The following is a 96,906-nucleotide window of genomic DNA, read 5'->3' on the forward strand; positions in this document are numbered from 1 at the left end:
CTGGTCGATCTGGAGATTGGCGTCCAGAGCAATATGGGGCCTGAAATCCGTTTGCAACGGCTGTTTGAGGATCGGTTTGTGGGCGTGGTGCGTAAAGGACACCCGCTGGCTGCCCTGGCAGACATACGCGTGGACGACTATGTCTCCTGGGGCCATGTGGTGGCGTCACCCGAGGGTGCATTGCACGGATCCGTGGACGATGCGCTGGCCGGGATAGGGATGAAGCGTAAAATCGCCAGCGTCGTACCGGGATTTCCGACGGCCCTGTCCGTGGCGCTGGAATCGGATCTTATTGCCATGATACCCGCGCTCTATTTACTTAATCAGCAGGTAACAGACCAGATACACGTTTTCGAACTGCCGTTCAAAAGCCGGCGTATAACGGTGTCGCAGATGTGGCACCCGCGAATGGAGCGCGACCCTGGCCATCGCTGGCTGAGAGAGACAATTCTGGGGATATGTGGTGAGGGCAGGTCTTAACGTTAACGGCTTCCGTGTGAATTTGTATAGAGATTGCTATACACAATGCCTGTGCTATGCTTGTAAAGCAAATGCTATACAAGAGGTGTTCCCATGAAATCAGATGTTCAGCTCAACCTTAGAGCCAAAGAATCTCAGCGGGCGCTTATCGATGCCGCCGCAGAGATCCTTCATAAATCACGTACGGACTTCATTCTGGAGATGGCCTGCCAGGCGGCCGAGAATGTGATCCTCGATCGACGGGTATTCAATTTTAACGATGAACAGTATGCCGAGTTCATTGATATGCTCGATGCCCCGGTGGCGGACGATCCTGCCTTAGAAAAACTGCTGGCAAGGAAACCCCAGTGGGACGTGTAACCGCACCAGAGCCTTTAACCAGCGTCCATCAACTGGCGGAGTTCTTCAGTGGGGAAGCCGTGCTTGATGAATGGCTAAAACAAAGAGGTCTGAAAAACCAGGCGCTCGGCGCAGCCCGAACGTTCGTTATTTGTAAAACGAGCACGAAGCAGGTAGCGGGTTTTTACTCACTGGCTACCGGCAGCGTTAACCATACGGAAGCGACCGGTAATCTACGGCGTAACATGCCGGATCCCATTCCCGTGATTGTACTTGCCCGTCTGGCAGTCGATGTCTCATTGCGTGGAAAGGGGTTGGGAGCCGATTTGCTCCATGATGCGGTTTTACGCTGTTATCGGGTGGCAGAAAACATCGGCGTGCGGGCGATCATGGTTCATGCACTGTCTGAGGAAGCCAAGGCTTTTTATATTCACCATGGTTTCAGGGTATCGCAGACTCAGGAACGGACACTGTTTCTCAGACTTCCTCAGTAGAGATAAAGGGGAAGGGGTGAATGTGAGGAGCTCATAGGATTGGGGATAAGCTTTAGAATATCGCATTTAACATAATATACATTATGCGCACTAAGATTAAAGAAGCTAAATTCTAGCGTCCGTCTCAGGCCAATCCCCAATCCGCGAAAGTTACACCATGGCGCAAAATCTGGTGCGGTTCCAGGCGTCTCTCATACTATTGACCTTCATCTTCCTTACCGTAGTAAAGTTTACCGAGTTTAATGAGCGGCCTGCCTTGTGATTTACGGTGCATGTTAGTATCACGCAGTGAATAAACGCAGCCACAGTACTCCTGCTGATAAAACTGTTCGCGCTTGCTGATCTCAATCATGCGCGACGATCCTCCCTGCTTACGCCAGTTGTAATCCCAGTACACCATTCCCGGATAATGCGCGGCGGCGCGCTGTCCGCAGTCGTTAATCTGCTGCATATTTTTCCAGCGGGAAATTCCGAGCGAGCTGCTGATCACGCTGAAGCCATTTTCAGCGGCATACAGCGCTGTGCGCTCAAAGCGCATATCAAAGCACATGGTGCACCGAACGCCGCGCTCAGACTCCCACTCCATACCTTTGGCGCGCTCAAACCAGTTATCGGTATCGTAATCTGCATCGACAAATGGCACGCCATGTTTCTCAGCGAAACGAATATTCTCCTCCTTGCGGATGAGATATTCTTTCTGCGGATGAATATTCGGATTGTAAAAGAAAATGGTGTAATCAATACCCGACGCCTGAATGGCCTCCATGACCTCACCGGAACAAGGGGCGCAACACGAGTGCAACAACAGTTTATCTGCGCCGTTTGGAAGCTGTAGTTTCGGACGTTCAAAATTAGTCATAGCCATCAGTTATTTGATTCAGGAAATTTATGGTGGCGGACAGTGTAGCATCGAAAAGATTGCTTTAAAAAATGCGATGAGTTTTGTGCTCTCAACGCTCATAAACATCATTGCTGTCCCGCGTGGCCTCCCTTGCCGTGACATGGACATCGTTAAAGTGCAGCCCGTCAACGCCCGAAATCTTACCGAACTCGGTGGCATCAATCGTAATACCTTCCAGCACGAGCCCGGATAACGGACGCTCCGGATACCCTTCGATGAAAAATGCGCGTGAAAAAATGGTATTGGCGGATCGCCGAGCCACGATATTTTTAAGCGTCAAGTGGCTGACCGCAGTAAGTCCGGCTTTTCCCTCGACGCCCTCAGCCAGCTTGCGCCAGTGTTCTGGTTTTTCAGATAGATTGTCCTGATCGCCATAGCTGTACTGCGGGAACCAGTTCAGCTGGATCAGAACGGGAAAGCGTACGTCCGTAAGTCGTAAATTCTGTACGGTAATATCCCGAATGAACCCGCCTCGGTTACGGGCAGACTTAATGCGAAATCCAACGCCCGTACCGTTAAACGCATTATTTTCGATCAGGACGCGTTCAATGCCGCCTGAGGTTTCGCTCCCAAGGGTGATCCCGGACCCCTTATTCAGCGTACAGCCGCGAATCACTATATCCCGCGCGGGACGTGCTTTTTGCGCCGCTTCGCGACCCCGTCCTGATTTGATGCAGATATTGTCGTCATTGCAGGAAACGATGCAGCCTTCAACCCGCACCTGTTCACAGGAGTCGATGTCAATTCCGTCGGTGCTCGGCCCCGCAGAATTGCTAATCTGCACGCCCTCAACCGCGATATGGTGCGAATAACAGAGGTGCATGTTCCAGAATCCTGACTCCCGACTGGTGAAGTCACGCAGCAAAATGGTCTGGCTTTCATAAACCAGAACATTGCGCGGGCGCTGACAGTCGTAATCAACCACCCAGCGCAACCCTCTGGCGCTGTAGTCACCAACCATTCCGCTGTGCTCGTCCTCGCCCCAGAAGCGTTGCCACCAGACTGCACCCTGCCCGTCTATCGTGCCCGTACCGGTAATGCTGACATTTTCACAGTTGATAATATTAATGATGCCTGCCGGCCAGCGCATTTCAATGCCGGCTACCCGGGTATCAATCAGCGGGTAATCTGCTAAATCCTGGCTTCCCATAAGCCGAGCGCCGGCGTCCAGACGAAGCGATACTCCACTTTTCAGGAACAGTGCTCCGGTCAGAAAATGGCCTTGCGGGATAACGATGACGTCGTTGCGTTGCGCGGTATTGATGGCTTGCTGAATGGCGGAAGTTGACAGGCGTTGCGCGGTTGGGTCCGCGCCGAAGGCCAGAATGGAGATCGCTTTCATAGGTTGTCCTTAAAAGAATGAAAGCGTTAGTCTAAGAATCAGCGTGACGCATAACCTTTGTCTGTTTGACAGCCCCGCAGTCAGGCTGGCAAAAAAACGGATATTTACTGGCTTGCGATCACCGCAATGCCCTTTTCTTTCATGGCGTTGACCCAGCGTTCATCCGTTGTGTCCTCAACGACCAGCGTATTGACCAGCGACAAATCGCCAATCACAAACGCCGAGGCCGTATTGATCTTTTCCGGCGAGGCCAGTACTACCGTTTCCGCCGCTCTGCCGGAAAATGCACGTTTGATGCATGCTTCCTCATAATCTCCTGTAGTCAGCCCGGCCTCGGGATGAACGCCGGTGACGCCCATGAAGAACAGATCTGCATGAATATTGTTGATGCCTTCAATAGCGGCCGCGCCGACCGTGACGATGGAATGTTTATACAATCGGCCGCCAATCAGAATCACTTCTATGCTCGGATGGTCGACCAGCCCCAATGCGATACCCGGGCTGTGCGTCACCACGGTAATCCGTAGATCTGGCGGTAAAAACGTGATCAGTTCTGAGGTGGTTGTCCCGCCATCGACAATCACCACCTGCCCCGGCGAAATGAGCTGCGCGCCCCGACGGGCCACGCGTTTCTTGGCATCCATTTTAACGGACTGGCGCTCGGCAAAAGGCGCAATCGCTGAAGATGCCGGAAGCGCGCCGCCGTGGACACGCTGCAAACGCCCTTCTGCCGCCAGTTCGCGTAAATCCCGGCGAATAGTGTCCTCTGATACCGAAAATAAGAGGCTAAGCGCAGTAGACTGAACCTGGCCTTCCGCCTCCAGCTTTTCAAGGATTAACTGTTTACGCTGACTGGTGAGCATTTTTTATTCCTGATATTGCACGATACAGCTTGTTTTTGCACGATAGTGCTGCTTATGATGTTTACTCTACGAGAGGAGAGCTAAACGTGCAATCAAAACGTGCAGATATACGCATTATCACTAGCGAAACGTTGTCCGATAACTGGTATAACCTGAAAAAATACACTTTTGACCTCCAGCGCAGCGATGGTGACTGGCAGCGGCAAGAGCGTGAAGTGTATGACCGCGGGAATGGCGCGACGATCCTGCTCTATAATCGCGACAGCAAAACCGTCATTCTGACGCGTCAGTTCCGTTTCCCGGTGTTTATCAATGGCCACGAAGAGGATCTCATTGAGGCAGCTGCGGGGTTGCTTGATAACCTGGATCCTGAAAGCCGGATTAAGGCCGAAGCGGAAGAAGAAACCGGGTTTAAGGTGACGCGCGTTGAGAAAGTTTTTGAGGCCTACATGAGCCCGGGCTCCGTTACCGAAAAGCTCTACTTCTATCTGGCGGAATATCATCCGCAGGATCGGGCCAGCGCGGGCGGCGGCGTTAAGGCCGAGGGGGAAGATATCGACGTGCTGGAAATGACGCTGGACGACGCGCTACGGGGCATTGAGAACGGCCAGATTGTCGACGGTAAAACCATCATGCTGCTTTATCACGTAGCCCTGAAAGGCATTTTATAATCTCACGGTTATCCAGATACCTGCCGCGGCGCAGGTTTCTGCCTGTGCTATTCTTGCTGAACACCTCAACATGGAGATGCGAAAATGGCCGACTGGGATCCCTGTCTTTATCTTCAGTACAGCGCAGAGCGCACGCGTCCCGCCGCTGAGTTACTCGCCCGGGTGCCGCTTGCTGACGTAACGACTGCCGTGGATTTGGGCTGCGGGCCGGGTAACAGCACGGCGCTGCTGAAACAGCGTTGGCCTACAGCGCAGATCGCCGGCGTGGATAACTCCCCGGCTATGCTGGATGAAGCCCGACAGGCTCTGCCAGACTGTCAGTTTGTTGAAGCGGATATTCGTCACTACAAACCTGAACAGCCTCTTAGCCTGATCTACGCCAACGCCTCCCTGCAATGGATCCCGGACCATTATCACCTTCTGCCACATCTGGTTTCACTGCTTCAGCTAAACGGCGTGCTGGCGGTGCAAATGCCCGACAACTGGCTTGAGCCGACGCACGCCCTGATGCGTGAAGTCGCCGGGGAACAGGGCTACCCCGATCGTGGCCGCGAGCCGTTGCCGGGCATCCATGCCTACTACGATATTTTGACGGAAGCGGGATGCGACGTGGATATCTGGCGCACCACCTACTTCCATCAGATGAGCTCTCATCAGGCGATCATTGACTGGGTCAGCGCAACGGGGTTAAGGCCGTGGTTGCAGGATCTCAACGAGAGCGAGCAGAAAAACTTTCTGAAACGCTATCATGAACGGCTGGTAGAGCAGTATCCGCTCCAGGAGAACGGGCAGATACTGCTGGCCTTTCCACGCCTGTTTATGGTTGCTCAGCGGGCACCCTGAGCCGAATCAGGAACGCGCCTCCTTGAGCAGCTGTTGTATAACGGCCTCCTGCTTGTCGTAGTGACCTTCGCCGAACGAGGTGTAACGCAGTTGCCCTTTCGCATCGAAAAAGTAATGCGCCGGCCAGTACTGGTTTCCGAACGCGCTCCAGATTTTATAGTTATTATCCGTCACGACGCGGTACGGCAGCTGCCATTTGTTGACCGCGTTTTTCACCGATGATAACGGCTTTTCCCATGGATATTCCGGGGTGTGAACGCCAATCACCACCAGGCCTTCAGACTGGTATTTCTTCGCCCAGTCACGTACGTGCGGGAGCGTGTGCTGGCAGTTAATGCAGTCCCACGTCCAGAAATCGATAAGCACCACTTTCCCCCGCAGGGATGCAGACGTGACAGGGTCACCGTTTATCCAGCCCGTGCCGCCGTCCAGCGACGGCAGCTGGCTGTTCGGCACCGCGTCAGCCACAGGTTGCAGTTTCACCTGCGTGGAGGCTGGTTGCGCAAGCCTTAACAGGGCGTTTTCCAGACGGTCGGCAATGCCGTTGGCTCCTTTCAGCGACGAACTCATTCCGGAGGCGTTAAAGGCCACGGCGGCTAACATCATTACCCCTGCGCCCTGACGCAGACGCGCCATCAACACGGATTTTGCCCTCAGAGGGGTGATCAGCTTACGCCCTCCGATGACAAGCAGCCCCAGCATCAGCGCGCATCCTCCGCCGTAAGCGGCTAACAGCGCGCCGGTTGCAATGGCCGAGTGACCCGCAATATTGATGCTGAAAATTGCCCCGAGAATCGGTCCGGCACAGGGAGACCACAGGAGTCCTACGGCCAGCCCTGCCAGAAATGCCGACAACATGCCGCGCGTCTGTGCGCTGCGGGTGTTCAGCACGTTCCCGACGCTGACCGCCGGGCTGGCAATCCGTTGTGCGAACTGGGGGAAAATGAGGGCCAGTGCGGCGATGCCCAGCACCAGAAGCGCAATCCAGCGGGCGATAACGGTAGCGTCGGCGATCCACTCGCTGGCAACCGTGACCACCATCGCCACCCACGTAAACATCACAATCATCCCCCCTAGTAGCGCCAGAATGTGTTTGCGCTGCCCCTGGAAACCGGCGAACAGCAGAGGAATGACGGGAAGCGTACACGGGCTGAGCAGACTAATCATGCCGCCCAAAAAAGCAATTATCAGAAACATAAGGACCTCACAATACCGTTACTGCGAAGGTGCAGTGAGGTCATTTCACCGTAAGAATGTGTTCAGGCTGTGTGCTAAAAGCTGCATTTCGTCTGCCCGTGTATCGGCGCGGCGTGCAGATACACAGGGGTACAATTAACCGCGCGGAAGGGTCACGCTGACGGCCAGCCCGCCCTCGTTACGGTTTGCAAGATGCAGTTTCCCGTCAAGCTGGGCGGTGAGCTGCGCGGCAATCGCGAGGCCTAATCCGGTGCCGCCCGTGTCTCGATTCCGCGACGTTTCAACCCGATAAAACGGTTGTAACACGGCCTCCAGTTCAGCCTCAGGAATACCAGGACCGTTATCCAGAATGCGGATTGCCACCTGATTTTCATCTGCATCAATGTCTATTACCGCGCTATCGCCAAACTTCAGCGCATTATCCAGCAGATTGGTCATCACCCGACGCAAGGCCTGCGGGCGGGTAACGATCGGCAGACGCGTAGCGGGTGCATGAAACTGCACGTTTTTACCGATGTCCTGATAATCACTGGCGATGCTGTTAATCCACGCATTCAGTTCCAGTTTCAGGGTGGGCTCTTCAAGGGATTCTGATGAACGGGCATAGGCAATACCCTCCCGCACCAGGCGCGACATATTATCGAGGTCACTCATCAACTTATCGCGCAGCTCGGGCCGATCCGCCATTTCGACCCGCAGCTTCATGCGCGTGATGGGCGTCTGGAGATCGTGAGAAATGGACGCCAGAATTTGCGCGCGTTCACGCAGATACGTCTGTATCCTCGACTGCATCGCATTAAAGGCATGCGCCGCCTGACGCACCTCAATCGGTCCTTTTTCTGTCATGGGTGAATGGGCCGCAGGATCGAGCGAATCAACCGCACGCGTGAATTGCAGGAACGGCCGGACAACCTGGCGCACGGCAATCCAGGAGCAAAGCGCGACAAGTAACAGCTGAAGAACCAGCACCACGGGTAACCAGCTGGCGACGGGCGGCATACGCGGGATCAGATCGATGGTGAGCGGTGCCCCGTCGCGGAGCGTCAGATGGGCCTGAATATGGGAAATCGGCCCCGGAACCGCCGTGAACTGGAGCGGATATTGGGCAGAAAGCGTCGCTTTCAGGGTACGAACCGCGTCCCGCGAGCGTTTATCCGCTGGCGCGGCGCCTGCTTCCCCGGGGCCAAGGATGTAACGATAATTCCCCCGGCTGAGCCGTTCCAGCCACTGCGGGCGCTCTTTCGCGGGAAGCCGGTCGAGAATGGCCACGCTGGTGGCAACGTCATTCTCAAGATTGCCCAGCATAACCGTGCGCGCGCTGTGCATACGCTCCACCATGACCAGCGTCAGGCTGAGTGCGTTAGCCAGCAATAGCCCAAGCAGCACAATGATCAGCAGCCGGGCCAGTAATGTTTTGGGCCACAGCGTCATTCATTGGCCTCAACGATGGTCACCGGCATGGTAAACACGTAGCCTTCACTGCGTACGGTTTTTATGTAGGCCGGCGTGCGGGCATCCTCATTCAGGCGCTGCCGCACGCGGCTCACCAGAAGGTCAATCGAACGCTCAAACAGTTCGGCATCGCGTCCCTGCGTCAGGTTCAGCAGTTGGTCACGGGTTAACACCCGCTGAGGATGATCGAGGAACACGCGCAGGAGCCGGTATTCTGCCCCGCTGAGCGCCACGATCATCCCTTCATTATCGATCAGATGACGCGCTACGGTATCCAGCTGCCATTCGCCGAACACCACCAGGCGCCCTGCCTCGGTCACCTGAAGATTAGGCGGCATGGTGCGAAACCGACGCAGGATGGCTTTGATGCGCGCCAACAGTTCGCGGGCCACAAACGGTTTTACCACGTAATCGTCTGCGCCCATCTCCAGCCCCAGGATCCGGTCCGTGTCCTCGTTGCGCGCGGTAAGCATCAGGATCGGCAGATCCTTATGCCTACTGCTGCGTAGCTGTCGACACAGCGTCAGACCGTCATCGCCGGGCATCATCACGTCCAGCACCACCAGGTCGATATGCTGTTTGTCGAGCATCACGCGCATCTCTTTCCCGTTCGCCGCGCCAGAGGCGTGATAACCGGATTTCACGAGGTAATCGACAATCAGTTCACGAATATCCCTGTCGTCATCGACGACAAGGATGCGATCAATATGCTCCACCGCAGGCTCCTGATTAAGAGGTAACGGATTGAAAATAGCACATGTCAGAGCTTATCCGCGTCGACAACCGCTTTAACAAAGTCCTGCGGATCTTCCTGCGGCGGGTTGTGGCCAACCTTAGCGCCAAAGGTGCGGTGCTCATATCTCCCGGTAAATTTTCCGGCATAGGCCGCTGGTGCCGGATGTGGAGCTCCGTTGTTACCGCCCTCGATGGTGATGGTCGGCACCGTAATATTCGGCAGCGCGGCGAGCTTTTGTTCATAGGCGTCATATTTCTGCTCACCCTTCTCCAGCCCCAGACGCCAGCGGTAATTACTGAGCGTGACGGCAACGTGGTCCGGATTATCGAGGGATTTGGCGCTGGTATTGAAGGTGGCATCGCTGAATGTCCAGTCAGGCGAAGCCTGGGACCAGATCAGGCGGGCAAAATCGTGCGTATTTTTAGCATAGCCTTCAGCACCGCGCGGCGTGGCGAAGTAGAACTGATACCACCACTGCACCTCCGCTTTCGGCGGTAAAGGTTGTTGACCAATTGCCTGACTGCTTATCAGGTAGCCGCTCACCGAGACCAGCGATTTCACGCGCTCCGGCCAAAGCGCCGCAACGATATCCGCCGTACGTGCACCCCAGTCATAACCGGCAAACACCGCCTGTTTGATATTCAGGGCGTCCATCAGGTTGACGATGTCTTTCGCCATTGCTGAAGGCTGGCCGTTACGCGGTGTTTTATCAGAAATAAATCGCGTGGTGCCGTAACCGCGCAGGGACGGTACGATGACACGATACCCCTTCGCGGCCAGCGCGGGGGCAACTTCCGCGTAGCTGTGAATATCGTACGGCCAGCCATGCAGCAGGATCACCGGTTGCCCGTCTTTCGGCCCGATATCGACATAACCGACGTTCAGATCGCCGGCGTTAATTTGTTTTACCTGGTTAAAAGCCGACGAGTAATTCTTACCCATCGCTTCTGCCTGACAGGACATTACGGTGCCAAGCGAAACGGTCAATGCGACTGCTGAATAGGCGAGTTTGTTAAGCATGATGTTATCTCCGGGTGAGTTCAGTTGACGGAGATATAACACCATGGGTTTGTATAGGGGATGTGTGCGGATGCGGTTTTATTGCATACCCGTGTATGTCTCTCAGGCGCAGATACAGTGTGATACAAATCGGGTTAAAGGGTGATTCGGTAACGGACGTAATCGTCGGCTTCACCATAGTGGTCATAGAGTTTACGCGCCGGATTGTTTGCTCGGGTGACCCAGTAAAGTTTTGACCACCCTTCCCGCTTGCCCTCATCGATCAGGGCATCGATGAGGGCTTTGCCTGCCCCTGCGCCACGTTCGGCAGCATTAACAAACAGATCTTCCAGATAGCAAACCGGCGCGGTTGACCAGGTTCCTTCATGCAGGACACACATGGCGAAGCCGATGACGTTGCCGTCTTTCTCCACGACCCGGCAAAACAGGGATGATGAGCCTGACAGCGCCCTTTCCCATGTCGCTGCGGTGACGGGCTCGTCAAGGTAGCAGTCATAAAAATGGGTATAGCCATCCCACAGCGGTCGCCACTGTGGGTAATCTTCTGCGCGTAACGGGCGTACGGTGAGCGTCATGTGTTCCTCACATTATCCTTACTGCTTTTTAAACGCATGATGCGAGCCAGCGTGGCAAGACGCTTCGACCGACAAAATAGCGTGAACAGCACAAAGCCTCGACTGTTTAACACCATGCGGCTGAATACCAGAGCGATCGTTGCAATAATCAGCTGCCAGCTACTGGCGTCAGAAACGGTCAGATAGTGAAGCCATTGCAGAACCGTTAATGTGAACAGGAGAATGAAAAGCGCTAAAAATCCTGTTAGTCCTGAAGTGTATCCGCGAGCGAGGCGTGTACTGGCGAGCATCAGGAAGATAAGTATGGTTAACGATGGGACAAAAAAACTGAGTGCATGTAGCGATGGCGAAATACTTGATACCAACCGGAGAAATGGCAGCAAGTTCAACGCAAAAATAATCAGAAAAAGTGGTAATAATATCGCTACTGGATAAGCATTTTGCCGTGGCAGCTCACTAAGCGGGCGTGAGAAATAGCGCTCCAGTTCAGGCGTAGAATGGTCTAATAACACATCGTCATGACGGGCGATAGCGTCCTCAATCCGTTTCCCGTGTTGCAGGAGTTCATAAGAAACGTGTCCGGTTAACAAAGGCAAAATTTTCATCAAAAAACCGCCAGTGACTGGATAGTATTTAAAGTACAGTAGAACGGAACTGAAAATACCAGAACCCAAACAAAAGCATAACGCTCAAACATGGAGAACACCGGATGACGATACCCACGCTGACGACAGCACGCCTATTGCTTAAACCCCTCGTTGCCGCCGATGCCGTTCAGATCCAGCAGCGTTATCCACGCTGGGAAATTGTTCGCTATATGGTGGCCTCCGTTCCCTGGCCCTATCCGGACGACGGGGCTGAAAGCTATGTCAACAACGTTGCGCTGCCCGATATGGCCAAAGGTAAAGCGTGGTTCTGGACGATTCGCCGTCGCGAAGCGCCTGATGAACTGATGGGATTAATTTGCCTGTACGACGTGGAAGACAACAACCGGGGCTTCTGGCTCTCGCCGGAATTTCAGGGTCAGGGATATATGCGGGAGGCGAGTATTGCGGCCACGGATTATTGGTTCAATACGCTTAACAAACCGGTGCTACGTGCGCCGAAAGCGGCTACCAATAGCCGCTCCCGACGTATTTCAGACAGCAGCGGCATGCGGCTCATCAGGACAGAGAAAAAAGCCTACGTCAGCGGCATGCTGGACTCGGAACTGTGGGAAATCACCCGCGACGAGTGGAATGCCCGTCAGGTCAGCTGATAATGCTTATCCGGCATTAGTCTTTCAGGGATGTTCTCTTCATCGTTCATCTGCAACAGATCGCGCTCCATCATGTTGCAGATGGCGTCCAGCGGCAGGTCGTTATCTTCAGTCCCAAACGGATCTTCCAGCTCTTCCGCCAGGGTATCCAGCGAGATAAAGGTGTACGAAATCAGCGCGGAGACGAACGGCGTCATGTAATGCAGATCAACAACCAGCGCAAACGGCAGCATGATGCAGAACAGATACACCGTCCGGTGCAGGATCAGCGTATAGGCAAACGGGACGGGCGTATTGGCGATGCGCTCGCAGCCGGCCAGCACGATGGACATATCGTTCAGGCGGTTGTTCAGGCTGTGAAACAGGATGTCTGAGAGATGCCCGCTACGCCGACGTACGGCCAGCCACTCCCCCATAATCAGCAGGATACGGTTCGCCGGGGAGTTGGCGTCCATCACCTTACGTAAATCGTCCGGAGACAGATAGCGAGAAAGCCGCTCGGCATTGATTTCTTTGCGCAGAGTCATGCGCAGACAGTTAGCAAAGGCGATTTGCAGGCGGACAAACTCTCCGAGATGTTTATCATCCGGTAAGGTGTTTTTTACCTCGCGAAACAGCGAGCGCGCCGCTATCATCAACTGCCCCCAAAGCAGACGAGCCTCAACGTAGCGCGAATAGCAGGCGTTGTTCCGAAAGCCAAGGAAGATAGCGATAGCCACGCCCAGAATGCTGAATGGCGCGACGGTAAACCGGATGCCCAGCGAGGTATACCACGGCAGCATGACAATCACGGCGATGGAAAGCAGGAAGTTAAGCAGCAGTCGGGTATAAATTTTGGGTAGTACCGAACCATGCCAGACAAAAATCAGTTGCAGCCAGTGCTGTTGAGGACGAACAATCATAATCAGCTTCTGAAAAGTAAAGAGCGCGGCTATTAAACGTGATCCCCGTCACGGTTGCAAGCATGTTAACAACTCATTGCATTTTCTCACTTGATTAGCCTAAACCGCACGGTGATGCATGTGATTTAAAAAAGAGAATCAATAGTATGTTGTAACTAAAAGGGTTGCTAAAAAAACCCGGCAAACGCCGGGCAGTCTGATTAGCAGAGCGGTTTCACCGCATCGCGCATCCCTTTGCTTAAAATCGCATCCAGATCCTGCGCAACCTGTTCTACCAGTCCATTCACCTGTGTCAGGTCCTGCTCCCAGTGCTCGCTCACGCTTAACACCGACGACACCAGATCGTGCGTAGTAATCTGCTTGTCGTGATGTTGCGTCCACAGCTGCTGATACCGCTCCAGCCAGTGCGCATCGTCCTGCACCGGATAACGCTCACCGTTGCGTTCGGCACGGTAGAAGGCAATCAGCGCCGCAAGGGCAAATGTGAGTCGTGCGGGCAGTTTGCCGGTCGTCTTCTGCCCTGCCAGCAGCTGCGGCAGAATGCGGGTGCGGTATTTCGTCATCCCGTTTAAGGCAATCGACAGCAGCTGGTGCTTAATGTACGGATTACGGAAGCGCCCCGTTACGGCACGGGCGAAGGATTGCAGCTCGTCGCGCGGCAGATCCAGTACCGGAATAATCTCTTCATAGATAGCCTTTTCAACGAACGCGCAAATCTCCGCGTCGTTCATGGCTTCCCCTACCGTATCCAGTCCGGCCTGATAAGCAACCGGCACCAGCGCCGTGTGCGCGCCGTTGAGGATCGCCACCTTACGCTCTTTATACGGTTTGATATCGTCAACAATCAGGACGTTGAGCGGGTATTTATCCAGGCGCAGTTCGGCTGCAAGCGATTTTGGCCCCTGAATAACAAACAGATAGAAATGTTCAGCGGTGTCCAGGAAACCGTCGTGATAGCCCAGCCCGGCTTCAAGCTCCGCCACCTCATCACGCGGGTAGCCGGTAACAATGCGGTCAACCAGCGTCGAGCAGAAGGTGTTCGCGTCGTTCAGCCAGGCAATGAACGCCGCCGGCAGCGCCCACTCCTGCGCATAACGCAGCACCAGTTCACGCAGGGCTTCGCCGTTGTAGTCAATGAGTTCGCAAGGAATGATGATCCAGCCTTTATCCCCAGCCCCGTTGAAGTGGGTAAAACGTTCGAACAGCAGACGCGTCAGCTTGGCCGGATAGCTGGCAGCAGGCGCATCGTCAAACTTATCGCCCGCGTGATAGCTGATGCCCGCTTCCGTGGTGTTGGAGAAGACAAACCGCATGTCCGGATTATGGGCGAGCGCCAGAAATTCATCGTACTGGCTGTAGACGCTGATTTCACGGTTCACAGAGCGAATAAGACGCGCATCGCTTACCGCTTCCCCCTGCTCGTTCAGACCCCGAATAATCGTGGTATACAGACCATCCTGAGTACTCAGCGACGGAGGAAAATCGCTCTGGATCGGCCGAACAATCACCACACCTGAGTTGAGATCGGTGTGCTCGTTCAAAAGGTCGATTTGCCAGTCAACGAACGCGCGCAGGAAGTTACCTTCGCCGAACTGAATGATACGTTCAGGGTAGCGCGCACCGGGGAAATCACGACGGTTGAGTGTGTTCACAATGGAGGTCCTTTATGATTAGTCATACAGCCTGATAAGATTGGTGTAATAACTTATCAAAACTTCACAACCAGAACCCCTGTCTGGATCAACTCATGACGCAATGGCGGGAAATAATCACAAAAATTTATAGAACACCGAGGTCGCCGCCATATCGCCGTTCGGCATCAACGCGTAGCGTGGGATCTCCCCCACCTTTTGCCACCCTGCACGCTGGTAAAACGTCTCCGCGCCGCTGCCGGTCGAGGTATCAAGCACCAGCACCGTCAGCACTTTTTCACGCGCAACCGCCTCCAGCGCTTCCATCAGCGCCATGGCTACCCCTTTACGACGCGCCTTCTCGTGAACCAGAAGTTTTGCGACGTCTGCGCGGTGCGGCTGGTTTTCAGGCTGATCGGTGATGAGCTGTACCGTTCCTATTATGCCTTGCTCTTCATCGAAACAGCCCAGGAGGGTTCGTTCGCCGCGCCCGGCGCTGTCCGCAACGCCGAGCCAGAACGTACGCGCCTTCTCAGCAGTAAAAGGCAGCATAAAACTGACGGAGGCACCGCCGTTAACGCAGTTGACAAGAATATCGATCAGGTCATCGAGGTGGGTAAGAATGTCCTGCCGGGAAAGAGGTTTAATCAGCATGGGAGAGTTCATAGCGCGTCCTTAGATTGAATCTCTCCACTTTGCTATTAACATTTTTGTAACGCAACAAGCGATGACATAGGATTTCGTTATGTCATTTTTCGCGGTGATGTTGCTGCTTCATGGCGTACATCTGCGTATCCGCCTGTTTTAACCACGCCTGCATATCGTTCCGGTGATGATCGAACTCGCTCAGCCCCCAGGAGAACTGTAACGACCAGGGATGCAGCTGGCGCGCGTTGTACTTTTCCGTTTGTTCGACGAGATACTGCATGGCGATCCAGGCGCCTGGCTCATCGGTGTCCGCAAACAGCACCGCGAACTCATCTCCGCCGAAACGTACCAGTAGATCGGCCTCGCGGAAGGAGGAACGCATCAGGTTAGCCATCGCTTTCAGGGCTTTGTCGCCCTCCTGATGGCCGAAGCGATCGTTAATGGTTTTGAAATGGTCAAGATCCAGCCAGCCAAGCGTTAACGGCTCTGCCCGACGCCGCGCAACCGACAGGGCAAAATGCGCAAACTGATTAAACCCGCGACGGTTGAACAACCCCGTAAGCTCATCGGTCGTGGCCGCGCTGACTGCGGCAAATTCATCTTCTGCCAGCGCGCTGAGATCGGCCAGCACGGCGGAATCCGCCGCCGTAAACTCGCGCGGTACGTAATCAATAATGCACAGCGATCCTACGCACGCCCCGTCGCGTAAACGCAGCGGAAAACCGGCATAAAAGCGTATGCCGCCCTCTACCACCACCTGCGGATTATCCGCAAAGCGTTCGTCCAGCAGCGTGTCACTCACCACCAGCGGGGCATCACCCAGAATCGTATGGCCACAGAACGAGAGATCGCGAGGCTGGCTGACGGGCACTTTGCCCTCGGCAGACTTCACGATGACGGCGTTGTCATCCACCAGCGTTATCATCGCCAGCGGCACCCTGAAAAAGCGTGATGCCAGCCGTGTCAGACGATCAAACGCGGGATTATTGTCGATCTCGAGCAGACCGGACTCGCGCAGAGCAATCAGGCGCTCCGCTTCATTAACGGGAACTAAAGGTGCTTTCATAACGTCTCCTGACGCTGAGCATTAGTAAAAGCGTAGCTTAAACAGAGACATTGTCAGTTCATGAGGCACGATTTACCTCAATGACCAGCCAATGATGGATCACGTTGACGATATACTGTTGTTGCTGCGCATTGAGCGGGACGCCCTGCGGGATAGCGTGCCACTTAGCCAGACAGCCCCGACAGCAGGTTGCCGTGGCATGCTGGGCGATAAAGACCGGATGGCCGCGCATCGGCGTCTGCTTACCGTCATTCACCGGGTGTGCAGGTGCCAGCCGCGCGGATACAAAATCGGCCGCATGCCGATCGATAGTCTCAACGCCCTTATCCCAGCAGTATTGCCGCTCTTTGGTACCTAAACGAAAACGCGAACGGAACGTAGAGCGAGCCAGGCGCGCAAATAAAGGATCGAGCGTAGACATCAGTAGACGGACCGTCCCAGACGTTTGGTCAGCTGTTCCAGCGCCGCCACGCCCGCCAGTGAATTGCCGGTCTCGTCCAGTTCCGGGCTCCAGACGGCAATCGCCATCTCGTGGGGGACAATTGCCACAACCCCACCGCCAACGCCAGATTTAGCCGGCAGCCCCACGCGCCAGGCAAACTCCCCGGCGTTCTGATACATGCCGCTGGTTGCCATCAAGGCGTTAATTTGCCGGGCCTGCATCGGAGAGACGACGTCCTCGGCCAAATGCGGGGCATGGCCCTGATGCGCCAGAAAAAGGAAAGTCTGCGCCAGCTCGACACAGTTCATCTTCAGCGCGCAGTAATGGAAATAGTTTTGCAGCACCGTAGCGACGTCATTATGAAAATTGCCGAAGGACTTCATCAGCCAGGCAATGGCGGCGTTACGGGCGGAGTGTTCAAACTCGGAGCGCGCCACCACCGGATCGTAGGCAATGTCCTGTACGCCGGAAAGCTGACGCACAATTTCCAGCATTCTTTGCCGCGGCGCGCTCAGCCGGCTTTGCAGCATATCGCACACCACCAGCGCTCCGGCATTAATAAACGGGTTACGCGGCTTACCCTGCTCTATTTCGAGCTGAAGAAGGGAGTTGAACGGCTGACCGGACGGATCTTTGCCCACCCGCTGCCAGATCTCCTGCTCGTCATACTGGCGCATGGCGGCAACCAGGCTAAGCACTTTTGAGATCGACTGAATGGAAAAGCGCTCCAGCGCGTCTCCCGCCTGAAAGCGCTGACCGTCGATAGTACAAATGGCGATGCCGAGCTTATTCCCGCTGACTGAAGCCAGCGCGGGAATGTAATCGGCAACGTTACCCTGCCCCAGTAACGGACGAACCTGCGCCAGAATCTCGTCCAGCATCTCATTATGGATGACCGCAGCCACACTTTGCTCCTTGCCCTCAGGCTAAAACGGGCTGCGAGTATAACAGAGGCTGATACGTCACGTCAGGCAGGGAGACGAAAACGCGAGACGGCCTGCATCAAAAGATCGGACGCCTGATGCAGGCGTTCAGAGGCCTTCGACGCTTCGCTGACCAGCACGTCCGTCTGACGCGATACCTGATTCAGCGCCTGAAGCTGACGGGTCATCTGATGGATACTTTCCCCCTGATTCAGGGTAGCCAGCGAAATATCGTTCAGCAGGCTGCTCAGATTCGCCACCAGCCCGGTGACCTGTTGCAGATTATCCTCCAGACGGTTGACCACCTGAGAACCTTCCTCAATGCCCTGAAGCGAGTGGTTGATCAGCGCCTGGATGGTTTGCGTGGAGTGACTGCTTTTTCGGGCCAGCAGCCCCACTTCCCGGGCGACCACCGCAAACCCGCGCCCCTGTTCCCCCGCATGAGCGGCTTCAATGGCGGCGTTAAGGGCCAGAATGTTGGTCTGAAACGCCACGCTGTCGATCATTGCGACGATCCCGCGCATTTCTGAGGATCGGTCAACGATCGTCTGCATTGAGCCATTCACCGCAGACATCATTTGCTCCCCGCCGGCGGCAGCCTGTCGGGCCTCATCGGCACGCGAGCGGGCGAGCTTTGCATAACCCGTATTGCCCTCAACGTGGGTTTCGAGGTCGGCAATATGCGCCGTTACCTCCTCCAGCTCTTTTGCCTGACGCGTAGACTGCTGATATAGCTTCTGATTTCCCTGCGCAAGTGACCCGATATTCTCAACCATGGAGGTGGTGGCCTCGCTGACCTGAGTCACCAGCTGCTGTAGCCCGCGCTGCATGGCGGTAATACTGTTGCTGAGCTGGCTGATTTCCCGGTTAAAGCGCATAACGTCAGGCGGCGTGCCCGACAGGTCCCCTGCCGCAAGCTGGTTGATATGGGCAATCAGACGGCGTAGCGGAGATATCACCCATTTCGCCATTCCGAACCAGACGGCAATGGCAATGGCGAGCAGCACCAGCGGCGCAAACAGGAACAGCCGTTGCAGGCCTGAGAGTTGTTCCATTAACGACTGACGCCCCTGTATCGCCTGCTTCTCGCTCCGTTGCTGATAGCGCGCAAAGTTGTCATTAAAATCGGTCTGAAACGCCTGGGCAGGTACGGCAAAAAAGAGATCGATACTGTTGGTTTTCACCAGCCCTTCCGCCTGCTCTTTGATGGCGCTGAAGAAAAGCTGATAGCTGTTAACCAGCCCATCATCTTTCGGCGGATTAAGCGCGAGCCAGGCTTGCCATGCCTGCTGAGACGCCGCCAGGGATTTTTGCGCTTCGTCCATCAGGCTATGCCAGCTGCCTTCAGAGCCGGTCTCTTTATCCTGCATAAAGTAAACGCCGGAGCGGTTGAGCAGATCGCTGGCGGCCAGCAGGGAAACGCGTGCCTGATCCAGCTTACTCTGCTGCTGCCAGGCCAGTTGATTGCGCTGTTCGTTACGCTGGGCTTCATTGAGGGAGGCGGTCAGCAGGAAGGAGGAAGAGAGTTGCAGAGCGGAGAAAAGGCCAATAATACAAAAGATGCCGGTCAGCAGGCCAAACTGACGGGGAATAATGCGCTGCGCAAGACGGCGAAAAATTTGCGTTAGGTTCATAATTTTCTTCTGTAACAATACGTTAGACGCGAGCGAGTCTACGAAACGAAAATGACAGAACCATTGCAGAATAATGACAGGAAACATGAACTGCCGGGTAGCGGCCTTGCCCTACCCGGCAACAACATTACACGCGATCCTTCCAGACCGTCTGAACGTTACAGAACTCGTGCAGACCGAAATGAGAAAGCTCTCGCCCGAAGCCACTCTTCTTCACGCCGCCAAAGGCGACGCGCGCATCGCTGGCGCTGTAGCCGTTGATAAACACGCCGCCGCACTCCAGTTCGCGAGAGAAGGTTTCAGCCTGCGCGTCGTTCGCGGCAAAGACCGTCGCAGATAAGCCAAAGTCGCTGTCGTTAGCCAGCTGCAAGGCATGCGCCGCATCGTTCGCAACGGTAATTGCCGCTACCGGGCCAAACAGCTCCTGACGGAAGGCCGTCATCTCCGGGGTGACGCCGCCGAGTACGGTTGGTGCGTAATAGTTACCGGTCCCGGACATCTTCTCTCCGCCCAGCAGCAGGGTCGCCCCTTCCGCCAGCGTAGCCTGCACCTGCTGATGCAGTTCATCGCGAAGGTCAAATCGCGCCATTGGGCCAATGTAGTGCTCTTCTTCATCCGGTGCGCCCATCTTCAGCGCCGCAACCGCGTCTACAAAGCGTTGGGTAAAGGCTTCTGCCACGCCCGCTTCCACGATAAAGCGTTTCGCCGCCGCACAAACCTGCCCGGTATTCTGATAACGCCCGGCCACGGCCGCGCTGACGGCCAGATCCAGATCGGCATCGTTCAGGACGATAAACGGATCGGAGCCACCCAGTTCCAGCACGCATTTCTTCAGCGCCGCACCTGCCTGCGCGCCAATCGCCGCGCCTGCCCGAACGCTGCCGGTCACCGTCACCGCCGCAATACGACGATCGTTAATCGCCTGGCTGACGCCGTCATTCGTCGCGTTTACCCAGCCAAAGATACCCTCCGGGAAGCCGGCATCCGCGAACACCTGCCCAATCAGGTCCGCCGAGCCGAGCACGTTTGGCGCATGTTTAAGCAGATAGCTGTTCCCCGCCAGCAGGATCGGCACCGCACCGCGCAGCACTTGCCAGAGCGGGAAGTTCCATGGCATCACCGCCAGGATCGGCCCCAGCGGACGATACTCAATTACCGCATTTTCGACCTGGGTGGATTCCGCGCGCAACATCGCCGGGCCGTGTTCGGCGTACCAGTCGCAAAGGCTGGCTGATTTCGCCACTTCCGCACGCGCCTGGACAATGGGCTTGCCCATCTCGCGGGAGATAGTCTGCGCCATCTCTTCCGCACGGCTGCGCAGCGCCGTACCCAGATCGCGAAGTTTTTGTGCCCGGTGCGCTATGCCTTCGCGTCGCCACTGGCGAAAACCGGCATCGGCCAGCGCAATGGCTCGCTCCACGTCCTGAGACGTTGCCCACGGCCAGGCGGACAGCGTTTCGCCGGTCGCCGGGTTGACAGAAAGAGCATGGGTTGCAGATGAATAGGTCATGATGTTCTCCACGTAATAACGGTTGATTCATTGTGGCCGACTCTGGTATTTCTTAAAAATGAATAATACTCACCACCTTATTCACGAATCGAGAATGGTATGGACTTAACACAGCTTGAGATGTTTAACGCCGTCGCGCTGACCGGCAGCATTACCCAGGCGGCGCAGAAGGTGCACCGGGTGCCTTCAAACCTCACCACCCGCATCCGTCAGCTTGAGGCAGATCTGGGGGTGGAGCTGTTTATTCGCGAGAATCAGCGCCTGCGGCTTTCCCCCGCCGGGCACAATTTTTTACGTTACAGCAAGCAGATCCTGGCGCTGGTCGACGAAGCCCGAATGGTGGTCGCCGGGGATGAACCGCAGGGATTATTCTCCCTCGGCGCGCTGGAAAGTACCGCCGCCGTGCGCATTCCGGAAAGCCTGGCGCTGTTTAACCAGCGCTTTCCGCGCATTCAGTTTGCGCTGTCTACCGGGCCTTCCGGCACGATGATTGACGGCGTGCTTGAGGGCACGCTCAGCGCGGCCTTTGTCGACGGGCCGCTCTCGCACCCGGAGCTGGAAGGCATGCCGGTTTACCGGGAAGAGATGATGCTGGTCACCCCTGCGGGACACGCGGAAGTATCAAAAGCCGCGCAGGTAAGCGGCAGCGACGTTTACGCCTTTCGCGCCAACTGCTCGTACCGGCGTCATCTGGAGAGCTGGTTTCATGCTGACCGCGTCACGCCGGGACGGATCCATGAAATGGAGTCCTATCACGGGATGCTCGCCTGCGTGATTGCGGGAGCAGGCATTGCGCTGATGCCCCGCTCCATGCTGGAGAGCATGCCGGGGCACCACCAGGTAGCGGCGTGGCCGCTGGCGGAGAACTGGCGCTGGCTCACCACCTGGCTGGTGTGGCGACGCGGGGCGATGACGCGCCAGCTCGAGGCATTTATCGCGTTGCTGAACGAACGTCAGCCATCGGCGACTTCTGCATAACAGCATCAGCGTACGGGCAATTAACGTTGTCCGTAATCCTGGAGGCGAAGGTAAACTTTTCCCTTCATATACAGCGTGGCCTGCCCGCCAATCAATACGCGGTCGCCCTCCAGCGCGCAGCGCAAATCGCCGCCGCGCCGGGACACCTGGCGGGCAACCATCTGCGTTTTACCGAGCTTTTCGCTCCAGTACGGGATCAGCATGCTGTGGGTTGAGCCCGTGACCGGCTCTTCCGGCACCCCTTCACCCGGACAGAAGAAGCGGCTGACGAAATCATACGCGTCCCCCGGCGCCGTGATGCAGACCATTTTCCCCAGCGGGATCATCGCCGCGATGTCCGGCGTCAGGGCCTCCACCTGCTGCTGGCTGTCGAGCACGACCATATAGTCACGACCGACGCGCACCTCTTTCGCCGCGCTAATACCCAGCGCGCTGAACAGCGCTGGCGGCGGGTTGTCGACGGCCTCGGTTGACCAGGCCGGGAAATTCAGCGTCAGCCAGTCGCCGCTGCGAGTTACCGTCAGATCCCCCACGAAGCGCGTGCTAAAGGTAATCTCCGTGTGCGGATAGTCCAGGTATTCAAAAATAACGTGCGCGGCGGCCAGGGTCGCGTGGCCGCACAGGTTAATTTCATCCTGCGTGGTAAACCAGCGCAGCTCAAAGCCTTCGTCCGTGCGCACGAAGAACGCCGTCTCCGACTGGTTATGCTGTTTCGCCATGTTGAGCAACGTCTCGTCCGCAAGCCAGGACTCCAGCGGACACACTGCCGCTGCGTTGCCGCCGAACGCCCTGTCGCTGAAGGCATCTACCAGATAAAAATCAATTTCCTGCATCGTTTATTCCTCTTATCCATTTAGTCAGCGCAGAAAAACTGTGCCCTTGAGATACAGTGACGCCTGCCCGCCCATCAGCACGCGGTCGCCCTTAAGTTCGCAGCGGACGTCCCCGCCGCGGGCAGAAACCTGACGCGCAAACATCTTTGTTTTACCGAGTTTCTCACTCCAGTATGGGATCAGCATGGTGTGTGCGGAGCCGGTGACCGGATCTTCCGGCACGGCCACGCCCGGCGAAAAGAAACGGCTGACAAAGTCATACTCCCCTTCATCCCGGGCGGTCACAGCCACCTTATGCACGCCCGGCAACATGGCGGAGAAGTCCGGTGTAACGGCTTCTACCTGCTCGCGGTTTTCCAGCACCAGCACCCATGCACGGCCTATGCGGGCGTCAACATAGCGGCTGATACCGAGCGCGGAGAGCATCTCCGCTGGCGGCATCTGCGCCTGCGTCGGGCAGGCGGGGAAATCCAGCGTCATCCAGTCACCCTCCCGGCTGACGGTCAGGCGGCCGGAAGCGGTATCAAAATGAATGCGCGAATCCGGATAGTCCAGTTCGTTGAACAGAACATACGCTGCGGCAAGGGTCGCGTGACCGCAGAGATTGACCTCGGTAAGCGTGGTGAACCAGCGCAGCTCAATCCCCCCTTCGGTGCAGACAAAAAACGCGGTTTCCGACTGGTTATGCTGTTGCGCCATACGCAGTAACGTCTCATCCGGCAGCCACGCTTTCAGCGGGCATACCGCCGCCGGGTTGCCGCCAAAGGAGGACGCGCTGAACGCATCTACCAGATAAAAATCAATCTCCTGCATCGAGTTACCGCCCGTTATTGTTGTGTTGTTCTCTATCTTCAATGAAATCCCCCTCGCTCGCTACCGCTGCATGAAGGTAAATTTTGTGATTCACGTCACATAACGGTTGAGTTTACGCCGTTTAACGCTTTAAGATCGTCACCTCATCTTTCAGGCAACGAATCCCAGATATCCCTATGACAACACACACGGTTTCCCGCAGGGTCGCGTGGCTACGCGTGGTCACGCTCGCCATCGCAGCGTTTATTTTCAACACCACGGAGTTTGTTCCGGTTGGACTGCTGTCTGACATCGCAGCCAGCTTCAACATGGAGACGGCACAGGCAGGCATCATGCTGACCATCTATGCATGGGTCGTGGCGCTGATGTCGCTGCCGTTTATGCTGCTGACCAGCCAGATGGAACGCCGTAAGCTGCTGATTGGGCTGTTTGTGGTGTTCATTGCCAGCCATGTGCTGTCGTTTATGGCATGGAACTTTACGGTGCTGGTCATCAGCCGCACGGGTATTGCGTTTGCCCATGCCGTTTTCTGGTCGATCACCGCGTCGCTCGCCATTCGTCTGGCGCCCGCGGGGAAACGCGCCCAGGCGCTGAGCCTGATTGCCACCGGAACGGCGCTGGCGATGGTGTTAGGCCTGCCCATCGGGCGTATCGTGGGCCAATACTTCGGCTGGCGCACCACCTTCTTTGCCATCGGCATGGGCGCGCTGATCACGCTGGTGTGTCTGGTTAAACTGCTGCCAAAACTGCCGAGCGAACACTCCGGCTCGCTGAAAAGTCTGCCGCTGCTGGTGCGTCGTCCGGCGCTGATGAGCATCTATCTGCTGACCGTGATTGTGGTGACTGCCCACTATACGGCCTATAGCTATATTGAGCCGTTCGTACAGGTTGTCGCAGGCTTCAGCGCCAACTTCGCTACCGTTCTGCTGCTGATCCTGGGCGGCGCGGGGATTATCGGCAGTGTCCTGTTTGGGAAGCTGGGCAATCGACACGCGTCTGCGCTTGTAAGCGGTGCGATTGGCCTGCTGCTGGCGTGCCTGCTGTTACTGATGCCTGCGGCGGGTAGCGAAAGCCATCTGGCGATCCTCAGCCTGTTCTGGGGCGTGGCGATCATGATTATCGGTCTGGGAATGCAGGTCAAAGTGCTGGCGCTGGCACCGGATGCCACGGACGTGGCGATGTCGCTCTTCTCCGGAATTTTTAATCTGGGAATTGGGGCCGGTGCGCTGGTTGGAAATCAGATCAGCCTGCATGTGTCGATGTCAGCCATTGGCTATCTCGGGGCTGTTCCGGCGCTGATCGCACTGATCTGGTCGGTGCTGGTCTTCCGTAAATGGCCGGTCGCGATGGAAGAACAGACCAGCCACGGTTGACGTTGAGTTTGCCGGGTAAGGCGTAGCCGCCACCCGGCACTGTTCTCAATGGTACGTCTTCACAATCTCCAGCACGCCGTTAATAATAAACTGCACGCCCATACAGACCAGCAGGAAGCCCATCAGACGGGAGATAGCTTCAATCCCCCCCTTGCCTACCCAGCGCATAATCGCCCCGGAACTGCGTAACGATCCCCAGACGATAAGGGCGATAAGCCCAAAAATGAGCGGCGGCGCAACGGTGATAACCCAGTCCGGGAAAGTCGAACCATCACGCACCGTTGAGGCGGAACTGATGATCATCGCAATTGTCCCCGGCCCCGCCGTGCTCGGCATGGCTAACGGCACAAAGGCGATATTGGCGCTCGGTTCGCTTTCAAGCTCCTCCGATTTGCTTTTCGCTTCCGGCGATTCGTGCGCTTTTTGCGCCGGGAACAGCATCCGGAAACCAATAAAGGCCACGATCAGCCCGCCGGCAATACGCAGGCCCGGAATGGAGATGCCGAAGGTATTCATCACCAGCTGCCCGGCATAATAAGCCACCATCATGATGGCAAAAACGTATACGGAGGCCATCATCGACTGCTGATTGCGCTCCGCGCTGTTCATGTTCCCCGCCAGCCCCAGAAAGAGTGCTACCGTCGTTAACGGGTTCGCCAGTGGCAGCAACACCACCAGCCCAAGCCCCACTGCCTTAATCAAATCCAACATAGTGCACCGCAGTCCTTATCCTTATTCAACACCGCAATTATAGGGGGAAACCCTCGTCCTGAGCCATCCGCCTAATGTAACTCTCATTGTTCCGCGCAACCAATAACCTCAGATTATGTAACTGATTTAAAAGCGTACTGAAAAAGTTCCTGAAGCGTTTTAGCAATTCGTGGCATCGGCTGATTCATTCAGTTGACTTATACTTGCCTGAGCAATAATATCTGCCGTGACTAAACTACTTGCCAGGGCAACCATTGTGAAAAGCACCAGTGACCTCTTTAACGACATAATCCCACTGGGTCGTCTTATTCATATGGTTAACCAGAAAAAAGATCGCCTGCTCAATGACTACCTGTCACCGCTGGATATCACCGCAACACAGTTCAAAGTGCTGTGTTCCATTCGCTGCGAAGTGTGTATCACGCCGGTTGAGCTGAAAAAGGTGCTCTCTGTCGATCTGGGTGCGTTAACCCGCATGCTGGATCGTCTCGTCTGTAAAGGATGGGTCGAACGAAGCCCTAACCCGAATGACAAACGTGGCGTACTGGTGAAACTGACCAGCGATGGCGCGGCCATGTGTGAGCAATGTCATCAATTAGTAGGACAAACACTGCACCAGGAACTAACAAAAAACTTAACGGCAGATGAAGTGGCAACGCTTGAGCTTTTACTCAAGAAAATCCTGCCGTAAACAGAAAAAGAGGTATGACGATGTCCAGACGCAATACTGACGCTATCACCATTCATAGCATTTTGGACTGGATCGAAGATAACCTGGAATCTCCGCTCTCTCTTGAAAAAGTGTCTGAGCGTTCAGGTTACTCAAAATGGCACCTGCAACGGATGTTCAAAAAAGAGACCGGTCATTCATTAGGTCAATATATTCGCAGCCGCAAGCTGACGGAGATTGCCCAGAAGCTGAAAGAAAGCAATGAGCCGATCCTTTATCTGGCGGAGCGTTATGGTTTTGAATCGCAGCAAACCCTGACGCGTACGTTCAAGAACTACTTTGACGTGCCGCCTCATAAGTACCGTATTACCAGTATGCCGGGTGAGTCCCGTTATCTGTATCCGCTAAAACATTGCAGTTAATCATCGCCTGTTAAGACGTAACCGAGGAAATCATGAAATTTATCGTCTCCGCCGCCCTCACCTTGCTGGTGCTGGTTTCCGGCCAGAGTTTCGCGGAGCAAACCCCCAGTGCGGGGCAGCAAAATAATCGTGACACCATGATTATGCCGTCCACGCAAAGCCAGTCTCCCTATGACTTCAATCACATGGGCGCTGGCAGCGACAAATCCGACGAATTAGGCGTGCCGTATTACAACCACGACCTGTAATTCGTTTTTGCCCCGCTATGGCGGGGCTTTTTTCTGCCTTAACTCCGCACTCGCGTCGCCCGACGCACCCGTAAGCCAAAGACGTTGATATACAGCCCGGCCATAATCAACCCCGCACCAGACAGTTGCAGCGCGCTGAGCGTTTCGTCCAGTAAAAGTGCGGAGCTGGCAAGCCCGACCACCGGCACCAGCAGCGATAACGGCGCCACGCGCCAGGTTTCATAGCGCCCGAGCAGCGATCCCCAGATGCCGTAGCCAATGATTGAGGCGACTAACGCCAGATAGATTAGCGACAAAATGGTCGTCAGGTCGATCTCCACCAGGCTTTTCAGCATCACCTGCGGGCCATCCAGAATAAACGACGCGGCCATAAACGGCACGATGGGGATCAACGCGCTCCAGACCACCAGCGACATCACCGCCGGACGCGCCTCGTGCTGCATTATCAGCTTGTTGAAGATGTTGCCGCACGCCCAGCTCAGCCCCGCCGCCAGGGTCAGCATAAAGCCCAGCAGGGCGACATGCTGACCGTTAAGGCTGCCTTCTATCAGCACCAGCACGCCAAAGACCGCAAGGCTTATGCCCGCCAGCTGTTTGCCCTGCAAGCGCTCGCCAAAGACAAACGCGCCGAGAATAATGGTAAAGAACGCCTGCACCTGGAGCACCAGCGAAGCCAGACCCGCAGGCATACCGAATTTAATGGCGCAAAAGAGAAACGCAAACTGACCAAAACTGATGGTCAGGCCGTAGCCCAGCAGCAGCTTGAGGGGAATTTTCGGACGGGCAACGAACAGCAGCGCCGGGAACGCCACCAGCAGGAAGCGCAGACCGGCCAGCATCAGCGGAGGCATGTTGTGCAACCCCATTTTGATGACCACAAAATTGAGTCCCCACACCACCACAACCAGCAACGCCAACAGCCCGTCTTTACGCGTCATCTTCCGCCCCTGAATTATTAAATTTTTGTAAACACTTCAAGGTAACAGAAAAAATAGCCCCGCGAGAAGATCATTAATTCTGGTACAGAGGCGAAGCACTTGCGGATAAATTGGGTGCTATACAAGCTGCCGATCCCGTGATAATCCTGTAATAACACAACAAAAAAAGCATAAGCATTTGTCGGGCAGGAAAATGAAACCATCTCTCAGGCGCTCAACCGCAGCGCTGCTGGCGTCGTCATTGTTATTAACAATTGGCCGCGGGGCAACGCTGCCCTTTATGACCATTTATCTCACGCGCGTGTACAACATGAGCGTGGAGAATATTGGCTACGCCCTTACCGTGGCGTTGACCATAGGCGTGGTGTTTAGCCTGGGGTTTGGCATCCTGGCGGATAAGTTCGACAAAAAACGCTATATGCTGATTGCCATCGTGGCCTTTATTGCCGGGTTTGTGGCCATTCCGCTGGTGAATAACGTTACGCTGGTGGTGCTGTTCTTTGCCCTGATTAACTGCGCCTATTCCGTATTCTCAACGGTACTGAAAGCATGGTTTGCCGACGTGCTGACCACCAGCGAAAAGGCGCGCGTGTTCTCGCTCAACTACAGTTTTCTGAATATCGGCTGGACCATCGGGCCGCCGATGGGCACCCTGCTGGTGATGTACAGCCTGCAACTGCCGTTCTGGCTGGCGGCCTTCTGCGCCGCACTGCCGCTCGGGTTTATCCATTTCTTTGTGCAGAAAAGCGTAGCGTCTGACAGCGTGGAGGAAAAAGCGCCGTGGCAGCCCTCGGTGCTGCTGAAGGACCGGGCGCTGTTCTGGTACACGCTCTCCGGCCTGCTGGCGTCCTACGTGGGCGGATCGTTCGCCACCTGCATTTCCCAGTATGTCCTCGCCGCGTATGCGGACAGCGATTTCGCAGAAAAGGTGGTGGCCGTTGTGTTGCCCGTCAACGCGGTGGTGGTGGTCACCCTGCAATACGCCCTTGGCCGCAAGATCTCCGCCAGCAACATCCGCCCGCTAATGACTGCCGCGACGCTGTTTTTCATCCTGGGGCTGGGTGGGTTTATGCTCTCCGGCGAGAACCTGATTTACTGGGGGATCGCGGCGGCGATTTTCACCCTGGGTGAAATTATCTATGCGCCGGGCGAATACATGCTGATCGACAATATCGCCCCGCCGGGCATGAAGGCGAGCTACTTCTCCGCGCAGGCGCTGGGCTGGCTGGGAGCGGCGGCGAACCCGATGATCACCGGGCTGATCCTGACGCATCTGCCGCACTGGTCGTTATTTATTATTATGATGGCCGCCATCGTCGCGGCGTGGCTGATGATTTTGCGCGGAATGCGCGTGAAAAGTGAAAATAGCGTGTCGGGTGGCGCTGCGCTTACCCGACCTGGAAAACCCTAATCGTAGGCCGGGTAAGGCGAAGCCGCCACCCGGCAAAATCAGCATCCTAGTGGTGCAACATCTCTTCCACCACCTGCTCTTTGTACATTTCATTCGGGTAGTAGGTCGGCCAGTTATCCATCTCCTTCAGCAGCGCCTCGTGGGAGGTGTTGCCCATGAAGATATGGAAGTGTGAAGAGGCTTTCGGCCCGATGGTATGGTCGCTGAACTGCACAAATTTCGGCGCCTGGCTCGCGTTATCCTTACACTCAAACAGGTAGCGAACGCCCTTTTTCCCCGAAGCATAGGTCAAAATTTTGTAGCCGCTGTAGTCGTAGCGGCAGCTGCTCACCGTCTTACCTCGGTGGAACGCCATCACGTTGTTTTCAATACCAATGCCGTCCACGTCCGTGGCGTAACCCTTGCGGTAGTAAGCTTTCACCTCGTCAGCGGATTTGTCTCCCTTCTCTGCTTTCTTTTGAAAAACCGGATCCAGCGAACCATCAAGCAGGAACGGATAAACTGACTGCCAGGTACCGTCCCAGTCAGACAATTTTCTGTCCCTGACGTCTTTATCCTCAAAGACGCCGTTCGCCGCCTTCTGTTCCGCCTCCGTCATCTGATGACCGTGCGAATGGGCAAAAAGCGAGCCGCTTACCAGCAGCGTTCCCAGAGTCAGCGCAATTTTTCCAGCGTGTGCAGCCAAAGCAAAACCCTCATTCCGTGTTATAAGAATGACGATGTTATAGTATAACATCTCAGATCGCAACCAGTCCTCGAACGCCCTCCTGCTCCATATTTTCCCCGCGCCCGTGCTGGACAATACTGCCGCGCGACATCACCAGATAGCTGTCGGCCAGCTCCGCTGCAAAATCGTAAAACTGCTCCACCAGCAGGATCGCCATATCCCCCCGGTTTGCCAGGCTGCGGATCACCTGGCCGATCTCTTTAATTACCGACGGCTGAATACCTTCCGTAGGTTCATCCAGGATCAGCAACCGTGGACGGCTCGCCAGCGCCCGCCCAATCGCCAGCTGCTGCTGCTGACCACCGGAAAGATCGCCTCCGCGACGGTGCTTCATCTCTTTCAGCACCGGGAAAAGCTGCCATATCTCCTCCGGTACGCCTTTTGCACTGCGCGCGGAAAAGCGCGACAGCCCCATCAGCAGATTTTCCTCAACGGTGAGACGGGGAAAAATCTCGCGCCCCTGGGGAACATACGCCACGCCGGACTGCACCCGCTGGTGCGGCTTACTGTGGGTGATGGTTTTCCCCTGCCAGACCACTTCCCCGGTTTTCACCGGGATCAGCCCCATCAGGCACCTCAGCAGGGTGGTTTTGCCCACCCCGTTGCGCCCCAAAAGGCAGGTGACTTCCCCGACGGCCGCTTCAAAGTTCACTCCGCGCAGTATATGGCTTCCGCCGTAGTACTGATTCAGCTCGTTAACCTGCAACATGCGTTCTCCTTAGCGTCCCAGATAGACGTCAATCACCTGTTCATTGGCCTGTACCTCGCGAAGCGAGCCTTCTGCCAGCACGCGTCCCTGATGCAGCACCGTGACGTGGTCGGCGATGGTCTCAACGAAGCCCATATCGTGCTCAACCACCATCAACGAATGTTTACCTGCCAGGGTGCGGAACAGTTCGGCGGTGTATTCCGTCTCGGCGTCGGTCATGCCGGCGGCGGGTTCGTCCAGCAGCAGCAGATGCGGGTCCTGCACCAACAGCATGCCAATCTCCAGAAACTGCTTCTGCCCGTGGGAAAGCAGCCCGGCGCGGCGATCGCGCTCGCTGCCAAGCCGCAGCAATAACAGCATTTCGTCAATGCGGTCGCGCTGTTCGCCGCTGAGCGTGGCCCGCAGGCTCGCCCAGACGGACCTGTCGGCCTTCATGGCGATTTCAAGGTTTTCCCATACGGTCAGCGCTTCAAACACCGTCGGCTTCTGGAACTTACGCCCAATCCCCTGCCGGGCAATGGCAGCCGGTTCAAGGGTTGTCAGATCGATGGACTGATCGTAAATGGCTTTTCCGCTTTTTGGCCGGGTTTTGCCGGTGATCACGTCCATCAGCGTGGTTTTGCCCGCACCGTTAGGCCCAATGATGCAGCGCAGCTCCCCGACGCCGATATTCAGCGAGAGATCGGTCAACGCTTTAAAGCCGTCGAAGCTGACGTTAATGGCCTCAAGCTGCAATACCGGATCGGTCTGCTCGCGGTAACGATCGCCCGGCAGCTGGCGGGTAAAGAGTCCTTCAGAGGGCTGCATTATTTCTCTCCCTTATGCAACAGACCGAACACGCCACGCGGTAAAAACAGCGTGACGGCAATGAAAATCAGCCCCAGAAACAGCTGCCAGTACTCCGGCATCGCCACGGTGAAAAAGCTCTTCGCACCGTTGACCAGCGCCGCGCCCATCACCGGGCCCACCAGCGTGCCGCGGCCCCCCAGCGCGACCCAGATGGCCGCTTCAATGGAGTTGGTTGGCGACATCTCGCCCGGGTTGATAATGCCCACCTGCGGAACGTACAGCGCCCCCGCCAGGCCGCACAGCACGGCAGAGAGCGTCCAGACCAGCAGCTTGAAGCCGCGCGGATCGTAGCCGCAAAACGTCAGGCGGTTTTCCGCGTCGCGTACCGCCGTCAAAATGCGGCCAAACTTACTCTTCGCCAGCGCGTAGCCTGTGCCCAGAGCCAGAAGCAGCAGCATTACGGTCGCGATAAACAGCGCGATCCGCGTCGTGGTCGCCGTGACGGAAAACCCGAGCAGCGTGGTGAAGCCGGTGAAGCCGTTATTGCCGCCAAAGCCGGTTTCATTGCGAAAGAAAAGCAGCATCCCCGCATACGTCAGCGCCTGGGTCATGATGGAGAAATAGACCCCTTTGATCTTCGAGCGGAAAGCAAACCAGCCGAAGACCAGCGCCAGCAGGCCGGGGATCGTCACTATTAAAACCAGCGCCCAGGCGAAATGCTGCGTCCCCCACCAGAACCACGGCAGTTCGCTCCACGACAGAAACGACATAAACGCGGGCAGGCCGTCGCCAGCCGCCTGGCGCATCAGGTACATGCCCATCGCATACCCGCCCAGGGCGAAGAATATGCCGTGCCCCAGCGAGAGCATGCCGGCATAGCCCCACACCAGATCGAGGGCCACGGCGACAACCGCGTAGCAGAGGATTTTGCCGACGAGCGTCAGCATCCACGTGGAGACAGACAGCGGATGCGTGGAAGGCAACAGCGCGAGAAAAGGCAGCACCAGCAGCGCCGCAATCAGCAGGCTGCCGACAATCTGCGTGGTACGCGGTGCGCTGCGCGCCAGTGTTAAGGTCATTGGCTGGCTCATCAGTCTGTCACCCTCCCTTTCAGTGCGAATAACCCCTGCGGACGCTTCTGGATAAAGAGAATAATCGCCACCAGAATCAGGATTTTGCCCAGCACCGCGCCCATCTGCGGTTCAAGAATTTTATTGAAGATGCCAAGTCCAAAGGCCGCCGCCACGCTACCGGCCAGCTGACCGACGCCGCCCAGCACCACCACCAGGAACGAATCAATGATGTACCCCTGACCCAGCTCCGGCCCCACGTTCCCCAGCTGGGACAATGCCACGCCGCCCAGCCCGGCGATGCCGGACCCGAGGCCAAACGCCAGCATATCAACCCGTCCGGTCGGCACGCCGCAGCAGGCCGCCATGCTGCGGTTTTGCGTCACCGCCCGCACGTTAAGACCCAGACGCGTTTTGTTCAGAATCAGCCAGGTGAAAAACAGCACCAGCAGCACAAAGCCGAGCACCACAATGCGGTTCCACGGTAGCGTCAGGTTGGCGAAAACCTGCACGCCGCCGGACAGCCAGGCCGGGTTCGCGACCTCAAGGTTCTGTGCGCCAAAGGTCATGCGCACCAGCTGGATGAGCATCAGGCTGATCCCCCAGGTGGCGAGCAGCGTTTCCAGCGGGCGGCCATACAGATGGCGGATCACCGTGCGCTCCAGCACCATGCCGATACCAGCCGTCAGGCAAAACGCCACCGGCAGCGCTATCACCGGATAGAGCGCCAGCCACTGAGGCATCCACTGCGCCATCATCTGCTGCACCATCCAGGTGGCATATGCCCCGAGCATCAGCATCTCGCCGTGCGCCATGTTGATCACGCCCAGCAGACCATAGGTGATAGCCAGCCCGAGGGCGGCAAGCAGCAGCACCGACCCCAACGACAGGCCCATAAAGGCCTGCCCCAGCAGTTCGCCCCACATCAGACGGTGCTGGATACGGTCCAGGCTTTCGGTAGCTGCGGCACGTACGCGTGCATCCGGTTCGGTTTGCGCCTGGGTGAGCGGTGCCAGCGTGGCCTGCACGTCCGGATCGTCAGACTGTCCCAGCAGCTCAACTGCCTTCAGCCGTATTTCAGCCTGTGGGCTCGTCAGCTGAAGGTTTGCCAGCGCCAGCATCAGAGACTGCCGGGTGACATCGTCCGTTTCGCGACCGGCTCGCTGTTGCAGGAAGCCGAGCATCTCCGGCTGGGCATCACGCTGAAGCTGCCGCGCGGCATGACGCCTTTCCGTGACACTGTCACTGACAAGCTGATGGGTCGCCAGCGCCGTGAGGGTCAATACGCGCAGCCGGTTGGTGAGGCGCACGGCTTTGGTTGCCCCTTCGGCGGATTTTGATGCCCCCAGTGCAACCATGCCGCCGTCGATGCGGGTAAAAGCATGCTTCTGGCTGTCGGTATAAAGATTCTCGGTTTGCAGCGCCTTAAGCAGCGGCAAACGTGCAGGTTCCGGCGCGGCCGCCCACCGGGTCAGCATAGCGGTCTGCTGGCTCCGGGTGGCGGCAACGAAATCATCGGCATCCGATGCCTGCGCCATCCCTGGCAGCAGTCCGGTAAGCCACACAATCGCAATAATGATGCGCATGGCGTTCATGACGTCTCTCCCTGGGTGTTGGCTTAGTTGCTGGCGGTTTTCATCGGCTGGTCAGGCTTTTTGTCGTTCCCGGCGATAAACGGGCTCCACGGCTGAGCGCGTACCGGCTGTTCGGTCTGCCAGACGACGTTGAACTGGCCGTTACCTTCGATTTCGCCGATCATGACGGGCTTATGCAGGTGGTGGTTGGTGGCATCCATGGTCAGCGTAAAGCCGGACGGCGCGCTGAAGGACTGGCCCGCCATTGCCGCGCGCACTTTATCCACGTCGGTCGTACCGGCTTTCTCAACCGCCTGCGCCCACATATGGAGGCCAACGTAGGTCGCTTCCATCGGATCGTTGGTGACCACGGTGTCGGCATTCGGCAGCTTGTGCGCTTTCGCGTAGGCTCTGTAGGCCGCAACGAAGGTCTGGTTGGTCGGGTTATCAACGGATTCAAAGTAGTTCCACGCCGCCAGGTTACCCACCAGCGGTTTGGTATCAATACCGCGCAGCTCCTCCTCGCCGACCGAGAACGCCACCACCGGCACGTCAGTGGCTTTCAGCCCCTGGTTCGCCAGCTCTTTGTAGAAAGGCACGTTGGAATCACCGTTGATGGTGGAGACCACCGCCGTTTTGCCGCCCGCGGAGAATTTCTTGATATTGGCAACGATGGTCTGGTAATCGCTGTGACCAAACGGGGTGTAGACCTCTTCAATATCTTTATCTTCCACGCCCTTCGAGTGCAGGAAGGCACGCAGGATCTTGTTAGTCGTGCGCGGGTAAACGTAGTCCGTACCCAGCAGGAAGAAGCGCTTCGCGCTGCCGCCGTCTTCGCTCATCAGGTACTCCACCGCTGGGATCGCCTGCTGGTTGGGTGCCGCGCCGGTATAGAAGACGTTAGGCGACATCTCTTCACCTTCGTACTGCACCGGATAGAACAGCAAACCGTTCAGCTCTTCAAAGACCGGCAGAACCGATTTACGCGAAACCGACGTCCAGCAGCCAAACACCACGGCGACCTTATCCTGACTCAGAAGCTGACGGGCTTTTTCGGCAAACAGCGGCCAGTTGGATGCCGGGTCGACCACCACCGGTTCCAGCTTTTTCCCCAGCACGCCGCCTTTGGCGTTGATTTCATCGATGGTCATCAGGGCGACATCTTTCAGGGGTGTTTCTGAGATGGCCATCGTGCCAGACAGAGAGTGCATAATCCCAACTTTGATGGTGTCTGCGGCCTGGACGCCAAAGCTCATGCCCATGGCGACGACGGATGCGGACAGGGCGAACGCTTTAAAAAGGGTACGACGGTGCATATTTTCACTCCTGAAAAAGAAAGCTGTGCGAAGACGTCCGTTACCGCCTGGACGCAGAAAAAGTAACGTCAGTTTCAGGAGAGCAAAAAGAGTGCCAGGTTGCAGAGTCTAGATTTTAAAGGGATGCGAGAGAAGGATGACGGGAAACGACTCAGAATGGTACAGCGCTGCACTGTAATAATGCAGCGCTGTGGAGGGCGTTACCAGACGTCGCTGGCGATTTGCGTCACCAGGCGAACTTTGTCCCACTGCTGGGCTTCGCTCAGGCTGTTACCCTCTTCCGTGGAGGCAAATCCGCACTGCGGGCTGAGGCAAATCTGCTCTTTCGCGACGTATTGCGCAGCTTCTTCCAGACGCGCTTTCACCCCTTCAGGGTTCTCCAGTTCGCCGTGCTTGGTGGTAATGAGCCCCAGAACCACCTGCTGTTTGCCCGGGCGCACAAAACGCAGTGGCGCGAAGTCGCCGCTACGATCGTTGTCGTACTCCAGGAAGAATGCGTCGACGTTAACCGTGCCGAACAGCACCTCTGCCACCGGCTCATAGCCGCCCTCTGAAATCCACGTTGAGCGGAAATTGCCGCGGCAGACGTGCAGTCCGACGGTCAGGTCGTCCGGCTTGCCTTCCAGCGCTTTGTTCAGCACGTTGGCATAGATGCGGGCCAGTTCGTCGGCGTCATCACCCCGCTCCCGGATCTGGCGGCGCTGATCTTCCGAACAGAGATAGGCCCATACGGTGTCGTCCAGTTGCAGATAGCGGCAGCCCGCGTCGTAGAATGCCCGAATGGCGTCGCGCCAGGTGGTTGCCAGATCGTCAAAGTAGTCGTTCAGGTCCGGATAGACCGTGGCATCAATATCTTTGCGGCCACCGCGGAAGTGCAGCACGCTCGGGCTCGGAATGGTCATTTTCGGCTGCGCGTTGCCGCTGATGCTTTTAAGGTAGCGGAAGTCTTCCAGCATAGGATGATCGCCGAAGCCCAGCTTGCCCGTGACGCGCACGCCGTGGGCTTTGGTCTGCACCCCGTTGAACTGAATGCCCTGCTGAGCGTCATAACGCTCCACGCCCTGAAGCCCGTCAAAGAAGTCGAAGTGCCACCAGGCGCGGCGGAACTCACCGTCCGTCACCACGTGCAGGCCGCAGGCGCACTGCTGCTCAACGACGTGGCGAATGGCCTCGTCCTCGACCGCGCGAAGCTGCCCGGCATCGATCTCACCGCTGGCAAATTGCAGGCGAGCCTGTTTAATGGAATCCGGGCGTAAAAAGCTGCCGACTACATCGGCGCGGAACGGGGCGTGGTGTCGCTGCATGGAAATCTCCTTTGTCTGTCGGCGTTAATTGCCCACAGTGATAATTTATCTCTTGAATCTTTAGACTTCTGGATGTCTAAACGTCCTAAGAAGATGTCACACCCCCTGCCTCACGACAAACGAGAAAATTTCATCGGTGTTGAAAAAAATTCATGTTCCAGAACCGGATGATGACGATCCTGCAAACGCGAACTGCTCATCCTCCCAGCCGGTCATGCCCCCGAGCATAATCTTGACCGGCAGACCGAGACGCGCCAGCTTCAGCGCCGCCCTGTCCGCGCCGTTGCAGTGCGGGCCTGCACAATAGACGACAAATAGCGTGCCCGCCGGCCACGCGTTCATCCGCTCTGCGGTAATCTGGCTCCAGGGTAAATGCTGCGCGCCGGGCAGATGACGCCGGGCAAAATGCTCGGGCTTCCCGACCACGTGCAGCAGAGCGAAGTCCTGCTCACCGCTGGATATGGCGTGTTGCACATCGGCGCAGTCCGTCTCTACGCTTAAGCGTCGCAGAAAATGCCCCACGGCTTCCTGCGGCTCGGCAGCCGGAAATTCAGTAACATAGCTCATGAATCTTCCTCATTTGTGGTGTTTGTGTTAACACTACTCTATCCCTTAATACAGCCCATGAATGCCTCCGCCTATGCCAGAAAACAGCAAAAAGATGACAAACTTACGACACACTCCCCCCCGCGCGGTCGTGCTGGCGTATGACGGTTTGTGCACCTTTGAGTTTGGCGTGGCGGTAGAAATCTTTGGCTTGCCGCGCCCGGAGATGGGCGACGACTGGTATCGGTTCGCCGTGGCGAGCGTGGATGAAGGCGAACTCCGGGCAACGGGCGGGATACGCATTCTGGCCGATGGCGATCTGCACCTGCTGGAGACGGCGGATCTGATAGTCGTACCCGGCTGGCGAGGGCTGGACGAACCCGTACCCGAGGCGCTCTGTCAGGCGTTATGCGCGGCGCATGCCCGCGGCTGTCAGCTGCTCTCAATCTGTTCTGGCGTTTTTGTGCTGGCAGCCACGGGCCTGCTCAACGGGCGGAAGGCGACCACCCACTGGCGTTACACGCACGCGCTGAAATCACGTTTTCCCGCCGTCACCGTGGTTGAAGATGTGCTGTATCAGGACGAGGGGGATATTCTTACCTCCGCCGGCAGCGCGGCGGGGATCGATCTGTGCCTGCACGTGGTGCGCCGGGATTACGGTATGGAGGCGGCAAACCGCGTGGCGCGTCGGCTGGTGATCCCGCCCCACAGAGACGGCTCGCAAACCCAGCAGCTTAGCCGGCCGGTGGCTCAGCTACGGGAAAGTCAGCGCCTGGGTCAGCTGTTTGATTATCTTCATCAGCATCTTGCCGTGCCACATACCGTCGGGTCGCTGGCCCTGCGGGTTGGCATGAGTCAGCGTACCTTTCTGCGCCGTTTCCAGGACGCGACCGGAACCACGCCCGCGCGCTGGTTATTGACGGCGAGATTGCAGCGGGCGAAGGATTATCTCGAAAATAGCCGACTCAGCATCGACAATATTGCAGAACAAACCGGTTTTGGACTCAGCGCCACGCTGCGCCACCATTTCCGCCAGCAATTTGCCCTTTCCCCGACGCAATATCGAAAGCGGTTTTTGCAGCCGACCCGATAAAAAGGCAAAAAAAAACCGCCATATTCTGGCGGTAAATGCTTGCATGGATAGATTTGTATTTTGGTATCTACGCTCCGGTATTCAATACCGGGATGTGGATCACCTGCAATCTACCACCGTGAGCCTCAACGAAGCATAAACGAATCGATTAACCCGCTTTGGTATTAATTTGCAGATAACGCATCAGCCCCTGCTCGGCGCTCTGGCGGGCATCATCATTAATCGCTTCGAGATAGAACGCGCGAGAGACTCCGTACGGTGCCTGCTCGGATGGGTAAACGGCAAACTGAAAGGTTTTCCCCCTCGCCTTGTTGGTGCAGCCCAGCTCCCAGCGATCTTCACTTACCTGGGTGCTATTACATTCGACGCGGCCGTAATCACTGGTTAAATACGATCCGACGCGGCTTTTCGCTGACTGAATATATTCTGGTTCTTCGTTTGAATAGATGCTGGCAGCAGCACCCACAGCAACCACTACGCCCAGAAGTGATAGCACGATTATTTTTTTCATTTATTAGATCCAATCCTTAGCCAGAAAAATCTTATTGTAAATGATTTCCCCATAAATCTAGCTGCTCTTTTCATACCAGAAATGGGAGTTTACAACGTCAATATTGCTTTTAAGAATAGTCTCAGATGCGCTGTATTGCGATCACAAATTTTGACAGTCTGTTTTCTCAAATTTGAACAGTCAAATAATTACTCTATGAAATTATCCCTACGATAACCCTGGCGTATTTTCGGGGGATGAAGGATGTTCAGAAAAGGGTTGTCGCTACTGCTGCTGATAAGCGCTCTGTTCTCAGGGCAGATTATGGCGGAGCACAAAGGACATGAATTTCTGTATGTAAAAAACGCCGACCATCAGCTTCGTCATGAAGCTGACAGCGACGCGTTACGCAGCGAGGCAGAGGAATCTGCGGAGGGGTTGCGCGAGCGCCATTCCTGGCAGAAATCGCGCAAACCCGATACCCACTTTCCGGGTTAGCTGCCTTTACGCTTCGGCAGGGTTTTCATCAAGTCGTCAGGGCTGACGGAGGCCACAATGCTGCCAGGCGACGGCATTTTGAAGATGTGATTCTTCATCTTACCGATAACGTGCATTTCACACGGACGGCAGTCGAATTTCAGCGTTAGCACTTCATCACCATTCACCAGCTGCATCGGCGTTGCTTTCCAGCTTTTGATATTGCCTTTCGCCTGCTTCGGGCAGAGGTTAAAGGCAAACCGCAGGCAGTGTTTGGTGATCATCACCGGCACGTCGCCCTTCTCTTCATGCGCTTCATACGCGGCGTCAATCAGCTGCACGCCGTGACGATGATAAAACGCACGCGCTTTATGGTTATAAACGTTCGCCAGGAAGGAGAGATGCGTGTCCGGATAAACCGGCGCAGGCACCGCTTCGGCCTTACGGCTGCCGCGCGGATAGTTTGCCAGGCGGGCGTCATCCAGCATCTCAGCCGTTTCACGACGGAACTGATTCAGCAGGCTGTTCGGCACGAACAGCGCATCCGGCAGATTCACCTCAATATTACGCGCGTAATAAATGGTCTGACCCAGCTTCGCCACGCCGTCCTTCAGGTTGTTCAGCGCTTTCTCCGCGTTGTTCGCTACCTCGAACATGCCGTCGAGGGTATGCGTCACGCTGATACCGTCTTCACAGGTCATGGTCAGGATCAGCTGCTCTTCCCAGCCCCCCAGTGCGATATCCACCGCAATGCGGCGCTCGCTGGAGGTCTTGAGCAACGCCTGCTGCCAGTTGTGGTCCAGGTTACGGTTCAGCGCCGCGTTGGGACGGGCTTTGTAGAGGTCGGCAGGCATTTCGTTCGGCCAGACGCGATAGCGGTTTTCGCCGGTTTTCTCCACGGTGTTGGCGCGGAAACCGACCACTTCACGTTTAATCATCACGTTGAGACCGTCGCCGTTCGCCAGCGGCTCTGTAACCTGAACGTCGAGATGGTCCTTCGCCACCTTCAGCACTTCACCCACCGGCAGGCCGATAAATTTCGGTGAGTCAAACGCGCCGATGTCCCCTTTGCGCGCATTCACAAAGTAATCCGTGCTGCCGCGGTGGAAGGTTTTGTCCGTGGACGGAATAAAGAAATGCTCCGTACGTCCGGCAGAGGCGCGGGCCAGATCACCGCGATCGTCGATGATGGCATCCAGCATCTGACGATAATGGGCGGTGATATTTTTCACGTAGCTCATGTCCTTGTAGCGCCCTTCAATTTTGAAGGAGCGCACGCCGGCGTCGATCAGCGCGCCGAGGTTCGCCGTCTGATCGTTATCTTTCATCGACAGCAGGTGTTTTTCGAACGCCACCACGCGGCCCTGATCGTCTTTCAGGGTATACGGCAGACGGCAGGCCTGAGAGCAGTCGCCCCGGTTAGCGCTGCGCCCCGTCTGGGCATGAGAGATATTACACTGCCCGGAATACGCCACGCACAGCGCACCGTGGATAAAGAATTCAATAGTGGCGTCGGTCGCCTGGTGAATATCGCGGATTTGGTTCAGGTTCAGCTCGCGCGCCAGAACAATCTGTGTGAACCCAACGTCCGAAAGGAACTTTGCCTTCTCAACGGTGCGGATATCGCACTGGGTGCTGGCGTGCAGCTCAATCGGCGGGATATCCAGTTCCAGCACGCCCATATCCTGAACGATCAGCGCGTCAACGCCGGTCTGGTAGAGATCGGTTATCAGACGCTGCGCAGGCTCGAGCTCATCATCATGAAGAATGGTGTTCAGGGTCACGAACACCTTCGCCCCGAAACGGTGGGCGAACGGCACCAGTTCGGCAATGTCGCGCAGGCTATTGCTGGCGTTATGACGGGCACCGAAGCCAGGGCCGCCAATGTAGACGGCATCCGCACCGTGAAGAATGGCTTCACGGGCAATGGCGGCGTCGCGGGCCGGGCTAAGCAGTTCAAGATGATGGGAGTGCAGGCGCATACTTCGTCGTTATCCGTTATGGTCAAAATGGCGGCTATTGTAGTCAGAAGTCTGTGTCAGTGAAACCGTTTTGCGACGCTTTAGCGGGGATAATGGATCAGAGAGTGAAAATGGACCGTCCGGGCGCTGCTGTTGCGGTACGCGTGCGGTTTGTCGCCGGCAAAACGCACCCCAGAATCAGCATAAATCGTCCGCCAGATGCCGTCGATCTGCATCTCCAGTTCACCGCTTATCACCACCACGTGTTCAATCACCCCGGCTTCGTGCGGGGTGGACTCGCTCAGCGCGCCGGGCGACAGCGTGATGGAGAAATGGTCAAACCTGAGCTGGTCGTCCCAGGGGAAAAGCGGCTTCACTACCATCGCCTGCTGCTGCGGATCAAATACCGCCTGCGGGTCGCTCTCTGGGGTAATAAACGCCGAAAAAGGCACGTTCAGCCCGGTGGCGATTTTCCACAGGGTGGAGACCGTCGGGCTGGACTCGTTGCGTTCGATTTGCCCAAGCATCGCTTTCGACACGCCCGTCTCTTCCGCCAGTTTCGACAGGCTCCAGCCCCGCGCCTGACGCAGCGCTTTCAGTGTGGTGGCAAGGTGTTGCGTAATATCCATGGTTCCTCCCGTTGTGCGAAGCATATCACTTGTACGCTATAGCGCACAGTGATACCTTACGCCGGATGTTATAACGCACAACGGAGTTCCCATGCGATCGACTGCCCCTCTCTTTCCTGCCGTACTGGCCGGTTTTGTTGCCGTCCTGGTGGGCTATGCCAGCTCTGCCGCCATTATCTGGCAGGCCGCCGCAGCGGCAGGCGCAACCCCACAGCAAATCGGCGGATGGATGACCGCGCTGGGCCTCGGGATGGGGATCAGCACGCTTGCGTTATCGTGGTGGTACAAGGCGCCGGTGCTGACCGCCTGGTCAACGCCCGGCGCGGCGCTGCTCGCCACCAGCCTGCATAGCGTCACGCTGGCGGAAACCATCGGGGTATTTATGTTTGCAAATGCGCTGATCCTGCTGTGCGGCGTGACCGGCCTGTTTGCCCGGCTGATGAAGCTGATCCCGCACTCGCTTGCCGCCGCTATGCTCGCGGGCGTGCTGTTACAGTTCGGCCTGAAGGCATTCAGCAACATTGAGGGACACCTTTTTCTTTGCGGCAGTATGCTGGCCGCCTGGCTGGTGGCCAAAGCCGTGGCTCCCCGTTACGCCATTGTCGTCACGCTGCTGGTGGGCATTCTCGCGGCCTGGGCCGGAAGTGACATTGTCACGAATAAAATGGCGTTATCGGTTATCATGCCTGAATTTATTGCCCCTGCGTTCACGTTCACCAGCCTGATAAGTATCGGCTTGCCCTTCTTTCTGGTGACCATGGCGTCGCAGAATGCGCCCGGCTTCGCCACCATGCAGGCTTCGGGCTACCCGCTGGCGGTCTCACCGCTTATCGTTGCGACCGGCGGGCTGGCGCTGGTGTTATCCCCCTTCGGCGTCTATTCCATCTGCATCGCCGCCATCACCGCCGCCATTTGTCAGAGCCCGGACGCCCACCCGGATGCCAGTAAACGCTGGCTGGCCGCGGCGGCCGCAGGCGGGTTTTATCTGCTGGCGGGGGTTTTCGGCGGCTCGATTTCCGGGCTGATGGCCGCCCTGCCGCTGAGCGGGATCCAGACGCTGGCCGGTCTGGCGCTTCTCGGTACGATTAGCGGCAGTCTGTATCAGGCGCTGAATCATGAAGCGGAGCGCGACGCGGCGATCGTCACCTTCCTGATGACCGCCAGCGGCGTCACGATCCTGGGGATTGGCTCCGCCTTCTGGGGGCTGGTGCTGGGTGGGTTATGTTACGCGGTCTTTTCACGCCTTCGTCGCGCGTAACTGGGACGGCGTCATCCCCGTCATGCTGCGAAAACGGTTACTGAAGTGGCTTGCGGAGTTGAATCCGCAGGCCAGCGCGATGTCGGTGAGCGGCGTGGTGGTGTGCTGCACCAGCGCTTTGGCCTTCTCCATGCGGCGCTGCATGACGTACTGATGCGGCGCCAGCCCCATCGACTGGCGGAACATTCTGGCGAAGTGATACTCGCTGAGTGCGGCCTGACCCGCCAGCTCCGCCAGCGTTAGGGGTTGCGCCAGATTTTCCTCGATAAAGGCCACTACGTTACGCAGCACAAACGGCGATAACCCGCCGGTGACCACCGGTAACTTCCACTGTACGCTGGAATAATGCTGGACTAAATGCGTCAGCAGTAAGGTCGACGCGGTGCTCAGGGTGAGCTGGTTGGCATTTTGCTGCCAGTCGCAGCCCAGCAAAAACTGACGATAGAGGGCGGTGATTTTCGGATCGCTGCCAAAGATTTTTTCATCCAGCGTCAGCGATAGCGGACGTTTATCCCAGATTTTCTCCCCCACGTCCCGCAGATGTTCATCGGTGCAGTAAAGGTGGACGAACGACAGGTCGTCACGAATATCCCACGTGGATTCGCTCTCTTCGGGCATCAGGCAAAAACGATCCGGCCCGCCGCCATTTTTCCAGCCACCGGGGGTTTTTTGATAGCTTTCATAGCCATCCGCCACGTACAGGCTGAGCGTATGGTGGTTGCTTTTTACGGTGATCGTATCGTGCTTGTTGTACCACGCCGCCAGTTGAATGCCAGAATTGAGCGCGACGGTTTCCCGCAGCACCGCATTTTGTTGGCGTAACGTTTCAAAGGTGTCGTAAACGAGAGACATGGCCGTAAACAGGTGATTAATCAGACTGTCAGTCTATGAAGTGTTGCAGCCTGTTACCAGCGTTCGCGTGAGAAAAAAGCGCAAGAATGTGCAAGTCCGGCGCAAGCCGATGAAAGCCGCCCGCCCGCGCTTTCGTCACACTGGGGTTTTTCGCGGTATGAGAAGAGAGAAACCATGAACGCATTACTCTATGGGCTGGTCGTTGTTATCTGGGGCACCACCTGGATCGCCATTTTTCTGCAACAGGGGCCGGTTCCCGCCCCGGTTTCCATTTTCTGGCGCTTCGCCGTGGCCAGCGCCACCATGATGATTGTCCTGCTCGCCCTTCGCCGCCTGCGCAGGCTGGCGCTGCGGGATCACCTCTACTGCCTGCTTCAGGGCTGCTGCGTATTCTGCTTCAACTTCTGGTGCTTTTACACCGCCGCCGCCCATATCAATACCGGCCTCGAGTCGGTGATCTTCTCGATGGCCGTGCTGTATAACGCCATCAACAGCTTTATCTTCTTCGGCCAGCGCCCGCCCGCACGCTTCTGGACGGCGGCAGCGCTGGGGCTTATCGGGATCATCACCCTGTTCTGGAACGATCTGCTCGCCAGCGGCTGGAGCGCGTCGTTGCTCACCGGTATTGGACTTTCCGCCCTCGGCACCTACGGCTTCTCGCTGGGGAATATGATCAGCATGCGTCATCAGCGCAACGGACTGGAAACCATGACCACCAATGCCTGGGCGATGCTGTATGGCACCGTCGTGATGGGCCTTATCGCCCTCTTCAGGGGCGATAGCTTTATGCCTGAATGGACGGTGAGCTATATGGGGGCGCTGCTGTATCTTGCGCTGTTTGGCTCGGTGATTGCCTTCGGGGCCTATTTTACGCTGGTGGGCCGCATTGGTCCCGGTAAAGCCGCGTACAGCACCCTGCTGTTCCCGCTGGTGGCCCTGTCCATTTCAACAATCTACGAGGGCTACGTATGGCATCTCAACGGGATCGCAGGCCTGCTGCTGATTCTGGGGGGAAATATGGTGATGTTTACCAAACCGGAGACCTGGTTCCGACGCCTGCGGACGGCATAAAAAAACGGCCTGCGAAGGTGCAGGCCGTGTTGATTATTTTGCAGTCTGATGAACATCAAACATGGTGGCATCCGTCGCCATGTCATCCACAACCTGTTTCAGCGTGGCGAAGCCTATCGGCGTATTTTCATTTGCCAGCTCTTCACCTTCACCTTTACGAACAACTTTAATCACCGGCTTGTTGGTGGCCGCATCGATCAGCTCGCCTTCGAAGAACAGATGCGTATCCATGGTGCGATGGCCAGTTGCCATCTGCGTTCCCGCAACCAGCAGCGCGACAGGAACCACTTCATAGAACTGCAAACCTTCTTTGTCCGAGCTCACGCCGGTGATGGCGCCACGGAAGATCAGGCTATGTTTGCCTGGCGTCGTGACAATCGGCTTACGCTGGCCAATCGCGGTTTTCAGTTTGGTATTGGTATAACTCAACACCTCATCAAGCGTTTTTTGCCCAAGCTGAGTGGTCGGTTTTGGCGCCGGGTAATAGGTAATCGGCGTCCAGATAATGCTGTCGTAATTCGCCTCATTGTAGGAAGGATCAACCCAACGCAGGGTTGGCTTCCCGGTTGCAGATGTCATCTCCTGCAAGCCTGAGTAATCTTTTAAAAAGCCCGAATACTGCTCGGGGGCTGCGACTTTTGACGCGCAGCCTGAAAGGGCCAACAGGCCAGAAAGCACTGCAACTTTAAAAAAAGTCTGAGTACGCATGATGGTATTCCATGTTATCTGCAAGTATGCACTTGAAGTTATAACAAAAAAGGAGGGAACGTGGTGTGGCAAAAAATGACGAAGACAGCACAAATAGCGAAAATAGTGCCCGGCTGAAACCGGGCAGTATAACTATTACTCTTTCAGATCCACTTGCCAGAACAGGTGCTTGCCGAAGGGATCGATTTCATAGCCCGTGACCTCTTTACGGACCGGCTCAAAAATGGTCGAGTGGGCAATCATCACCGCCGGCATTTGATCGTGCATCATCTGCTGCGCCTGCTTGTACAGCGCCACGCGTTTTTCGCGATCGGTTATCGATTTAGCTTCGGCAATCAGGTTATCAAAGGGCTTATAACACCATTTTGCCGAGTTCGACCCGCCGTTGGCGGACGTACAGGTAAACAGCGGCCCGAAGAAGTTATCCGGATCGCCTGTCGCCGTTGTCCAGCCCATCAGCGCGGCCTGATGTTCCCCTCCTTTCACGCGCTTCAGGTATTCGCCCCATTCATAGGTCACGATTTTGGTCTGTACGCCAACTTTCGCCCAGTCCGCCTGGATCATTTCAGCCATCCGTTTCGCGTTCGGGTTATAGGGCCGCTGCACCGGCATGGCCCACAGTTCGATGCTGACGCCGTTAGCAAATCCCGCCGCCTTTAGCAGCGCCTTCGCTTTTTCAGGATCGTAATCGTAGTCTTTCAGCGCGCTGTCGGCACTCCAGACGCCAGGCGGCAGCAGGTTTTTCGCCGCCGTGCCGGTTCCGTGGAACACCGCGTCAATGATGGCGGGTTTATTAATCGCTATCGCCAGCGCCTGGCGCACCTTCAGGTTATCCAGCGGCGGCTTTTGCGTGTTAAACGCCAGGAAACCGGTATTCAGGCCGGCCTTGCTCATCAGATTGATGTCTTTGTTGGCCTTCATGCGCGGCAGATCCGCCGGATTCGGAAACGGCATCACCTGGCACTCGTTCTTCTCAACTTTGGCAAAACGCACCGAGGCGTCCGGCGTGATGGTGAACACCAGACGATCCAGCTTCGATTTCCCCTGCCAGTATTGCGGGAAGGCGGTAAAGAGGATGCGGGAATCCTTCTGGTACTGCGCCAGCTTAAACGGACCGGTGCCAATCGGCTGCATATCGACCTTTTCTGGCGTGCCCGCTTTCAGCATGGCATCGGCATATTCCGCCGACAGAATAGAGGCAAAATACCACGCCAGGTCAGCGACAAACGGCGCTTCCGGGTGCGCCAGGGTGAAGCGTACGGTGTGCTCATCAATCTTGTCGATAGCCGTTATCAGGCTGCCAAACTCCAGGCTTTCAAAGTTGGAATAGCTGCCGTTCGAGACGTTATGGTAAGGATGATTCACATCCTTCTGGCGCATAAACGAGAAAATCACGTCATCCGCGTTGAAGTCGCGCGTCGGCGTAAACAGCTTATTACTGTGGAATTTCACCCCTTTGCGCAGGTGGAAGGTGTAGATCTTGCCATCCTCGCTCACCTCCCAGCTTTCGGCCAGGCTCGGCACCAGTTCGGTGGTGCCGGGTGTGAAATCGACCAGACGGTTATAAACCGGTACGGCGCTGGCATCCACGCTGGTTCCCGAGGTGTATAGCTGAGGATTGAAGTTTTCCGGCGATCCTTCAGAGCAATACACCAGCGTTTTTGCCGCGACGGTGGAACTGACCGTCAGCGCAGCCAGCGCCAGCGTTATCGTTGTGAATGTGCTTTTCATCATTATTTCCTGTCTTTTTAATTCGACGGCTAATTACTTCTTTTGCCGTTCCATAAATAACATTAAAGTGATGGCGCAAACACATGAAAAATAAATACAGAAGGAAACACTATGGGCTCTGAACTCTCCAGACAATTAACCCGTCGCTTTTTTCGTTATCTCGCCATTACCAGCCAGAGCGATCCAAAAGTGAAAACGTTGCCCTCCACGCCGGGCCAGTACGACATGGCGCGGGAACTGGCGAACGAGCTGGAAAAGCTGGGGTTGGACGACATTGTGATTGATGAATTCGCTACCGTTACCGCCGTGAAAAAAGGCAATGTCGCGGGCGCACCGCGCATTGGTTTTATTACTCATATCGACACGGTAGACGTCGGTTTATCTCCGGATATTCATCCGCAAATATTAACGTTTAGGGGTGAAGATCTCTGCCTGAATAAAGAGAAAGGGATCTGGCTGCGCGTCAAAGAGCACCCGGAAATTCTGGCTTACCCTAATGAAGAGATTATTTTCAGCGACGGAACCAGCGTATTAGGCGCAGATAATAAAGCGGCCGTCACCGTGGTTATGACGGTACTGGAAAACCTGACGGCCGAGCATAAGCATGGCGATATTGTGGTGGCGTTTGTGCCTGACGAGGAGATTGGCCTGTGCGGTGCGAAAGCGCTGGATTTGAAACGCTTCGACGTCGATTTTGCCTGGACCATCGACTGCTGCGAACTGGGTGAAATTGTTTATGAGAACTTCAACGCGGCAGCGGCTGACATTCGCTTTACTGGCGTAACGGCCCACCCGATGTCCGCCAAAGGGGTGCTGGTCAACCCACTCCTGATGGCCACGGACTTCATCAGCCAGTTCGATCGCCAGCAAACCCCGGAATGCACCGAAGGGCGCGAGGGCTACATCTGGTTTAACGGCATCCAGACCGGACAAAACGAAGCGGTGCTGAAAGCCAACATCCGTGATTTCGACAAACAGGGTTTTGCCGCCCGCAAGCAGCAAATTACCGATGTGGCGGCGCAAATAGCCGCGCAACACCCTACAGCAAACGTGGAAGTCCACATCGAGGACACCTACAGCAATATCAGTAACGCGATTGATGAAGATCGCCGCGCCATCGACCTGATGTTCGAGGCAATGAAATCGCTCGGTATCGCGCCCAAGCCAACGCCGATGCGCGGCGGCACGGACGGCGCAGCGCTGTCAGCCAAAGGCTTGCTCACCCCGAACTTCTTCACCGGCGCCCATAACTTCCATTCAAAGTTTGAGTTTTTACCGCTTTCGTCGTTCGAGGCGTCCTACCGCACCGCCCTGCAACTCTGTCTGCTGGCCGCGCGTTAAGCGGGCTTGCGTGCAAGCAGGGTGGCGAAGCGCAGCTTGATACGGTTCCCGTTGGCATCGGTACGGTGGAGTTCACCCACCTCTTCGTTGTACTTGAGCAGCTCCCAGCCCTGGTAATAGTTGCTCAGTTCTCCGGTTTTGAACGCAAACGGGAAACCAACGGTACACGGATAATCCTCTGTATCCATCGCCGCAACGATCAGGTTATAGCCGCCCGGCCTGGTGCAGCGCTGCATATTGGCGATAAGACCAGGGATGGTTTTCGCCTCAAGGAACATCAGTACGACGGTAGAAAGAATAAAGTCATATTCGCCGTCAAAGGTCAGGCTGTTCAGATCCTGAATCGCCGTGTGCAGATTCGTAATCCCTTCCGCCGCCTTAATGCGCTCAATGTTATCGATGCTCATCGGGTTTTTATCCCACGCCGTCACGTCATAGCCGTTGGCCGCCAGGTAAAGGCTGTTACGGCCATTTCCGCAACCGAGATCGAGCGTTTTACCCGGCTTAACAATATTCGCGCTATGTAACACCTCTGAGTGGGTGCGGGTCAGACCATATTTCTCGGTAAAGTAGTTTTCATCGACAGTCATTGTTTTTCCTCAGATTGCATAAGCAGTGCCTTATCAGCGCGCACCAGAAGTTTGCCCTGCATCAGCAAGATAAAAGTACGGACCAGCAGCATCGCGATGATGACGTTGGTGAAAATAAACAGTGGAACAGCAAGGGCGTGAAAGAACCCTGACGGGCTGCTTTGCCCAAGATGCAAACCGGTGGTCGCCAGCGCCGAGACCCCGAACGAGAAGCTCCAGAACGACGCGTTGAACGGCTGCGACAGATACCACGGCATCAGACGCAGCATAAACAGCAGCTGTAACAAGCCATAGCCAAACAGCATTTTGGCGAAGGTATCCGCTTCGCCGCCGTTGACGCTAAGCCAGGCGCTACAGGCCACCAGGGCTGGCGCAAGCTGGATCCCGAGCGAGGTACGAAGCGCTGCGGGCAGTTCGCCGGCGCTGCGCAGGCGCTGCAAAATGACCGGCTCCAGGCTCAGCCAGGAAAAGACGCCGGCGCCAAGGAACACCAGTCCGGCATCGTGGAAACCCAGCGCGCCGCAGGCCATCGCGCTAATAAAATTGTTCGCCACCGTTGGCAGATAGAGGCCCGGCGTTGTCGCCTCTCCCGGGTGCTTACCGCGCCACAGCCCGGCGCTTTGCCAGGCGGCATACGCAAGCTGGATCACCACGCCCACACTAAATAACACCAGCGACATCGGGCGGTACCACGGCACGAAGCCGATGGCCACCAGCATCGTTGTGGCGGGAAACAGGCTGACAAAACTGCTCATCACCGGATGTCGCATCTCTGCCAGCACGCTGCGTGGAAACCGTACCGCACGGGTGAGAAACACTACGCTCAAAAAGAACCAGATCGTCACCGCCAGCGCCACCAGGATCTCTCCCGGCCAGCGCGTAACCGGCCATACAGTGCTGGCATAACGCCAGGCGAACCCCATGCCAATGGTACCCAATACCATGCCAAAGTACCCGGCGGGCAAGTTAAGAACGCGTTGGTTTTCATTATGCATTTTTTTTAAACTTTAAAATGTATTTGAAATGCCATTTTAAGGGGTTTCCCGTGTGGACGCCAGCACTTCGACAAGCCAAAAGTTTGCTACGTTTAGTGAAAGGCTTTTCAGGGATCAGACGATGACAAAATATCGGCTTAGCAATGAAACCCGTCTGTGGCGCTGGCAGGACGGGACCACGCCGTGCACAACGTCCCTCAGACAGATTGTTGCCGTGGACGATTTTAACGATGTTGCCCGCGGGACAAAAGGCGGTTGGGTTGAGGATGAGAACGTCCTCGCACAGGACGGGGATTGCTGGATTTACGATGAAAACAGCGTGGTCTTTGCCGGTGCCCGGGTATCCGGTAATGCCCGCCTTACCCAGCCCTGCATCGTAAGCCACCGCGCACACGTTAGCGGCAACAGCTGGCTGGACGCCGCCGAGGTGAGTCACGGTGCGATAATAAGTGACAACGTCACTATTCAGCACTCTACGGTGCGCGGGGAATGCCGCATCGCAGGTGATGCGCGGGTGCTGCATAACAGCATGGTGATCGCAGCCAAAGGGCTTACGCCCGACCGCGAGCAGATCCTGCAAATCTATGACAGCGCAACGGTCAGCCAGTCGCGTATTGTGCATCAGGCGCAAATTTACGGCGATGCCATGGTGACCTGGGCCTTTGTAGAGCACCGCGCTGAGGTGTTCGATCGCGCCATTCTTGAGGGCAACGCGCTTAATAACGTCTGGGTGTGCGACTGCGCCAAAGTGTACGGCAACGCCCGCCTGCTGGCAGGCTCAGAGGACGATGCAATCCCGACGTTGCGGTACAGTTCACAGGTTGCGGAAAACGCCCTCGTCGAAGGCAACTGCGTTATTAAACATCACGTGCTGATAGGCGGCGAGGCGTGGTTGCGCGGCGGGCCGATCCTGATTGACGACCACGTCGTGATTCAGGGCCGGGCGCGTATCAGTGGCGATGTACTGATTGAGCATCAGGTGGAAATTTCAGACGATGCGGTTATTGAGGCGCTTGAGGGTGAAAGCATTCACGTCCGGGGATCTAAAGTGATCAACGGCGACACGCGGATCACCCGAACGCCGCTGCTGGGGGCACTATAGCGGGAAAAGCCTGGCGTAAAGATTCACGTCATCGTAGCGGCCATTGAGCATTTCCGCTTCCCGCAGGCATCCTTCCAGCGCAAAACCGTTGCGCTGAGCCACACGGTTACTGTTCTGGTTATCTACGCGACATTTAATGACAAAGCGGCGGATCTCGCCGCGCTCAACGTAATAGCGCATAAACGCCTGGAGCGCCTGAGAGAGAATGCCCTGCCCCTGATGCGCTTCGTCGAGCCAGTAGCCAATGTACCCGGCCTTGTTCGCAGGCTCGATGGCGTTAAAGGAGAGCACGCCCACCAGCGCGTCGTTCATGAAAATCAGGAACATTTTGGCGTAACCGCGCTCGTGCAGCATCTGGTTGCTCTGCACGTTGCGTCGCGTGTCCTCTTCGCTGCCGACATGCTGCGCCCAGTCAAAGGCGGTTTGCAGCCAGGTTTTGTTTTTAATCACGAGGTTATGCAGATCGGCGGTATAACGTTCTTCAACGGCGCGAAGCTCAATATCCTGGTTAACGGGGATAATTTCTGAAGACATAGTGCCTCTTATTAATTGCCGGGTGGCGCTAACGCTTACCCGGCACAATCCCAAAATGACTAGCGCATAATCCGGTCGTCAACATAGTTACGTTTGTCCGGCGCTGGCGGGAAGTATTGATACAGCCAGGTCTCGCTGATGGCGTCGCCCTGACAGCGCAGGAACAGGCGCATATCGACCGGCTCGGTAGAGTCAGAGGTTGGATACCAGTCAAACAAGATGCGATACCCGTCGAACGGCTCGACGTAGAGGATCTCCACCTGCTTCGCTTCACCGCTGGACAGCGTGATCACCGGCTCAATGCCCTTCGGTGCGGCGGCCTTCAAATCGCCCCCGACGAAGTCAATGGCAAAGCGACGGGCCCACACTTTCGGGTAATTTTCGCCCGGCGCCCAGCCCTCCGGGAAACCGCCCATACCGGTACGGGTCGCGTAGACGTTTGCCAGCGGCGAACGCACCGGTGGCTGCGCGCTCCAGTAAAGACGGTATTTGAAGTCCAGTTCGTCGCCCGCCTGCACCGGCTTCTCCGGCTGCCAGAAGCAGACCACGTTATCGAGCGTCTCGCCGGTTGTCGGGATCTCCATCAGGGCAATGGAGCCTTTGCCCCAGTTATTGCGCGGCTCGACCCACAGGCTTGGTCGCTTGTTATACCAGCCCATGACGTCCTGATAATGGGAGAAATCACGGTCAAGCTGCAACAAACCAAAACCTTTCGGGTTCTTATCCTGAAACGCGTTAAATTGCAGCTTTTGCGGGTTGTTCAGCGGTCGGCAGATCCACTCCCCGTTGCCGCGCCACATCGCCAGACGGTCTGAGTCGTGGATCTGCGGATGAATGGTGTCGCACATGCGGCGCTCGTTGTTGCCGCAGCTAAACATGCTGGTCATCGGCGCGATGCCGAGCTGCTTGATCGCTTTGCGCGCGTAGAGGTGGTTTTCGACGTCCATGATCACCTGGCTCTTCTCGCAATGGATCACGAACTTATAGGCACCGGTAATGCTCGGGCTGTCCAGCAGCGCATAGACGGTAAAGGTGGTATCACCCGGCTTAACGGTTTCAAACCAGAAGGAGGTGAAGTCCGGGAACTCTTCCGGGGTGTCGGTAAAGGTATCCACCGCCAGGCCACGCGCGGAAAGGCCGTACTGGTAGGTATCATCCACCGCGCGGAAGTAGCTCGCGCCCAGGAACGAAACGATATCGCGTCGCGCCAGCTCGGGGGCTTTAAACACGCGGAATCCGGCAAACCCGAGGTCGCTCTGCCCTTCCAGCTGGCGGGTATCCACGCCCGTATCGCCGTAGCTGAACAGCTCAGGTCGGAAGTGGATCTCGCGCGCCTGAGAGGTGGTTTGATCCAGCGAGAACATGCGCACGCGGCGGCGGAACCCCATCCCCATATGGAAGAACTGGGCGTCCAGCTGACGACCTTCAATGTTATTCCACAGCGACTGCTTCTCATCGTAACGAATGGCGTTGTACGCCTGCGGCGTCATGGTGGCCAGCGTTTCCGGCAGCGGACGCGGCGCGCCGCCCCACGGGGTTTTCGCCAGATCGTGCGCCATGGATTGCAGAACGGAAAAGTCAAAGCGGCGGCTCTGACCGTCGGCAATATCGGAATCAGCAGCATACGCCGCCTGGGAAAACAGAGAAGCAAGGCCTGAAGTGCCGCTCAGGGCAGCCATTGCCAGGGAACCTTTGAGAAAACGTCTGCGATTCATGCCTGAGAAAACGTCCTTATGGTCGTGTGAATGAGTTTCGCGCGCAGCGAAATGACGGCAAGAAAGAACGCACAGCCTAAACAAAAACGGTTAAGAATCCAATTGTTGGCGGGTGATTATCTGAACAAACCAGGAAATATTTTCTGTCGACCAGAACGGCCTGAAAAAGGGGTAAAGTTATGTATAAAATGTCCCGGCTGGACATCGACAGCCGGGACCAACGAGGCGGTTATTTTACGCTGACATCGATACCCGGGAAGTACTTATCAGCCAGTTTAGCGATCGTGCCATCGGCACGTACTTTATCAATGGCGGCATCAAGCTGCTTCTTGGTGGCCTCATCCCCCTTCCGCAGCCCAAAGCCGATACCACTGCCGAGGATCGTGTCGTCTGACACCGGTTTGCCGATAAAGCCAAACCCTTTACCCTGCGGCTTGCTGAGGAAACCCGCCTGCCCGGCCGCTGACATCACCAGCGAGGCGTCGATGCGGCCATTCAGCAAGTCTCCCCACGCCATATTCTGATCTTTATAAGACACCACGGTGACACCGTGCTTTTCCCAGTGCTCTTTGGCGTAGGTTTCCTGAATCGAACCCTGGAGAACGCCGATGGTTTTGCCCTTCAGCCCTTCCGGCGTGGCCTCTACCGCAGAGCCGGCTTTGCCCACCAGCTGGGAGGGAATGCGATAGATGGGCTGAGTAAAGTCAATGCTCTTGCGACGCTGCTCGGTGATGTTCATCGCCGAGTTAATCGCGTCGAACTTTTTCGCCACCAGACCGGGGATCAGCGCATCAAACGAGGTTTCCACCCAGCTGCACTTCAGCGCGGCGGCTTTGCAGATGGCATTTCCCAGCTCTACGTCAAAGCCCTCCAGCTCCCCTGACGCATTGCGGCTTTCAAACGGCGGATATTCCGCCTCCAGACCGTATCGCAACTCGGTGGCGGCGATTGACGAAAATGAACACAGCAGCCCCATGCCGACAACTAACGCGCGTAATTTCATCTTAAACTCCTGAACGTGGTGTGATCCGACACAGGGCCTGGGAACCTGCCCGTAACGTCGCCTCATCTTTCGCAAAAGAGAGACGAATCAGTTTATTGTCCGTGCCATCAGCATAAAACGCAGACAGCGGAATAGTGGCAACCCCGCACTCGACAATCAGCCTTTTCACCATCTCGCTGTCGCGCTCGTCGCTGAAGCCGCTGTAATCAGCCAGCAGGAAAAACGATCCTTTGCTCGGCAGCAGCGTAAACGGCGAGTCGGCCAGCAGGCTTTGCAGCAGATCGCGCTTGCGCTGATAAAACGCCGCCAGCGACAGCCAGGTTTGCGGATCGGCCATATGTTCTGCAAACGCGTACTGCATTGGCGTATCGGCAGAGAACATTAAAAATTGATGGACCTTACATATCTCATCCATCAGCTCCGCGGGTGCCACACAATAACCCACGCGCCAGCCGGTCACGTGATAGGTTTTTCCGAAGGAAGAAATTATCACGCTGCGCTCCGCCAGCTGCGGGTGCGTCGCCATCCCGTGGTGTGGCTCGCCGTCAAAAACGACGTGCTCATACACTTCGTCAGACAAAATGATGATGTCGGTGTGGCGCGTCAGCGCCGCCAGCTGGTGCAGATCGGCGGCCGAAAATACCTGTCCGCTCGGGTTGTGCGGCGTATTAACGATGATCATCCGCGTGCGCGGGGTGATGGCCGCCCGCACGTCGTCCCAGTTTACGGCAAAATCCGGTACCGTCAGCTTAATGGCGATCGGCGTCGCCCCTTGCAGACGGACAATTGGCGCATAGCTGTCAAAGGAGGGTTCGAAATAGATCACCTCATCGCCAGGATGAACCAGCCCGCTGATGGCCGAGTAAAGCCCTTCGCTGGCGCTGGCGGTCACCAGCACCTCACCGGCCGGGTCATAGTGCGTGCCGTAGAGTGTGGCAATTTTGTCCGCGATGCGCGCCTTAAGCGGCTGTAGCCCGGTCATGGACGCGTACTGGTTATGCCCTGCCTCCATGGCGCGGGTCACGCCGGAAATCAGTTTTGGGTCGCAGGAAAAATTCGGCGCACCCTGAGAAAGGTTGATCGCGTTATGCTGGGCAGAAAGCTGGCCGATAACGGTAAAAATGGTGGTTCCCACATCCGGCAATTTGGAGCGTGTCTGCACCGGCGTTTTCAAAGTCATCCTCTGTCCCTTCTCATGGTGAATGCATAACTATTCAAACAACAACTTCGCTGTCGGGACAATCGAATTGTTGTCATAATAGCCATGACAAAAACGCATAGCTAAGGTGAGATATGTCGCGTCGTTCATTTCCGCTTAATGCCGTAGAGACTTTTTTAGTGACCGCGCGTCACCTGAATCTGACCCATGCCGCAAAGGAGCTTTGTCTGACGCAGGGGGCGGTAAGCCGTAAAATCGCCGCGCTGGAAAGCTGGTTCGGCTTCCCGCTGTTCGAACGCCACGCGCGCGGCCTGCGTCTCTCATCACAGGGAAGCGCCCTGCTGCCGGAGCTACAATCTGCGTTTGAGCATCTGCTGAACGTTGCCGAGCAGGCGCGGACGCACCAGACCGTCATCCGCCTGAAAGCGCCAACCTGTGCGATGCGCTGGCTGGTGCCGCGGCTGCTACAGGTGGAGCGTGAACAGCCGGATCTGCAAATTGCACTGACCACCACCACCGATCATAACGTCAATTTCAAAACCGAATCCTATGATGCGGCGATTGTATTCGGGACGCACATGAGCGCCGGCGATCTGCTGTTCGAAGAGGCCTTAACGCCGGTAATGAGCCCGCTGCGGGCCGGTTCTGCGCTGGAAACACTCACTTTCCTGCACCCGACGCGGGACAAAACGGACTGGACGCTGTGGCTGGCGAAACAGCCGCGCCCGACGCCAGCTATGCTCAAAAATCAACACTTCGAAACGATGGATTTGGCTATTACCGCCGCTATTCAGGGGTTGGGCATCGCCATAGCGGATGAAACGCTGGTGGAGGAGGACGTGCGCGCCGGACGCCTGATGCGGCCTTACGATACGAGCATAAGAACCGGGGCGAGCTACCGGCTGGTATTCCGCGACGCACCCGGCCCGGAGAACGGGCTGGATGCGTTTCGCGCCTGTCTGCTCAGTCGAGGCTGACGTGGTGTTTCATCACCCGTTTAAAGAGGCTCATACGGGCACGCATGAAGCGGTTTTCAAGCCGAAAACCTGCATGTTTATTCACACCGATGCGTAACAGCACGTCCCGCCCTTTCCGGCAGGCGGGCCAGCGCGTCGGCCCCGGCAGGCTGTCACGTTTCCCCGCGTCACGAGCGAAGCTCACCCAGTAGTCCGCCACCCGAGCCGCGAAGGTCAGATCGCGTTCGTTCACGTACTGTCGCGAGGGCTCGACCTGCCCGAGGGTATCGAACACGTAAGGCACTTCGTTGCCGTGCCATGCGCCGTTGATGTACGTCGCGTGCTCGGCTTCGGCCACATAATCAAACCAGTATCGCCAGCACAGGCCACCCGCTCGCTGCTGCGCCTGCATCACCACGTAGCCCATGGTGGTAAACGCCATGTCGCGGCACACCTGCCTGCCGAGCTCCTCATCGCCCTTCACGCCCGGATAAAGCAGCTTGATCAGCCCCAGACCAAAGCGCCGCTCGCGGCGGAGCTTCTGGATCTGCCCGGCCAGATCGACGCCGAACACCGACATCACGCTGGCTTCGTCGCTGTTCGACCCAATCATCACCGGCACAGGATGTTGACGGGCCGCGAAGAAGACGTCGAGCATGGCTTCAGGCAAAACGCAGTCGCCCACGATGGGCGCAGGCGCGATATTCAGCGGCGAGGTCAGCGGCCAGAACGCCTCCGGCGGGATCGCGCGAAGCTGTTCTGCGGTGGCATTTTCCAGGCCGAAATGCGCGGCAATCGCTTCGCCTTTACGCATGGCCTGCTCGCGCGGGGTGTCCGGCAGCGTGTACCCGCTTTGCACAATGGCTTTATGGAACAGCCCTCCCGCAAGCGGGGACGCCATCAGCGAGAGTACGCTGCGCGCGCCGGCCGACTCGCCAAATACCGTGACGTTATCGGGATCGCCGCCGAACGCGGCAATATTATCGCGCACCCATTCCAGGGCCTGGATTTGATCGAGCAACGCAAAGTTATGCACTACGCGCTCTTCTTCACCCTCCAGCGCCGGATGGGCAAAAAAACCGAGGTGCCCAAGACGGTAATTTATCGTCACCACCACCGCGCCGCGCTTCGCCAGCGCCCTGCCGTTATACGGAGGCAGACCGCCAGCACCGAGGGTAAATCCCCCGCCGTGCAGCCAGACCATCACCGGAAGCGGCGCGGCGCGCGCGATCGGCGACCAGACGTTAAGGTACAGGCAATCTTCAGAGAACTGACCGGGATCGCCGCCGCCCAGCTCCTGGCAGCTTTCGCCGCTCTGCCAGCTGGAGGCAGAGAACGCCGTCGCCGGGCGCACGCCGTCCCAGCGCGCGGGAGGACGCGGGGAGCGCCAGCGCAGGGAGCCAACCGGCGGGGCCGCATAGGGAATGCCGCACCACACGTGCGTATCGTCTTCAGTAAAACCAATCAGTGCGCCCTGGCGCGTTTCAACCACAGGGGCGGAGGGATTTTCCATAACAACCTTCTTTTTCCATCACACCCCAGCAGAGTAACGGTTTCAGAGCAAACCGCAACGCTGTTTGCTGCGCACTTCCGCCTCGTGGTAAAGGGAAAACTCGTCGTGTACCGCACAGCCGAGCGCGGCTTCAAAGGCCTGGCGGCTGGCATTGCCGTGGCTGCGCGCCTGCGTTTCATTGCCGAGATTTGACTGGAATATCCCCGCCGCGCTGACGGGCAGAAAATCTTCATAGGTGATCGGCTGCGCCACAACCCAGCCGCGCTCGATCAGCGGCTGCGGATCGTCGCCCGGACGAAACGCGTGGCGATGCGCCTCTCCCGTCGGGGTCAGACGGTAGCGGAAATAGGCCAACTCCTGACGACGCAGAAACATTTCGCTATCCGGGAAGGCGCTGAAGATCTCGCGCAGATGAAGCTGGTGGGTCAGGTTGTCTTTGCCGGTCCCGGCCTGGTTTAGCAGGCTGTCGTACAGCTCGCGTCCTTTTGGCGTAAGCGCCACGCCGCGCTGCTCAATTTCACCGAAACGCGCGGTATGGGTGCCCTGGTCTTCTCCCGCGAAAAGCACCGGCTCTTCCAGCGCCTTGAAGCTGGTCTGGCGCAGGAGGATCGGCACCTCGCGACGCGGTGGGCCTTCAATCAGGATTTTAGGCTCAATGCCGTACTTCGGCATCAGCTCCTGCACCCGGTCGATATCCAGCGTGCGCGGCGTAAGATGGTTAATATGGCACCCCGGGAAACAGACCACGTCGGCGATCAGGCGATGTTCGTTGCTCAGCGCCAGATAGGTTTCCCGATCCACCGTCGCATGGCGATGCCAGCGGAAGGTTTCTAAGGCTTCCTGCACAAATTCACGCGCCTGCGCCCCGGTAAAGTGCCCCTGCGCATCATGCAGGTCGATCAGTTCAAGGCAGCGCGGCGTAAAGATATTGCGTCGGGAGAGGATCTCCGCCGCCTTTTCGCGCAGCGCAACGTTTTCAATCAGCTCCAGGCGCAGCAGGGAGGTAAAAATGCGAAACGGATTACGGCAGAGCGCCGCATCGTCCGTGGGACGAAACGCCGTCGAGTGGACGGGCACGCCCGCCTGGGAGAGATCGTAATAGCTGACCGGATGCATGCCCATAATGGCGAAGATCCGGCGCAGGGTGGAAAGCTCCTGCGCGGTGCCAACGCGGATCGCACCGTGACGTTCAACATTCAGGCGCGCCAGTTCGTCTGCGTTTGCCAGTTGTTCGTGTAAAAGGGGGTTATTTTCCAGAACCGCCAGGTTAACGTCCGCCACCAGTTCCAGCAAGGTGCCGTACTGCGGAACTTCCTGCTGGTACATCGCCGACATAGCCTGCGAAAAGTGTTCCCGAATATCATCAGCCGTGATGGTGTTCGCCATGATGTCATGCCTCCAGTGAATACTACCTGGAGTGTAGAGAAGCCCGTTCCTTTCGTTGGGAAGAATTTAGAAATTGTGATCCAGGCAGACGAGTGGTCAAGGCGTGGACGTTTTCGAAAAATAGTTGTAACTCAAACAGATCAAATGTTAAAAATATTTTGCTATCAGGTTATCAAATTCAAACATCTTAACTTGTCACCCGCGTCGCTCTGTTTTTAACATCGCCTATGGAAAAAAATGGTCTGTTCAGTCAGCGCATACGCTTGCGCCATTTGCATACTTTTGTGGCCGTCGCTCAACAGGGAACGCTGGGGCGAGCGGCTGAAACCCTTAACCTCAGTCAGCCTGCACTCTCCAAAACGCTGAACGAACTGGAACAGCTTACCGGAACGCGCCTGTTCGATCGCGGCCGTCTGGGCGCTCAGCTTACCCTGGTGGGTGAACAGTTCCTGACGCACGCCGTTAAAGTTCTTGATGCGCTTAATACCGCTGGTCAGGCGTTAAATCGTAAAGAGGAGCCGGCCAGCGATATCGTGCGCGTGGGCGCGCTGCCGACGGCGGCGCTGGGTATACTGCCTGCGGCGATCGGCCAGTTCCACCGCCAGCAAAAGCACGCCACGCTTCAGGTCGCGACCATGAACAACACCATGCTGCTGGCGGGCCTGAAGTCAGGGGAGCTGGATCTGGGCATTGGTCGAATGTCCGATCCGGAACTGATGAGCGGTCTTAATTACGAACTGTTGTTCCTGGAATCACTGAAGCTGGTGGTGCGTCCGAATCATCCCCTGTTGCAGGATACCGTCACCCTGAGCCGCGTAATGGAGTGGCCGGTGGTGGTTTCACCGAAAGGAACCGTTCCCCGTCAGAATGCGGAAGCATTGCTGCAAATGCAGGGCTGCACGCTGCCGTCAGGATGTATTGAAACGCTTTCTGCGTCGCTTTCGCGCCAGCTGACGGTGGATTATGACTACGTGTGGTTTGTGCCGTCCGGCGCGGTGAAGGACGATCTGCGACGCGGCGTGCTCACGGCGCTGCCGGTCACATCGCCCGGGGCGGGTGAACCGATTGGGATACTTACGCGGATAGATGCTCCGCTCTCTGAAGGCGCCCAGGCGCTGCTCAGCGCCATTCGTAAATCAATGCCTCTCTGACCGTAAACGCAGGACCCGCCGCGAGGGCGGGTCTGTTTTATTCAGAACGTTTCCCAGTGATCACCTGAAACGGCCGCCGCCGGAGTTAAGGGCGCGGGCTTGACTGCGGATGCAGCCGCGGTGGCCCGTCCTGCGCGCGTCCCGTTGAGACGAAACGCACCAACGGCTTGCGTCAGACGTGCGCCCTGCTCTTCCAGCGAGGCCGCCGCCGCCGAGGCTTCTTCCACCAGCGAGGCATTCTGCTGCGTCACTTTATCCATCTCGGAAATCGCCTGGCTCACCTGAACAATACCGCGGCTCTGCTCATCGGACGCCGCCGCAATTTCGAGCATGATATCGGTGACGCGTTTCACCGCCTCGACGATCTCATTCATGGTATTGCCCGCCGCAACCACTTCCCCGGAGCCCTGATCGATAAGCGACACCGATTCATTAATCAGGCTTTCAATCTCTTTTGCCGCGTTCGCGCTGCGGCTTGCCAGCGTGCGGACTTCGCTCGCCACTACCGCAAAGCCGCGCCCCTGTTCACCTGCACGCGCCGCCTCGACCGCCGCGTTGAGCGCCAGAATATTGGTCTGGAACGCGATGCTGTTAATCACGGCGGTAATTTCAGAGATCTTCTTCGAGCTGGTGGAAATATTACCCATGGTTTTCACCACGCCGGAGACCATTTGTCCCCCGCGGCTGGCCTTACCGGAGGCATCTTCCGCCAGCTTACTGGCATGATGCGCGTTATCGGCGTTCTGTTTCACCGTTGCGGTGAGCTGCTCCATGCTGGCCGCCGTCTGTTCAATGGCCGCCGCCTGCTGCTCGGTACGGGATGAAAGATCGGTGTTACCCACAGAAATCTCGCTGGTTCCCCGGTAGATCTCCTCCGCTCCCTGCCGCACGGTGCCCACGGTGGTAACCAGCGCGTGCTGCATCGTTTGCAGATCGCGCGTCAGGCGGCCAATTTCGCTGCGCCCGGTCGGTTCGTCCGGCAGGGTCAAATCACCTTTTGCGATATTTTCGATACGCGCTGCGGCGCGCTGGAGCGGGCTAATCACCGTGCGGCGCAGCACCACGAAGGTGATGACGGCCAGCGCCAGCGCCAGGCCGAAAGCGCCGAACATAAATATCAGCCCCAGCCGGGTGCGGGTGTGAGCCTGCGCCGTTAGCGCGTTCGCGCGTTCGGTGCGGATTTTAATCGCCTTCAGCAGCACTGCGTTATAGGCATCGTCCAGCGGACGCGCGGTCTCATTTTCGTGGTTGATTATGGCTTCAAACATGCCGTTTTTGGCATATTTCAGCATCGGCTGCATGCCGGCAATGTAGGCGTCGTAGCGGGCTTTCAGATCGCCATCCAGCGCTTCATCAGCCGGGGTGCGAACGGAGCGCTTCATATAGGAAGCAAATCCATCCTGCGACTGTTTGAGGCGGGTTTCGGCCTCAGCGATGTTTTGCTTCATCGCCTCCATTTCGGCAATACGGCTCGCGGCCCCCGCGTGGATCATGTTGATACGGGCCGTGCGTAAATGGTTCGAACTGTTTGACAGCCCGGTGCGCACCTGGATTTCCGCCGTGACATCCTGCTGATCGTTATCGGCCTGGAGCAGGAAATACCCTGCCAGACCCGAGCTCAATGCAAACAGGAGAATAATGCCACCGAGAATGGAGGAAAACAGCGGAACCAGCCGGATGTGATGCAAGAAACCAAGCTTATGCTGCGTCTGCATCGATGTTGTGTTGTCCATGACCGTCGACTCTCTTATAGGTAAGATGCGTAAAAACACGCCTGTAAAAGAGTCATCGGCACGGACGGGGATAAAATTACGCCTAAAAGCGCCAGACAGGTCACACTTTAGAAAAGATTGGGGAAGAAATGCCAGCGGCAAAAACCGCTGGCAGAATAATCAGTTGTCGCCGAAATGGATAACGGTACGAATGGATTTTCCTTCGTGCATCAGATCAAAGGCTTCGTTGATCTGATCCAGCGGCAGTCGGTGCGTAATGAACGGGTCGAGTTGAATTTTGCCGACCATCGCATCTTCTACCATGCCAGGCAGCTGAGTACGGCCCTTCACGCCGCCAAATGCCGAACCACGCCATACTCGCCCCGTCACCAGCTGGAACGGACGGGTTTTGATCTCCTGACCCGCGCCGGCCACACCGATAATAATGCTTTCGCCCCAGCCCTTATGGCAGCACTCCAGCGCTGAGCGCATCACGTTGACGTTGCCGATACATTCGAAACTGAAGTCCACGCCGCCGTCGGTCAGCTCAACGATCACGTCCTGAACCGGCTTATCGTAGTCTTTCGGATTGATGAAATCGGTCGCCCCCATTTCACCTGCGAGCGTGAATTTCTCCGGGTTGGTATCCACAGCAATAATACGACCGGCTTTTGCCTGTACCGCGCCCTGGATGACCGCCAGGCCGATCCCGCCCAGGCCGAACACCGCCACGGTGTCGCCCTCTTTCACTTTCGCCGTGTTATGCACCGCACCGATACCGGTCGTTACGCCGCAGCCGAGCAGACAGACTTTATCCAGCGGGGCCTGCGGGTTAACTTTCGCCAGCGAGATCTCGGCGCACACCGTGTATTCGCTGAATGTGCTGGTACCCATGTAGTGATAAACAGGCTCACCGTTGTAGGAGAAACGGGTGGTGCCGTCCGGCATAAGTCCCTTGCCCTGCGTGGCGCGTACGGCCTGACAGAGGTTGGTTTTGCCGGACTTGCAGAACTTACACTCGCCGCACTCTGCGGTGTACAGCGGGATCACGTGGTCGCCGGGCTTCAGGCTGGTGACGCCTTCACCCACTTCCACCACCACACCGCCCCCTTCGTGGCCAAGCACCGCCGGGAATACGCCTTCCGGGTCGTCACCGGACAGGGTAAACGCGTCGGTATGGCAGACGCCGGTGTGGGTAATTTTGATCAGCACTTCGCCTTTCTTCGGCGGAGCAACATCAATTTCAACGATTTTCAGCGGCTGGCCTGGGCCGAACGCGACGGCTGCGCGAGATTTCATGATGTCTTTCCCTTGTTGTGAGGTGTGTGGGTTTATTTTAGATAAGAGCGCAGCAAATGGCCGACTTCCGCCATCCGTACTGCCCGCTGGTCCGGGGTGGTCTCCCCCGTCACCAGCTCATCTTTGAGGTGAATTTCGACCATCTCCCCCATCAGGCCATTGGCAGCACCGCGTACGGCGGCGATTTGCTGCAAAATGGCGAGACAGGGCTCGCCCGACTCCAGCGCGCGCTCAAGGGCATCAACCTGGCCTCGAATGCGGCGGACGCGGGTCAGAATACGTTTTTTATCTTCGGGTGAATGCGGCATACGCCCTCCTGATACTATAGGGGGGTATTGTATCCACTATGGAAAGTTAATGTAAACATGAAGTTTTGTGAGGGTAGCAAGCCGTGAGCGGAAAAGTAATAAGATAATCTCGGACATAAAGGGACTTTTACCTGCCCCAAAAATCATTCTTTTACCTTGCTCTTTCCAGCTTCATTAGCGCCATTTTGCAATTTCCATGAGCGGCGTCATCATTTCACGCGAGCGGATGCGCCAGGACGTAGACGGAAAATAAGCTGAAGAGATTCGAGCTATCATGTCCGCTTTGAGTGAGAAGCGGACATGAAGAGGTTTTTGCAAAAGGACCGGTAGACTACCCGTCCTGCGGAGAGATCACTTCAGTTCCAGCGTGCTTATCACATGGGCAATATCCGCGATGGCGGCAGCTGACAACGGCTGCAAAGGTCGAGGCAGGCAATCTATGTCGGTAAGCCCAAGCACGCCAGCAGCAGCGGCAATAACGCGAATACTGCCGCCATGTTCACGAAACAGCGACCACAACGGCTCAAGGCGGGTTGTCAGGGCCGTAACGCGTTGACGATCGTTGGCCGCCGCGGCTTCAGTGATTTGTTTCGCTATCTCAGGGAAAAGACCGCCACACACCGAATACCACACTTCACAACCGGCGTTAAGTCCCAGTCCCGCATAAGCGTCGCCACTGATACCGATTGTTACGCCAGGGCGCAGATGTTGACGTAACGCCTTTACCCGCTCAGTCGCTGCATCGGGGCTATCCGGTACGCCAGGGATCTTGACCGAGCGAACCCCCTCAAGTGATGAGAGACGACCGTGGAGTTTATCCGTAAAGGTAAAATGCGTCGTGCCCGGGTTATCATAGATACACACCGGTACAGACACGTGCCGGGTAACGGTCTCAAAGAGTGAGAACACTTCTTCGTCACGGAGTGGCTGGTAGCTGACCGCCGGAAGTAATAGTGCATTAGCGCCAGCCGCCTGTGCATCATCTGCCAGATGCAGAATGTCATCGGTACTGACCGCTCCCACACACACCATCACGGGGATGTTCCCCGCATGCTGTTTTGCCAGCGCTGCTACGCGCTTGCGCTGCTCCCGGGTCAGGTAGGCGTAGCTTCCGGTTGAACCCAGGACGCCCATAGAATCAACCCGGGCGTCAGTAAGACGGGAAAGAATATGGCTGAAACCCTTTTCATCCACGCCGCCGTCGGTGACTGGGGTTAATGGAAATGCCGACAAGCCGTTAAACATACATGTTGTTCCTGAATGATATTACTGGTGTTGTTCCTGGATGAGAGCAACGTCGAACCACAAACCGGGCATCATTTTTTCCAGGCCGTCGGTCAGCATTTTTCCGGCTTCGTAAAGCGTCTCCAGCGGCATCTGCGGGAGACTCTCCAGAATGAACCACATATGCTGCGCTTCCACGCCTAAGCGGGTTCTGATCCCCTGTCGCCAGTTCCAGCGACGGCAGGTCACGCCGATATCATCGCACCAGATAACCTCGCCTTGTGAAGCATGTTCAACGAAGGTCTCTCCTTCTTTAACGGTATCAAAAGGCTCTGTTCCTTTTGCCACAGTCAGACGCGGCGCCCCCTGATAGGCAGAGAGATTCTCTCCACCAACCGGAACGGCATAGCGGAGACTTACGGCATTATAAAGATCCACGATAGGATCTAGCGCAGGCATCGTTCCGTCACGCAATACGCGTCTACGTAACGCATCAGCTGAGCAAGGGGTGCGTTTAGGTTTCGCACCGAATTTTTGAAAAACGTCGGCCCATGCGGCCAAATGAGATTCCGCCCATTCAGGCTCACCGGCCAGAACCGCCTCACAGGCGCCTCGTAGCGCCGTTTCTCCAGTGCCGGGATTAAGCACTGGCGCAGCTTCTACGCAGATACTGAGCGCCCGAAAACCGGGAGCAATACGGTAAATTTCAGGGGCAATTGACGGAGATACGGTTAACACGTGATAATCCTGTAATGACCAATTTATTCCATAATAATGACCAATGACCAAAAAAGTCAATTTAATGACCGACGCGAGTTCGATCGCCAGCTCCGTCAACGAAGCCGTATCGCAGCGAATTAAACTATATCGTAAGCACAAGAAAATATCCCTGGATGAACTCTCGCGTCAGGCGGGTGTAAGTAAGGGAGCGTTGGTTGAGATAGAGGGATGTCGGGCAAATCCCAGCATTGCCCTGTTATGTCGCCTGGCTGCCGCGATGGGGGTTTCGGTGGCTGATTTTGTGGATGTCAGTGCCAAACCGACCGTGCATCTCATTGCTGAAGATGAGATCCCTGAATTGTGGAAAGGTGAAAAAGGCGGGAGAGCAAGATTGCTAGCAGGATCGGGTGGCCCTGATATGACCGAGCTCTGGATGTGGGAAATGCAGCCGGGAGAAAAGTTTGCATCACCGGGCCACACGGAAGGAACGTTAGAACTGTTTTATGTTCAGTCAGGCACGCTCACACTCGGCGTACAGGATCACGTGTATCGGGTAAAAACTGGCTGTTCGGCAACCGCCAGAACGGACGTTCCTCATTTTTATGAAAACCGGGAGAAGGAATCATTGGTATTCATCATGACAGTGCATGAGAAAGCATCCTGAGCATTCCCCGATACAGAGGACAGCACTGCGGCTCATCATAAGTAGCCCAGAAGGAAAAAATTCGGTGAAAAATCACCATCTGGTTTTTACTAAAAACAAATAGGCTTCGCCCGTCTGGTCACAGACTATGCCATTTTTCGTTATTTGTGTGACGTCTACGTGCTAAATGATTATCAGAAAAGGGGTCCTGCCTGTTGGCTGAATGAACATTTCGACGTCCGATCCTGACATTCAGCAGACCATCTGTCCGGACTGAAGGTCTGCTTTAAACGAGAAGCGGACCACATTTTCTGAACTAACGTATCACTTTTAATGTTCATGTAATCCATGCTAAAACCGTTATTACGTTTTTTATCAACGGTTAGGCAGGAGTATGAGTGGTTAAGGAAATAGAAATTAAGTATCCAGGCGCAGGGGTCTGGCAAATGGGTGACAGTCCAGAACTGGCAAGCAAGCTTGCGGACCTGATTAAGAAAGGAATAAAAACAGCCTCTTGTGGATCTTATGCCTCTTACAAGCAGGATGGGTCTGCTCCGAGGATTGGCAGCTATAACATTATTCTTGATGGTCAGCATGTCCCGGTATGCGTGATCCGGTTGGTTTCGCTGCAACTTGTGCGTTTTTGCGATGTAAATGAGGAGTTCGCGCGCAAAGAAGGTGAAGGCGATTTAAGTCTTGAATACTGGCAGAAAGAGCATCAGCGATTTTTCAACTGTGAAGGTCATTTTTCTGAAGATATGGAATTGATCGCAGAAGAATTCGAAGTGGTAGAAGTGCTGTAATCGGAAAAAATTGCTGATGTTTATCTATTACCTTTTTCCTGAAGGTCTGCTTCTGGCCTTCATCAGACCTTCTGGCCGGACTGAAAGTCTACTTTGAGCGAGAAGCGGCCGTTGTATTTTGCAGCTAAACGTCTTTCGGCTCAGGAGTTCCCTGATGGAATACTAACTGCCATTGGCCATTTCCGCCCATCTCCCAGCATGAAGAACGAAGAGAGGCATTACTGCCATCTGGATCAAAAGTCCTGTAATGCAATATTGCGAAATTAATTCTCACAATAATAAGTGTAAACTCGCTACTGTGAATCACAGGCCTGTTATATTCAGTAGTAAGTGCCGCTATTGTTTCTTGCCGATCAACTAACTTGCCGGATCGCGTTATCTCTCAAAATTCCTCATGAAGTATATGCTCAAGCCATTCCCGATCGTTCCGCTTGTTACCATGAAGAGAACATTCAAGGCTTTTCAGTCTCTCAAGGAGCATAGAATCGTCCTTCTTATATTGGGTTATTAACTTTTAGGACAATGATCGCTGGAAAGCAATGCCTGCTGCTGGCGCAAAGAGGACTCTTCCGCTCATTTCTGCCTCGGCACGCCGCTACCGACCCTATTTAGCTCAAAATGTTAAAAATCTGCACTTATATGGCACGATGTGAACAGAAATAACATTCTCGTCACCTAACATACCTGCTACAAACAAAATGGTGGTGTTAATGATTGTACTAAAAAGCTTTTTATTCTTCGTTGGCGCGGCGGCAGTTTGCGCACTTATTATACTGTGTCTTTGGGTTGATATGCGGTTTGTTGGTCATGATATTCCGGAATTATCACTGACGGAAATTATGCAGGAAACGGTATTAGCGACCATCGTCTTTCTCCATTTTCGTCTGGCAAAAATGGACGAATCCATGCGTTACTGCAATATTCTGGTGGGCGGATTTTTCCTGACGATGTTAATTCGGGAACTTGACGCGCTTTTTGATCTTCTTGCTCACGGGAGCTGGGTATGGTTCGCCCTCATTACCGCTCTGCTGGCCTTAATTCGTCCCGTTATGCATATTCGCGCTACCCTGGAACAGCTGGCAAAATACACCCAGTCCCCCTGGTATGGCATTTTGTTGAGCGGCCTGCTGGCCGTGCTGGTCTTCTCGCGACTCTTTGGCATGCAGGCGCTGTGGCACACCATCCTGGAGCATGGCTATATTCGTGTCGTGAAAAACGCCGTAGAGGAAGGTTCGGAATCGTTCGGCTATATGCTGTGCCTGGCTGCATCCCTTGGCTATTACGTTACCTTTCGCGCTAACGAACGCAGAAATAATCTCTCGTCCCGCTGCGTATAAAAAGACGGCGAGGGAAATATCCATCATCTTTCCCCTTCGGGAGTAATGGTGGCCGTGTAAGAAAGACATATCCTAAAAATGAGTCTTCGGATGCCGATTTTAGTGAATTCCCTCTCACTCTTGCAAACAGCGGCTATCCTTAGACTGTCAACAAAAGGAGGTAAGAATGTCTGATTTCGACACTGATAAAAATGCACAATACGCTGGCGATAAAGCCAAAAACAAACTTGATGAATTGTCCGGCTCTGCACAGCAGCAGTTTGGTGAATTCGTTGATTCGCCTAAACACCAGGTGAAGGGTGCTGCGAAAAAATATGCTGCCCAGGCCAGTGACGCCGTCTCGGACGTCACTGAGGCCGTCAGGAACAACCCGCTAACGGGCTTAATCGCTGCGGGTGCGGTAGGTATCGTTCTGGGACTTCTGCTGGGACGTAAATAATTTCAGGCCCTCCGGGGCCTTCTTTTTTCCCCTCTTTTACCGCTTACTCCCCCCTAATTTTGATAGTTCTCATGGCGAAAGCCCGATCCTTACGAAAAACTTGTACAATTTATGTGTACAGATTTAACTGAATGGTATAAATTCGATGCCAGTGATGTTACAAAATTGTTTGTCAACGGTGGAAAATTATGCGTCGCAACCATGCTCCTTCAACCGCAGAAAGCGCTATTACTCTGTATTTTAACAAGGATAACGTGCCAACACAGCAGGAAACCCTTGGCGCCATCGTCAGTGAGATCATCAAAGAAAATGTACAATTGAGCAGAATGACAATTTGTACAAAGCTGCTGCGCAGAATCGAAGAATCAACGTCTGACGCTGAAAAAGCGCACTATAACGGTCTGATTGCCCTCTTCTTCGAGCGTTAACCTGAACACTGTTTTTTAACTTACTAAGTTAGTCATGCTGAGTGAGAATAGAGACTCTGGATGCGATGACTAACCCCATGCTACAGCCTGGCGCGTGTAGCAGAGTGAGATTGAAGCTATGCATAGAACTAAATTTGAACGACTTAAGGATGACCTTATCGGTGAGGCCGTTTTATCCATCATAAAAGAGAACGGACCCATTACCTTTGCGTCTCTTGCTAATCGCCTGCGGGCAATGGCTAACGTTGAATCAAATGATGAACGTAAAAATGCATTGATTGCTGCTGAAGATGAAGTGCGACAGCGGGTAACCGGCGTATCGCACGATCGTGGAAGAGTGATGGGCGACTATGAAATTGGTCGCATGCGCTCTCTCTTCAGCCACACTACGCTTCTGACACCAGACAAGAAACACTAATTTTAACCAACACGGTGACCACCATGAGTAAAGCGATGACGCAGCAGACGTATAATTTTGAAGCACTGCACGATAAAGGACTGGCAGAACATTTCCTTAACGCCGGAAGGCATCTCAATGGTGAGGCTGAAGTGTTGGGCTCAGCAATACGCTGTATTCTGCTTACCGGTGACAATCTTTCGAATAAAGAGATTATTCTGCAACTGATTCACGCCCTGGAAATTACCGAAGAGCCTGAAGCCTGCGATGTCATTCGTAACACGCTTGAAATTGTTGTCGGTTTTACTCGCGATGATATCTGAGAAGTCATTATTGCGGCGGTGAGCGCCTGTTTTTTGCGGGTGGTCGAATACTTAAGTATGTCGTACTACCCGCATAGTGAGGCGTTTAACTGAATAACCGTACCATCCGATCCAGTTCCTCTTCTTTCACAGCCCGTGAAAGGTAATATCCCTGAAATCGCTTAACGCCTAACGCGACAAGTTTTTGAAATTTTTCCTCGCTATCGACCCCTTCCGCAATGCATTCGGTTCCCGTCATGTCGCTATAAACCTGTATCGCTTTTATAATGCTATAGTCTTTGTCGTTAGCCATAAAGTGCTCAACAATATCGCGGTCAAGCTTCAGTCCATCGACATTAATCTGTCTGATGGGCAACATTGCATGATATTTTGAAAAACAGTCATCCAGAAAAAGCCGACAACCCTCGGCGCGTAAGCGCTGGAGGGTTTCGGGAATATGTCTATCCTTTGTTACGTCTATCGTTTCAGCGAGTTCAAAGACCAGCTTACCGGCCCACTGCGGTTTGAGTAACATTTCGACGGCCTTTTTTGCCATCCCTGGCAGCGCATTTCCCGAAGCAAGCTGGGGAGGAATATTAACTGAAAAATAATATTTCCCATTGTATTTATTGATACCCGACACAGCCGCATGGATAACAAGCGCCGTCAGCTTGAGCCATATTTCACTATGTTTTATCCCTCCCAGAAAATGGGCGGGCTTCAGGATCTGACCGTTTTTATTCCAGCGCAAGAGGATTTCAAATCCAACCCCTTTTTTATCACCATCCGTAATAATTTGATAAGCTGTAAAGATTTCCCGCTTATGTAACGCCTGCAATACATCTATTTCCGTTTCCGAAAACGCCTGTGATTTATTCTTTACTACACAGACTTCATTCCTGAATACGCGCGCGTCGCTAAACCATACCCGAATGAGATACAGTTTACCTAAACCCACCTTCCGATGGGTATAAATCGTTTTATCTGACAGCCCTAACCTTTCACACTGCTCTTTTATCGAAACGCCCCGATAAAAATTCAGCAATACGGTTAACTCGCGATGTGTTAAACCATGCAGATTTTCTTTACCCTCTTTATCCGGTACGTTACGCAGCAAGCGTAATGAGTCGGCACGCACGTCTGCATTATTTTTTACACAGCCCATTATTTCTGTAATATTCGCTATCCGGATCGTAGAAAGCTTTTTTGTATTATTAACGAGACTTCTCAACGTTGCATAAAGCCATCGCTCAGGTATTGCACCATACAGGGTGACGCTGCAAATCACCGGCAGTGCATTCAGAACGGACACCAGCCGCTTCAGGCTTTCCAGAAAGGCAGCAACGTCACGCCCCAGAAAAACGGAAACCTCAGGCGATTGATTTTCCATCATTTTTTCAACGTCCGCAGAACATATTTCATCCTCTTCGAAATGAAGCCGCGTGACGTTTACGCCACAAGACTTAAGGAGCAAGCTATACCCCTCGAAGGTGAAACCGCAGGCTGAAATAACAAATCGTTGCTTGTAGCAAGCACCCTGCATAAAAGGTAAAGTTTGAGGCATAACCTGCTCCTGAGAATGTAAACACCATTCCCGCATGTGATGAAAGCTCATCTTTTTTCGCATTGAATAATGTTACCGCACCCCCTTTGGTTAATAAACCGTTATCATTGTTATACGCAGGAACATCTTTGCGTTAATCAACCGGCTCATCCATATGCATCATAAATATTACTTTCTTTGCATATAACGACAGTAACCAGGGCTTTCTCAAGGTATAATGAAAATCCCGAAAAAGAAGACCGGACACTTCATCTCATCGGCTCAGACATAAAAGAGAAAATGCTATGGATAATCACATCTCATCCAGAGCTTTGCTACATCGACGGGATGTCATTAAAAACAACCCGCGATTTAGTGAAGCTATAAGAGAACACTACAGAATCAATGACACCATTTATAAAAAACAGCCCTTATTCTACAAAACGATGCTTCAGGAATCACGATTCAACATAATACTGTCAATGTGTTGCTTTGTTTTTGGTAATCAGGCTGAATCGGTTTCCGAGATTAAGGCACTATGCTCTCGTTATAATATTGCCAGCCCTAACAGCGTTATTGCGATCATCACCATACTTAAAACCACCGGGCGAATTAAGACCTGGCGTTGTACCGAAGATCGGCGAAAAACAAAAATCGCCCCGACAGAAAAAGGGCTGGATGAGCTTAAGCGCTATATGTCCGGAGCGTTTACCCCTGTAAGCATTCTTTACCCGGCATTTAATATTGATGTTAATCTTTTAGACAATGACATTCAGAGGCACAACTTTTTCCGGCGCGCCGCAGAATATCTTTTCCGCGGATTAACATTCAAAAAAGTGCTTCCGGAGGTAGGCTTGTTCATCGATAAAGATGGTGGCCGAATGATTATGCTTTATCTCTATTTACAGGCCATTAAAAATAAAACCGCACACGGCGCCACGATAGCGTATTCAGCCAGCACGCTGGCAAAAGAATTTTTCGTTTCGCGTATTCATGTTAACCGGATTATCAAATCGGCGCAGGAGGCAGGTTATCTTAAAGATCGCGGCGATGGCCGGATGTCGGTTTATCCGGCCTTTATCGAGCTTGTCGAAAATTATACCGGACTCTATTTTGCGTACGTCACGCATTATATCAACGTGGTACCGAAAGAACGGCGCCATGCTCTTAACATGACGCCTTCACTCTAATCTGACCGGCGTTCGGTTTACTGAACGCCTTTTTTATCTCTCGCGCAGCGCCTCTTTTGCCTTATTCAACGGTTTCAACAGATAATCGAGGACCGATTTACTGCCGGTTTTGATATCGACCGTGGCTATCATGCCCGGGAAAACCGGAAAGGCTTTTCCCTGCTTGTTCGTCAGATGGTTACTGTCCGTTCGGATATAAACGCGATAATAATAAACATCCCGTTTCACCTCATCCTGAAGGGTATCCGGGGAGATCATCGTCACCTGACCTTCCAGCCCGCCATAGATGGAGTAGTCGTAAGCGGTAATTTTCACCAGCGCTTTTTGTCCAGGATGGATAAACGCCACGTCGCGCGGCGAGATTTTCGCTTCGATGACCATCCGATCGTCAAGCGGCACCAGGCTCATCAGCTTGCCGTTCGGCGGGATCACCCCGCCCACCGTCGTGACGTCAATGTCCTTTACGATGCCGCGCACCGGGGCATTGAACGTTAAGCGGGTCAGCGAGTCTTCGCGCCCTTTCATGACGGAACGCTGGGCTTCGATCTCCGCATTCGCCTTCGCCAGCTCTTCGCGCGCGCGGACGTAATACTGGTTTTTCATCTCGGTAATTTTATTCTCAAGCTCGTTCTTCTGGCGCTCGAGACGTAACACCTCCACTTTGCTGGCTGCGCCCTGAACCACCAGCGGACGGGTCAACGCCAGCTCGCGCTGCACAAGCTCCGCTCCCTGACGCAAACCGGCCAGACCTTTCTCCAGGCTCTCGCGGCGTGACTGATAAAGCGCCGTTTCCTGCTTAACCAGTTCGACGTCATCATCCAGCTCCGCCGGAAAGGTCAGCTCCGTGTCGTTAACTTCGGCCTTCAGGCGCGCGGCTGTGGCCAGCGCGGCGTTTAACCGGGATTCACTTTCCAGCACGCTGGATTCGGTTTTGGTGCGGTCGAGCTGTGCAAGCTGCTGACCGCGCTCGACGATATCGCCTTCGCGAACCAGCAGTTTGTGGATAATGCCGCCTTCCAGGGACTGAATCACCTGCTCGTGGGAGGACGGGATCACCTTGCCACTGCCCGTGGTGACCTCATCCAGCTCGAACAGGCTGGCCCAGATGATAAATACCGCAAGCAACGCGAACAGCGTCCATGCCACCAGCGACGATCGCGGCAGGCGGGGTTCCTTCAGCCGGCTGTTAAAGCGGGAGAAATCATTCATGCCACGCCCTCCGTTTTCAGTTTGACGGTGCGCTGCGGCGCCCGCTGCGGGGCCATTCCGTGCTGGCGCAAAATGGCATCACGTGGTCCGTCCATCACCACGCTGCCGTTTTCCAGGACGATGATGCGGTCAACCAGGTCCAGGATCGGCAGACGATGCGTCGCCACCACCAGCGTCCGACGCTTGCCCAGCCACTGGTGCAGGTGCTGAATAAACTGCTTCTCGCTGACCTCATCCAGCCAGGCGGTGGGTTCATCCAGCAGCAGAATGTTCGGGGATGTGATCAGCGCGCGGGCCAGCAGTAGCGCCTGACGCTGTCCGCCTGAAAGCCCGGCTCCCCCTTCGTTGATGATATAGTTCAGCCCCATTTTCTGCTTACGCACAAACTCCAGCGCGCCGCTGTTGACCAGCGCCTGATGGATTTCCTCGTCTGTCGCCAGCGGATTGCCCATCAGAATATTGTCACGCACGGAGCCGAAGAACAGCCGCGCCTGCTGGCTGAGCAGCTGCATGTCGCGGCGCACGTCAGCCGGATCAAGGTGACTCAGAGCAATATCGTCCAGCAATATGCTGCCCTGCTGCGGCTCCTGCATGCCGGCGAGCAAATGCAGCAAGGTGCTTTTCCCCGAACCATTACGCCCGAGCACCGCCACGCGCTCACCGGCGCGAATGTGCAGTTTGCTGATGTTCAGGACGGTGAGTTTCTCTTCTTCGTCATAGTAGAAGCTGACATCTTCCAGCCGGTAATCCCCGCGCAGGTGGGCTTTGTGCACCTTCTTCCCGTGCTGGGGATCGTCAATCGGGCGCTGCATCAGGTCGTCCAGCCCCTTTCGGGCCACCTTTGCCGACTGCCAGCGCGACAGCACGCCAGAAATCTGCGACAGGGGCGCGATGGTGCGGGACGCCAGAATCGAGGTTCCCACCAGCGCACCCGTGGTCATGTCGCCGCTGATGACCAGGTAACAGCCCACCAGCAGCACCACGGCGTAGACGATAGACTGCACCTCCTGGGTCCAGGTCAGCAGCAGCCCCGTCAGCCAGCGCTGTTTCATGCCGACGCTCGCGGCCACATCATTGGTGTTATTCCACTGGTTCTGGAACCGCTGCTCGGCGCGCATCAGCTTGATGTCTTCAAGGCCCTGCACCGCTTCCACCAGCGTGGCGTTACGAATGGCAGATTCTCGCATCCCTTCGCTGGAAAGTTTTCCCAGCGGGCGCTGCACCAGCAGGCCGGGAATAAGCAGCAGCGGCACGGCCAGCAGAACGACCAAGACCAGCGGGCCGCCAATCATCCACAGAATGAAAACAAACAGCAGGAAGAACGGCAGATCGGAGATGGCCGCAATGGTGGTGGAGGTGATCAGCTCACGCACCGACTCCAGCTCGCGGATCTGGGCGATAAACGACCCGGTTGATTTCGACCGCGCGCCGTTTTTGATCCGCAGCGCGTGGGCAAACACGCGCTCGGAAATACGCAGGTCGGCGCGCTTCCCCACCACGTCCGAAATATGCACGCGCAGCATCCGCATGATGAATTCAAACACGATGGCGATCATCACGCCGCCAAACAGTACCCACAGCGTGGCTTCCGACTGCGACGGCACCACCCTGTCATACACCTGCATGGAAAAGACCATGCCGGAAAGCGCCAGCACGTTGGCGACCAGCGCCACCAGCATGATGTCGCCGTAACGTCGCCAGTCTTTCAGCGCCAGCTGCCAGAACCAGTTTTTCTCATAGGGTTTGATGTAATCATCCACCCGCGCGTCCGGCGTGGACTCCAGCGGACGCAATACCATCAGCCCCTTTAAGCGCGAACTGAGCTCGTCGCGCGTCAGCGTCGTCTCCAGGCCGCCGTCGCCGCTGAACTGCACGCTGACGTTTCCTTCGTTGTCCATACGGTTGATGACCGCGATTTGCCCGCCGGTGAACTCCGCCAGCAGCGGTAAACGCCACGGATCGAGCGATACGGCTTCAGCCGCCACCCAACGCATCCCCAGCCCAAGCTGGCGCGCCATCTCTTCCAGCACCAGTTGGCGCGGAGACTGACTTTCATGGTTAATCGTGACCCGAACATGCTCTGCTGAAAAATCCAGCCGATAATACTTCGCGATGATAAGCATGCCCTGCAACCAGGGTTCGTACTGTGGATGTGTCTTCATAATGCTACGTCCTGTTCAGGGCGGTAATTTCGTCCTGAAATGATACCTTTACGGAATGATTTAAAACGGAACGCTTTCTAAACGAACCCGCAAAATAATCTTGTGAAATATAGGGTTATGGCTAGTGATGTAAAGAAACGCAAAAAGCCGCGAGGATCGCTCCCCGCGGCAGTGTTTTACGCAATTAACAGCTGATGATTAGCCAGCAGCGTTGCCAGATCCGTCTGCACGCCGTTCAGCGTCAGCAGCGGGGTTGAGGAGAACTGACCGCCCGCCCCGTCCAGGTCAACATGGATCTCAGTATTGCTGCCGTTCTGCACCACGCGGACGTAGTCGGTGATGTTGCCCGCGCCGCTGTCCAGCGTGGCCACGCCGTCCACGTAGCTCGCCGAGCCCGTGCCGGTATAGCCGCTGCCGGAAAGCAGATCGCGCAGGTCAATACGATCCGTGTCCGCCGTCCCTTCCCAGGTGCCGACCGTAAAGCCGTTCACCTCGTCGTGACCGTTGCCACCCGTGGCATCCGAGGCGTTGATCAGCTTGTAGAGCAGCGTATCGTGACCGCCGCTGCCGATGTGGAAGGTGTCGTTTCCGCCGCGGCCTTCGAACTGGTTATCACCGCTGTTGCCGGTAATGACGTCGTCGAAGTCCGAGCCGTTAATGCCTTCAATGTTGAGCAGTCGTGACGTACCGAACCCGGTGTCCTGCGCGGTTGAGAGACGCAAATCGACGGTCACGCCGGACGTCGCATTGCGGTAATCCACCACGTCCATCCCACCCGTGTTGCTCCAGGTATCGTAGTCGGAATGGGTATTCCAGCCGCCGGAACCGTTGTAGGTATAAGTGCCATCCTCTGCGATAAAGGTATCGTTATACCCGGTGCCAGTAATCGTCCCGCTATGGCCGCCGGTGGCCGCTTCGGCGGTGAGAACATAGCCCTCTTTGCCGTTGCCCGCCTCCAGACCGCTCCAGGTGACGTTATCTGAGACGCCGTTGGTGATCTTCACAATTTCTGCCGAGTAGGTTTCATTCGGATCCAGACCGTAGAAACTCACCAGCGCAGAAGTATCGTTCGAACCAATACCGGACTGGGCGTTGATAATTTGCGAGGCCACCAGTACGCCGGAAGCGTTATACAAATTGACCGTATTGCCGTAATAGGCATTGATGCCTTCGCTGTCGACAATGTGTAGATGCATCGCCGTACCGTCAGCAATGGTCTTGCTGTTTTGTACCAGCACCACTTTGCCGTTTTGCTGCGAAACCAGCAGATCCTTCGCGCCGTCCCAGTTGTAGTCCACTGCGGCCACGCCGGTAACGTTCGCAAGCCCTGACGCCAGCTGGCTTGAGGTCCAGGTCGAACCATAGCCATTGTTGGTGAACAAGGTTGCCGTCTGCGAGCCGCCGTAGGTGCTGAGCTTGATGATGTCCATCTGCCCGTCGCCGTTCCAGTCCACCGCCACTGACAGGTAGCCCGCCGTGGCGTTAGAGGCCTCAACCGCGCTCTTGGTGGTGGATAGTTGCCCGGTACCGTCGTTGTAGTAGATCACCCCGCCGGTGTTGTTGTAGCTGCTGCCCAGATACAGATCCATGTAGCCATCACCGTTGAAGTCCGCCCACGTCATGGATGCCGCCGTAGTAGTGTTCGCCGCGTTAACCACAAACACGTTGGTCATGTTCTGGCCGATAGAGAGCGTACCGTTACCGTTGTTGTTAATCACAGTAAGCGAGTACGCACCGCTGCGGTTGGTGTGCTGCACAATATCAACGGTGCCGTCATTGTTCAGGTCGACGCCGGAGATTTCACGCATGGTGGTGAATTGTCCCCAGAAGCCTGCCCCGCCGTTGGTACCATCCGGCGAAAGTACGCCGTTGTTGTTGATTAGGTAAGTGATGGAGTCTGCACCCGCATCGCCATACGCGAGATCAAGATAGCCATCGCCCGTTTTGTCGTATGCAACGACGCCACCGAACCAGATGGTAGTCCCCATCGCCAGCTGGCTGGCGTTATAGGTACTGCCATCGTAGGTCCACATAACCTGCGTCGCACCCGAGTAAGTATTCTCGGTCGCGAAGATATCCTGCGTACCGTTACGATCGAAGTCGGCCGCCGTCTGGCTAACCACGTAAGTCCCACGGGTGTTAGTCAGCGCGTTAGCTGCATAAGAGGAGCTATCACTGCTGGAGTAAGACTGAGTGTTCGCAATGATATTCCACAGGCCGCTGCTGTTCGTGCCGACCGTCATGGTCGAGTTGTTCAAGTTACCCGCCGTGGTCGCCCAGTCGGTGTTCACCGAAGTGGTATCAATCACCAGGCTGCCCATCGCCGTACCAGTGGTATTGCCATTACCCGCGCTGCTCTTCACCTGCGCCGTTACGTCGTAGTTCGCCACGCTCAGGGCATCGCTGTCCGGGATCTGGATATACCAGGTATTGTGATCCGGGTCGACTACCACCGCACCGCCCGTCTGGGAGGTGTAGGTTTTACCGTTCACCGTGACCACCAGATACTCGCCATTCACCAGATCGGCGGACACGGTCCCGCTGACAATTGGGGTGGTGTCCGACGTGGTCTGGGCGGTAATCGACGCCGTGGTGGTCGGTATGCTGGTATCGACGTTCAGTACAAACCCGTCCGATTCCGTGTAGTTACCGGCTTTGTCGGTCACGCGCACGATGTACGTGTGGTTGCCATCACTCAGACCGTTGTCCTGGAACGACCAGCTTGCGCTGCCGTTCATGGTCACCTGACCGAGTAGAAGGCCGTCGCGATAGAGCTGCACAATTTCACCGTCGTCCGGCGCACGGTTAAGCGTCCCGTTGATGAGCGGCGAGTTATCGTCCGTTGCCACCGCGCTGCCAAAGGTGCCCTGACGCTCGCCTTCCCCATCGGTATAGCTGACCACCGTACCCACCGTCGCCGGCGGCGTGGTATCGACGGTCACCACCTGCGATGAGGTAGAGCCGACGTTACCGGCCTGGTCGATGATCCGCACCTGGTAGGTGTAATCCCCGTCAGGCAGATCGCGGGTATCAGTGTAGGTCCAGCGCTGATTAGTCACCGTGGCGTCAACCCAGGTGTTTCCGCCGTCGAGGCTGATCTGCACCCGCTCGTCGCTCGCCAGCGCGCTGCCCAGCGAGCCGTTGAGGGTCAGGGTAGTATCCATGGTGATGAAATCACTCCCGGACTGCCCGGTATCATCGCTGATGCTGTCGATGGTGATGCCGTACTGCGGCGCCTGGGTATCCACCGTCACGGTCTGCGTAGTGGTGGCACCGATGTTGCCCGCCTGATCGACTACCCGCACCTGATAGCTGTAATCGCCGTCGGTCAGGGTACGCGTGTCGTTATAGCGCCACTGGGTACCGCTTACCGTGGCGTAAACCCAGGTGCTGCCGCCGTCCATGCTTACCTGCACATATTCGCCCGCGCCGAGCTCGGCGCCGAGCGTCCCGTTGAGCGTGTACGAGGTCGAACTGGTCAGGAAATCGTTGCTATCAAAACCGGTATCGACAGTGATGTTATCCACGGTCACCGTAATCGCGGCATCCGGTGCAACCGTGTCGACGGTCACCTGCTGATGCGCGCTGGCACCGACGTTGCCCGCCGCGTCCACTACGCGAACGTAATAGTCATAGGTCTGGTTACCCAGCGTACGTCCGTCCACGTAATACCAGCTGCTGCCGGTGACAATCACGTTCTGCCAGGTGACCCCGCCGTCGATACTGATCTGGACATATTCACCGTCGGCCAGCGTCGCGCCGAGCGAGCCGTGCAGCGTCAGGGACGTATCGTTAGTGATAAAGTCGCTGCTGCTCAGGCCGGTATCGTCGCTGATGCTGTCGATAGCGATCGTTTTGCTGGCGTCCGGCGCGATGGTATCAATGGTCACCACCTGGCTGGCGGTGGCGCTGATATTCCCCGCGTCGTCAATTACCCGCAGCTGGTAGTTGTAGTCGCCGTCAACCAGCGTACGTCCATCGATATAGGTCCAGGTCAGGCCGCTGACGCTCACGTCGGTCCAGGTCGCGCCGCCGTCAAGGCTGATCTGCGCATGGTCGCCGCTGCCGAGCGCCGCGCCGAGCGTGCCCTTCAGGCTGATCTGCGTGTCGCTGGTGATGAAGTCGCTGTCGGACAGGCCGGTATCCTGCGTGACGGAATCCACGGTAATGGTCGTCGCCGCTGGCTTCGTCAGATCGATCGCCACGTTCTGGCTGTCCGTTGCCCCCACGTTGCCCGCGTTATCAATCACGCGGACCTGGTACAGATACGTACCGTCGGTCAAAGTGCGGCCATCGGCGTAGCGCCACGTGGTGCCGGTCACCGTCAGGTCAATCCAGGTGGTGCCGCCGTCGAGGCTGATCTGCGCCTTCTCGTTGTTGCCGAGCTGCGCGGTCAGGGAGCCGTTGATCACGATATTGCTGTCGTTGGTGATGAAATCACTCGCGCTCAGGCCGGTATCGTTTTGCAGCGAGTCAATGCTGATCCCCATCGATGGCGCGGTCAGATCGACGGTGACGGTGTGATTGTCGCTGGCGCTGTTGCCGATGGCGTTGCTGACCTGCGCGTTAATCACGTACGAACCGCCGTCTGCCAGCGCGGTAACGTCTGCGCTGCCCACCGTGTAGCTCCAGGTGCCGTCATTCTGCACGGTCGCCGCATAGGTTTTACCGTTCAGCGTAATGGTCACCGTCTGGCCCGCAGGCGCGTCGGTGGTGCCGCTGACGACCAGCGGCGTGCCATGCTCGGCAGCGTTAACAATGTCATCCTGCGCAAAGGTGTTAATGGCGATCGTCGGGACATCACCGTTCAGCGTCACGTCGTGCTTGGCGCTGCCCGGGTTGCCCGCCTTATCGCTCACCGTGGCGGTGAGGGTGTACTGCCCGTCGCTCAGGCCGAGGAAATCACGCCCTGGCACGAAGACCGACCACGAACCGTCCGCCGCCACGGTCGCCTGATAGCTGTGACCGTTGAAGGTCACGGTTACCGTCTGACCCTGCTCCGCCGTGGTAGTGCCGCGGATGGTCTGGCCCGCCAGCTGCTCGGCGTTGTTGACGATATCGTCATCCGCCACGACGCTGATGGTCACGGTCGGCGCGACGGTATCCACCGTTAAGGTATGCGTCGTCTGACCGCCGTTACCGGCTTTGTCGGTAACGGAAGCGGTGACCGTCAGCGCGCCCTGGCTCAGTGCGGCCAGGTCTGTCGCCGGAACGTCCAGCGTCCAGGTCCCGTCGTTTGCCACGGTTGTGGTGTAGGTTTTGCCGCCCAGCGTGACGGTCACGGTCTGACCCGCCTCAGCGCTGGAGGAGCCGTGTACGGTCAGCGGCTGCTGAGCTTCCGCCGCGTTCAGAACGTCGTCGCCTGACAGCGCGTTCACGCTAATCACCGGCGCGGTGGTGTCCACGCTGAGGGTGTGCGTCGCCGAGGCGCTGTTGCCCGCGCTGTCATGCGCTGACACGGAAACCTGATAGCTCGCGCCATCCGCCAGCGCGCCCACGTCGGCGGCCGGAACGGTGGCCTGCCATGAGCCGTCGCTCTGAATGGTGGCCGTGTAGCTTTTACCGTTCAGGGTTACGGTGACCTGCGTGCCGCTGGCGAACTGCGCGCTGGAGCCGTTGATGACCAGCGAAGCGCCCGCTTCTGCCGCATTGATCACGTCATCACCGCTGATAGTGTTGACGGTCAGCGCCACGGAGGCCGTGTATACCACCACGTCGTGAGTCTGGGTGCTGCTGTTACCCGCGCTGTCGGTGATGGTCGCGCTGAGGGTGACGGTGCCGTCAGCGAGCGCAGAAATGTCGCTGGCAGGCACGCCCACGCTCCATTTGCCGCTGGCGTCCACGGTGGTGGTGTACTGGTTCGAGCCGATGGTGATGACCAGCTTATCGCCAACGCTGGCGCCGGTTGCGGTGCCGCTGACGATCTGCGCCTGACCATGCTCCACGCTGTTGATAACGTTATCGTTCGCCACGACGTTAAAGCTGACGGTCGGCGGTGTGGTATCGAGCGTAATCGCTTTCGCCGCGCTGCCCGGATTACCCGCGGCGTCGCTCACGCTGACCTGCACGGTGTAACCGTTGTCCGCCAGTGCGGACAGATCGGACGCCGGTACGTTAACGCTCCATACGCCGCCCTGCTGAACCTGTGCGGTGTAGCTGTTCCCGCCGAGAGATACGGTCACCGTCTGACCGGCTTCTGCCGTCGTAGTGCCGGAAACGGTCACGCCCGCAGCCGCTTCGCTGCCGTTGATCACGTTGTCATCGGCTACCGTATCAATCGTCACGGTTGGTGCCGTCGTGTCCACGCTGTACTCGCGGCCCGCAGACGCGCTGTTACCGTGTACGTTGCTTACGCTCACCTGCACGCTGGCGTCGCCGTCCTTCAGGCCCGCAAGATCCGAGGAAGGCACGGTCGCCGTCCAGTTGCCGTTGGCATCGACTTTCGCGGTGTAAGACTTGCCGCCAAAGGTGATGGTCACGGTCTGGTTTTCTTCCACGTTGGAGGTGCTGCCGGACAGCACCAGATCCGCCCCTTTCTCCGCCGCGTTAATCACGTCGTCGGTGGCGATAGCATCGATGCTGATAGCCACGGCCGCCAGATCGACATTGACGTCGTGACTGATGGAGACCGGGTTACCTGCGCTGCTCTGACCGGCTACGGTGATTGTCACCGTACCTGCGGCCAGAGCGCCCACGTCCGCCGCCGGGATCGCCGCGCTCCATGAGCCGTCTGCCAGTACCGACGCGGCATAGGTCTTGCCGTTTACGGTCACGGTGAGCGTCGTGCCCGCCTCCAGCCCGTCGCTGGTGCCGGTGACGATCAGATTTTGACCATGCTCAATGCTGTTGATCACGTCGTCGCCCGCCACGATATTCACGCGCAGGCCCGGCAGGCTGGCGTCGATAGTGATATCGCGCTCCCCGGTGCCGGTGTTGCCGTGGCCGTTGGTGACAGTTGCTGACACGGTCAAATCGCCGTTGCCCAGCGCCGTCAGGACGGACTCCGGCACGCTGACGGACCAGGTGAGGTCGCTCTGCACCGTCGCGGTGTAGCTGTTGCCGCCGATGTTCACTGTCACCGTGTTACCGGCTTCCGCGTTCGCCACCTTACCGGTGATGGTCTGGCCTGCGGCCACTTCTGCCGCGTTGATGACGTTATCGCCCGCCACGGTGCTAATGGTGACGGTCGGCAGCGCGGTGTCGACCAGCAGGTTCGCTGCGCTGCTCACGCTGTTGCCCACGCCGTTGGTCGCGGTCGCGTTAAGGATGTAATTCGCTTCGCCCAGGCCTGCAAGATCAGCAGCCGGAACCGTCAGGCTCCATGTGCCGTCCGCCGCCGTCGTTGCGGTGTAGTTTTTACCGTTCAGGGTCACGGTCACCACGGTGCCTTCCGCCAGGTTGGCGCTGGTGCCGCTCACGCTCAGAGCCTGACCTTTCTCCGCCGCGTTCAGGACGTTGTCACCGCTGATGGCGTTGAAGCTGACCGATGGCAGACCGGTATCGACGGTCACGTTATGGGTGCCGCTGCCGGTGTTGCCCGCCGCGTCGGTAACAGACGCAGTGACGGTCACGGTACCGTCGCTGAGGCCGGAAATCACGCTCGCCGGGACGCCCACGCTCCAGTTGCCCGCCGCGTCCAGCACGGTGGTGTACGTCTGACCGCCGATGGTCACGGTGACCTTATCGCCCGCTGCCGCGCCGGTGGCGGTGCCGCTGATAATCTGCGCCTGACCGTGCTCGGCGACGTTAATCACGTCGTCATCTGCAATAGCGTGGATGGTAACCGCCGGAACGGTGATATCCACCGTCAGGTTGTGGTTTACCGACGCCGGGTTGCCCGCCTTGTCGCTCACGCTCGCGGTTACGGTCACGCTGCCGTCGCTGAGCGCCGCCAGGTCCGCCGCAGGAACGTTCAGCGTCCAGCTGCCGTTGGTACCGACGGTTGTGGTGTAGTCCTTGCCGTTCAGCGACACGGTGACCGTCTGGCCCGCCTCGGCGGTGCTGGTGCCGGAAACTGTCAGGTCAGACTGCGCTTCCGTGGCGTTCAGGATGTCGTCAGTCGCAATCGTGTTGATGGTGACGGACGGCGCGGTGGCATCCACGCTGTACTCGCGGCCAGCCGAAGCGCTGTTGCCGTTGACGTTGGTGACGCTCACCTGCACGCTGGCGGCGCCGTCCTTGAGGCCCGCCAGATCCGCAGCCGGCACGGTATAGGTCCAGTTGCCGTCTGCTTCTACGGTAGTGGTGTAGATTTTACCGTTCAGGCTCAGGGTGACGGTCTGCCCGGCTTCCACGTTGGTGGTCGCGCCGGACAGCACCAGATCCGCCCCTTTCTCCGCCGCGTTGATCACGTCGTCGGTGGCAATGGCGTTGATGCTGATGGCAACAGAGGCCAGATCGACGGTCACGTCGTGGCTGATGGTAATCGGGTTACCCGCCGCGCTGTCGCCGGTAACGCTGATTTTCACGGTGCCTTCCGGCCACGCGCTCACGTCCGCAGACGGAACCGCCGCGCTCCAGGTGCCGTCCGCCAGCACCGTCGCCGCATAGTCTTTGCCGTTCACGGAAACGGTCAGCGCCGTGCCCGGCGCCAGCCCGCCGCTGGAGCCGGAAACGATCAGGTTCTGCGCATGCTCGATGCTGTTAACCACGTCGTCGCCCGCCACGATATTCACGCGCAGGCCCGGCAGGTTAGCGTCGATAGTAATGTCGCGCTCGCCGGTGCCGGTGTTGCCGTGGCCGTTGGTGACGGTCGCCGTCACGCTCAGGCTGCCGTTGCCGAGGGCGGTCAGCACATCAGCAGGTACGTTCACGGACCAGCTCAGATCGTTCTGCACCGTTGCGGTATAGCTGTTGCCGCCAATGGTCACGGTTACGGTGTTGCCCGCTTCAGCATTCGCCACGGTACCGCTCAGGGTCTGGCCTGCCGCCACTTCCGCCGCGTTGATAACGTTATCGCCCGCCACGGTGTTGATGGTGACGGTCGGCAGCGCGGTGTCGACCAGCAGGTTCGCTGCGCTGCTCACGCTGTTGCCCACGCCGTTGGTGGCGGTCGCATTGAGGGTGTAACTGGCCTGACCGAGACCGGCCAGATCCGCAGCCGGAACCGTCAGGCTCCAGGTGCCGTCTGCGGCGGTCGTTGCGGTGTAGTTTTTACCGTTCAGGGTCACGGTCACCACGGTGCCTTCCGCCAGGTTGGCGCTGGTGCCGCTCACGCTCAGATCCTGACCTTTCTCCGCCGCGTTCAGGACGTTGTCACCACTGATGGCGTTGAAACTGACCGATGGCAGACCGGTATCGACGGTCACGTTATGGGTGCCGCTTCCGGTGTTGCCCGCCGCGTCGGTAACAGACGCAGTGACGGTCACGGTGCCGTCGCTGAGGCCGGAAATCACGCTCGCCGGGACGCCCACGCTCCAGTTGCCCGCCGCGTCCAGCACGGTGGTGTACGTCTGGCCGCCGATAGTCACGGTGACCTTATCGCCCGCTGCCGCGCCGGTGGCGGTGCCGCTGATAATCTGCGCCTGACCGTGCTCGGCGACGTTAATCACGTCGTCATCTGCAATAGCGTGGATGGTAACCGCAGGGACGGTCATATCCACCGTCAGGTTATGGTTTACCGACGCCGGGTTGCCCGCCTTATCGCTCACGCTCGCGGATACAGTCACGCTGCCGTCGCTGAGCGCCGCCAGGTCCGCCGCCGGAACGTTCAGCGTCCAGCTGCCGTCCGCGCTGACGGTTGTGGTGTAGTCCTTGCCATTCAGCGACACGGTGACCGTCTGGCCCGCCTCGGCGGTGCTGGTGCCGGAAATCGCCAGTTCAGACTGCGCTTCCGTGGCGTTCAGGATGTCGTCAGTCGCAATTGTGTTGATGGTGACGGACGGCGCGGTGGTATCCACGCTGTACTCGCGGCCAGCCGAAGCGCTGTTGCCGTTGACGTTGGTGACGCTCACCTGCACGCTGGCGTCGCCGTCCTTGAGGCCCGCCAGATCCGCAGCCGGCACCGTGGCGGTCCACTTACCCGCCGCGTCCACCGTGGCGGTGTAGTGCTTGCCGCCAAAGGTGATGGTGACGGTCTGATTTTCCTCCACGTTTGAGGTGGTGCCGGAAAGCACCAGATCCGCGCCCTTCTCAGCCGCGTTAATCACGTCGTCGGTGGCAATGGCGTCGATGCTGATAGCGACGTTCGCCAGATCCACCGTCACATTGTGGCTGATGGAAACCGGATTGCCCGCGCTGCTCTGGCCCTCAACGGTCACGGTGACGGTGCCCGCTGCCAGGGCACTTACGTCCGCAGAAGGGAGAGCCGCGCTCCATGTACCGTCCGCCAGTACCGTCGCGGGATAAGTTTTGCCGTTGACGGTAACGGTCAGCGCCGTGCCTGCGCTCAGGCCATTGCTGGAACCGGTAATAATCAGATTCTGTCCGTGTTCGATGCTGTTGATCACGTCATCGCCGGCCACGATGTCCACGCGCAGGCCCGGCAGGCTGGCGTCGATGGTGATCTCACGCTCGCCGCTGCCGCTGTTGCCCACGCCGTTCGTGACGCTGGCGGTTACAGTCAGATCGCCGTTGCCCAGCGCCGTCAGTGCCGATTCCGGTACAGCGACGGACCAGGTCAGATCGCTCTGCACCGTTGCGGTGTAGCTGTTGCCGCCAATCTTCACGGTCACGGTGTTGCCCGCCTCGGCATTCACCACGGTGCCGCTGATGGTCTGGCCTGCGGCCACTTCTGCCGCGTTGATGACGTCGTCGCCTGCCACGGTGTTGATCGTGACGCCCGGCAGCACGGACTCCACGTTCACGGTGTGCGAGGTGCTGGTGCTGTTGCCAACGCTGTCCGTTGCCGAGGCAGTGACGGTGTAAAGCGCCTCACCCAGTTGACCTACCTCGCTCGCCGGAACGGTCGTGGACCATTGGCCGTTGGCCTCAACCGTGGCGCTGTAGGCTTTGCCGTTGAGCATCACGGTCACCACCGCGCCCGTCGCCAGTCCGGAAGCCGTACCGGTGATGGTCAGATCCTGCGTTTTCTCGCTGCTGTTAATCACATCGTCATCGGAGACGGTGTCGATGGTCAACACTGGCGCGCTCAGGTTGACTTCCACCTCGCGCGTCGCGCTGTTGCTGTTTCCGGCTTTGTCGGTTAGCGCCGCGGTGATAGTGTAATCCCCGGCGGTCAGGGCACCGACGTCCGCCGCAGGCACGCCCACGCTCCAGTTGCCGGAAGCATCCAGCGTCGCCGTGTAATCTTTGTTATTGATGGTAACGGTCACCACGTCGCCCGCCGCCGCGCCGGTCACTGAGCCGGTGACGATCAGAGCCTGCCCGTGCTCGGCGCTGTTGATCACGTCGTCATTGGAAACGGCGTCAATGGTCAGCTGTGGCACGGTGGTATCGACCAGCACGTCGCGACCCGCCGAAGCCGGGTTGCCGGCCTTGTCGGATACCGCTGCCGTGATCGTGTAGTTGCCGTCGTTAATCGCGCCGACATCCGCAGAAGGCACGGTCACGCTCCAGCTGCCGTTTGCCTGCACGGTGGTGGTGTAATCCACGTCGTTCAGCGTCACGGTCACGGTCTGGCCCGCTTCGGCGTTAGAGGTGCCGTTGACGACCAGATCCTGCTGCGCTTCGGCGGCATTGATGATGTTGTTGTCGCTGACGATCTCGATAGATACCGTCGGCGCGGTGGCGTCCACGCCGTACTCGCGTCCCGCCGAGGCGCTGTTGCCGTTCACGTTGGTTACGCTCACCTGCACGCTGGCGTCGCCATCCTTCAGGCCAGCCAGATCCGCCGACGGCACGGTCGCCGTCCAGTTGCCGCTGGCATCCACTTTCGCCGTGTAGGACTTGCCGCCGAACGTGATGTAAACCGTCTGGTTCTCTTCCACGTTGCTGGTGGCACCCGACAGCACCAGATCTGCGCCTTTTTCTGCCGCATTAATCACGTCGTCGGTAGCGATAGCGTCAATGCTGATAGCAACCGTCGCCAGGTCGACCTTCACGTCGTGGCTGATAGAAACCGGGTTGCCCGCAGCGCTCTGGCCTTCAACGGTCACGGTGACGGTGCCTGCGCTCAGCGCACCGACGTCTGCTGCCGGAACGGCGGCCGTCCAGGTACCGTCTGCCAGTACGGTGGCCGCGTAAGTTTTACCGTTAACGGTCACCGTCAATGCTGAACCCGCTGCCAGACCGTCGCTGGAGCCGGTGATAATCAGGTTTTGACCGTGTTCGATGCTGTTGATCACGTTGTCACCCGCCACCTTATCGACCCGCAGGCCAGGCAGGTTGGCATCAATCGTGATGTCGCGCTCGCCGGAGCCGGTATTACCGTGGCCGTTAGTCACGCTGGCGGATACGGTCAGGTCGCCGTTGCCGATGGCGGTTAACACGTCAGACGCGACGTTAACCGACCAGCTAAAATCGTCCTGCACGGTTGTCGTGTAGGTATTGCCACCCACCGAAATTGTGACAGTGTCACCGCTAGCGGCACCGCTCACCTTCCCGCTCAGGGTTTGTCCGGAAGCGACTTCCGCTGCGTTAATCACGTCATCGGTGGCGATTGCGTTGATGGTGATCTGCGGCAGCGCGCTGTCGACCAGCACGCTGTGGCTGGCGTTCGCGCCGTTGCCTGCGCTATCGGTTACGCTTGCCGTGACGGTATAGGTCGCTTCACCCAGCGCAGAGACGTTCGCCGCCGGAACGGTCACGCTCCAGCCGCCGCTGGCGTTGGTGGTCGCGGCGTAGCTGATGCCGTTGAGGTTCACGGTAATCGCTGTGCCTTCCGGCTGGTTGCTGGTTCCGGAAAGCAGCAGATCCTGGCCTTTCTCGGTGGCATTGATGACGTCGTCAACCGCCAGGGTATCAATGGCAATCGTCGGTGCCGTCAGGGAGACGTCAAGATCATGCGTGGCCGTGGTGCTGTTACCCGCCTTATCGGTGAGGGTGGCGGAGATCGTCTGATGCCCGCCCGCCAGCGCGCCCACGTCTGCCGCCGGAACGCCCACGCTCCAGCTTCCGGCACCGTCCAGCATCGCGGTGTAGTCTTTGCCGTTCAGGGTTACGGTAATGACGTCGCCCGCCTGTGCGCCCTTCACCTTGCCGGAAACAATCAGCGCCTGGCCGTGCTCGGCAATATTCACAATGTCGTCGCCCGCGACGAGGTTGAAGCTAATCTGCGGCACGGTGGTATCCACCAGCACGGCAGCATCCGCGCTGGCCGGGTTGCCCGCTTTGTCGTATACGGAAGCCGTGACCGTGGCGTTACCGTCGGTGATGCCCGCCAGATCCGCAGCCGGCACGTCGAGCGTCCAGTTGCCGTCAGCCTGCACCTGCGCGGTGTACTGGTTGTCGTTGAAGGTTACGGTAACCGTCTGGCCTGCTTCGGCAGTGGACGTCCCGCTCAGGGTCAGATCCTGCGCTGCCTCAGCCGCATTCAGCATGTTGTCGCCGCTGATGGTATTGATGGTCACCACTGGCGCGGCGGTGTCGACGCTGAAGGCCTGCGAGGAGGAGGCCACGTTGCCGTTCACGTTGGTCACGCTGACCTGCACGCTGGCATCGCCGTCCTTCAGGCCGTTCAGATCGGCAGCCGGAACGGTGTAGCGCCAGTCGCCGTTGGCATCGACCGTCGTGGTATACGTTTTACCCGCGACGCTGACGGTAACGGTCTGGCCCGCTTCAACGTTTGAGGAAGAGCCGGAAAGCACCAGATCCTGGCCTTTTTCCGCCGCGTTAAGCACGTTGTCGTCCGTCACGCTGTTGATACTAATCGCCACCGGGGCGAGATCGACATCCACAACGGTGCCGATGTTCACCGGGTTGCCGGAGGCATCCTGCGCGCGGGCGCTAATGGTGAGCGAACCGTCCGCCCATTGGGAGACGTCTGCCGCCGGAACCGCTGCCTGCCAGGTACCGTCCGCCAGTACCGAGGCAGAATAATTCTTGCCGTTAATGGTCACGGTTACGGTGCTGCCCGCCGCCAGGTCAGTACTGGTGCCGGAGATAACCAGGTTCTGAGCGTGTTCGATGACGTTAATCACGCCGTCACCGGCGACCATATCAATGCGCAGGCCGGGCAGCTGGGCGTCGATGGTGACGTCCAGAGAAGACGAACCGGTATTGCCGTGCGCGTTGGTGACGCTGGCCGATACGGTCAGATCGCCATTGCCAAGCGCGGTTAACTGGCTCTGGGTTAGCGGCAGGCTCCAGGTGAGATCGTCCTGCACGGTAGCCGTATATGTTTGCCCGCCGAGGATAATCGTGACGGTATCGCCCGATGCCGCGTTAGAGACCTTCCCGGTCAGGGTTTGCCCTGCGGCCACTTCCGCCGCGTTGACGATATTGTCGGTTGCGAAAGTGTTGATAGTGACTACCGGCAGCGAGCTGTCTACCAGCACATCGTGCGAGGTTGAGGCGCTGTTACCCACATTGTCGGTCACGCTCGCCGTCACGGTGTAACTGGCTTCGCCCAGCGCGCTCACCGCAGAGGCGGGCACGGTGACGCTCCAGCCGCCGCTGGCGTTAGTGGTGGCGGTGTAGTTGATACCGTTCAGGTTTACGGTGATGGTGGTCCCTTCCGGCTGATTGCTGGTACCGGAAAGCCGCAGATCTTCGCCCTTCTCTGCCGCATTGATCACGTCATCTACGGCCAGCGTGTTAATACCGATAACAGGCGTCACGGTATTCACCACCACATCCAGAGAATTGCTGCCGGTGTTGCCGGACCGATCGGTCACGGAGACGTTAATGGTCCAGGTACCGTCCGTCAGCCCCTGAACGACGGATGCAGGCAGGCCGAGGCTCCAGTTGCCCGCCGCGTCCACCGCGGTAGTGTAGTCCACGTTATTAATAGTGATGGTGACCAAATCGCCCGCCGCCGCGCCGGTGACGGAGCCGCTCAGGATCTGCGCCTGAGAATGGGCCAGCTGGTTAACGGTGTTGGTGTCGGTGACAAAGTCATTAATGGTCACCTGCGGCACGGTGGCATCCACCAGCCCAACGCGATCCGCGCTGCTGCTGTTACCCGCCACGTCGCTGACGGTGGCCGTAACGGTGATCGGGCCATCGGTTAGCGCGCCAACGTCTGCGGCAGGCACGTTCAGCGTCCAGGTGCCATCAGCCTGTACGGTGGTTTGATAGTTTTTGCCGTTCAGCGTCACGGTGACCGTCTGACCCACTTCAGCGGTGGTACTGCCGCTGAGCACCAAATCCTGCTGCGCTTCTGCCGCATTGATGATGTTGTCGTCGGTCAGGTTATCGAGCGTAATGGCCGGCGGCTGCGTATCGACGGTCACCACGCGTGAGGCGTTCGCGCTGTTGCCGCTGACGTTGGTCACGCTGACGCTCACCTGCGCCCGCCCGTCGATCAGCGTTTCCATGGCGTTCGCCGGGACGGTCAGGCTCCATGATCCGTCCTGCTGCACCTGCGCGGTAAAGGTCCGATCCGCGAAATTCACCACCACGGTCTGGCCCGCCTCTACGCCCTGCGTCTGGCCGGAAAGCGTTAAATCCGCCCCTTTTTCCGCAGCGTTGAGCATATCGTCAGCGGTTACCGTATTGATGGTGACGGCCACGGCGTTCAGATCAAGCTCAATTGGGTGTTCAGCCACAACGGTGTTGCCCCAGGCGTCTTCAGCGCTGACGCTGACGGTCATGCCGCCCGCGGTCCATGCCTTAAGGTCAGACGCGGGCACGCCAATCTGCCAGCTGCCGCTGGCGGTAATCACGGCGGCGTACTCAACATTATTAAGGGTGACGACGATCGGCGTGCCGGCAGCCAGATGGGTGCTGGAGCCGGTCACGGTCAGATCCTGCTGCTGTTCGATGGCGTTGATCACGTCATCGCCAGAGATGATATTGACGCGCAGGCCCGGAAGCCCGGTGTTGATGTTGATATCACGCTCGCCGGTGCCGGTATTGCCGTGCGCATTGGTAACGGAGGCACTGAAGGTTAACCCGCCGTCGCCAAACGCCTGAATGTCTGCGGATGGGATCGTCACGCTCCAGGTCAGATCGCCGCCAACCGTCGCGGTGTAGCTTTTGCCACCCACGCTGATTGCGACGGTATCGCCCGCCGCCGCGCCGGTCACGCGTCCGCTAAGGGTCTGGTCCACCGCCGCTTCGGCGTTATTGACCAGGTTATCCCCCGCAAAGGTGTTAATGATCACCTTCGGCAGCACGGTATCGACCAGCAGATTCGCCTCGGCGGAGCCGCTATTACCCACGCTGTCGGTGCCGCTGACGCTGACGGTGTAAAGGGTATTTGCCAGGCCCAGCACGTCGGAAACCGGCACCTGAACGGACCAGGTGCCGCTCTCAACGGTGGCCTGATAGCTCACGTTATTCAGGGTCACGGTGACGGCGCTGCCGTTCGGCAGATTACTGGTTCCGCTGAGGCTCAGCGGCTGCATAGCCTCCTGCGCATTCAGGACGTTATCCTGGCCGATGGCGTCAATCGTGAATTCTGGCGGGTTGCCGCTGAGCGTAATACCGTGCGTCGCGCTGCCGGTATTGCCCGCCGCATCGGTGACGGAGACAGAAACAGTATGGCTCCCCTCACCCAACGTACCGATAACAGAGGCAGGTACCCCTACGCTCCAGCTGCCGTCCGCCTGGACAACACCGGTAAAGGTCTGGCCGCCGACGGTCACGGTAACGACATCACCCGCTGCCGCGCCTTTCGCATGGCCGGAAACGATCTGCGCCTGCCCCTGCTCGCTGGTGTTCAGGATATCGTCGCCCGCAACGGTATTAATAGTCACAACCGGCGCGGCGGTATCCACGGTGAAATCGGCAGTCGCGGATGAACCGTTTCCGGCTTTGTCGCTGACGTTAACCGTCAGGGTATGCTCGCCATTTGCCAGCGCCTGTACCTCGCTGGCCGGCAGCGTGACGGACCATGAGCCGTCGCTGCCCACCGTCGCGGTATGATTTTTGCCGTTGAGTGTCACGGTGACAATTTGCCCCGCTTCGGCATCCGTTTTACCGGTCAGCGTCAGGGGCTGATTGTGTTCAGCCGCATTGATGACGTTATCCTGCGCGATCGTGTTGACAGTGATCGCTGGCGCAGCGGTATCAACGCCAATGGTCTGGCTGCCGCTCACGGTATTCCCCGCCGCATCCTTACCGCTGACGTTCACCGTCCAGGTGCCATCGCCCAGCGCCTGCGCATCTGCGGCAGGCACCTTCACGCTCCAAGCGCCGTTTGCGCCCACTTCAGCCGTATAGGATTTGCCGTTCAGCGTAACGGTCAGTTCGGTGCCCTGCGCCAGATTTTTGCTGGCACCCGAGAGCGTAAAGCCCGCAGACTGTTCGCTGGCGTTGATCACGTTATCGCCCGCCGTCGTGGCAAGCGTAACGGTGGCATCTGCCGTGGATACGGTAACGGTGATGCTGCCCGCAGAGGTCGTTTTACTGCCGTCGATCTGCACGACAGACCAGGTATGCTCGCCGTCCGCCTGGGTCGGGAGTTTTACGGTCCAGGTGCCGTCTTTCGCGACCATGGTGCTGGCGATGGTGCTGCCGCTACCGTCCTTAATCTGAATGGTCGCGCCCGGCTGCCCGGTACCGCTGAAGGTTGGGGTGTTATCATCCGTGACCTCTTTTGCACTCAGCACACCCTGCTTGTCACCCGCTTTATCCGTCAGCAAAAATGTTGGCGTAGCGCTCTCTACTTCTTTTGTATTATCAATAACTTTTGTTTTGGTTTCGCCGTCACCGCCGTGAGAAAGCAGCGCACCGATGGCCCCGCCCCCTAACGCCGCCCCGGCAATCCAGCCCCACGGCGCATCGCTTAAGATGCCTCCCTGCTCCAGGAAAGGCTCAATGCTGCTGATAGGTGTCGCCTGCGCGGTTAATTCCGTGACGGCAACGCCCGATGCTTCACCGGCATCGGCGAAAGAAATGTGCGTCAGTTCCTGATTATCGTTGAAGACCAGCTCTGAGTGGTTTTGCGTCTCAGGATCTTCCACAAAATAATTATTGCAGCGAATCACGCTGCCATCTTTCATATAAATGAGGAGGTCATTCCCCTGGCGGACATACCGCACCACGTCCTGAGCAGAGCCCTGAATTTCAATTACGCTCGGCGATGAAATAGAGACAGACAGATTTCCTTCACCGGTTAATTTTGTTTTTTCTGCCGTTTTTCGAATGATGACATCAACAACTTTTGCGTTACTCATATTCTTCTCCTTGCAGGTGCGCGTATTCCTGTGGATATGTCCACCAGATGGATGTAGCTATCCCTGGGAAAAATCACCCATTATTGTCTTACTTATTTCGCGCAGAAAGGCGCGCCTTTTTTTAACTCAAATCAGGTAGCTTCGCGGCAGCGTTTTTCTCGATTCCGATAAGCGGCATGAGATTATCCACTGCGGATGCGTAATTAATCGCCGCACTCCAGCCATCGTATTCAGCCATTATTTTTGCTGAGGTAGCAGCCCAGACATCCTGTTCCACGCTGAGCAGATCGTTAATGCTGCGCTTGCTCAGGGTATATTCATTTTTGTAGACGTCGCGGGCGCGCAGCGCATTTTCCAGCTGTCGTTTCCCGGCCTCCATTCGTCCTCGCGCTCCGGTCCAGTCGGCCTGCGCGACGGAGGCTTTTTGCAGGACATCAAAACGGGCCTGATCGACCTGAGTCGATGCCATCGCCCTTGCCCCTTCAGCCTGACGCACGCGCGCCGAGACCGCGCCGCCCTGATAAAGCGGTGCGTCAATATTGAGCTGGATCTGGTCATCCCAGTAGGCGCGATTATCCGACTCATACCGGGTACGGCCCCCTTTCAGGCTCAAGGTCGGCCAGTGCTGAGACTTCGCGGTTTCGACCCCATACTGAGCGGAACGCTCCATGTTCTGTGCGGCCATCACCGCAGGAATCAGTGAATAATCAATACGATTGAGAGAACCCGGTTCCACGGCCAGACTTCCAGGTACCGGTGAATAGCGTTCAGCCTGTATGCCGGTTAATACCGCCAGCCGCGCGCGGGCGCTGTTCAGGGATGCATTGTACTGCTCTACCGTGGCCTGCATACCGGCGATACGGGTACGGGTCTGAAGCTCGTCAGAGGTGGAGCTTACGCCAGCATCGGCGCGGAGTTTTGCCAGTTGCTCAACGTTTTTAAGCGCCTGCACGTTCTCTGTTGCCGCCTGCAACAGATCGCTGTAGCGCTTGACCTCTACATAGCTGAGGGCCGTTTTTTCCGCGACGGCAGACATCGTGCCCATCAGCTGATAGCGATAGCTGTCACGCTGCGCTGAAGACTGGCTGATGCTGTTGTTGGTCTTGCCAAAATCGTACACCAGCTGCGTCAGGCTCAGGCCCCAGGCAGCGGAATTTCGCAACGAGCCGCTCGAATCGGTGGTCTGGCTGTGACCGGTGCTCCCGTTCAGAGCAATTTGTGGCATCCAGGCACTGCGCGCTTCATCTATTTGCGCCTGGCCGATCCCCAGCTGTGCCGCCTGCTGGCTCACCGACGGATCGCGGTCCAGTGCGAAAAGAATACTTTCTTTCATTGTCATTGCCGCAACGGGCGATATTCCCACCGGGCCGTTATTTGCATGCGCCGCAGTCACCACCAGCGAAATGAAGGTCAGTGAAGCAGATAATTTAAGCAACCTGTTATTGCATTTCATCTTCATTATCTCCTCCGACTCCAGGTAATGGCTAAATAATTACCCATGAAGAGGTATAAATATTTTTTCAAATATTCCCCCACTCCTGTTTGATAAATTCAGGTAATAGTTCCCCATACCCATTTCATTTGAGATGAGAGCCGTACTACGTCTATTTTATTTTAAGAATTTACTTAAAAATTAATTGATTTGCAGCATAACAAAATGTGATATGTGCAACCACACCCGCAATGTTAACGTGGTGTTGCAAACAAGAAAAAAGATGGGGTTTCTGGACAAAACGCTATAAGACGCGTTTTAAATGAAACTTATAAAACCCCTGTAATTAAAGGAAAATTCCGAAATGGCCTGATGTACATTTTTGCGTTAATTTCATCTCGAATCAGACACAAAGATTTTCAAAGAAGTGTCAACTTAAGTAATTCGGCGGATAAAATTGAACTATTATGCTATTCACTTGAACCTATATAGATACAAGCAC

At 56.8% G+C, this 96,906-nt stretch carries 80 protein-coding genes and 2 pseudogenes (1 of these 82 cut by a window edge); 29 read left to right on the forward strand and 53 right to left on the reverse strand.

Annotation, left to right across the window (positions count from 1 at the left end; all coding sequences use genetic code 11):
• The 3 genes and pseudogenes from IM267_RS15025 to IM267_RS15035 form a co-directional block, all read left to right on the forward strand.
• On the forward strand, positions 1-480 hold the 3' portion of the coding sequence (locus IM267_RS15025; RefSeq protein WP_193033718.1) for a LysR family transcriptional regulator. Its footprint begins 429 nt before the window's first position; the window shows 480 of its 909 coding nt (coding positions 430-909); its start codon lies off the left edge, out of view; the stop codon is at positions 478-480.
• Positions 481-551: 71 nt separating this feature from the next.
• Positions 552-840, forward strand: a pseudogene (locus IM267_RS15030) (DUF1778 domain-containing protein).
• The gene (locus IM267_RS15035) at positions 828-1,313 is read left to right on the forward strand and encodes a GNAT family N-acetyltransferase (protein ID WP_193033719.1); all 486 of its coding nucleotides are present in this window, start codon (positions 828-830) and stop codon (positions 1,311-1,313) included. Before IM267_RS15030 ends, IM267_RS15035 begins: the two are co-directional and overlap by 13 nt.
• 196 nt (positions 1,314-1,509) lie before the next feature.
• Here IM267_RS15035 and IM267_RS15040 read toward each other — a convergent pair whose 3' ends face one another.
• From IM267_RS15040 to IM267_RS15050, 3 genes are all read right to left on the reverse strand, one after another.
• Entirely contained in the window at positions 1,510-2,172 is a 663-nt protein-coding gene (locus tag IM267_RS15040) for an epoxyqueuosine reductase QueH (protein WP_370551741.1), read from the reverse strand.
• A 91-nt stretch (positions 2,173-2,263) separates the two neighbouring features.
• Positions 2,264-3,556, reverse strand: coding sequence for a glycoside hydrolase family 28 protein (locus IM267_RS15045; protein ID WP_193033721.1), 1,293 nt, complete (start codon positions 3,554-3,556; stop codon positions 2,264-2,266).
• A 104-nt stretch (positions 3,557-3,660) separates the two neighbouring features.
• Positions 3,661-4,419: a DeoR/GlpR family DNA-binding transcription regulator gene (locus IM267_RS15050; protein ID WP_193033722.1), complete on the reverse strand. Its 759-nt coding sequence runs from the start codon at positions 4,417-4,419 to the stop codon at positions 3,661-3,663.
• A gap of 86 nt (positions 4,420-4,505) precedes the next feature.
• On the opposite strand from IM267_RS15050, the gene IM267_RS15055 reads away from it, so the two are divergent.
• Complete coding sequence (locus IM267_RS15055; protein WP_063866703.1) at positions 4,506-5,090, forward strand: GDP-mannose pyrophosphatase; 585 nt, start codon at positions 4,506-4,508, stop codon at positions 5,088-5,090.
• Positions 5,091-5,174: 84 nt separating this feature from the next.
• Complete coding sequence (tam, locus tag IM267_RS15060) at positions 5,175-5,933, forward strand: trans-aconitate 2-methyltransferase (RefSeq protein ID WP_193033723.1); 759 nt, start codon at positions 5,175-5,177, stop codon at positions 5,931-5,933.
• Positions 5,934-5,939: 6 nt separating this feature from the next.
• Here tam and IM267_RS15065 read toward each other — a convergent pair whose 3' ends face one another.
• The 6 genes from IM267_RS15065 to IM267_RS15090 form a co-directional block, all read right to left on the reverse strand.
• Positions 5,940-7,130, reverse strand: coding sequence for a cytochrome c biogenesis protein/redoxin (locus IM267_RS15065; RefSeq protein WP_193033724.1), 1,191 nt, complete (start codon positions 7,128-7,130; stop codon positions 5,940-5,942).
• A 135-nt stretch (positions 7,131-7,265) separates the two neighbouring features.
• Positions 7,266-8,561: an ATP-binding protein gene (locus tag IM267_RS15070; RefSeq protein ID WP_193033725.1), complete on the reverse strand. Its 1,296-nt coding sequence runs from the start codon at positions 8,559-8,561 to the stop codon at positions 7,266-7,268.
• Positions 8,558-9,298: a response regulator gene (locus IM267_RS15075; RefSeq protein ID WP_102751189.1), complete on the reverse strand. Its 741-nt coding sequence runs from the start codon at positions 9,296-9,298 to the stop codon at positions 8,558-8,560. Before IM267_RS15075 ends, IM267_RS15070 begins: the two co-directional genes overlap by 4 nt.
• Positions 9,299-9,342: 44 nt before the next feature.
• Positions 9,343-10,338, reverse strand: a complete 996-nt coding sequence (locus IM267_RS15080; RefSeq protein ID WP_193033726.1) for an alpha/beta fold hydrolase — start codon at positions 10,336-10,338, stop codon at positions 9,343-9,345.
• 134 nt (positions 10,339-10,472) lie between these two features.
• Complete coding sequence (locus IM267_RS15085; RefSeq protein ID WP_193033727.1) at positions 10,473-10,913, reverse strand: GNAT family N-acetyltransferase; 441 nt, start codon at positions 10,911-10,913, stop codon at positions 10,473-10,475.
• Complete coding sequence (locus tag IM267_RS15090) at positions 10,910-11,518, reverse strand: hypothetical protein (protein ID WP_193033728.1); 609 nt, start codon at positions 11,516-11,518, stop codon at positions 10,910-10,912. The genes IM267_RS15085 and IM267_RS15090 overlap by 4 nt, the downstream gene beginning before the upstream one ends.
• 104 nt (positions 11,519-11,622) lie before the next feature.
• On the opposite strand from IM267_RS15090, the gene IM267_RS15095 reads away from it, so the two are divergent.
• On the forward strand, positions 11,623-12,171 hold the full coding sequence (locus tag IM267_RS15095; protein ID WP_193033729.1) for a GNAT family N-acetyltransferase: 549 nt from the start codon (positions 11,623-11,625) through the stop codon (positions 12,169-12,171).
• Here IM267_RS15095 and IM267_RS15100 read toward each other — a convergent pair.
• From IM267_RS15100 to sad, 8 genes are all read right to left on the reverse strand, one after another.
• Positions 12,159-13,073 (reverse strand): bestrophin family protein, encoded by a 915-nt coding sequence (locus IM267_RS15100; RefSeq protein WP_063451324.1) that lies wholly within the window; start codon positions 13,071-13,073, stop codon positions 12,159-12,161. The genes IM267_RS15095 and IM267_RS15100 overlap by 13 nt on opposite strands.
• A gap of 200 nt (positions 13,074-13,273) precedes the next feature.
• Positions 13,274-14,725 (reverse strand): tagaturonate reductase, encoded by a 1,452-nt coding sequence (locus IM267_RS15105; RefSeq protein ID WP_193033730.1) that lies wholly within the window; start codon positions 14,723-14,725, stop codon positions 13,274-13,276.
• Between the two features lie 117 nt (positions 14,726-14,842).
• Positions 14,843-15,370, reverse strand: a complete 528-nt coding sequence (locus tag IM267_RS15110; RefSeq protein WP_193033731.1) for a GNAT family N-acetyltransferase — start codon at positions 15,368-15,370, stop codon at positions 14,843-14,845.
• 82 nt (positions 15,371-15,452) lie between these two features.
• A complete protein-coding gene (locus IM267_RS15115) occupies positions 15,453-16,418 on the reverse strand; it encodes a diguanylate cyclase (RefSeq protein ID WP_112792321.1) in 966 nt (321 codons plus the stop codon).
• Positions 16,419-16,476: 58 nt separating this feature from the next.
• Positions 16,477-16,839, reverse strand: coding sequence for a DUF4186 domain-containing protein (locus tag IM267_RS15120; RefSeq protein ID WP_063451328.1), 363 nt, complete (start codon positions 16,837-16,839; stop codon positions 16,477-16,479).
• Entirely contained in the window at positions 16,839-17,765 is a 927-nt protein-coding gene (glsB, locus tag IM267_RS15125) for a glutaminase B (protein ID WP_063866715.1), read from the reverse strand. The genes IM267_RS15120 and glsB overlap by 1 nt, the downstream gene beginning before the upstream one ends.
• A 62-nt stretch (positions 17,766-17,827) precedes the next feature.
• On the reverse strand, positions 17,828-19,417 hold the full coding sequence (locus tag IM267_RS15130; protein ID WP_193033732.1) for a methyl-accepting chemotaxis protein: 1,590 nt from the start codon (positions 19,415-19,417) through the stop codon (positions 17,828-17,830).
• Positions 19,418-19,544: 127 nt separating this feature from the next.
• Positions 19,545-20,927: a succinate-semialdehyde dehydrogenase gene (gene sad / locus IM267_RS15135; protein ID WP_193033733.1), complete on the reverse strand. Its 1,383-nt coding sequence runs from the start codon at positions 20,925-20,927 to the stop codon at positions 19,545-19,547.
• A 99-nt stretch (positions 20,928-21,026) separates the two neighbouring features.
• On the opposite strand from sad, the gene IM267_RS15140 reads away from it, so the two are divergent.
• The gene (locus IM267_RS15140) at positions 21,027-21,905 is read left to right on the forward strand and encodes a LysR family transcriptional regulator (RefSeq protein ID WP_193033734.1); all 879 of its coding nucleotides are present in this window, start codon (positions 21,027-21,029) and stop codon (positions 21,903-21,905) included.
• Between the two features lie 20 nt (positions 21,906-21,925).
• Here IM267_RS15140 and IM267_RS15145 read toward each other — a convergent pair whose 3' ends face one another.
• Positions 21,926-22,738 (reverse strand): PhzF family phenazine biosynthesis protein, encoded by an 813-nt coding sequence (locus tag IM267_RS15145; RefSeq protein WP_193033735.1) that lies wholly within the window; start codon positions 22,736-22,738, stop codon positions 21,926-21,928.
• Between the two features lie 24 nt (positions 22,739-22,762).
• A complete protein-coding gene (locus IM267_RS15150) occupies positions 22,763-23,551 on the reverse strand; it encodes a PhzF family phenazine biosynthesis protein (RefSeq protein ID WP_193033736.1) in 789 nt (262 codons plus the stop codon).
• 176 nt (positions 23,552-23,727) lie between these two features.
• Between IM267_RS15150 and IM267_RS15155 the strand changes: the two genes are divergently transcribed.
• Positions 23,728-24,924, forward strand: a complete 1,197-nt coding sequence (locus tag IM267_RS15155) for a sugar transporter (protein ID WP_193033737.1) — start codon at positions 23,728-23,730, stop codon at positions 24,922-24,924.
• Between the two features lie 45 nt (positions 24,925-24,969).
• Here the strand turns inward: IM267_RS15155 and IM267_RS15160 are convergent, their stop codons facing one another.
• On the reverse strand, positions 24,970-25,635 hold the full coding sequence (locus IM267_RS15160; RefSeq protein ID WP_063866722.1) for a MarC family NAAT transporter: 666 nt from the start codon (positions 25,633-25,635) through the stop codon (positions 24,970-24,972).
• 256 nt (positions 25,636-25,891) lie between these two features.
• Here IM267_RS15160 and marR point away from each other — a divergent pair, with 256 nt between their 5' ends.
• The 3 genes from marR to marB are packed head-to-tail and all read left to right on the forward strand — an operon-like array spanning position 25,892 to position 26,975.
• Positions 25,892-26,326 carry a multiple antibiotic resistance transcriptional regulator MarR gene (marR, locus tag IM267_RS15165; RefSeq protein ID WP_003857182.1) on the forward strand — a complete coding sequence of 145 codons (435 nt, stop codon included), beginning with the start codon at positions 25,892-25,894 and terminating at the stop codon, positions 26,324-26,326.
• A 20-nt stretch (positions 26,327-26,346) separates the two neighbouring features.
• On the forward strand, positions 26,347-26,727 hold the full coding sequence (gene marA, locus IM267_RS15170; RefSeq protein WP_001303241.1) for an MDR efflux pump AcrAB transcriptional activator MarA: 381 nt from the start codon (positions 26,347-26,349) through the stop codon (positions 26,725-26,727).
• A 32-nt stretch (positions 26,728-26,759) separates the two neighbouring features.
• The gene (marB, locus tag IM267_RS15175) at positions 26,760-26,975 is read left to right on the forward strand and encodes a multiple antibiotic resistance protein MarB (RefSeq protein WP_063866723.1); all 216 of its coding nucleotides are present in this window, start codon (positions 26,760-26,762) and stop codon (positions 26,973-26,975) included.
• A 38-nt stretch (positions 26,976-27,013) separates the two neighbouring features.
• On the opposite strand, the gene eamA is transcribed toward marB, so the two are convergent.
• Positions 27,014-27,913 (reverse strand): O-acetylserine/cysteine exporter, encoded by a 900-nt coding sequence (gene eamA, locus IM267_RS15180; protein WP_193033738.1) that lies wholly within the window; start codon positions 27,911-27,913, stop codon positions 27,014-27,016.
• Between the two features lie 193 nt (positions 27,914-28,106).
• On the opposite strand from eamA, the gene ydeE reads away from it, so the two are divergent.
• On the forward strand, positions 28,107-29,324 hold the full coding sequence (ydeE, locus tag IM267_RS15185; protein WP_236329766.1) for an efflux MFS transporter YdeE: 1,218 nt from the start codon (positions 28,107-28,109) through the stop codon (positions 29,322-29,324).
• Positions 29,325-29,370: 46 nt separating this feature from the next.
• Here the strand turns inward: ydeE and zinT are convergent, their stop codons facing one another.
• The 8 genes from zinT to IM267_RS15225 all read right to left on the reverse strand — a co-directional run bounded on the left by zinT (position 29,371) and on the right by IM267_RS15225 (position 37,380).
• Positions 29,371-30,009 carry a metal-binding protein ZinT gene (gene zinT, locus IM267_RS15190; RefSeq protein WP_193033740.1) on the reverse strand — a complete coding sequence of 213 codons (639 nt, stop codon included), beginning with the start codon at positions 30,007-30,009 and terminating at the stop codon, positions 29,371-29,373.
• Positions 30,010-30,061: 52 nt separating this feature from the next.
• Positions 30,062-30,760, reverse strand: coding sequence for an urea ABC transporter ATP-binding subunit UrtE (gene urtE, locus IM267_RS15195; RefSeq protein WP_063451340.1), 699 nt, complete (start codon positions 30,758-30,760; stop codon positions 30,062-30,064).
• A 9-nt stretch (positions 30,761-30,769) separates the two neighbouring features.
• Positions 30,770-31,567, reverse strand: a complete 798-nt coding sequence (gene urtD, locus IM267_RS15200; protein ID WP_064910555.1) for an urea ABC transporter ATP-binding protein UrtD — start codon at positions 31,565-31,567, stop codon at positions 30,770-30,772.
• Positions 31,567-32,640, reverse strand: a complete 1,074-nt coding sequence (urtC, locus tag IM267_RS15205; RefSeq protein ID WP_193033741.1) for an urea ABC transporter permease subunit UrtC — start codon at positions 32,638-32,640, stop codon at positions 31,567-31,569. Before urtC ends, urtD begins: the two co-directional genes overlap by 1 nt.
• Complete coding sequence (urtB, locus tag IM267_RS15210) at positions 32,640-34,214, reverse strand: urea ABC transporter permease subunit UrtB (RefSeq protein ID WP_193033742.1); 1,575 nt, start codon at positions 34,212-34,214, stop codon at positions 32,640-32,642. The genes urtC and urtB overlap by 1 nt, the downstream gene beginning before the upstream one ends.
• A 23-nt stretch (positions 34,215-34,237) precedes the next feature.
• Positions 34,238-35,509, reverse strand: coding sequence for an urea ABC transporter substrate-binding protein (gene urtA / locus IM267_RS15215; protein WP_193033743.1), 1,272 nt, complete (start codon positions 35,507-35,509; stop codon positions 34,238-34,240).
• A 200-nt stretch (positions 35,510-35,709) separates the two neighbouring features.
• Positions 35,710-36,813, reverse strand: a complete 1,104-nt coding sequence (locus IM267_RS15220) for a cobalamin-independent methionine synthase II family protein (protein ID WP_193033744.1) — start codon at positions 36,811-36,813, stop codon at positions 35,710-35,712.
• Positions 36,814-36,963: 150 nt separating this feature from the next.
• Positions 36,964-37,380, reverse strand: a complete 417-nt coding sequence (locus IM267_RS15225; RefSeq protein ID WP_063866732.1) for a rhodanese-like domain-containing protein — start codon at positions 37,378-37,380, stop codon at positions 36,964-36,966.
• A 73-nt stretch (positions 37,381-37,453) separates the two neighbouring features.
• Here IM267_RS15225 and ftrA point away from each other — a divergent pair, with 73 nt between their 5' ends.
• On the forward strand, positions 37,454-38,452 hold the full coding sequence (gene ftrA, locus IM267_RS15230) for a transcriptional regulator FtrA (RefSeq protein WP_193033745.1): 999 nt from the start codon (positions 37,454-37,456) through the stop codon (positions 38,450-38,452).
• Positions 38,453-38,600: 148 nt separating this feature from the next.
• Here the strand turns inward: ftrA and IM267_RS15235 are convergent, their stop codons facing one another.
• Positions 38,601-38,963 carry a hypothetical protein gene (locus tag IM267_RS15235; protein ID WP_015570547.1) on the reverse strand — a complete coding sequence of 121 codons (363 nt, stop codon included), beginning with the start codon at positions 38,961-38,963 and terminating at the stop codon, positions 38,601-38,603.
• Between the two features lie 243 nt (positions 38,964-39,206).
• Here IM267_RS15235 and IM267_RS15240 point away from each other — a divergent pair, with 243 nt between their 5' ends.
• The gene (locus IM267_RS15240; protein WP_107535341.1) at positions 39,207-39,440 is read left to right on the forward strand and encodes a DUF2554 family protein; all 234 of its coding nucleotides are present in this window, start codon (positions 39,207-39,209) and stop codon (positions 39,438-39,440) included.
• On the opposite strand, the gene IM267_RS15245 is transcribed toward IM267_RS15240, so the two are convergent.
• Together IM267_RS15245 and IM267_RS15250 are read right to left on the reverse strand one after the other, a co-directional pair.
• Positions 39,437-41,401: a U32 family peptidase gene (locus IM267_RS15245; RefSeq protein ID WP_107535340.1), complete on the reverse strand. Its 1,965-nt coding sequence runs from the start codon at positions 41,399-41,401 to the stop codon at positions 39,437-39,439. The two genes, IM267_RS15240 and IM267_RS15245, sit on opposite strands and share 4 nt — an antisense overlap.
• An 80-nt stretch (positions 41,402-41,481) precedes the next feature.
• Positions 41,482-42,009, reverse strand: coding sequence for a helix-turn-helix domain-containing protein (locus tag IM267_RS15250; protein WP_063866735.1), 528 nt, complete (start codon positions 42,007-42,009; stop codon positions 41,482-41,484).
• A gap of 91 nt (positions 42,010-42,100) precedes the next feature.
• Here IM267_RS15250 and IM267_RS15255 point away from each other — a divergent pair, with 91 nt between their 5' ends.
• The gene (locus IM267_RS15255) at positions 42,101-43,267 is read left to right on the forward strand and encodes a benzoate/H(+) symporter BenE family transporter (RefSeq protein ID WP_193033746.1); all 1,167 of its coding nucleotides are present in this window, start codon (positions 42,101-42,103) and stop codon (positions 43,265-43,267) included.
• On the opposite strand, the gene IM267_RS15260 is transcribed toward IM267_RS15255, so the two are convergent.
• On the reverse strand, positions 43,247-44,119 hold the full coding sequence (locus tag IM267_RS15260; RefSeq protein WP_107535337.1) for a helix-turn-helix domain-containing protein: 873 nt from the start codon (positions 44,117-44,119) through the stop codon (positions 43,247-43,249). The genes IM267_RS15255 and IM267_RS15260 overlap by 21 nt on opposite strands.
• A gap of 174 nt (positions 44,120-44,293) precedes the next feature.
• Here IM267_RS15260 and IM267_RS15265 point away from each other — a divergent pair, with 174 nt between their 5' ends.
• Positions 44,294-45,190, forward strand: a complete 897-nt coding sequence (locus IM267_RS15265) for a DMT family transporter (protein WP_112792302.1) — start codon at positions 44,294-44,296, stop codon at positions 45,188-45,190.
• Positions 45,191-45,223: 33 nt separating this feature from the next.
• Here the strand turns inward: IM267_RS15265 and IM267_RS15270 are convergent, their stop codons facing one another.
• A complete protein-coding gene (locus IM267_RS15270; RefSeq protein ID WP_063866739.1) occupies positions 45,224-45,898 on the reverse strand; it encodes a DUF3313 domain-containing protein in 675 nt (224 codons plus the stop codon).
• 135 nt (positions 45,899-46,033) lie between these two features.
• Positions 46,034-47,629, reverse strand: a complete 1,596-nt coding sequence (locus IM267_RS15275) for an ABC transporter substrate-binding protein (RefSeq protein ID WP_193033762.1) — start codon at positions 47,627-47,629, stop codon at positions 46,034-46,036.
• A 111-nt stretch (positions 47,630-47,740) separates the two neighbouring features.
• Between IM267_RS15275 and pepT the strand changes: the two genes are divergently transcribed.
• Positions 47,741-48,970: a peptidase T gene (gene pepT / locus IM267_RS15280; RefSeq protein WP_193033747.1), complete on the forward strand. Its 1,230-nt coding sequence runs from the start codon at positions 47,741-47,743 to the stop codon at positions 48,968-48,970.
• Here the strand turns inward: pepT and tehB are convergent.
• On the reverse strand, positions 48,967-49,560 hold the full coding sequence (gene tehB, locus IM267_RS15285) for a tellurite resistance methyltransferase TehB (protein WP_063866742.1): 594 nt from the start codon (positions 49,558-49,560) through the stop codon (positions 48,967-48,969). The genes pepT and tehB overlap by 4 nt on opposite strands.
• Positions 49,557-50,555 (reverse strand): dicarboxylate transporter/tellurite-resistance protein TehA, encoded by a 999-nt coding sequence (gene tehA / locus IM267_RS15290; RefSeq protein ID WP_193033748.1) that lies wholly within the window; start codon positions 50,553-50,555, stop codon positions 49,557-49,559. The genes tehB and tehA overlap by 4 nt, the downstream gene beginning before the upstream one ends.
• A 121-nt stretch (positions 50,556-50,676) precedes the next feature.
• On the opposite strand from tehA, the gene ydcK reads away from it, so the two are divergent.
• Positions 50,677-51,657, forward strand: coding sequence for a YdcK family protein (gene ydcK, locus IM267_RS15295; protein WP_193033749.1), 981 nt, complete (start codon positions 50,677-50,679; stop codon positions 51,655-51,657).
• Here ydcK and rimL read toward each other — a convergent pair.
• The 4 genes from rimL to IM267_RS15315 all read right to left on the reverse strand — a co-directional run bounded on the left by rimL (position 51,652) and on the right by IM267_RS15315 (position 56,089).
• Positions 51,652-52,191 (reverse strand): 50S ribosomal protein L7/L12-serine acetyltransferase, encoded by a 540-nt coding sequence (gene rimL / locus IM267_RS15300; protein ID WP_112792297.1) that lies wholly within the window; start codon positions 52,189-52,191, stop codon positions 51,652-51,654. The two genes, ydcK and rimL, sit on opposite strands and share 6 nt — an antisense overlap.
• Positions 52,192-52,250: 59 nt before the next feature.
• Positions 52,251-53,906, reverse strand: coding sequence for a glucan biosynthesis protein D (locus IM267_RS15305; protein ID WP_063866746.1), 1,656 nt, complete (start codon positions 53,904-53,906; stop codon positions 52,251-52,253).
• A 229-nt stretch (positions 53,907-54,135) separates the two neighbouring features.
• Positions 54,136-54,909 (reverse strand): ABC transporter substrate-binding protein, encoded by a 774-nt coding sequence (locus IM267_RS15310; RefSeq protein ID WP_107535328.1) that lies wholly within the window; start codon positions 54,907-54,909, stop codon positions 54,136-54,138.
• Position 54,910: 1 nt separating this feature from the next.
• Positions 54,911-56,089 (reverse strand): pyridoxal phosphate-dependent aminotransferase, encoded by a 1,179-nt coding sequence (locus tag IM267_RS15315; protein ID WP_193033750.1) that lies wholly within the window; start codon positions 56,087-56,089, stop codon positions 54,911-54,913.
• Positions 56,090-56,202: 113 nt separating this feature from the next.
• Here IM267_RS15315 and IM267_RS15320 point away from each other — a divergent pair, with 113 nt between their 5' ends.
• Positions 56,203-57,045, forward strand: a complete 843-nt coding sequence (locus tag IM267_RS15320) for a LysR family transcriptional regulator (protein WP_063866749.1) — start codon at positions 56,203-56,205, stop codon at positions 57,043-57,045.
• Here IM267_RS15320 and IM267_RS15325 read toward each other — a convergent pair.
• Positions 57,032-58,537 carry a carboxylesterase/lipase family protein gene (locus IM267_RS15325; RefSeq protein ID WP_063451365.1) on the reverse strand — a complete coding sequence of 502 codons (1,506 nt, stop codon included), beginning with the start codon at positions 58,535-58,537 and terminating at the stop codon, positions 57,032-57,034. The genes IM267_RS15320 and IM267_RS15325 overlap by 14 nt on opposite strands.
• A 42-nt stretch (positions 58,538-58,579) precedes the next feature.
• Complete coding sequence (locus IM267_RS15330; protein ID WP_193033751.1) at positions 58,580-59,923, reverse strand: VOC family protein; 1,344 nt, start codon at positions 59,921-59,923, stop codon at positions 58,580-58,582.
• A gap of 227 nt (positions 59,924-60,150) precedes the next feature.
• Here IM267_RS15330 and IM267_RS15335 point away from each other — a divergent pair, with 227 nt between their 5' ends.
• Entirely contained in the window at positions 60,151-61,074 is a 924-nt protein-coding gene (locus IM267_RS15335) for a LysR substrate-binding domain-containing protein (protein WP_107535324.1), read from the forward strand.
• A 41-nt stretch (positions 61,075-61,115) separates the two neighbouring features.
• Here IM267_RS15335 and IM267_RS15340 read toward each other — a convergent pair whose 3' ends face one another.
• The 5 genes from IM267_RS15340 to IM267_RS15360 all read right to left on the reverse strand — a co-directional run bounded on the left by IM267_RS15340 (position 61,116) and on the right by IM267_RS15360 (position 66,355).
• Positions 61,116-62,807 (reverse strand): methyl-accepting chemotaxis protein, encoded by a 1,692-nt coding sequence (locus IM267_RS15340; protein WP_193033752.1) that lies wholly within the window; start codon positions 62,805-62,807, stop codon positions 61,116-61,118.
• A gap of 159 nt (positions 62,808-62,966) precedes the next feature.
• A complete protein-coding gene (locus tag IM267_RS15345) occupies positions 62,967-64,085 on the reverse strand; it encodes an S-(hydroxymethyl)glutathione dehydrogenase/class III alcohol dehydrogenase (RefSeq protein WP_063866753.1) in 1,119 nt (372 codons plus the stop codon).
• 32 nt (positions 64,086-64,117) lie between these two features.
• Entirely contained in the window at positions 64,118-64,393 is a 276-nt protein-coding gene (locus IM267_RS15350) for a metal/formaldehyde-sensitive transcriptional repressor (protein ID WP_063451370.1), read from the reverse strand.
• A 351-nt stretch (positions 64,394-64,744) separates the two neighbouring features.
• On the reverse strand, positions 64,745-65,638 hold the full coding sequence (locus IM267_RS15355; RefSeq protein ID WP_193033753.1) for a dihydrodipicolinate synthase family protein: 894 nt from the start codon (positions 65,636-65,638) through the stop codon (positions 64,745-64,747).
• Positions 65,639-65,659: 21 nt separating this feature from the next.
• A complete protein-coding gene (locus IM267_RS15360; protein WP_102751226.1) occupies positions 65,660-66,355 on the reverse strand; it encodes a B3/4 domain-containing protein in 696 nt (231 codons plus the stop codon).
• A 43-nt stretch (positions 66,356-66,398) separates the two neighbouring features.
• Between IM267_RS15360 and IM267_RS15365 the strand changes: the two genes are divergently transcribed.
• The 8 genes and pseudogenes from IM267_RS15365 (at position 66,399) to IM267_RS15395 (ending at position 70,707) form a co-directional block, all read left to right on the forward strand.
• Positions 66,399-67,001 (forward strand): XRE family transcriptional regulator, encoded by a 603-nt coding sequence (locus IM267_RS15365; RefSeq protein ID WP_193033754.1) that lies wholly within the window; start codon positions 66,399-66,401, stop codon positions 66,999-67,001.
• Between the two features lie 93 nt (positions 67,002-67,094).
• Positions 67,095-67,208 (forward strand): annotated as a pseudogene (locus IM267_RS21315) (N-acetyltransferase); the annotation flags it as partial.
• Between the two features lie 218 nt (positions 67,209-67,426).
• Positions 67,427-67,783 carry an ASCH domain-containing protein gene (locus tag IM267_RS15370; RefSeq protein ID WP_226848120.1) on the forward strand — a complete coding sequence of 119 codons (357 nt, stop codon included), beginning with the start codon at positions 67,427-67,429 and terminating at the stop codon, positions 67,781-67,783.
• Between the two features lie 710 nt (positions 67,784-68,493).
• Positions 68,494-69,120 (forward strand): transporter, encoded by a 627-nt coding sequence (locus IM267_RS15375; RefSeq protein ID WP_193033755.1) that lies wholly within the window; start codon positions 68,494-68,496, stop codon positions 69,118-69,120.
• 166 nt (positions 69,121-69,286) lie between these two features.
• On the forward strand, positions 69,287-69,559 hold the full coding sequence (locus IM267_RS15380) for a YqjD family protein (protein ID WP_003857263.1): 273 nt from the start codon (positions 69,287-69,289) through the stop codon (positions 69,557-69,559).
• A 188-nt stretch (positions 69,560-69,747) separates the two neighbouring features.
• Positions 69,748-69,987 (forward strand): regulatory protein YcgZ, encoded by a 240-nt coding sequence (gene ycgZ / locus IM267_RS15385; protein ID WP_006810581.1) that lies wholly within the window; start codon positions 69,748-69,750, stop codon positions 69,985-69,987.
• A gap of 118 nt (positions 69,988-70,105) precedes the next feature.
• A complete protein-coding gene (locus IM267_RS15390) occupies positions 70,106-70,405 on the forward strand; it encodes a hypothetical protein (RefSeq protein WP_063866755.1) in 300 nt (99 codons plus the stop codon).
• Positions 70,406-70,428: 23 nt separating this feature from the next.
• A complete protein-coding gene (locus IM267_RS15395; RefSeq protein WP_074177737.1) occupies positions 70,429-70,707 on the forward strand; it encodes a biofilm development regulator YmgB/AriR family protein in 279 nt (92 codons plus the stop codon).
• 85 nt (positions 70,708-70,792) lie between these two features.
• Here the strand turns inward: IM267_RS15395 and IM267_RS15400 are convergent, their stop codons facing one another.
• Positions 70,793-72,250, reverse strand: coding sequence for an EAL domain-containing protein (locus IM267_RS15400; protein WP_193033756.1), 1,458 nt, complete (start codon positions 72,248-72,250; stop codon positions 70,793-70,795).
• Positions 72,251-72,534: 284 nt separating this feature from the next.
• On the opposite strand from IM267_RS15400, the gene IM267_RS15405 reads away from it, so the two are divergent.
• A complete protein-coding gene (locus tag IM267_RS15405) occupies positions 72,535-73,419 on the forward strand; it encodes a MarR family transcriptional regulator (RefSeq protein ID WP_193033757.1) in 885 nt (294 codons plus the stop codon).
• Between the two features lie 33 nt (positions 73,420-73,452).
• Here IM267_RS15405 and IM267_RS15410 read toward each other — a convergent pair whose 3' ends face one another.
• From IM267_RS15410 to IM267_RS15425, 4 genes are all read right to left on the reverse strand, one after another.
• Positions 73,453-74,628 carry an HlyD family type I secretion periplasmic adaptor subunit gene (locus IM267_RS15410; RefSeq protein WP_107535320.1) on the reverse strand — a complete coding sequence of 392 codons (1,176 nt, stop codon included), beginning with the start codon at positions 74,626-74,628 and terminating at the stop codon, positions 73,453-73,455.
• Positions 74,625-76,790: a type I secretion system permease/ATPase gene (locus IM267_RS15415; RefSeq protein ID WP_193033758.1), complete on the reverse strand. Its 2,166-nt coding sequence runs from the start codon at positions 76,788-76,790 to the stop codon at positions 74,625-74,627. The genes IM267_RS15410 and IM267_RS15415 overlap by 4 nt, the downstream gene beginning before the upstream one ends.
• 176 nt (positions 76,791-76,966) lie before the next feature.
• Complete coding sequence (locus IM267_RS15420) at positions 76,967-94,972, reverse strand: Ig-like domain-containing protein (RefSeq protein WP_193033759.1); 18,006 nt, start codon at positions 94,970-94,972, stop codon at positions 76,967-76,969.
• A 121-nt stretch (positions 94,973-95,093) separates the two neighbouring features.
• The gene (locus tag IM267_RS15425) at positions 95,094-96,431 is read right to left on the reverse strand and encodes a TolC family outer membrane protein (RefSeq protein WP_193033760.1); all 1,338 of its coding nucleotides are present in this window, start codon (positions 96,429-96,431) and stop codon (positions 95,094-95,096) included.
• Between the last annotated feature and the right edge of the window lie 475 nt (positions 96,432-96,906).

Origin of the sequence: Enterobacter cloacae complex sp. P15RS (assembly GCF_014895905.1) — a bacterium.
GTDB classification, from domain to species: domain Bacteria; phylum Pseudomonadota; class Gammaproteobacteria; order Enterobacterales; family Enterobacteriaceae; genus Enterobacter; species Enterobacter quasihormaechei.

Excerpts from the sequence above, each read along its gene's own strand:
- IM267_RS15040 (WP_370551741.1), bottom strand. The coding sequence starts at position 2,172 with ATGACTAATTTTGAACGTCCGAAACTACAGCTTCCAAACGGCGCAGAT.
- IM267_RS15045 (WP_193033721.1), bottom strand. The coding sequence starts at position 3,556 with ATGAAAGCGATCTCCATTCTGGCCTTCGGCGCGGACCCAACCGCGCAA.
- IM267_RS15050 (WP_193033722.1), bottom strand. The coding sequence starts at position 4,419 with ATGCTCACCAGTCAGCGTAAACAGTTAATCCTTGAAAAGCTGGAGGCG.
- tam (WP_193033723.1), top strand. The coding sequence starts at position 5,175 with ATGGCCGACTGGGATCCCTGTCTTTATCTTCAGTACAGCGCAGAGCGC.
- IM267_RS15065 (WP_193033724.1), bottom strand. The coding sequence starts at position 7,130 with ATGTTTCTGATAATTGCTTTTTTGGGCGGCATGATTAGTCTGCTCAGC.
- IM267_RS15070 (WP_193033725.1), bottom strand. The coding sequence starts at position 8,561 with ATGACGCTGTGGCCCAAAACATTACTGGCCCGGCTGCTGATCATTGTG.
- IM267_RS15080 (WP_193033726.1), bottom strand. The coding sequence starts at position 10,338 with ATGCTTAACAAACTCGCCTATTCAGCAGTCGCATTGACCGTTTCGCTT.
- IM267_RS15085 (WP_193033727.1), bottom strand. The coding sequence starts at position 10,913 with ATGACGCTCACCGTACGCCCGTTACGCGCAGAAGATTACCCACAGTGG.
- IM267_RS15090 (WP_193033728.1), bottom strand. The coding sequence starts at position 11,518 with ATGAAAATTTTGCCTTTGTTAACCGGACACGTTTCTTATGAACTCCTG.
- IM267_RS15095 (WP_193033729.1), top strand. The coding sequence starts at position 11,623 with ATGACGATACCCACGCTGACGACAGCACGCCTATTGCTTAAACCCCTC.
- IM267_RS15100 (WP_063451324.1), bottom strand. The coding sequence starts at position 13,073 with ATGATTGTTCGTCCTCAACAGCACTGGCTGCAACTGATTTTTGTCTGG.
- IM267_RS15110 (WP_193033731.1), bottom strand. The coding sequence starts at position 15,370 with ATGAACTCTCCCATGCTGATTAAACCTCTTTCCCGGCAGGACATTCTT.
- IM267_RS15115 (WP_112792321.1), bottom strand. The coding sequence starts at position 16,418 with ATGAAAGCACCTTTAGTTCCCGTTAATGAAGCGGAGCGCCTGATTGCT.
- IM267_RS15120 (WP_063451328.1), bottom strand. The coding sequence starts at position 16,839 with ATGTCTACGCTCGATCCTTTATTTGCGCGCCTGGCTCGCTCTACGTTC.
- IM267_RS15130 (WP_193033732.1), bottom strand. The coding sequence starts at position 19,417 with ATGAACCTAACGCAAATTTTTCGCCGTCTTGCGCAGCGCATTATTCCC.
- sad (WP_193033733.1), bottom strand. The coding sequence starts at position 20,927 with ATGACCTATTCATCTGCAACCCATGCTCTTTCTGTCAACCCGGCGACC.
- IM267_RS15140 (WP_193033734.1), top strand. The coding sequence starts at position 21,027 with ATGGACTTAACACAGCTTGAGATGTTTAACGCCGTCGCGCTGACCGGC.
- IM267_RS15145 (WP_193033735.1), bottom strand. The coding sequence starts at position 22,738 with ATGCAGGAAATTGATTTTTATCTGGTAGATGCCTTCAGCGACAGGGCG.
- IM267_RS15150 (WP_193033736.1), bottom strand. The coding sequence starts at position 23,551 with ATGCAGGAGATTGATTTTTATCTGGTAGATGCGTTCAGCGCGTCCTCC.
- IM267_RS15155 (WP_193033737.1), top strand. The coding sequence starts at position 23,728 with ATGACAACACACACGGTTTCCCGCAGGGTCGCGTGGCTACGCGTGGTC.
- IM267_RS15160 (WP_063866722.1), bottom strand. The coding sequence starts at position 25,635 with ATGTTGGATTTGATTAAGGCAGTGGGGCTTGGGCTGGTGGTGTTGCTG.
- marA (WP_001303241.1), top strand. The coding sequence starts at position 26,347 with ATGTCCAGACGCAATACTGACGCTATCACCATTCATAGCATTTTGGAC.
- marB (WP_063866723.1), top strand. The coding sequence starts at position 26,760 with ATGAAATTTATCGTCTCCGCCGCCCTCACCTTGCTGGTGCTGGTTTCC.
- eamA (WP_193033738.1), bottom strand. The coding sequence starts at position 27,913 with ATGACGCGTAAAGACGGGCTGTTGGCGTTGCTGGTTGTGGTGGTGTGG.
- ydeE (WP_236329766.1), top strand. The coding sequence starts at position 28,107 with ATGAAACCATCTCTCAGGCGCTCAACCGCAGCGCTGCTGGCGTCGTCA.
- urtE (WP_063451340.1), bottom strand. The coding sequence starts at position 30,760 with ATGTTGCAGGTTAACGAGCTGAATCAGTACTACGGCGGAAGCCATATA.
- urtD (WP_064910555.1), bottom strand. The coding sequence starts at position 31,567 with ATGCAGCCCTCTGAAGGACTCTTTACCCGCCAGCTGCCGGGCGATCGT.
- urtC (WP_193033741.1), bottom strand. The coding sequence starts at position 32,640 with ATGAGCCAGCCAATGACCTTAACACTGGCGCGCAGCGCACCGCGTACC.
- urtB (WP_193033742.1), bottom strand. The coding sequence starts at position 34,214 with ATGAACGCCATGCGCATCATTATTGCGATTGTGTGGCTTACCGGACTG.
- urtA (WP_193033743.1), bottom strand. The coding sequence starts at position 35,509 with ATGCACCGTCGTACCCTTTTTAAAGCGTTCGCCCTGTCCGCATCCGTC.
- IM267_RS15220 (WP_193033744.1), bottom strand. The coding sequence starts at position 36,813 with ATGCAGCGACACCACGCCCCGTTCCGCGCCGATGTAGTCGGCAGCTTT.
- IM267_RS15225 (WP_063866732.1), bottom strand. The coding sequence starts at position 37,380 with ATGAGCTATGTTACTGAATTTCCGGCTGCCGAGCCGCAGGAAGCCGTG.
- ftrA (WP_193033745.1), top strand. The coding sequence starts at position 37,454 with ATGCCAGAAAACAGCAAAAAGATGACAAACTTACGACACACTCCCCCC.
- IM267_RS15235 (WP_015570547.1), bottom strand. The coding sequence starts at position 38,963 with ATGAAAAAAATAATCGTGCTATCACTTCTGGGCGTAGTGGTTGCTGTG.
- IM267_RS15240 (WP_107535341.1), top strand. The coding sequence starts at position 39,207 with ATGTTCAGAAAAGGGTTGTCGCTACTGCTGCTGATAAGCGCTCTGTTC.
- IM267_RS15245 (WP_107535340.1), bottom strand. The coding sequence starts at position 41,401 with ATGCGCCTGCACTCCCATCATCTTGAACTGCTTAGCCCGGCCCGCGAC.
- IM267_RS15250 (WP_063866735.1), bottom strand. The coding sequence starts at position 42,009 with ATGGATATTACGCAACACCTTGCCACCACACTGAAAGCGCTGCGTCAG.
- IM267_RS15255 (WP_193033746.1), top strand. The coding sequence starts at position 42,101 with ATGCGATCGACTGCCCCTCTCTTTCCTGCCGTACTGGCCGGTTTTGTT.
- IM267_RS15260 (WP_107535337.1), bottom strand. The coding sequence starts at position 44,119 with ATGTCTCTCGTTTACGACACCTTTGAAACGTTACGCCAACAAAATGCG.
- IM267_RS15265 (WP_112792302.1), top strand. The coding sequence starts at position 44,294 with ATGAACGCATTACTCTATGGGCTGGTCGTTGTTATCTGGGGCACCACC.
- IM267_RS15270 (WP_063866739.1), bottom strand. The coding sequence starts at position 45,898 with ATGCGTACTCAGACTTTTTTTAAAGTTGCAGTGCTTTCTGGCCTGTTG.
- IM267_RS15275 (WP_193033762.1), bottom strand. The coding sequence starts at position 47,629 with ATGAAAAGCACATTCACAACGATAACGCTGGCGCTGGCTGCGCTGACG.
- pepT (WP_193033747.1), top strand. The coding sequence starts at position 47,741 with ATGGGCTCTGAACTCTCCAGACAATTAACCCGTCGCTTTTTTCGTTAT.
- tehB (WP_063866742.1), bottom strand. The coding sequence starts at position 49,560 with ATGACTGTCGATGAAAACTACTTTACCGAGAAATATGGTCTGACCCGC.
- tehA (WP_193033748.1), bottom strand. The coding sequence starts at position 50,555 with ATGCATAATGAAAACCAACGCGTTCTTAACTTGCCCGCCGGGTACTTT.
- ydcK (WP_193033749.1), top strand. The coding sequence starts at position 50,677 with ATGACAAAATATCGGCTTAGCAATGAAACCCGTCTGTGGCGCTGGCAG.
- rimL (WP_112792297.1), bottom strand. The coding sequence starts at position 52,191 with ATGTCTTCAGAAATTATCCCCGTTAACCAGGATATTGAGCTTCGCGCC.
- IM267_RS15305 (WP_063866746.1), bottom strand. The coding sequence starts at position 53,906 with ATGAATCGCAGACGTTTTCTCAAAGGTTCCCTGGCAATGGCTGCCCTG.
- IM267_RS15310 (WP_107535328.1), bottom strand. The coding sequence starts at position 54,909 with ATGAAATTACGCGCGTTAGTTGTCGGCATGGGGCTGCTGTGTTCATTT.
- IM267_RS15315 (WP_193033750.1), bottom strand. The coding sequence starts at position 56,089 with ATGACTTTGAAAACGCCGGTGCAGACACGCTCCAAATTGCCGGATGTG.
- IM267_RS15320 (WP_063866749.1), top strand. The coding sequence starts at position 56,203 with ATGTCGCGTCGTTCATTTCCGCTTAATGCCGTAGAGACTTTTTTAGTG.
- IM267_RS15325 (WP_063451365.1), bottom strand. The coding sequence starts at position 58,537 with ATGGAAAATCCCTCCGCCCCTGTGGTTGAAACGCGCCAGGGCGCACTG.
- IM267_RS15330 (WP_193033751.1), bottom strand. The coding sequence starts at position 59,923 with ATGGCGAACACCATCACGGCTGATGATATTCGGGAACACTTTTCGCAG.
- IM267_RS15335 (WP_107535324.1), top strand. The coding sequence starts at position 60,151 with ATGGAAAAAAATGGTCTGTTCAGTCAGCGCATACGCTTGCGCCATTTG.
- IM267_RS15340 (WP_193033752.1), bottom strand. The coding sequence starts at position 62,807 with ATGGACAACACAACATCGATGCAGACGCAGCATAAGCTTGGTTTCTTG.
- IM267_RS15345 (WP_063866753.1), bottom strand. The coding sequence starts at position 64,085 with ATGAAATCTCGCGCAGCCGTCGCGTTCGGCCCAGGCCAGCCGCTGAAA.
- IM267_RS15350 (WP_063451370.1), bottom strand. The coding sequence starts at position 64,393 with ATGCCGCATTCACCCGAAGATAAAAAACGTATTCTGACCCGCGTCCGC.
- IM267_RS15355 (WP_193033753.1), bottom strand. The coding sequence starts at position 65,638 with ATGTTTAACGGCTTGTCGGCATTTCCATTAACCCCAGTCACCGACGGC.
- IM267_RS15365 (WP_193033754.1), top strand. The coding sequence starts at position 66,399 with ATGACCAAAAAAGTCAATTTAATGACCGACGCGAGTTCGATCGCCAGC.
- IM267_RS15370 (WP_226848120.1), top strand. The coding sequence starts at position 67,427 with ATGGGTGACAGTCCAGAACTGGCAAGCAAGCTTGCGGACCTGATTAAG.
- IM267_RS15375 (WP_193033755.1), top strand. The coding sequence starts at position 68,494 with ATGATTGTACTAAAAAGCTTTTTATTCTTCGTTGGCGCGGCGGCAGTT.
- IM267_RS15380 (WP_003857263.1), top strand. The coding sequence starts at position 69,287 with ATGTCTGATTTCGACACTGATAAAAATGCACAATACGCTGGCGATAAA.
- ycgZ (WP_006810581.1), top strand. The coding sequence starts at position 69,748 with ATGCGTCGCAACCATGCTCCTTCAACCGCAGAAAGCGCTATTACTCTG.
- IM267_RS15390 (WP_063866755.1), top strand. The coding sequence starts at position 70,106 with ATGCATAGAACTAAATTTGAACGACTTAAGGATGACCTTATCGGTGAG.
- IM267_RS15395 (WP_074177737.1), top strand. The coding sequence starts at position 70,429 with ATGAGTAAAGCGATGACGCAGCAGACGTATAATTTTGAAGCACTGCAC.
- IM267_RS15400 (WP_193033756.1), bottom strand. The coding sequence starts at position 72,250 with ATGCCTCAAACTTTACCTTTTATGCAGGGTGCTTGCTACAAGCAACGA.
- IM267_RS15405 (WP_193033757.1), top strand. The coding sequence starts at position 72,535 with ATGGATAATCACATCTCATCCAGAGCTTTGCTACATCGACGGGATGTC.
- IM267_RS15410 (WP_107535320.1), bottom strand. The coding sequence starts at position 74,628 with ATGAATGATTTCTCCCGCTTTAACAGCCGGCTGAAGGAACCCCGCCTG.
- IM267_RS15415 (WP_193033758.1), bottom strand. The coding sequence starts at position 76,790 with ATGAAGACACATCCACAGTACGAACCCTGGTTGCAGGGCATGCTTATC.
- IM267_RS15420 (WP_193033759.1), bottom strand. The coding sequence starts at position 94,972 with ATGAGTAACGCAAAAGTTGTTGATGTCATCATTCGAAAAACGGCAGAA.
- IM267_RS15425 (WP_193033760.1), bottom strand. The coding sequence starts at position 96,431 with ATGAAGATGAAATGCAATAACAGGTTGCTTAAATTATCTGCTTCACTG.